Source organism: Coriobacteriaceae bacterium, assembly GCA_025992705.1.
Taxonomy (GTDB): domain Bacteria; phylum Actinomycetota; class Coriobacteriia; order Coriobacteriales; family QAMH01; genus QAMH01.
In genome coordinates, this window is sequence record DAJPGJ010000001.1 from 634,385 (window position 1) to 749,727 (window position 115,343).

95 protein-coding genes (2 of these 95 running past the window's edge) are annotated in these 115,343 nt (G+C 59.1%); 52 read left to right on the top strand and 43 right to left on the bottom strand.

Annotated elements, in window-relative coordinates; translation table 11 throughout:
- The 6 genes from OIM11_02875 to OIM11_02900 form a co-directional block, all read right to left on the bottom strand.
- On the bottom strand, nt 1-1,134 hold the 5' portion of the coding sequence (locus OIM11_02875; GenBank protein HJJ00076.1) for a molybdopterin molybdotransferase MoeA. Its footprint begins 186 nt before the window's first position; 1,134 of the gene's 1,320 nt are visible here — the first part of the coding sequence; its start codon is at nt 1,132-1,134; its stop codon lies beyond the left edge, outside the window.
- Between the two features lie 116 nt (nt 1,135-1,250).
- Nucleotides 1,251-2,366 carry an ABC transporter substrate-binding protein gene (locus tag OIM11_02880; protein HJJ00077.1) on the bottom strand — a complete coding sequence of 372 codons (1,116 nt, stop codon included), beginning with the start codon at nt 2,364-2,366 and terminating at the stop codon, nt 1,251-1,253.
- Nucleotides 2,353-3,165, bottom strand: a complete 813-nt coding sequence (locus OIM11_02885; GenBank protein HJJ00078.1) for an ABC transporter ATP-binding protein — start codon at nt 3,163-3,165, stop codon at nt 2,353-2,355. The genes OIM11_02880 and OIM11_02885 overlap by 14 nt, the downstream gene beginning before the upstream one ends.
- Nucleotides 3,162-3,983, bottom strand: coding sequence for an iron ABC transporter permease (locus tag OIM11_02890; protein HJJ00079.1), 822 nt, complete (start codon nt 3,981-3,983; stop codon nt 3,162-3,164). Before OIM11_02890 ends, OIM11_02885 begins: the two co-directional genes overlap by 4 nt.
- An 18-nt stretch (nt 3,984-4,001) precedes the next feature.
- Nucleotides 4,002-4,220: a hypothetical protein gene (locus OIM11_02895; protein ID HJJ00080.1), complete on the bottom strand. Its 219-nt coding sequence runs from the start codon at nt 4,218-4,220 to the stop codon at nt 4,002-4,004.
- 86 nt (nt 4,221-4,306) lie between these two features.
- Nucleotides 4,307-4,918, bottom strand: a complete 612-nt coding sequence (locus OIM11_02900; GenBank protein ID HJJ00081.1) for a hypothetical protein — start codon at nt 4,916-4,918, stop codon at nt 4,307-4,309.
- 108 nt (nt 4,919-5,026) lie between these two features.
- Here OIM11_02900 and OIM11_02905 point away from each other — a divergent pair, with 108 nt between their 5' ends.
- Together OIM11_02905 and OIM11_02910 are read left to right on the top strand one after the other, a co-directional pair.
- Nucleotides 5,027-5,800, top strand: a complete 774-nt coding sequence (locus OIM11_02905) for a DUF364 domain-containing protein (GenBank protein HJJ00082.1) — start codon at nt 5,027-5,029, stop codon at nt 5,798-5,800.
- Nucleotides 5,801-5,929: 129 nt separating this feature from the next.
- On the top strand, nt 5,930-6,394 hold the full coding sequence (locus OIM11_02910; GenBank protein HJJ00083.1) for a flavodoxin: 465 nt from the start codon (nt 5,930-5,932) through the stop codon (nt 6,392-6,394).
- Between the two features lie 51 nt (nt 6,395-6,445).
- On the opposite strand, the gene OIM11_02915 is transcribed toward OIM11_02910, so the two are convergent.
- The 3 genes from OIM11_02915 to OIM11_02925 are packed head-to-tail and all read right to left on the bottom strand — an operon-like array spanning nt 6,446 to nt 9,824.
- Nucleotides 6,446-7,681: an ABC transporter permease gene (locus OIM11_02915; protein ID HJJ00084.1), complete on the bottom strand. Its 1,236-nt coding sequence runs from the start codon at nt 7,679-7,681 to the stop codon at nt 6,446-6,448.
- Nucleotides 7,668-8,873, bottom strand: coding sequence for an ABC transporter permease (locus tag OIM11_02920; GenBank protein HJJ00085.1), 1,206 nt, complete (start codon nt 8,871-8,873; stop codon nt 7,668-7,670). The genes OIM11_02915 and OIM11_02920 overlap by 14 nt, the downstream gene beginning before the upstream one ends.
- Nucleotides 8,874-8,888: 15 nt before the next feature.
- Nucleotides 8,889-9,824 carry an ABC transporter ATP-binding protein gene (locus OIM11_02925; GenBank protein HJJ00086.1) on the bottom strand — a complete coding sequence of 312 codons (936 nt, stop codon included), beginning with the start codon at nt 9,822-9,824 and terminating at the stop codon, nt 8,889-8,891.
- Between the two features lie 164 nt (nt 9,825-9,988).
- On the opposite strand from OIM11_02925, the gene OIM11_02930 reads away from it, so the two are divergent.
- Nucleotides 9,989-10,708, top strand: coding sequence for a helix-turn-helix transcriptional regulator (locus OIM11_02930; GenBank protein HJJ00087.1), 720 nt, complete (start codon nt 9,989-9,991; stop codon nt 10,706-10,708).
- A gap of 52 nt (nt 10,709-10,760) precedes the next feature.
- On the top strand, nt 10,761-11,084 hold the full coding sequence (locus OIM11_02935; protein HJJ00088.1) for a hypothetical protein: 324 nt from the start codon (nt 10,761-10,763) through the stop codon (nt 11,082-11,084).
- On the opposite strand, the gene OIM11_02940 is transcribed toward OIM11_02935, so the two are convergent.
- Nucleotides 11,081-11,908: an ion transporter gene (locus tag OIM11_02940; GenBank protein ID HJJ00089.1), complete on the bottom strand. Its 828-nt coding sequence runs from the start codon at nt 11,906-11,908 to the stop codon at nt 11,081-11,083. The two genes, OIM11_02935 and OIM11_02940, sit on opposite strands and share 4 nt — an antisense overlap.
- Complete coding sequence (locus OIM11_02945) at nt 11,905-13,134, bottom strand: cation:proton antiporter (GenBank protein ID HJJ00090.1); 1,230 nt, start codon at nt 13,132-13,134, stop codon at nt 11,905-11,907. The genes OIM11_02940 and OIM11_02945 overlap by 4 nt, the downstream gene beginning before the upstream one ends.
- 109 nt (nt 13,135-13,243) lie before the next feature.
- Between OIM11_02945 and OIM11_02950 the strand changes: the two genes are divergently transcribed.
- Both OIM11_02950 and OIM11_02955 read left to right on the top strand, forming a co-directional pair.
- Nucleotides 13,244-13,837, top strand: a complete 594-nt coding sequence (locus OIM11_02950; protein HJJ00091.1) for a hypothetical protein — start codon at nt 13,244-13,246, stop codon at nt 13,835-13,837.
- Nucleotides 13,838-13,934: 97 nt separating this feature from the next.
- Nucleotides 13,935-14,579 (top strand): VWA domain-containing protein, encoded by a 645-nt coding sequence (locus tag OIM11_02955; protein ID HJJ00092.1) that lies wholly within the window; start codon nt 13,935-13,937, stop codon nt 14,577-14,579.
- Nucleotides 14,580-14,808: 229 nt separating this feature from the next.
- Here OIM11_02955 and OIM11_02960 read toward each other — a convergent pair whose 3' ends face one another.
- The 4 genes from OIM11_02960 to OIM11_02975 are packed head-to-tail and all read right to left on the bottom strand — an operon-like array spanning nt 14,809 to nt 19,345.
- A complete protein-coding gene (locus OIM11_02960) occupies nt 14,809-16,158 on the bottom strand; it encodes a DHA2 family efflux MFS transporter permease subunit (protein HJJ00093.1) in 1,350 nt (449 codons plus the stop codon).
- Between the two features lie 4 nt (nt 16,159-16,162).
- Nucleotides 16,163-17,143: an acyl-CoA dehydratase activase gene (locus OIM11_02965; protein ID HJJ00094.1), complete on the bottom strand. Its 981-nt coding sequence runs from the start codon at nt 17,141-17,143 to the stop codon at nt 16,163-16,165.
- The gene (locus tag OIM11_02970) at nt 17,140-18,339 is read right to left on the bottom strand and encodes a hypothetical protein (GenBank protein ID HJJ00095.1); all 1,200 of its coding nucleotides are present in this window, start codon (nt 18,337-18,339) and stop codon (nt 17,140-17,142) included. The genes OIM11_02965 and OIM11_02970 overlap by 4 nt, the downstream gene beginning before the upstream one ends.
- Nucleotides 18,326-19,345: an acyl-CoA dehydratase activase-related protein gene (locus OIM11_02975; protein ID HJJ00096.1), complete on the bottom strand. Its 1,020-nt coding sequence runs from the start codon at nt 19,343-19,345 to the stop codon at nt 18,326-18,328. The genes OIM11_02970 and OIM11_02975 overlap by 14 nt, the downstream gene beginning before the upstream one ends.
- Before the next feature lie 95 nt (nt 19,346-19,440).
- Between OIM11_02975 and OIM11_02980 the strand changes: the two genes are divergently transcribed.
- Both OIM11_02980 and OIM11_02985 read left to right on the top strand, forming a co-directional pair.
- The gene (locus OIM11_02980) at nt 19,441-21,057 is read left to right on the top strand and encodes an alanine:cation symporter family protein (GenBank protein HJJ00097.1); all 1,617 of its coding nucleotides are present in this window, start codon (nt 19,441-19,443) and stop codon (nt 21,055-21,057) included.
- Nucleotides 21,058-21,499: 442 nt separating this feature from the next.
- Complete coding sequence (locus OIM11_02985; GenBank protein HJJ00098.1) at nt 21,500-22,621, top strand: DUF5692 family protein; 1,122 nt, start codon at nt 21,500-21,502, stop codon at nt 22,619-22,621.
- 149 nt (nt 22,622-22,770) lie between these two features.
- Here OIM11_02985 and OIM11_02990 read toward each other — a convergent pair whose 3' ends face one another.
- The 5 genes from OIM11_02990 to OIM11_03010 all read right to left on the bottom strand — a co-directional run bounded on the left by OIM11_02990 (nt 22,771) and on the right by OIM11_03010 (nt 27,813).
- A complete protein-coding gene (locus OIM11_02990; protein ID HJJ00099.1) occupies nt 22,771-24,828 on the bottom strand; it encodes an FtsX-like permease family protein in 2,058 nt (685 codons plus the stop codon).
- Nucleotides 24,818-25,525 carry an ABC transporter ATP-binding protein gene (locus OIM11_02995; GenBank protein HJJ00100.1) on the bottom strand — a complete coding sequence of 236 codons (708 nt, stop codon included), beginning with the start codon at nt 25,523-25,525 and terminating at the stop codon, nt 24,818-24,820. Before OIM11_02995 ends, OIM11_02990 begins: the two co-directional genes overlap by 11 nt.
- A gap of 106 nt (nt 25,526-25,631) precedes the next feature.
- Nucleotides 25,632-25,769, bottom strand: coding sequence for a hypothetical protein (locus OIM11_03000; GenBank protein ID HJJ00101.1), 138 nt, complete (start codon nt 25,767-25,769; stop codon nt 25,632-25,634).
- 305 nt (nt 25,770-26,074) lie between these two features.
- The gene (locus OIM11_03005) at nt 26,075-27,127 is read right to left on the bottom strand and encodes a sensor histidine kinase (GenBank protein ID HJJ00102.1); all 1,053 of its coding nucleotides are present in this window, start codon (nt 27,125-27,127) and stop codon (nt 26,075-26,077) included.
- Nucleotides 27,128-27,135: 8 nt separating this feature from the next.
- Nucleotides 27,136-27,813 (bottom strand): response regulator transcription factor, encoded by a 678-nt coding sequence (locus tag OIM11_03010; GenBank protein HJJ00103.1) that lies wholly within the window; start codon nt 27,811-27,813, stop codon nt 27,136-27,138.
- 181 nt (nt 27,814-27,994) lie between these two features.
- Between OIM11_03010 and OIM11_03015 the strand changes: the two genes are divergently transcribed.
- The 8 genes from OIM11_03015 to OIM11_03050 all read left to right on the top strand — a co-directional run bounded on the left by OIM11_03015 (nt 27,995) and on the right by OIM11_03050 (nt 37,837).
- Nucleotides 27,995-29,293 carry a chloride channel protein gene (locus tag OIM11_03015; protein HJJ00104.1) on the top strand — a complete coding sequence of 433 codons (1,299 nt, stop codon included), beginning with the start codon at nt 27,995-27,997 and terminating at the stop codon, nt 29,291-29,293.
- A gap of 146 nt (nt 29,294-29,439) precedes the next feature.
- Entirely contained in the window at nt 29,440-30,051 is a 612-nt protein-coding gene (locus OIM11_03020) for a TetR/AcrR family transcriptional regulator (protein ID HJJ00105.1), read from the top strand.
- A 10-nt stretch (nt 30,052-30,061) separates the two neighbouring features.
- Entirely contained in the window at nt 30,062-31,585 is a 1,524-nt protein-coding gene (locus OIM11_03025; protein HJJ00106.1) for a radical SAM protein, read from the top strand.
- Between the two features lie 51 nt (nt 31,586-31,636).
- On the top strand, nt 31,637-34,222 hold the full coding sequence (locus tag OIM11_03030) for a molybdopterin-dependent oxidoreductase (GenBank protein HJJ00107.1): 2,586 nt from the start codon (nt 31,637-31,639) through the stop codon (nt 34,220-34,222).
- The gene (locus OIM11_03035) at nt 34,219-34,896 is read left to right on the top strand and encodes a 4Fe-4S dicluster domain-containing protein (GenBank protein HJJ00108.1); all 678 of its coding nucleotides are present in this window, start codon (nt 34,219-34,221) and stop codon (nt 34,894-34,896) included. Before OIM11_03030 ends, OIM11_03035 begins: the two co-directional genes overlap by 4 nt.
- A gap of 2 nt (nt 34,897-34,898) precedes the next feature.
- Nucleotides 34,899-36,227: a polysulfide reductase NrfD gene (nrfD, locus tag OIM11_03040; protein HJJ00109.1), complete on the top strand. Its 1,329-nt coding sequence runs from the start codon at nt 34,899-34,901 to the stop codon at nt 36,225-36,227.
- Nucleotides 36,224-36,859 (top strand): hypothetical protein, encoded by a 636-nt coding sequence (locus OIM11_03045; GenBank protein ID HJJ00110.1) that lies wholly within the window; start codon nt 36,224-36,226, stop codon nt 36,857-36,859. Before nrfD ends, OIM11_03045 begins: the two co-directional genes overlap by 4 nt.
- 27 nt (nt 36,860-36,886) lie before the next feature.
- The gene (locus tag OIM11_03050; GenBank protein ID HJJ00111.1) at nt 36,887-37,837 is read left to right on the top strand and encodes a magnesium transporter CorA family protein; all 951 of its coding nucleotides are present in this window, start codon (nt 36,887-36,889) and stop codon (nt 37,835-37,837) included.
- A 46-nt stretch (nt 37,838-37,883) separates the two neighbouring features.
- Here the strand turns inward: OIM11_03050 and OIM11_03055 are convergent, their stop codons facing one another.
- Genes OIM11_03055 through OIM11_03070 form a run of 4 tightly spaced genes read right to left on the bottom strand, consistent with a single transcriptional unit; the run spans nt 37,884 to nt 41,493 of the window.
- A complete protein-coding gene (locus OIM11_03055) occupies nt 37,884-38,477 on the bottom strand; it encodes a class I SAM-dependent methyltransferase (GenBank protein ID HJJ00112.1) in 594 nt (197 codons plus the stop codon).
- Entirely contained in the window at nt 38,474-39,277 is an 804-nt protein-coding gene (locus OIM11_03060) for an ABC transporter ATP-binding protein (GenBank protein ID HJJ00113.1), read from the bottom strand. The genes OIM11_03055 and OIM11_03060 overlap by 4 nt, the downstream gene beginning before the upstream one ends.
- Nucleotides 39,274-40,368 (bottom strand): iron ABC transporter permease, encoded by a 1,095-nt coding sequence (locus OIM11_03065; protein ID HJJ00114.1) that lies wholly within the window; start codon nt 40,366-40,368, stop codon nt 39,274-39,276. Before OIM11_03065 ends, OIM11_03060 begins: the two co-directional genes overlap by 4 nt.
- 30 nt (nt 40,369-40,398) lie before the next feature.
- Nucleotides 40,399-41,493: an ABC transporter substrate-binding protein gene (locus OIM11_03070; GenBank protein HJJ00115.1), complete on the bottom strand. Its 1,095-nt coding sequence runs from the start codon at nt 41,491-41,493 to the stop codon at nt 40,399-40,401.
- A gap of 270 nt (nt 41,494-41,763) precedes the next feature.
- Between OIM11_03070 and OIM11_03075 the strand changes: the two genes are divergently transcribed.
- A complete protein-coding gene (locus tag OIM11_03075) occupies nt 41,764-43,584 on the top strand; it encodes an NTP transferase domain-containing protein (GenBank protein HJJ00116.1) in 1,821 nt (606 codons plus the stop codon).
- 30 nt (nt 43,585-43,614) lie between these two features.
- The gene (locus OIM11_03080; protein HJJ00117.1) at nt 43,615-44,592 is read left to right on the top strand and encodes a DMT family transporter; all 978 of its coding nucleotides are present in this window, start codon (nt 43,615-43,617) and stop codon (nt 44,590-44,592) included.
- 20 nt (nt 44,593-44,612) lie between these two features.
- Here the strand turns inward: OIM11_03080 and OIM11_03085 are convergent, their stop codons facing one another.
- The 4 genes from OIM11_03085 to OIM11_03100 all read right to left on the bottom strand — a co-directional run bounded on the left by OIM11_03085 (nt 44,613) and on the right by OIM11_03100 (nt 50,156).
- Nucleotides 44,613-45,812, bottom strand: coding sequence for a DUF2974 domain-containing protein (locus OIM11_03085; protein HJJ00118.1), 1,200 nt, complete (start codon nt 45,810-45,812; stop codon nt 44,613-44,615).
- A 12-nt stretch (nt 45,813-45,824) separates the two neighbouring features.
- Nucleotides 45,825-46,721, bottom strand: coding sequence for a cation diffusion facilitator family transporter (locus OIM11_03090; protein HJJ00119.1), 897 nt, complete (start codon nt 46,719-46,721; stop codon nt 45,825-45,827).
- 74 nt (nt 46,722-46,795) lie between these two features.
- Nucleotides 46,796-49,039 (bottom strand): TRAP transporter permease, encoded by a 2,244-nt coding sequence (locus tag OIM11_03095; GenBank protein ID HJJ00120.1) that lies wholly within the window; start codon nt 49,037-49,039, stop codon nt 46,796-46,798.
- A gap of 112 nt (nt 49,040-49,151) precedes the next feature.
- Entirely contained in the window at nt 49,152-50,156 is a 1,005-nt protein-coding gene (locus OIM11_03100) for a TAXI family TRAP transporter solute-binding subunit (GenBank protein ID HJJ00121.1), read from the bottom strand.
- Between the two features lie 243 nt (nt 50,157-50,399).
- Here OIM11_03100 and OIM11_03105 point away from each other — a divergent pair, with 243 nt between their 5' ends.
- Nucleotides 50,400-50,942, top strand: coding sequence for a flavodoxin family protein (locus tag OIM11_03105; protein HJJ00122.1), 543 nt, complete (start codon nt 50,400-50,402; stop codon nt 50,940-50,942).
- A gap of 13 nt (nt 50,943-50,955) precedes the next feature.
- Nucleotides 50,956-51,891 (top strand): YegS/Rv2252/BmrU family lipid kinase, encoded by a 936-nt coding sequence (locus tag OIM11_03110; GenBank protein ID HJJ00123.1) that lies wholly within the window; start codon nt 50,956-50,958, stop codon nt 51,889-51,891.
- 421 nt (nt 51,892-52,312) lie between these two features.
- Here OIM11_03110 and OIM11_03115 read toward each other — a convergent pair whose 3' ends face one another.
- Entirely contained in the window at nt 52,313-53,389 is a 1,077-nt protein-coding gene (locus tag OIM11_03115; protein ID HJJ00124.1) for an endonuclease/exonuclease/phosphatase family protein, read from the bottom strand.
- Between the two features lie 301 nt (nt 53,390-53,690).
- On the opposite strand from OIM11_03115, the gene OIM11_03120 reads away from it, so the two are divergent.
- The 4 genes from OIM11_03120 (at nt 53,691) to OIM11_03135 (ending at nt 56,050) form a co-directional block, all read left to right on the top strand.
- Complete coding sequence (locus OIM11_03120) at nt 53,691-54,188, top strand: 8-oxo-dGTP diphosphatase (GenBank protein HJJ00125.1); 498 nt, start codon at nt 53,691-53,693, stop codon at nt 54,186-54,188.
- On the top strand, nt 54,185-55,075 hold the full coding sequence (hslO, locus tag OIM11_03125) for an Hsp33 family molecular chaperone HslO (protein ID HJJ00126.1): 891 nt from the start codon (nt 54,185-54,187) through the stop codon (nt 55,073-55,075). The genes OIM11_03120 and hslO overlap by 4 nt, the downstream gene beginning before the upstream one ends.
- 164 nt (nt 55,076-55,239) lie before the next feature.
- Nucleotides 55,240-55,575 carry a type II toxin-antitoxin system RelB/DinJ family antitoxin gene (locus tag OIM11_03130; GenBank protein ID HJJ00127.1) on the top strand — a complete coding sequence of 112 codons (336 nt, stop codon included), beginning with the start codon at nt 55,240-55,242 and terminating at the stop codon, nt 55,573-55,575.
- Nucleotides 55,568-56,050: a putative toxin-antitoxin system toxin component, PIN family gene (locus tag OIM11_03135; protein HJJ00128.1), complete on the top strand. Its 483-nt coding sequence runs from the start codon at nt 55,568-55,570 to the stop codon at nt 56,048-56,050. Before OIM11_03130 ends, OIM11_03135 begins: the two co-directional genes overlap by 8 nt.
- A gap of 488 nt (nt 56,051-56,538) precedes the next feature.
- Here the strand turns inward: OIM11_03135 and OIM11_03140 are convergent, their stop codons facing one another.
- From OIM11_03140 to OIM11_03155, 4 genes are read right to left on the bottom strand one after another with little or no spacing between them, the layout of a single operon-like run.
- Nucleotides 56,539-58,758, bottom strand: a complete 2,220-nt coding sequence (locus tag OIM11_03140; protein HJJ00129.1) for an AAA family ATPase — start codon at nt 58,756-58,758, stop codon at nt 56,539-56,541.
- Nucleotides 58,759-58,776: 18 nt separating this feature from the next.
- Complete coding sequence (locus tag OIM11_03145) at nt 58,777-59,604, bottom strand: hypothetical protein (GenBank protein HJJ00130.1); 828 nt, start codon at nt 59,602-59,604, stop codon at nt 58,777-58,779.
- Nucleotides 59,605-59,606: 2 nt separating this feature from the next.
- Complete coding sequence (locus tag OIM11_03150; protein HJJ00131.1) at nt 59,607-60,452, bottom strand: hypothetical protein; 846 nt, start codon at nt 60,450-60,452, stop codon at nt 59,607-59,609.
- Nucleotides 60,425-64,207: a DarT ssDNA thymidine ADP-ribosyltransferase family protein gene (locus OIM11_03155; protein HJJ00132.1), complete on the bottom strand. Its 3,783-nt coding sequence runs from the start codon at nt 64,205-64,207 to the stop codon at nt 60,425-60,427. Before OIM11_03155 ends, OIM11_03150 begins: the two co-directional genes overlap by 28 nt.
- A gap of 217 nt (nt 64,208-64,424) precedes the next feature.
- On the opposite strand from OIM11_03155, the gene OIM11_03160 reads away from it, so the two are divergent.
- On the top strand, nt 64,425-64,715 hold the full coding sequence (locus OIM11_03160) for a hypothetical protein (protein HJJ00133.1): 291 nt from the start codon (nt 64,425-64,427) through the stop codon (nt 64,713-64,715).
- Complete coding sequence (locus OIM11_03165) at nt 64,708-65,166, top strand: PIN domain-containing protein (GenBank protein HJJ00134.1); 459 nt, start codon at nt 64,708-64,710, stop codon at nt 65,164-65,166. Before OIM11_03160 ends, OIM11_03165 begins: the two co-directional genes overlap by 8 nt.
- Nucleotides 65,167-65,178: 12 nt before the next feature.
- On the opposite strand, the gene OIM11_03170 is transcribed toward OIM11_03165, so the two are convergent.
- Nucleotides 65,179-66,120, bottom strand: a complete 942-nt coding sequence (locus tag OIM11_03170) for a cysteine synthase family protein (GenBank protein ID HJJ00135.1) — start codon at nt 66,118-66,120, stop codon at nt 65,179-65,181.
- A gap of 193 nt (nt 66,121-66,313) precedes the next feature.
- Between OIM11_03170 and OIM11_03175 the strand changes: the two genes are divergently transcribed.
- On the top strand, nt 66,314-67,705 hold the full coding sequence (locus OIM11_03175) for a sodium-dependent transporter (GenBank protein HJJ00136.1): 1,392 nt from the start codon (nt 66,314-66,316) through the stop codon (nt 67,703-67,705).
- 87 nt (nt 67,706-67,792) lie between these two features.
- Here OIM11_03175 and OIM11_03180 read toward each other — a convergent pair whose 3' ends face one another.
- Both OIM11_03180 and OIM11_03185 read right to left on the bottom strand, forming a co-directional pair.
- Nucleotides 67,793-69,466 carry an AarF/UbiB family protein gene (locus OIM11_03180; GenBank protein ID HJJ00137.1) on the bottom strand — a complete coding sequence of 558 codons (1,674 nt, stop codon included), beginning with the start codon at nt 69,464-69,466 and terminating at the stop codon, nt 67,793-67,795.
- 6 nt (nt 69,467-69,472) lie between these two features.
- Entirely contained in the window at nt 69,473-70,009 is a 537-nt protein-coding gene (locus OIM11_03185; GenBank protein HJJ00138.1) for a phasin family protein, read from the bottom strand.
- 158 nt (nt 70,010-70,167) lie between these two features.
- Between OIM11_03185 and mfd the strand changes: the two genes are divergently transcribed.
- Nucleotides 70,168-73,578, top strand: coding sequence for a transcription-repair coupling factor (gene mfd, locus OIM11_03190; protein ID HJJ00139.1), 3,411 nt, complete (start codon nt 70,168-70,170; stop codon nt 73,576-73,578).
- Here the strand turns inward: mfd and uvrA are convergent.
- Nucleotides 73,575-76,487, bottom strand: a complete 2,913-nt coding sequence (uvrA, locus tag OIM11_03195) for an excinuclease ABC subunit UvrA (protein HJJ00140.1) — start codon at nt 76,485-76,487, stop codon at nt 73,575-73,577. The two genes, mfd and uvrA, sit on opposite strands and share 4 nt — an antisense overlap.
- 203 nt (nt 76,488-76,690) lie before the next feature.
- Here uvrA and trxA point away from each other — a divergent pair, with 203 nt between their 5' ends.
- The 6 genes from trxA (at nt 76,691) to OIM11_03225 (ending at nt 83,923) form a co-directional block, all read left to right on the top strand.
- Nucleotides 76,691-76,999, top strand: a complete 309-nt coding sequence (gene trxA / locus OIM11_03200; protein ID HJJ00141.1) for a thioredoxin — start codon at nt 76,691-76,693, stop codon at nt 76,997-76,999.
- A 31-nt stretch (nt 77,000-77,030) separates the two neighbouring features.
- Nucleotides 77,031-77,972 carry a thioredoxin-disulfide reductase gene (trxB, locus tag OIM11_03205; GenBank protein ID HJJ00142.1) on the top strand — a complete coding sequence of 314 codons (942 nt, stop codon included), beginning with the start codon at nt 77,031-77,033 and terminating at the stop codon, nt 77,970-77,972.
- Nucleotides 77,973-78,321: 349 nt separating this feature from the next.
- Nucleotides 78,322-80,412, top strand: coding sequence for a glutamine synthetase III (locus OIM11_03210; protein HJJ00143.1), 2,091 nt, complete (start codon nt 78,322-78,324; stop codon nt 80,410-80,412).
- An 80-nt stretch (nt 80,413-80,492) separates the two neighbouring features.
- Nucleotides 80,493-81,815, top strand: coding sequence for a phosphoglucosamine mutase (gene glmM / locus OIM11_03215; GenBank protein ID HJJ00144.1), 1,323 nt, complete (start codon nt 80,493-80,495; stop codon nt 81,813-81,815).
- Nucleotides 81,816-81,880: 65 nt separating this feature from the next.
- Nucleotides 81,881-83,272, top strand: a complete 1,392-nt coding sequence (locus OIM11_03220; protein ID HJJ00145.1) for a sodium-dependent transporter — start codon at nt 81,881-81,883, stop codon at nt 83,270-83,272.
- A gap of 63 nt (nt 83,273-83,335) precedes the next feature.
- Nucleotides 83,336-83,923: a metalloregulator ArsR/SmtB family transcription factor gene (locus OIM11_03225; protein ID HJJ00146.1), complete on the top strand. Its 588-nt coding sequence runs from the start codon at nt 83,336-83,338 to the stop codon at nt 83,921-83,923.
- A 71-nt stretch (nt 83,924-83,994) separates the two neighbouring features.
- On the opposite strand, the gene OIM11_03230 is transcribed toward OIM11_03225, so the two are convergent.
- The gene (locus tag OIM11_03230) at nt 83,995-84,210 is read right to left on the bottom strand and encodes a hypothetical protein (GenBank protein ID HJJ00147.1); all 216 of its coding nucleotides are present in this window, start codon (nt 84,208-84,210) and stop codon (nt 83,995-83,997) included.
- Nucleotides 84,207-85,748 (bottom strand): DNA repair protein, encoded by a 1,542-nt coding sequence (locus tag OIM11_03235; protein ID HJJ00148.1) that lies wholly within the window; start codon nt 85,746-85,748, stop codon nt 84,207-84,209. Before OIM11_03235 ends, OIM11_03230 begins: the two co-directional genes overlap by 4 nt.
- Before the next feature lie 300 nt (nt 85,749-86,048).
- On the opposite strand from OIM11_03235, the gene OIM11_03240 reads away from it, so the two are divergent.
- Together OIM11_03240 and rnhA are read left to right on the top strand one after the other, a co-directional pair.
- On the top strand, nt 86,049-87,551 hold the full coding sequence (locus tag OIM11_03240) for an aminotransferase class I/II-fold pyridoxal phosphate-dependent enzyme (protein HJJ00149.1): 1,503 nt from the start codon (nt 86,049-86,051) through the stop codon (nt 87,549-87,551).
- A 6-nt stretch (nt 87,552-87,557) separates the two neighbouring features.
- Nucleotides 87,558-88,019, top strand: coding sequence for a ribonuclease HI (rnhA, locus tag OIM11_03245; protein ID HJJ00150.1), 462 nt, complete (start codon nt 87,558-87,560; stop codon nt 88,017-88,019).
- Here the strand turns inward: rnhA and OIM11_03250 are convergent.
- On the bottom strand, nt 88,016-88,753 hold the full coding sequence (locus OIM11_03250) for a thioesterase (GenBank protein ID HJJ00151.1): 738 nt from the start codon (nt 88,751-88,753) through the stop codon (nt 88,016-88,018). The genes rnhA and OIM11_03250 overlap by 4 nt on opposite strands.
- A gap of 113 nt (nt 88,754-88,866) precedes the next feature.
- Here OIM11_03250 and OIM11_03255 point away from each other — a divergent pair, with 113 nt between their 5' ends.
- The 3 genes from OIM11_03255 (at nt 88,867) to OIM11_03265 (ending at nt 93,040) form a co-directional block, all read left to right on the top strand.
- Nucleotides 88,867-89,484, top strand: a complete 618-nt coding sequence (locus OIM11_03255; GenBank protein HJJ00152.1) for a molecular chaperone TorD family protein — start codon at nt 88,867-88,869, stop codon at nt 89,482-89,484.
- A 197-nt stretch (nt 89,485-89,681) separates the two neighbouring features.
- Complete coding sequence (locus OIM11_03260) at nt 89,682-89,882, top strand: type II toxin-antitoxin system RelB/DinJ family antitoxin (protein HJJ00153.1); 201 nt, start codon at nt 89,682-89,684, stop codon at nt 89,880-89,882.
- A gap of 434 nt (nt 89,883-90,316) precedes the next feature.
- A complete protein-coding gene (locus OIM11_03265; GenBank protein ID HJJ00154.1) occupies nt 90,317-93,040 on the top strand; it encodes a lectin like domain-containing protein in 2,724 nt (907 codons plus the stop codon).
- Nucleotides 93,041-93,286: 246 nt separating this feature from the next.
- On the opposite strand, the gene OIM11_03270 is transcribed toward OIM11_03265, so the two are convergent.
- Together OIM11_03270 and OIM11_03275 are read right to left on the bottom strand one after the other, a co-directional pair.
- Nucleotides 93,287-94,093: a lysozyme family protein gene (locus tag OIM11_03270; protein ID HJJ00155.1), complete on the bottom strand. Its 807-nt coding sequence runs from the start codon at nt 94,091-94,093 to the stop codon at nt 93,287-93,289.
- Nucleotides 94,094-94,118: 25 nt separating this feature from the next.
- On the bottom strand, nt 94,119-94,748 hold the full coding sequence (locus OIM11_03275) for a hypothetical protein (protein ID HJJ00156.1): 630 nt from the start codon (nt 94,746-94,748) through the stop codon (nt 94,119-94,121).
- A gap of 107 nt (nt 94,749-94,855) precedes the next feature.
- Between OIM11_03275 and OIM11_03280 the strand changes: the two genes are divergently transcribed.
- A complete protein-coding gene (locus OIM11_03280) occupies nt 94,856-98,581 on the top strand; it encodes a phosphoribosylformylglycinamidine synthase (GenBank protein HJJ00157.1) in 3,726 nt (1,241 codons plus the stop codon).
- A gap of 291 nt (nt 98,582-98,872) precedes the next feature.
- Here OIM11_03280 and OIM11_03285 read toward each other — a convergent pair whose 3' ends face one another.
- Nucleotides 98,873-100,297 (bottom strand): aminopeptidase, encoded by a 1,425-nt coding sequence (locus tag OIM11_03285; protein HJJ00158.1) that lies wholly within the window; start codon nt 100,295-100,297, stop codon nt 98,873-98,875.
- Nucleotides 100,298-100,379: 82 nt separating this feature from the next.
- On the opposite strand from OIM11_03285, the gene OIM11_03290 reads away from it, so the two are divergent.
- The 12 genes from OIM11_03290 to infB all read left to right on the top strand — a co-directional run.
- Nucleotides 100,380-100,964, top strand: coding sequence for a hypothetical protein (locus tag OIM11_03290; GenBank protein HJJ00159.1), 585 nt, complete (start codon nt 100,380-100,382; stop codon nt 100,962-100,964).
- Between the two features lie 125 nt (nt 100,965-101,089).
- Nucleotides 101,090-102,292 (top strand): ATP-binding protein, encoded by a 1,203-nt coding sequence (locus tag OIM11_03295; GenBank protein HJJ00160.1) that lies wholly within the window; start codon nt 101,090-101,092, stop codon nt 102,290-102,292.
- A 275-nt stretch (nt 102,293-102,567) separates the two neighbouring features.
- On the top strand, nt 102,568-103,380 hold the full coding sequence (locus OIM11_03300; protein HJJ00161.1) for a hypothetical protein: 813 nt from the start codon (nt 102,568-102,570) through the stop codon (nt 103,378-103,380).
- Nucleotides 103,381-103,389: 9 nt separating this feature from the next.
- Nucleotides 103,390-103,971 carry a manganese efflux pump MntP family protein gene (locus OIM11_03305; protein HJJ00162.1) on the top strand — a complete coding sequence of 194 codons (582 nt, stop codon included), beginning with the start codon at nt 103,390-103,392 and terminating at the stop codon, nt 103,969-103,971.
- Between the two features lie 93 nt (nt 103,972-104,064).
- Complete coding sequence (gene leuS, locus OIM11_03310; GenBank protein HJJ00163.1) at nt 104,065-106,578, top strand: leucine--tRNA ligase; 2,514 nt, start codon at nt 104,065-104,067, stop codon at nt 106,576-106,578.
- Between the two features lie 520 nt (nt 106,579-107,098).
- Nucleotides 107,099-108,043: a LysR family transcriptional regulator gene (locus OIM11_03315; protein HJJ00164.1), complete on the top strand. Its 945-nt coding sequence runs from the start codon at nt 107,099-107,101 to the stop codon at nt 108,041-108,043.
- A gap of 149 nt (nt 108,044-108,192) precedes the next feature.
- Nucleotides 108,193-110,895, top strand: a complete 2,703-nt coding sequence (locus OIM11_03320; protein ID HJJ00165.1) for a molybdopterin-dependent oxidoreductase — start codon at nt 108,193-108,195, stop codon at nt 110,893-110,895.
- 4 nt (nt 110,896-110,899) lie between these two features.
- Entirely contained in the window at nt 110,900-111,703 is an 804-nt protein-coding gene (locus OIM11_03325; GenBank protein ID HJJ00166.1) for a carboxypeptidase regulatory-like domain-containing protein, read from the top strand.
- 341 nt (nt 111,704-112,044) lie between these two features.
- A complete protein-coding gene (locus OIM11_03330) occupies nt 112,045-112,554 on the top strand; it encodes a ribosome maturation factor RimP (GenBank protein HJJ00167.1) in 510 nt (169 codons plus the stop codon).
- Nucleotides 112,555-112,567: 13 nt separating this feature from the next.
- The gene (gene nusA, locus OIM11_03335; protein ID HJJ00168.1) at nt 112,568-113,839 is read left to right on the top strand and encodes a transcription termination factor NusA; all 1,272 of its coding nucleotides are present in this window, start codon (nt 112,568-112,570) and stop codon (nt 113,837-113,839) included.
- Nucleotides 113,839-114,138, top strand: a complete 300-nt coding sequence (locus OIM11_03340; GenBank protein HJJ00169.1) for a YlxR family protein — start codon at nt 113,839-113,841, stop codon at nt 114,136-114,138. The genes nusA and OIM11_03340 overlap by 1 nt, the downstream gene beginning before the upstream one ends.
- Before the next feature lie 8 nt (nt 114,139-114,146).
- A protein-coding gene (gene infB, locus OIM11_03345) for a translation initiation factor IF-2 (GenBank protein ID HJJ00170.1) crosses the window boundary here: on the top strand, nt 114,147-115,343 show its 5' end (the start). 1,356 nt of this gene lie beyond the right edge of the window; 1,197 of the gene's 2,553 nt are visible here — the first part of the coding sequence; it begins with the start codon at nt 114,147-114,149; its stop codon lies off the right edge, out of view.

Genomic DNA, 115,343 nt, shown 5'->3' on the forward strand with positions numbered 1-115,343 from the left:
CTCCTCGCCCGGCTGCGTCGCCTCGGGAGGACGCTCCTCACCTGACAGCGGACGGCCATTCTCTTCCGCCTGCTTGTGCATCTTGCCCTTGGGAAACTCGGCGCTAAGTCGTGCGGGGACGAGCGTGGGATTTGGATCTAATCCCTGGAACTTCCGCATGATCGGTAGCAAGTAGAAATTCAGGGTGAAGGACGCCCCCGCGCTCGGCCCGGAAATACCCACGATGGGCGTATCGTCCACGATGGCATACGAGCTGTGATGTCCTGGTCCGTGGTTGGTCTGATGGCAGATGATGCGCCCCATCTCTTCGAGCACCTCCACGGACCAGTCATCTGAGCCTTTCGATGAGCCGGCGTTGAGCACGACGATGTCGGCAACGGCACACGCCCGCTCGACGGCGGTCTGGATTGCATCCCGGTCATCGGGAACGATATCAAAGGGCACGTAGACGCCGCCCCATTGCTCGACTTTACCCTTTACGACGATGCTGTTCGATTCGTAGACCCGTCCCGCGCCCGCGAATCTGTCCGGCGCGCGCTTCGAGAACGGGACGTTCGGAGAGACGAGCTCGTTGCCCGTCGGGATGAAGGCAACGCGCGGCCTTGCCATCACCTCGACCGAGGAATGTCCGGCGCTGGCGATGCGCGCGGCCACATCTGGGGTAATGATGCAAGGGGCGGCAACGGCGATATCGCTCGCCTTCATCTTCGACCCCGCTGCTCGCGTACCCGCGAACCTTTCGGAGGGCGCCGCGAGTATAGTGACGCGCTCCTCGTCGTCGGATACCTCGACGTGCTCGATCACGATTGCCGTGTCAAATCCCTCTGGCATGGCGACGCCTGTGTTCGCGAACTCCCAGTCGACGCCTCGAACCCACGAGCTGGTATCGGGAACGGCACCCGGCTCGAGGTCGGCAAAGTCGTCCCATTTGACGGCTATCGAGTCGAGCGCGCACGTGAGTGCCGAGGGAACGTCGCTCTTGCAGGTGATGTCTCGTGACAGGACGCGGCCATATGCGTCCTCGAGGGCGACTCGTTCGGGCCGGATTTTGCCAAATGACGCGGAGAGCGCATCGGTCATTTCCGCAACCGCTTCCTGGCGGGATAGTTCGACATGCAGCGAGTGGTCTCTCATCATCTTCTCCAAAATCGACGTCATGTTCGCGGTGCAATCATGTTCCGCGGCTTGGCCCATGCCCCCGGCACCCATTGTATTGCGCCGGGGGCAGCATCGTAAATCGCGGTTGCGCCCTATTTGGGAAGCGCGCCCGTGAGCAACTCGCTCATCTCGGCATCCGAGAGGTCGTAGTTGTACATCGTCTTGTAGTAGTCCCTCGTGACGTCCTCGATGCTGTCATCGAAGGCATTGGGATAGAGCAGCCTGGGAAGCCATTGCATGCCCATGAGCTGATTTACGGTCGGGGGATTGTTCATCCAGCACCAGGGATTGTTCGGCACTTCGTAATAGTTGTCGTTCGCGATGGCGGAGATGCCCTGCCATGCCGGGTCATCACCCACGGTGTTGTAGATGCTTCCCTTCTGGAAGATGATCAGGTCGGGATTCCAGAGGGCAATTTGCTCGAGGCTGATCTCGTTTCCGTTGCCCTTGCCGGACACGTCGTTCACGACCACGACGTTGTTGGCGACCATGTCGATGACCTGCGCTTGGACGGATGTCTTCGCAATGGCGTTCAGTCCGTTTTCGCCAAGCAGGTAGGCCATGTTGACGCGCTGGGATTCGGGAATCGTCTTCATCGTGTCCTCGACCTTGGAGTACACGCGATTGCAATACTCGGAGAGCTGATTGCCACGCTCCTCCATGCCGAGTAACTCGCCGAGGGTCTTGTACGCCGAGCCATAGTCCTCCAGATAGGCTTCGACGAACACGACCGGTATGCCGAGCTGCTCCTGCAGGGCATCGAGGCTCTCCTTCGTGTCCTTCTTCACCTCGCCTGTATCGATGATGACCTGCGGTTTGGCTGCAGCAACTGCCTCGCGGTTGAAGTCGTCCTTGGCTCCCAGAACCGCGCCGAAGACAGGATAGTCCTTGAACTTGTCGCCGAAGATCTTGAGCTGATCATCGTTGAGCGGCTGGGAGAGGCCGACCATCTTGTCCGGTGCCATCGTGAGCAATACCTGCTGGGCCGTATGCCCCGACGGACAGATTCTCTCCAGGTTCTTTGGCAGCTCGACTTGACGGCCAAGCGAGTCGGTGAATGTCCACGTTTCCTCAGACGAACCGCCCGAGCCTCCGCTGCCCGAGCAGCCGACGAGGCCGATGGCCCCCAGGCTCAATGCGACGGTGCATGCGAGGGCGAGTATCACGCCTCCGATTCTTTTCAGCGCCTTTCCCTTACCGTGTCTCATGGTTCATCCTTTCCTGTTGTGTCTCCACTTCGCTTCGAGGCACGCAGACGCGCACCCTATCGCCATAGAGAGAGTTGACCTCGACATCGACGCTGTAGAGGCCGCTAATGAGCTCGGAGGTAATCACGTCGTGGGGAGGGCCGTACGCATCGATGCGGCCGTCCTTCAAGACGAGCGTCCTGTCGGAATATAGAAACGCGTGGTCGGGGTTATGCGTGGACTGTATGATGGAGAGCCCTTCTTGGGCGAGCTGGCGTACGCAGGAGAGCACGCGCACGGTGTTGCCGTAGTCTAGGGCACTCGTGGGTTCGTCCATGACGATCGTACGGGCGTTTTGGGCAAGCGCTCTCGCTATGAGAACGAGTTGTTGCTCTCCGCCCGATATCTGCGTGTACATACGGTGGGCGAAATCGGCGATTCCTATGCGGTCGAGCGCGTCGTAGGCCCGTTTCTGCTGCTCGGGGCCAGGATTGCTGAGCATCTTCAGGTCGCTACCCGTGGCCATGAGCACGGCGTCGACCACCTCATAGTCGTAGACAGGCGCGTGCGTTTGCGGAATGTAGGATATTTCACGCGCTCGCTCCCGTATCGAGAGTGACTTGATGTCCTTGCCGTTGACCATGACGGTGCCGGAATAGTTCTGGTTGAGGCCCAGGATGCATCGAAAGAGCGTGGACTTTCCCACGCCGTTGGGTCCCAGCACGTTTACGAGCATGCCATCGGGAATCTCGAAGGAAAGACCGTGGAGAATCTGGTGGTTGCCGTAGGAGAAATCCAGGTTTTCGACCAAGATGCTCATAGCTTCTTCTTTCTCGTGATGAGATAGAGGAAGAAGGGGGCGCCGACGAAAGCCGTGAGGATTCCTATGGGGATTTCCGCCGTCGTGGCAAGTCGGGCGATGTCGTCTACGACGAGGAGGAATCCGGCACCCATGAGCATCGAGGCGGGGATGAGCTTGCGGTAATCCGCACCTATCAGCATGCGACACAAGTGCGGAATGACAAGACCGATCCAGCCGATCATGCCCGTCACGCACACGCAGGCGGCAGTGACGAACGTCGCCGCGATGATGACGATTATGCGGATGAGCCGGGCGTTGACTCCCATGGTAGACGCCTCGTCGTCACCCATGGTGAGGATGTTTATGCGCCAGCGCAGGGCAAAGAGCACGATACAACCCACGAGGAGTATGGGAAATATCATCGTGACCTGCGTCATCTTCGCACCAGTCAAGCTGCCCATGAGCCAGTACGTGATGTCAGCCAGCTCGTCGGTCGGGTCCGCGATGAGCTTCGCGTATGATACGCCCGCCTGGAACAGGGAACTCACCATCACGCCAGCGAGTACGACCACCATCATGTGGTTTCCCTTTGCCCGCGCGCTTATGAGAAGCACTAGGAGAACCGTGAGCAAGGCGAAGGCGAAGGCTGATACCGAAACCATGCCCGCGGTGAAGCCAGCGAGGATGGCGACGGCTGCGCCGAACGCGGCTCCCTGGCTCGCGCCCAGGATGTCGGGGGAGACGAGCGGGTTCTGGAACGTCCCCTGGTATGCCGCACCTGCCACGGATAGGCAGCATCCCACCATGAGGGCGAGAAGGATGCGGGGAAGGCGCACGTTGAAGAAGAGCGTCGCCTATTGCTCCGTCCATGTTTGGTCAACGGGGAAGACGGAGCTTGCGAGCATACCCACGGCTTCGAGGGGGTCGATGGGGTAACGGCCCAACATGAGGGATATGGCGACTATCACGATGACGGCGATGCCGAGACCGACGATGATGGCATCTGCTCGTCTGTTCGATTGCGACTTGCCCACGGCAAGAACGCGCGTGTTCTCAGATGTGATGTCCCTCATTAACTATACTTAGAAAACAATAATTACGATGAAGGATTATATATCATAAAGAATAAATTAATCGAAGAACTATTCTCTGGATGGTTCTATTCCGCTAGCTGACGTTTGACCAATTCCGCGTCTTGCCGGGTGGGCGCAATGCGTAGGACGCCGCCCCATGTTTCGGCAAAAAGGGATTCAGCGCGTTTGGCAAAGGTCTCTCGAACCACCACGAGCGCGTCTTTCATACCCACGCAAGGTCCATTGCGCAGCAATCTCATTGCCTCGATAAGGCCCGACTCATGGTCGAGCTCGAGGCGTCCCAGCTCGTCGATGACCAGGAGCTTGCGCCTCCTGTCGCCTTCCGCTCGTTTCTTGATCGAGAGAAGGTGCTCGTTCACGCGTGCGATGGCGGCATCGTCTATATGCCAACCCAAGCCGACTCTGCCAGCCTGGCTCAAGTCGGCATACATGCCGTTTGCGCGCGCGATATCCGCACGCTGGGCGAAGGGGACCGTGACGTTGTCGGGCAGGAGAAGGTTGCTTATTCCGAGCTTTTCGTAGCCCTGGTCGTTGGCGGCATTCGTGCTCGATTCGACCCAGATGCCCGGGGCGATTACGCCATAGCACGCGATGCCAAGGCGGGAAAGGTCATCCGCGAGGCGCTCGAGCCATCGGCTCTTCCCGATTTGAACGTTGCCGGTAAGAATGAATAGCACTGATGACCTCTATTGTCGAAATATTATCCTTTATAGGATATTATAGTTTTATTAATATAGTCTAAGCAAGAAAGCCAGAAGACAATCATGTGCATGGAGGTGCCCGTTATGCCTTGGACCCTGTACGACGAATTGATTGCAGGAGTACCTGGAGATGTGCTCGTCACCGATTACTGCTTGGGGGCAAACTGGAGCTACGTGGAGGCGGAGAGCGGTTTGGGCGTCTCCTACACCTGCCGCGGTGGTGCGAGAAGATCGAGGAATTCGCGGAATTTTCGTGGCCTGCCGCTCAGAGAGCTTGCCGGCCTTTCCAAGTCCTGGCGTTTCGAGGAGGCCACGCTTGGAATCGCGGCGCTTAACGCATGGTATGCCCAAAGGACGTGCGTTGACGAACTCGGAGCTATGCACGATGAGCCTGTCGAGCTGCCTGATGGGTCCATACGCAAGAAGGACGCCTTCGAGATGATGCGTCCACGTATCGAAGCCCAGGCAGATGCTCGCGTGGTGGTGATTGGTCATTTTCCGCATGTGGATAGAATTGCGGAATATGCCGAGCTGACAGTTTTGGAACGCAATTGCCGCGATGACATCGATATGCCAGACCCTGCTTGCGAATATGTGCTGCCTCAAGCAGATTTCGCCTTCATCACCGGAGTGACGCTGGAGAACAAGACCGCCCCTCGTCTGCTTGAACTCGCAAAGGAGGCCTTCGTGACGATGGTCGGTCCTTCGGTTGTCATGGGGCAGCCCCTGCTCGATGCAGGCGCCGACATGATGGCTGGCAGCATCGTCATGGATCCCGACCTGGTCAGGCATGCCGTGAAATCGGGCGGCGGAATGCCGTTTGGAAGCGCCTTGCAAATGGTGGCGATTACGAAGTAGGGGCGCATTTCCTCGCCTGCAATGACTGGTGGGACGATTTGACCCTTGACTTGGAGTTGGCTTGAGGTGCTATAAGGTTTCCGCTTGACGGTGGAGTGCATGCTCTTCTCTCGATGAAAGGAAACGACAATGGAGAGCATCCTTGTGGCATATTTCAGCGCGACGGGCACGACCAAGCGGGCTGCCCTGGCGCTGGCTGATTATCTGAGCGCGGACACCTTCGAGATTGTTCCGGAGGTTCCCTACTCCTCGGCGGACTTGAACTGGAATGATCACCAGAGCCGGTCAAGCAGGGAGATGGACGACGAGGGCTCGCGTCCTGGCATCGCCGGGCAAGTCGATGACATGGGCGCATACGAAACCATCTACGTGGGCTTTCCCATCTGGTGGTACGTGGAGCCGCGTATCATCGACACGTTTCTGGAATCCTATGACATGGCGGGCACGACTATCATTCCCTTCGCCACGTCCGGAGGAAGCGGTCTGGGGAAGACCGCTCAGCACATGCAGGGAGTTTGCCCGCAGGCAATTGTCGAGCAAGGCTTCATGCTCAACGATTATTCAGCAGACAAGCTCGCATCACTGTTTAGATAAAGGTGCCGAACGACTGCCGTGCTCAAGGCGAAGACGCGGGCGTTCCTCCGATCACACGAAAGCAGAAGCTTCGGCGGCGCGATTTCCGCCAGCTTCCGATGTCTGCAGGCGTTTGCGTCCGGCGACGAGCGAGACGCATAGCAGCGCCAGGGCGAAGAGCAGCAGCACGCCGACGTGACCGAGGACGAGCCCCAAGGTAGCGGAGTCCATGATGGCGGGGGCATGTGCGGCAGCCGAGCACGCCGACGAGTACCAGTATCCCGGCAACAGGTGTGCCAGCGTCACGATTTCGGGTGTCATGAGGTCAAGGGAGATCCACGCGCCTCCGAAGAACGAGATCACCATGCCGACGATGTTGCCCGTCGCGTTGCAGACGATGCCGTTTGCCCCGACCTGTCCAAGCAGGAAGCCAAGCGCAAGGGGCACCATGCAATAGGCGAGCATGCTCAGGGCACACAACGCGAGGCCGCCGGGTTCAATCTGGGCAGCCGCGTCGGGAAACGCGACGAGGCCCAGGCAGAACGTCCATGCCCATGCAAGTAAGGTGACGGCCATGCAGGCCGCGCCCAATTGCAGGTTGTAGGAGGCGAAGCTCAGCGGTGACGAGAGGTTGCGACGGCGCACGTCGACGCGACCGAGCGTGGTCACGAGAAGTCCCACGCACACGGTGATGCCGGCAAAGAGCGTGTAGGTACTCCACTGCAGGTAGAAGACGAAGCGATCGGATTTCGAAATGGCGGTCGATTGCTCGATTACCGCAACCTGGGCCTGTTCGGACGAGTAGTCCGCAGCACGATCGATGACGTCTGCCATGGGCATTTCGGGGCTGGTCATGGCAAGTGAGCGCACCATGCCCAGAAATCCATTGACGCTTTGGTCAACGAGCTCGCCTTCCATGGAATAGTAGCTGAACACCGTCTCCATGGCGGGGATGTCTTCACCGGCATGCGATGCCTCGGCGAAGTTTGCCTCGTAGCCTTCGGGAATGATGAGCAGGTAGTCGGTGGTGCCCTTGGCTACGGCATCCTGGATGGCTAGTGGCGTGTCTTCAACGACGACCTGCGTTCCGTGTTGTGCGAGCTGGCTTGTGATGGCATCGGACAACTCGCTGCCATCGCGGTCGATGACGGAGAAGTTGCAGCTATATCGTTCTAGGCCGTTCTCGTTCATGTCGAAGTCGAATGACGCTGCCATGAAGATGCCCATGAAGCTGAGTCCGATGATGTAGATGATGGGAAAGACGATGTTGCCGCGTATGATGCGCATGGCGCACTTAAAGACTTGCATAGCGCTGCCTCCTCAGGGATTGCGCCGACAGCGCGAACAGGACGAGTGCCATGACGAGCAGGATGGTCAGGTGGCCTGCCATGGGTGCGAGCGAGTCGTAGTACATGATGCTGTAGAACGCCTGGGATATCTGGACGGCGGGGTTGACGTAGTCGAGTACGGGGAAGTTGGCCGAAATCATGTCGGCGAGCTCCATCGTGGGCTCGCCATAGAGGCCGGCGAAAAGCGACGCGAAGCAGACGATGCCGGTGAGGATGCCGCTCTTGCCGCTTTCGGGAACCTTGGGAATGGCGGAGATAGCGCACCCCAACGCCGTGGCCGTGAGCGCCGCAATCGCCGTCGTGAGCAGGCAGGCGCCATCGCGTCCTCCAAAGTCGACTCCGGCGACGTATCGCATGTAGAGATACGTGACGCACAGGCAGGCAAAGGTGATGGTCCAGCTCGCGCCCACGGTTGCGGCCACGGTGCGCCCGTGACTCGTCGCGCCGAGTGCCCTGCGCGCGCCAAGGGACGAAGTATTGGGCTTGAGGCGCTGAAACGCGATCATCCCAAGGGTGCCGCCGAAGAGCGCGGCCATGCCGAGCAATGCGAAGTAGAAACGCACGGATTCTTTCGGCTGGTTTGCCGTGACCGTCGTCTGGACCGTCGCCTCGATGGGCTCGGTCATGGATGTGAGGGTTTCCGCCATGTCTGGCTGGGCGAGCAGACTGGGATTACCACTCATGAGGTCACGTATCATGGCGGCATTGGCGACGTAGTTATCCATCGCCATGATGAGGACGGAGGTTTTCAGCTGCTCCATGCCGGTCAAGTCGCTGACGCTCGTCACGTGGACATCTGGGGTGCCCTCCGAGAGCTGCACGTAGCCGACGTAAGGGCTTTCTCCCGCCATGTTCTCCTCGACAAGGGCCAGGGCCTCCTCGGCGTTCGGGGCATAGGTGATGGCGAAGAGGGGCTCCCCGTCCTCGTCATCGCTCAGGGCATCGAGAAAGGCCTGGAACGATTGGCCGTCGACGTCATCGGCGGGGTTGACCACGACGAGGGGTATGGGGTCGATTTCGGCTTGGTCGTCGAGAGGTCCGAACATCATCATGAAGACGGTCGACAAGATGAGGGGGAAGGCCAGCGCCCAGACGAGCACGCCGGGCATGCGCACCAGCTCGAGAATCGTGTATTTGAACGTGTTCCACATGGGGCATCACCTGCGCTAGTCGCGAAGCTCGCGGCCGGTGATTTCCAGGAACACGTCGTTGAGCGTCGGCGGCTCGGCCCAGATGCGCCCGGCGCGCACATGGGCCTTCGCGAGCTCGTCGAGCACGTCCGCGACGTTATGTTCGCCGTTCTCGCAGGTGATGGAGAGCTGGCCGGCATCGTATTGAGCACCCAACACATGGGGGAGGGATTGGATGCGCACGAGCGCACCCTCGGGCACCTCGGCCTCGATGACGATCTTCTCGCCCGCGGCGACGATTTGCTTGAGCTCCTCGTTGGTGCCGCACGCGAGCGTACGACCCTTGTCCATGATCATGATGCGCGTGCAGATTTCCTCGACTTCCTCCATGTAGTGACTCGTGTAGACGATGGTCGAGCCATTTGCGTTCATCTGCTTGATGCCATCGAGAATCGACGCACGGCTCTGCGGGTCGACCGCGACCGTGGGCTCGTCGAAGAAGACGAGCTCGGGCTTGTGGGCGATGCCGCAGGCGATGTTCAGGCGCCTGAGCAGACCGCCGGAGAGCTTCTTGGGATGGGATTTCTCGTAGTCCTCGAGACCGACGAATTCGATGGCCTCGCGCACGAGCTTCTTGCGCGTCGCGCTGTCACTCACGTATAGCCCACAGAAGTAGTCGATGTTCTCGCGCACGCTGAGTTCCTCGAATACGGCGACGTTTTGCGGGACGATGCCGATCTTCCGCTTCAGGTCGTAGCTCGACTGCGTCATGGGCTGTCCAAACAGGCAGATTTCCCCGCGGTCATAGGTAAGCAGCTGGAGTATGCAGTTGATGGCGGTGGTCTTGCCGCTGCCGTTTGGTCCGAGCAATCCGAATATCTCACCACGTTCGATTTTCATGGTGAAGTGGTCGAGGGCGATCATGCTGCCATAGCGCTTGACCAGATCGACTACCGAAACGATGTCTTGCATGTCCTTCTCCCGACATGTCCGAGGGGTCCGAATGCCTTCATTTAATCTTCTGAGATGCGCGGAGTAAACATGACATTTGTCATAGGTTTGCAAATGTCCCGCTCAGGGGCATGCGCGGGAGCTGTGTGGGGTGGCATGGCGAGGGGAGCGGTATAATTGCCCTCATGGAAGAATACGTCGACGAAATCATCCTAATGGCCGCCTGCGTGGCCACATCGCTTCTCGTTGCCGATGCGAATCTTGTCATTGTTGGGCTCCTGCTTTCCGTTGCGCTCGTGAGTATATGCAGCATTGCCACGACTCCCTATCGCAATGTGGCTCAGGTCACTTTCCTCGTTTGCGCACTCGTTCTTTCTCCTGCGTTTTTCTTTCTGCCGGTTTGCGCGTACGTCATGCTGCATGAGCGCAGGTGGCTTTTGCGCGTCATTTGGGTCGCGCCGCTCGTGGCCGCGTTCTGTCTTGGATTGGTGTCGTCTGTCGGGTGTGCGGCAAGCCTGCTTGTTTGTGCCGCCGCCGTGTTACTCGGCGTAAAGGATGCGCGCGTGCGTGCGGGATACGCGGGCATGCAGTTCGCCTTCGACGATTTGCGCGAGCGTAACCTCAAGTTGCTTGCCGATCATGATGCACGGCTGACGGGCAAGGAAACCGTCGGTACCGAAGTAGCTGCGCGGGATGCGCGATTGGAGGCAATGGGGCCGTTCGGTAGTCTCACGGAGCGCGAATATGCGGTGGCCAAGCTCGTTGCCGAGGGCATGGACAATCGCGATATCGCGGCGAGTCTCTTCTTGTCCGAGGGCACGGTGCGCAACCACATCAGCTCGATTCTCGGCAAGCTCGAGCTGAGCAACCGCACTCAAATTGCCATCATGTACTACAAGAGCTAGTGGGACAAATGGACAGGTCATTTGTCCCATTTCGATTTCGACAGGAGCGGCAATGAAGTTTCTAGAGGCGATTGAGAAGAAAGTTGACGAAAAACGGGCGAAGTGGGATGCCCAGGGGCCATCGGACTTCGACGCGTGGGATAGCGCCGAGCTTGAGTACATGGAGGATGCGCGTGACGAGCTCATGCGCGGCATCGAGCCAGAGGCCGTGTACGAGAGGCTCAAGGCCGAGCTTCCCGAGCTCGAAGACCGGGTCGCGGGCGAGGAGGCGTGCTACACCTTCGATTGGTACGACGACCACCATTACGAGAAGGTCTTCTCTGGCCGCCTTAAGGCCTGCCGTGTCCTCTTGGAGCTTTACGAGAAGGGGCGCTAGCCCTCATCATCTTGCTCGCCATCGGTCGTGATGGGTGCGCGTCCGTTTCGCTGCGCGCGGAACTCCTCGACGAATCCCGCCGAGAAGATGCCCGCCGGTATGGCGACGATGGCGATCGAGAGAACCATGACGACAAAGCCGATGACCCTCCCCAGGGCGGTAATGGGAACGAGATCTCCGTAGCCGGTGGTCGTGATCGTTGTCATGGCCCAGTATATGCCGGTCAGGATGCTGTCGAAAGCTTCGGGCTGTACGGCGTGCTCCGCTTCGTACATGAGCACGCTTGCGGCGATCGTAAGCAATGCGAGCACCATGAAGGCGGCGATGATCTCCTGGCGACGATTCCTGATGACAGCGCCGATGGTGCGCAAGCCGCGCATGTAACGCGAGATCTTGAAGAGACGGATAAGGCGGATGATGCTGATCGCATCTCGTATCGCGGGTGACATCGGCACGAAGAACATGATCCATGCCGGGACGAAGGACAAGAGGTCGACGATGCCCATGGGAGACACCATGTAACGCAGACGCGCCTTTGGTGGCGAGAGACGGGGGCGCACCTTGTCGGCTATCCAGATGCGTGCCGCGTACTCGCAGGCGAACACGCATGACGAGATGATGCTGAGCACGAGGATGGGGCCGTCGAAGGCGGAAGACAGCCAGTCGTTCGGAATGCACACGAGGATGGCGTTTGCGACGATGCAGACGTAGATGACGCCACAGACCACCTTGCCACCCGTCGATGCTTTGGCTGGATACTCGAGCGCGAGGAAGAGCCACTGCTTGAGGCGGCGTTCCTCTCGCCTGCTAGACGTGTCGCTCATATGTCATCCTTTCGAGGCGTGGCATCCTCTCCCGGCTCATCTGGCGCTGGACCCTTGATGTGCTTGAGCGCAAACGAGGCAAGCAGCGGCATGAGGAAGACGGTGAGGCCTCCGGCAGCGACGAGAAGCGAGGCGATATCCGCGGACATCGCGCCTGCTCCTGTTGCGATATTCGTGATGGCGACGATGAGGGGAAGGGCCGTCGTGCAGTAGAACGCAACCGTCGCACGACTGTGGCCGTCCATGTCGCGCGTTTCGGGCGAAATGCGCAAGGCGACGTATATGGGCAGTGCGCGCACGGCCAGCAGCGCGACGATGAACAAGACAAGCAGCAATGGGTATTCGGCCACGGCCATGGGGTTGATGGCCATGCCGCTCACGACGAAGAACAGGGGAATGAAGAATCCGTAGCCGATGCCGTTGAGCTTGTGCTCGAGTCCTCGGTCGCCACCGGGAAGCAGGAAGCGCAGCACGAAACCCGCGGCGAAGGCACCGAGCACGATGTCGAGATCGAACAAGGCCGACACCATGAGGAGGCCGACGAGCAGCACCATGACGAAACGAACGGTGATCTGGGCGTTCGTATCCCGGTTTCTCTCGAAGAATCCGGGGAGGTGCATGCCGTTTTCCCAGATTCGTTTGGGAATCAACGCGGCGGCGACGGCGACCAACGCAAATGCGGCAAGAATCGCCAAGGTCACCCAGGTCTTGCGCGTTGACAGGATGAGGGCGATGACGATGATCGGGCCAATCTCGCCCCAGGTTCCGTATGCGAAGATGGATTTGCCGATGCGCGTGCCCACGAGGCCACGCTCGTGCAGGATGGGAACGAGCGTGCCAAACGCCGTGGTGGTAAGGGCAATGGCTGCGGCAAGCCATCCGATTTGGTTTGATTGGAAATCGGGAGTGGCGATACAGATCACCATCGCGATAGCCAAAGTGACAAGCCAGGTAAACAATCCATGGCGACCTTGCTTGCCCGTCAGTTCCTGCGGGTTTATCTCATAGCCCGCGAGGAGGAACAGGAAGCCGAGACCGAGGTCGGAGACAAGCGTGATCGCTGCATCAGGCTGTGCAATGGCAAACACGTGAGGGCCGATTAGCATGCCCGCAATGAGAAGAAGGACGGTTTCAGGGACCATCCGATTGGGGACGAGAGCCGAGAGAATCGGGGCGAGAAGCGCGACCACGACTATGCAGAACAGCGATACAAGGTCTGCTTCCAAGGTGAGCGCCCCCTATGGCTCGACGGTACGATCGAGGGTGATTATAGCAGCGCCACATATGGCAAAATGAGACAGTTGCTCAGAGACGTTGTCTCATTTTAGGAGGGCCATGTTCCGACGCAGAAAACGCAAAGCCGAGCTGCTTGGCAAGATAAGGCGCTATATCGCCGATGTGTATGTCGGCGAGCAGCCCCCTGCAGCGCAACTTGCGAGCATGCCACAGGCAACGATGGCCAGCGCCACGGCTGAGATGACTGACGACACCTTCACGGGTTCCCTCGAAATCACTGGTGCATTCGATGCCGTCACACCTGGCGATCTTGGCAATGCAATGCCCCCAGGATTAGCCGAGCGCCTCTCCCGTCTTGACGAGTCGTTTGCCCAAACGGTGCTGCGCCTCATAGACGAACGGGGCCTGCGTGATGCCACGGTATACAAACGTGCGAACATGAGCCGCCAGCTTTTCGCGAAAATCCGCAGAGATGACAATTATCGCCCCACCAAGAAGACGGCTTGCGCGTTGGCTTTCGCGTTGCGACTTCCCTACGAAGACGCTCTTGCCCTGCTCTCCCGCGCCGGCTTCACGCTGTCCCACAGCTCCAAATTCGATGTCATCGTCGAATACTGCCTCTTGAACAACATCTACGACATCAACCAGGTGAACATGGTGCTTTACGAGTTCGACCAGCAACTTCTGGGATAAGCCCATTCGCCCCGCGCGATGTCCCCTCGTGGTTTACCTATGCGCTCGTTCCGCGGCGTAGAGTCTTCTTCGTCAAATGCCAACGAAGGAGGCAGCCATGAAGATGAAGGACTATACCGAGCTCGTGTTCATCCTCGACCGTAGCGGCTCGATGGGCGGACTGGAGAGAGACACCATTGGCGGATTCAATTCCGTGCTACGCAAGAACAAGGAGCAGGAGGGCGATGCCATTGTCTCGACGGTCCTTTTTGACGATCGCATCGAAGTGGTTTGTGACCGGAAGCGTATCGAGGACGTCGCGCCCATCACGGACAAGGAGTACTACGTGCGCGGGTGCACGGCCTTGCTCGACGCGATGGGTGGTGCCATTCAGCACGTGAGCAAGGTGCAGAAAACGCTGCCCAAGCACCATCGAGCAAAGAGCGTCCTCTTCGTCATTACGACCGATGGCTACGAAAACGCAAGCCGCGGGTTCACGTATCCGCAGGTGAAGAAGCTCATCGAGAAGAAGCGCAAGAAGGGCTGGGAATTCGTCTTCATGGGCGCGAACATCGATGCCGCCGCCGAAGCAGCCCGCATCGGAATTTCCGCGGACCGCGCGGCCACGTATCATGCCGACGAAATAGGCACCCAGGCCGTCTATGCATCGATGGCGACTGCCTGCTGTCAGCTCCGCTCGGATGCGGGCATCACGGGTTCGTGGAAGCTCGAAATCGAGGAGGACATGGCCAGCAGGGCATAGGGGCGAACGAGACAGATGCCCTGTCCGATGTGTCTTTTCCGTGTGGCAGGAATCGTCACTTTTGGCGCACGAGATGATGAGTCGGACCTCTTCTGGCACATTATCAGGCAAGTTTGACGACTTGTGGTACATCCGATGTGCCACAAGTCCCAAAACGCGTCACGGCCGACGAACCGAGGCGCATGTCGTGTTCTCCTGAGACAGATGTACCTGTCCAATGTGTCTCATTTTATGACTTGAGGTCGCGTACGAAGAAGACGGAGCAGATGAGCACGCCTACGGCAAAGAGGGCAGACAGCCCGAGCGCCAGGTTGTAGCCGAGGGCGCCACCTACCACCGAGATGAGCAGCATCATGAGCGCCGTGCCAAACGAGGCGCATGCCTGGCGCACGGTCGTGAAGAAGGCCGAACCATCGATCATGTTTTCGACGGGTAGCTTGTGCATGCCCCAGGAGTTGAGGGGCCCGATAATTGAGCTCACGCCAATGCCGCGCACGACCTGTAACGCCGTGATGAGCCAAAACGGCGTATCGGCGGTGATGAAGGCCATGGCGCCGCTGCCGGCAACGAGCAGAAAGGCGGAGACCACGATGACGGGACGCGGACCGATCTTGTCGCTCAGTATGCCGGCGAGCGGGTTGAAGGCCGCTGCGAGTATGGTGGTGGGAAGGAAGACGAGGCCCGCATCGACGGGCGTCATCTGCGCCACGTTCACGATGAAGAGCGGCAGGATGAGCGTGATGCCCATGAACGATGCGTTGAGAAGATTCTGCGCGATGAAACTCACCACATAGGTATGCGATTTGAAGATGGACATGTGAATGAGCGGGTGCTTGATGCGACGCTGGCGCAGGACGAACCACGACACGCAGACGATGCCCACCACGAGACCCGTCCAGATGGCGGGATCCGTTATCGGACGGTACGCGGCGGTGGAAAAGGAAAGGAGCACGCAACCAAAGCCAACGGTCGAGAGAAGCGCGGAGAGGTAATCAAGGTGCGCATCGTGCATCTGGTGCTCGCGTTTGCGCACGAAGGCGAGTGTCACGAGTGCCAACACGACGATGATGCCCGAGAGAATCCAGAAAAAGCTGCGCCATCCCCACGAGTCCACGAGCAGGCCGCCGAAGAGCGGGCCGATATTGGGTGCGAAGCCAAGTGCGATGCCGGCAATGCCCATGGCCGTCGCGTTTTGGCCGGGCGGAAAGCGCGTCATTGCTATGGTCTGCATGACGGGCAGCATGATGCCCGCGCTGATCGCCTGAAGCACGCGTGCGAAGAGCAATATGCCGAAGTTCGGCGAGAAGGCGGCGATGACGGCACCGACAAGCATGAACGCCAGGGCCACGAAGATGAGCGTGCGCACCGAGTGGCGTCGGGCAAGGTGGGTCACGAGCGGTACGGTGACACCGATGACGAGCATGTAGATGGTGGTGAGCCACTGGCTGACGCTCTCCGGCGTGCCGAAGCTCTCCTGCACGCCGGAGAGCATGGAGTTCATCGAAGTCTGCGTGAGCGCGCCAAGCGCCGCCGTCAGAGTGACGATGGCGAACATCGCATATGTGCGACGATTGTCCATGTACCTACTTCGCGATTGCGCCGCGTTCGCAGCGATTGCCCCAAGAGTCTATAAGCTCGTTATCACGATACACGCAAATAATATCACAATGATTGGCACAATGTCCACATTCTACTTCGCGGGTGACGAACTCGAAGTCGAGCGCGGCCTCGAAGTCGAAGGTTCCGCCGGCGAAGGGCCCCTCATCCGTTGCGGTGGCGGGGCCGGCATCGGCGGCGAGCAGGGCGACACCATAGGCTCCCATGAGATGCCCGTCCGGATCGACGATCACGGGCATGTCCAGAAGCTCCTCGAAGGCACGGACGACGCCGACGTTCTTGCTCACGCCGCCCTGAAAGACGGCGGGCCCCTCGATCTTCTTGCCCTTGCCCACGTTGTTGAGATAGTTCGAAGCGACCGCATGGCAGAGACCGGCGATGATGTCCTCGCGTGAGTAGCCCACCTGAATCTTGTGGACGAGGTCGCTTTCGGCAAACACCGTGCAGCGGGCGGCGATGTTGGCGGGCTTCTTGGAGGTGAGCGCAATCTCGCCGAATTCCTCGACCTCCACGCCGAGGCGGTGCGCCTGGCTCGAGAGGAACGAACCCGTACCGGCAGCACACAGCGTGTTCATCGCGTAGTCAACGGCAATGCCATCGGAGACGATGATGATCTTGGAGTCCTGGCCGCCGATTTCGAAGATGGTGCGCACATCCGGATGCAGGTGCGTGGTGCCGACCGCGTGAGCCGTGATCTCGTTCTTGATGACGGAGGCGCCGAGCATCGAGCCTACGAGACGACGTGCGCTACCCGTGGTGCCTGCGCTGACGACGCGTGCATCGTCCTCGTCAATTTGCTTGCGCAGCTCGGCGATGACGCGCTTGGCGGCGCCGGCTGGGTCGCCCTCCGTCCAGAGGTAGGAGCGGGCGATGATTTCGTGATTGTCGTCGATGATGACGCCCTTCGTGGAAATGGAGCCGATATCGATTCCGATGTTGCAGTTCATGAGTGGGACTCCTTCTTCATGGCGAGCATGTCGTAAAACGCCTCGAGGCGCGTGTCCAGGCCCGTGTCGCTTGTCTGGGCATCGTAGGTGAGATAGAGGGTGGGGATGCGGTAATCCGAGCTGATGCGTTGGAGCACGGGTTCGCAGTCGATCTCGGGCGTGCACCCGGCCGACTTCGCGTGGACGATGCCGTCGAAACCGCGCTCGGCATAGCGTCGTGCGGCAACGATGGTCATGGTCGAGGTGGGGCCCATGTCGTAGAGCAGGTACTCGCCCGCGCTCACGCGCAGGTTGGGCTCGTTGTAGTGGATGAAGCGATGGGTGAGATTGAGGTAGCGGTGAATCTCCGTGCGCATGCTCAACAGCTTTTCGTCGAGTCCGAGGTTGGAGCGTTCATCGAACGCGGTGAAAAGCTCGCCGACGATGCCGATGCGAATGGGATTGGCTGGCTTGTCGATGGGAAGCCCGCGCATCGCATCCATGCAGCGCTTGTACGCCTCGTTGATGTCATCATCGCACGCGGCGGCATTAAGGTCATCCATATAGGCATCCCAAACGCGCTTGAACGAGCCGCGCTCGCACTCGAACCCGGCATGGGCGAGGTAGTAATCGCGCGCATCGTCGAGCTTCTTTGCCATGTTCGCCACCGCTGCGAGCTGCACGACGGCATGGGGGATGTTGATGTCCGGGTTGACCTTCTTGAGGCAGTCCTTGGCCCAGCCGAGGGGACCCTGGTCGTTGTGCTCGGAGAAGTTGAGCATGACGAAGTCATAACCGGCGTCGCGCAAGATGGACTCCTGGAGCTCGCCGTAATAGCCCAGACGACAGGGCCCGCCAAACTGGACGAGCACGTTGGCACCCTGGTCAAGGGCCTCGATGAAGTCACCGAGAATGTGCTTGAACGGCGTGCAGACGTAGTCGGTCGAGAGACGTTCGCCGAGCTCGATGGTCTGCCGCGTTGCGGTGGGAAGCGGCAGGAACTCGGCATCGAGAACGCGTTCGGTGAAGAATCTGAACGCAGGCTCGTAATAGCCATACCTGAAAAACGCGACCTTCGTCATCTTGTGGCGCTGCTTTCTGAGCGCCTTGCGCTGACGTTTCTCGCGCGATTTGTCGGTGATGAGCTGAGAGGGGCGCTTGGAATCACCTTCGACGGTGATTTTGGAACGCACGCCTTCGTGTTCAGCGCTCGGCACGAATGTAACCTCCTCTGCGTTGGAACTGCAGGATGTCGATGAAACTCTCGAGGCGCGTCTGGATGCCGGCCGTGCCCGTCTGCGCGTCGATCATGAGGTTGAGGATGGGGACGCCTCGTATGCAGCGCATGATCGCGTCATCGGTCATGGAATCGGGACCGCAGGGAAACGCGCTGATCAAGATGATGCCGTCGATTCGGTCCTTGAGCATGAGGATGGAGCCGATGAGCTCGCGGCTGATAATCCACGGCATGGTTGACGAGAAGTCGAGGCTCGCCTTGTACGATTTGGCGTGATCGGTCTCGCAGGCAAAGAGCGGCATGCATTCGAGCTGCGTGAGCGATCGAATGATGTCGCCGGCCATGTACTGATCGAACGCGATATAGGGATGCGCGACGACGAGGATGGAGAGCGGTGCCTGCTCGGCTCTGGCGGGATCTTTGGCAACAATGCCTCGATACTCGTCCATGAGCTTCAGGACATCCTCCTGGCGCTGCGCTTGCTGCCCGTCGGCTTCTTTCTGTGCGCGCAGGGCCTCCTTGAAGGCGTGCTTGGACTCCTTGCGCGATGCGCCCAGACGCTGCCCCAACTCGACGAAGGCGGCTTGCGTCGCCTTGATGTCGCTGACGTTTTCCACGAGCAGCGATATGACGCGCAGCTCGGTGCGGAAGGTGTTGCGGACGAGGTCCGTCATGGACTGGAACTTGGTGCAGAAGCCGCGGTGCATGTCGCAGCTGGCATAGCAGGGGACGAAGACCGCGTCACATCGCCCGATGAGATTGACCACGTGACCCATGAAGATTTTGGATGCGAGACAGGTCTCATCCACCGAGCGCGCGATGCCGTTATCGACGATGGCCTTGTCGGTCTCGTCGCTGATGACGACTGTCTTGCCGAGCGCTTCGAAGAAGGTCTGCCACAGTACGCCGTAGCGATACTGCAGGAGGGCGCGCGGAATGCCGATGACATGTATGTCGGCCAAGTCGGCATAGGCTGAGGTTCTCATGATGGCTCTTTGTCCCACTTTCGCTTCGTTTTGTCGCTTGCTCTTTTAAGAATATAATAGGGCATTACTGTGAACAGGGGAGACGGAGAGACCACATGGAAGATCTCAACAGCCTACTCGTGGCTTTTACGGGCACGATCGATGACTTCATGTACACCTACATCCTGGTAATTCTTCTTGTTGCGACGGGCATATGGTTTACCATCCGCACGCGCTGCGTGCAGATTCGCTACATCAAGGACATGTTCACGAACCTCGTGGGCAAAAGCGTCACGGCCGATACGCAGTTCTCCGACGACGTCGAGAACAACGTCGATACGGGCAAGCTGCCCAAGGCTCCGGGCGCTGCCAACGAGCACGGCAGCACGGCCTATGCGGACACCACGAAGCCCAAGAAGCAGCGTCGCATCTCGTCGTTCCAGGCGCTCATGGTTTCGACGGCCTCACGCGTTGGCACGGGCAACATCGTCGGCATCGCGACGGCGATTGCGATTGGTGGCCCGGGCGCCGTTTTCTGGATGTGGCTCATGGCCATCATCGGCGCGGCATCGGCATTCGTCGAGTCGACGCTTGCCCAGATCTGGAAGGTGCGCAACCCCGACGGCACCTTCCGCGGCGGTCCCGCATACTACATTCAGCTTGCTCTTGGTAAGCGCTGGCTCGGTATCGTCTTTGCCGTGGCCCTCATCCTCTGCTTTGGCCTCGGCTTCAACGGCCTGCAGACGTACAACATGGCTTCGGCTATCGACTACTACGTCATCGAAGGTCATGAAACCGTCGTCAACGCGATTATCGGCCTCTTCGTCGTCGTGGCCGTTGCCGTTGTCATTTTCGGTGGCGTGCACCGCATCTCGGTCATCACTTCCTGGATCGTCCCCATCATGGCCGGTGCCTACATCCTCATCTCCATCTGGACCTGCGTTTCCAATTTGGGTGATGTTCCCGCGGCACTCGGGCTCGTCTTCGGGCAGGCTTTCGATTTCTCGTCGCTTGCCGGTGGCTTTACGGGCTCGATGATCATGTGGGGTATCAAGCGTGGCCTCTTCTCGAACGAGGCCGGCATGGGGTCGGCACCTAATGCGGCGGCCACCGCCGACGTTTCGCATCCCGTGAAGCAGGGCCTCGTCCAGAGCCTTTCCGTCTATATCGACACGCTTGTGATCTGCACCTGCTCGGCGCTCATGATGCTCATCTTCTGCGTGCAGCAGCCCGATACCGTCGCGGCGCTCGTCGCATCCGACAGCTTCAACGGCATCGATTTCGTGCAAATGGCGATGGCCAATTCGATCGGGCCGCTCGGCATCCACTTCATGACGGCGTGCATCATCCTGTTCGCGTTCTCCTCCCTTGTGGGCAACTACTTCTACGCCGAAGGCAATATCCTGTTCATCAAGGACAGCAAGGCCGTGCTCGTCGTGTTTCGTCTCTTCTGCCTGGCGGCGATCTTCTTTGGTGCCGTGAACAACTTCAGCCTGGCATGGAACCTCGCCGATATCTTCATGGGATTCATGGCCATCATTAACCTTGTGGCGATTCTGCTATTGGGCAAGTGGGCCATCAAGGCGCTCGATGATTACACGGCACAGCGCAAGCAAGGCGTGAACCCCGTGTTTTGCGCGCAGAACATTCCCGGCATGCCCAAGACCATCTGGTGGACGCATGACACGAATTGCGCTTGCCCGACGCATCTGCCAAAGACTCCGAGTGCCTGACCTGGTTCGCGGCTGCTCTGCCAAAGATAGCGGTCACTGACCGCGATTCTTGGCAGGGTCGTGCGGCCCCCGCATTCTCTCGAGCCATCCCAAATCAGCCAGCTTGAAATGTGACAGGGGTCTGACCCCTGTCACATTGAGTTAAGCGTCAAAGTGGGACAAGGGGACAGGTCGTTTGTCCCGCTTCTGGCGGGGTCGGCGATGATTGTCGGCCCCGTTTTGTTTGCTAACGCTATCTTTTCCGTGAATAAAAAGTCGCTAAGGTGGCTTGCAACTCACAACAAGAGAGAGTATCTTGTACGATGTCAAGATAAATCCGTGAACGGTTCTAATTTTTTGGTAAATGGACTTCAAAGCGTATGTGCCAATGAAGGTGGCACACCTGGCCGGGATGATTGCAGAGAAGTCGTAAAAGGGAGACCAAGGTAAAGGAGGGATTGAAATGTTGTTTGACGTTTACGGTCCTAATGCCGCCTTTCAATGGTCAGGACTTTTCATGGTGCTCATTGCACTCATCCTGCTCAACGAGGTGGCTCGCCGCTGGAAGGCCGGAGGAATTTTCTTCTTCTTCGGTGTATGCGGCGCGATGACCATCTATTGCATTGCCGTCGAGGTCGGTGCCGCCATGGGTGCCGAATGGGCGCTCAATAACCCCACGTATACATCCATGGGTGGGTGGTTCCACTATGCCAAGGTGTACGCGGCAACGGCCGGTTGCATCGGCTTCATGATGCTCAAGTACAGCTGGGGAAAGATTGGCCGCTCGCACTGGTTCAAGGCGTTCCCGTTCGTGATCGTGGCCATCAACATCCTGATCGCGGTTGCGAGCGACTTCGAGAGCGCCATCGTCGCCTGGGATTCGAGCTTCGTCACCGACGAGGGCGTCCTGCTCAACGGCGGTATCTTCAACGTGCTCAACGGCTGCGCGGGCCTGCTCAACATCCTGTGCATGACCGGCTGGTTCGGCATCTACATCTCCAAGAAGCGCCAGGACATGCTGTGGCCCGACATGACGTGGGTCTTCATCATTTCCTACGACCTCTGGAACTTCTGCTACACCTACAATTGCCTGCCCACCCACTCCTGGTACTGCGGTATCGCGCTGCTCGTCGCGCCGACCATCGCGGGTCTCATCTGGAACAAGGGTGGATGGATCCAGAACCGCGCGTTCACGCTGGCCATCTGGTGCATGTTCGCGCAGATGGTGCCGATGTTCGCCAACGACTCCATCTTCGCGGTGCAGTCCGTGAACGACCCGGCGGTCAATACCGTGGTCGCCTCTATCGCGCTCATCGCCAATATCGCGGCTCTCAGTTATGTCATCTACCGCTCCAAGAAGCTTGGCGTCAATCCGTACAAGCATGAGATTTGGGTTGGCACCAAGGAGTACAAGGAGGCCATGGCCCGTCGTGCTCCTGTCGCCTACCTGCTCGAGACCGAGCCCAAGAGCGCCACGCCGGCAGAGATCGACGAGATGGTCGAGTACGCGGAGAGGCCCGTGCTTCCCGATCCCACCAAGGTTGACATGGAAATTGAGGTTGTCACGTATGTAAAGCGCGAGTAGGAAGTTAACAGTCCGGGGGTCTCATTCCCCCTCATTCTGGGAAGCCGGCATTAGAACTGATGCCGGCTTCCTTTTCTTCTACCCGTGTCTGTTGACGACGTGACAAAACCGCCCCGGCGACTTTTGTCACCATGCTGTCACATTTTTTGCTACGAGATGGCCTGCTTGACGCTTGTCCTGCTGGTCAGGTAGGTGATGAGCATGTAGCCACCGTATATGGCGACGACGAGGCATGCTGCCATGACGATGGAGGGGAACAAATCGCGCCCGAGAGCCGCGAAAAGCGATTCGGAGAGGACGACGATGGCGCATGCCGAGTGGCAGACAGCCAGGGCCAGCGGTGCGACGAAATAGATCACGACCTGCTCGAACAGCGAACGGGTAAGCATGCGGGTATCACAGCCGAGCTTCGAGAGCAGGCGGTAGCGGCCAAGCGAATCGATGGTAAGCGAGAGCAGCTGGATGGCGAGCACGGCTGCGGTCGTGATGAGCAGCACGAGGCCGATGTAGACCGCGAGGTAGGTGATCATGACGCGCAGGCCACTTGCCTGGCCGACCATCTGCTCGCGCGTGATGGTGATGGATACGCCCGGCGCATCGACGGCCTCGACAGCGCTGATGAACGTGTCTTCCACATTCGAACGAGACGCGTACATGACGTTCACGTACGTCGCGTCGGGAGTTTCGGTTTGGGCCAAGGCGGCGACGACGTCGTCGGGGACCACCATCGTGAGGGCATTGCTGAGCATGTCGAAGTCGCTGAGCTGGGACTTATCGACACGGTTTACTGGCGTAAGATCGCCAGCTGGCGTGGGAAGCGGCATATGCTGCGCCACGACCGCATCGGCGATGTTCTGCGACGCCGACATGCTGTTGGTGACGAGGTATTCGCCAGATGACAGCGTCACGGGCTGCTTGTCGTTCAGGGCGAGCATGTCGTTGAACTGCGTAAGGCCAACAACCTGCACGCCTTGGTTCAACATCGAGGTGCTGCTCATGGCATCCGAAAGGTGCGTGTTGACAGCGTCCATGAGTTCGCCATAGGTCATGTCGGGAAGCCCGTAAAAGTCGAGCTGCGAGCTGGCGGCGACGAGCGTGTCCCAATTGGCGACATGCTGCTGCAAGTATGCGCTCGTCTGGCTGATGTCGGCATCGACGGGCTTCTTCGTACCCTTGCCGTTTTCGTATACGGTTTCCTCGCCGTACGCGATGATGCTCGCATCGTAGGGATTGGCTTCGTCAATGTCACCGGTAAACGCGTCAATGAGGCCCAGGCCGGTGGCAAAGGTGGTGATGGCGAAGAAGAGCAGCACGCACACCACCCAGATGGAGACGAACGACGTGTTGAACTTCGAGGCTACCTGACGCGTGGTGAAGGGGCGCAGACGCTTGAAGTACACGCCGCGCAGGCGCGTGAGCACGGCGATGGCAAAGCCGGAAAGCGAGAAGAAGAACAGCAGCGAACCCACGAGCATGAGCACGGTCGCACGCTGGAACTCGGCATCGAACAGGAGCGTCATGCCGTTGACGTCAAGTTGCCAGTATGCGAGCCCGATGAGGATGAGCGACACGATGAAGAGCACGAGGCACACCCACGGATTGCGGATGATGATCTTCTGTCGCTTGGTCTTGGCGCCGATGAGGTCGATGAGCTTGCAGCGACGCACGGTGATGACGTTGAAGATGGCGACCACGATGTAGATGGCGGCAAAGCACGCAAGCGTCGCGATGCAGGCGATGGGCGAGAAGCTGAACTGGTACTGTGGCATGGCGATGCCGAAGAGCGCCGCCGTGGCAAACGAGAGCAGCTGCGAGATGAGCACGCCGAGGGCAAGGCCGAGGACGAGCGAGCCCAGACCGATGAAGATCGTCTCGTAGAGCAGGATGCGCGATACCTGGCCGGGCTTCATGCCGAGCACGAGGTATATGCCGAATTCGCGCTTGCGCCGGCTGATGAGTAGCTGGTTGGCGTAGATGACGAGAAAGCCCAACACGAAGGCGACGACGACGGAGAAGGTGTTCATCATGTAGCCGGTGAACTCCACGACGTTCGTGTTATCGGACGCCGCGATGTCGTGCATGACCTGCTGGTCACCCACGGAGTTGAACGCGTAGAACACGGTGACGGCGATGAGGAGCGTGACGAAGTAGATCGCGTAGTCACGAAGCGATCGCCGCATGTTGCGTACGGCGAGTTTAAGCAGCATGGTATGCCTCCCCGCCGAGGAAGGTCACGACCTCCATGATGCGGGCGAAGTACTCCTCGCGCGAAAGCGAACCCTGGCGGATCTCGTTGAAGAGCTTGCCATCGGACAGGAAGAGCACGCGGTCGGAGAATGACGCCGCGTACGCGTCGTGCGTGACCATGAGAATGGTCGCGTTGAGGGACTTGTTGAGCATCTCGAGCGTCTCGAGCATGATGGTCGCGTTGCGCGAGTCGAGGGCGCCGGTGGGCTCGTCGGCCAGGATGAGGGAGGGGTCGGCGACGATGGCGCGTGCGGCGGCGACGCGCTGCTTTTGCCCACCGGACATCTGGTTGGGGTACTGCTTGAGCGACTCGGTGACGTTGAGCGTGCGCGCGATGTCCTGGACGCGCGCGGTGATGGTCGCGGGACGCGTGCCCTTGATGGTGAGGGCGAGCGCTATGTTCTCCATGCCGGTCAGCGTGTCGAGCAAGTTGGAATCCTGGAAGATGAAGCCGAGCTCGTCGCGACGGAACGCGGAGAGCTTGCCCTTCGACATCGTGGTGATGTCGCTTCCGTTGATGAGGATGCGCCCGGAGGAGGGGCGATCGATGGTGGAGATGCAGTTGAGCATCGTCGTCTTGCCCGAGCCCGACGGACCCATGATGGCGACGAACTCGCCACGTGCGACGTCGAAGCTCACGCCAGCCAGTGCGTACATGAGGTTTTGCCTGCCGCCGTAGACCTTCTCGACGTTACGCACGCAGAGGATGGGGGAGGAGGCCGACGAGGAACCCGTCACGCTGGCAGACGGAATTGCGGTTACTTCAGACATGGATTCCCCTTCCCGTGCGCGGAACTTTGACCGAGGCGTATGCGAGCATGCCCGCGACAAGCGCTGCTGCCACGAGTGTAACTGCTCCGACGCCCTTCGTTACCGTGGATAAGACTTTCGTAGCCTTCATGGGATGACCTTTCGCATAGCGGTTGCCGAACATCCCCTATGGTGCAACGTGCGGATTACAGCTGCCATCGAAGCGGCTTACGTGCGACTTACAAGTTCGTAAGGGCAGGGGAGCCGGCGGAGCATACGCCAAGCTTGCCAGTCGATTGCACCCGAAGCTCGAAAACGCTCGGCTGCTGCGGAACTCGCGCGCAAGATCAGCGCGCTCAGACAGTCCTCGCAAGCCCGCCTCGCGTTTTTGTCGCTTCTGCAATCGGGACTGCGCTTGGCGTATGCTCCGCCGGCTAAACCATGACGCGTCCGACGTCACAGCGATACGTGCATGCGGCGGCGATCGTGGGGAAAGCTGAGCTGCACGCGCGTGCCCACGCCCTCTTCGCTCGCGAGCATGATGCCGAGCCCCATCTGCGCGCACATGCGAGCGACGAGGTAGAGCCCCATGCCGGTTGCCGAGCCGTGGGCGCGACCGACCTCGCCCGTAAATCCGCGGTCGAAGACGCGGGGAACGTCGGCGGCGGGAATGCCGCAGCCGTCGTCGCGCACCTCGAGTACCGTGCAGGCGTGCGGGCCTTCCTTGTCGTTTTCGTAGGCCTCGAAGATGATGGTGGTGGCGTCGTACTTCGCGGCGTTGATGATGAGCTGGGTGAGGATGAATGCAAGCCAGGCCTTGTCGGCCACGACCGTGCTCTGCGGATCGATGTGGATATCGATGGCAACGCCACATGACGTGAGGTAGCGCATGTTCGCTTTGCATGCCTCGCCCACCGCATCGCCAAGCACGATTTCGCGGATGACGTAGTCGTTTACGAGCGTGTCCGAGCGCGCGGTGAAGAGTGCCTGCTCGACGAGGTGCTCGACGCGTTCGAGTTCGAGCTTGAGCTTGCTTGCGTCCTCGCCGTGCATCTTGTCGAGGAGCAGCCGTGCGGCAGCCAGCGGCGTCTTGACCTCGTGTACCCAGAGCTCGGTGTACTGGGCGCGGTCGTGGCTCTGCATCCTGAGCTCGTTGCCCTCATGCGTTGCCTGTTCTGCAATCGAGCGCGCCATGTCGAGTGCGATTTTCCCTTCCAGGAACGTGGGCTCGCAGACGAGCTCATCGAAGTAGCGCGTCTTGTCGAGCGATTCCAGCGCCTCTTCGATGCTCTTCCAGAACCGTGCGCGCCGTCGGTATTCCAGGGCAAACGCCAGGAACAGAACTGCTACGAGCGTGAGGTCGATGAGGAGAATCGCATCGGTGGTCGTGCCGAGTATGACGAGCAAGGAGGTGACGAAGGCGATGGTGACAAGCGCGAGCGTCAGGGCGAGCGCCTTGTCGCGCACGAAGCTGATTGGCGTGAACCGGGCTGTGTCTTGATACTGCATCGGGGCACTCACGCCGCGATCACATAGCCGAGGGAGCGGCGTGTCTGCAGGAAATCGTCGGCAATGCCGATGCTTCCGAGCGTCTTGCGTAGGCGATTGATGTTGACCGTGAGCGTGTTGTCATCGACGAACGCATCGGATTCCCACAGGTCGCACATGATCTCCTGGCGCGAGATGATGGTGCCGGCATTGCGCATGAGCAGGGCGAGGATGCGCTGCTCGTTTCTCGTGAGCTCGGCCGACTGCCCCTGGTAGCGAACCTCGGATGTGCCCAGGTCAAGCGTGACGCCATTATGCGTGATGGTGCTTGCCTCGGCCGATGCAGACGCATGGCGCTTGACGAGCGAGGCGATGCGGGCAAGCAGCACTGCCGGACGGTATGGCTTGGCGATGAAGTCATGCGCACCCAAGTTGAGCGACATGACCTCGGTGAACTCATCGCTCTTTGCCGTGAGGATGATGATGGGCATGTCGGCCTCCCTGCGGATGTCACGGCAAATCGATTGCCCATCGGCGCCCGGCAAGCCAAGGTCCAAGATGACGCAATCGGGGCCTGCGGCGACGATGTCGGTTGCCGCGCGGGAGAAATCCGAGCACGTGCGCGTCTCGTAGCCGTTGAGCTCGAGCAGGCGCGCGAGCTCGTCACGCAAGGTGGTGTCGTCTTCGACGATGTACACGGTAGGCATGGTCATGCTCCGTTCACTTGGGTCGTGCCACTCATTGTAGCCGCATCTATCCGAACAAAACCTCGCTTCATGCTTTCTTACGCAGATGTAAGAAACGCAACTTTATGAGAAAGCTCGAATAGTCTGTGCAAAAAATAACCCGTACGGGCGTATCATGGAGACAATGCGAGAGGAGGGCGATATGCATCACAAGATCGACAAGGTTGAGCTTCTTAAGCATCTTGCCTTCATCGTCTGCGTCGGCATCATTTCGGCCTGCGTTTCGATTATCTTGTGTCTGTGCGTCAACTTCGCCTATCACATTAACCAGACCTATGCCTGGACGCTCTTCCTCCTGCCGCTACTCGGCGTTCTTTCGCTCGCCCTCTACAAGGTGTTCAAGCTTCCCTACGATTACTCGACCGACACCCTCGTCGATCAGATGCGCGAAAACGACGTGGTCTCGCCTACGCTTGCGCCGGGCATCATCATCGGCACCTGCCTCAGCATCCTGGGTGGCGGCGCCGTCGGCAAGGAGTCGAGCGCCTTTCAGGCGGGTGCTTCGGTGAGCGAGACGCTCGGGCGGGCGTTCAAGCTCAAGAACTGTTTCATCGACAAGCAGGACAGGGAGCTTTATGGCTACGCGGCGCTCATGGGCATGAGTGCGACGTTTTCGGCCCTGTTCTTCGCACCGCTGGGCGCCGTGTTCATGGTGCTCGAGCTCACGCGCTTCAGGAATCTGAGCCTCCCGCGATTCATCGCGATGATCGTCTCTGCCTTCATTGCCGCCTCCATCGCATATCCCTTTGGCATTGGTGACATCATCCCCCACGTTACCGTCTTGGACATGACCCCCGAGCTCGCGCTCTACACCGGCATCGTTGGCATAGTCTGTGGCATTCTTGGCGGTGTCTTTGGTCGTGCGCTGCGCTTTACGCGCAAGCTCCTTAAGGCGCATTTCAACAAACCCTATGTCACGGTTATCGTCTCGAGCCTCGTCATCGTCTGCCTCGTCTATGCCTTTGGCCTCTATGACTTCGAAGGCTCGGGCATGAACTTGCTCAAGCACGCGCTCGCGGGCTCGATCGGCACGTACGATTTCGCCATCAAGGCGGGCCTTGTCTTCATGGCGCTTGCCTTCGGTCTCAAAGGTGGCGAGATTATGCCCACGCTTGCCATTGGCGGTCTGATGGGCTGCTCGGTCGGCCAGCTCATCGGCATCGATGCCGCCTTCGCAGGCGCGCTGGGTGTCATCACCTTTTATGTGGGCATGTCACGCTGTCCCATCGCCGGCTTTTTCCTCGGTTGCGAGGTTTTCGGCTGGGGCATAGCTCCTTTTCTGACCATTGGTGTTATCTGCGCTCTCGTGGGCAATCGAGATTATGGCTATTACGGACACGGGCTTCTCTCCAAGGCGCATAGGCAGCTTGCCGCTCGCCATGCTGCAGCATCCGCTGGCACCCCGAATGATGCGGCTGAGCAGCGTTCACCAGAAAAATAGTTCCGTTCACGCAAAAAAACTTTCAATATTTTAAAAAGTATGCTGTTGACTTCTGGTCTCAGTGGAGTAAATTATACGCGTATAGAATATACGCGTATCGGAATAAAGGGATTTCCCCGCATATCCGCATGTATTGGGGAGGAACCATGGCAGCACCAAGGAAGGACGAGGAGCGTCTGCGCCTTTACGCTGCGGCCTTGAAGCTGTTTGGCGAGAAGGGCTATGCCGCCACGTCCTATCAGGACATAGCCGATGCATGCGATACGAGCAAGTCGGTCGTGCAACATTACTACCCGCACAAGGAGATGTTCCTCGTCCTCTACCTTGACGAGCATTTTGCCTGGGTGCGCGAGACCGCGCAGAAGCTCTGTCCTTCGCATACGAGCGCCATCCAGCTGCTGTGCATGATGGGCTTTGTTCACCTCGACAGGCTCGTCGCGGAAGAGAAGGGCTCTCCGCTCATCCAGGATCTTCTGGGCTTCCGCACGTTCATCGAGGGTGTGGTCATGCGCGAGCGTGACTGGATCGTCGCGCATTGGCCCGATGCCATCGACAAGCAATATCTGGGCGATTGCCTCGTCGTCGCCCTCAACGGTGCCTACGGCCTGCTTTCCATCGCATCGCTCGAAGGCCGCATCGTGACGCCGGAATACGTCATGCGTCTATCCTTCGCTCCCTTCGCCATATCGCAGGGTCTGAGCCCTGAATACGTAGAGAACGTTATCGAGGAATGCAGCGTGCTGCAGGTAATACAGTAGGAGGAGCGTCATGAGACCAATGGAATTCGCAAAGAGGACGGCGGCCAACAAGGCCATCGACTACTTCATGGAAGACCCCGTTCCGCGTATCGAGAGCATGATGACGAAAATCGACAAAATGCTTCCGGACGCGCTGTTTCCCTCACAGCGCAAAGCGTTTGCCAAGGCCATCGAGGAGCGCAACAACTGGTATCAGCTCTTGTGCCGTATCGACGAGCTTGACCCCGAGGTCGCCACGGGCATGCTCAAGTGCTTCCTGACCGAGGCGAATCTCATCGCCTGGGACAAGCAGGAGAAGTCACGTGAGAAGTACCAGTGCAACGTGCCCTGGGCCGTCTTGCTTGACCCAACGAGCGCCTGCAACCTTCACTGCACGGGGTGCTGGGCAGCCGAGTACGGCCACAAGCTCAACCTGAGCTACGAAGACATCGACTCCATCATCAATCAGGCCAACGAGCTTGGTACGCACGTCTTCATCTATACGGGTGGCGAGCCTCTCGTACGCAAGGCAGACCTCATCAGGCTCTGCGACGCTCATCCTGACTCCGCCTTCCTCTGCTTCACCAACGCCACGCTGATTGATCGGGATTTCGTCGAGGAAGTCGCCCGCGTGAAGAACTTCATTCCGATCATCTCAGCCGAGGGCAGCGAAGAGACCACCGACGCGCGTCGTGGCGAGGGCACCTACCAGAAGATCGACAAGGCCATGGACCTACTCAAGGCACGCGGCATTCCCTTTGGCGTCTCCATTTGCTATACGAGCCAGAACGCCGATGCGGTCTGCACCGAGGAGTACTACGATTGGCTTATCGACAAGGGCGTGTTCTTCGCCTGGATTTTCACCTACATGCCCGTGGGCAGGGATTCCCCGGCCGAGCTTATGCCGAGCCCTCAGCAACGCGAGATGCTCTATGACTTCAACCATGCGATGCGGCACGAGAAGCCACTGCTTACCCTCGATTTCCAGAACGATGGCGAGTTTGTGGGCGGCTGCATTGCCGGTGGTCGCCGCTATCTCCATATCAACGCCAACGGCGATGTGGAGCCTTGCGTGTTCATTCACTACTCGAATGTCAACATCCACGACGTGAGCTTGCTTGACGCCCTGCGCTCGCCGTTGTTCATGGGTTATTACCATGGTCAGCCCTTCAACGACAATCATCTGCGCCCCTGCCCGATGCTGGAGAATCCCGAGTGCATCGAGAAGCTCGTGGAGGATTCGGGTGCGCATTCGACTGACCTTGTCCAGGAGGAGACGGTCTACGAGCTCACTGCCAAGACACGTCCCATGGCACAGCGCTGGGCGCCTGTCGCCGAGCGCATCTGGACCGACCCGGGCGATGAGCGCGCTTCCGAGCGTCATCGCGATGATTTGGGCCAGGCAACATCCGATCTCAAGAAGTTCGAGCGCGACGGCCGCGTGGTGCGTAGCGCCTTTGACGAGGAGCGCGACCTACGCAGTGTCGCCGAGCGCGAGCAGGAGATGGATTGCAAACTGCGTGAAATTACCGAAAGCGAGAAGGTGCTCGTCTAGTCTGGCGATGCGCTATCAGATTGACCCATGCGGTCGAGTGAGGAGGGACGCATGAGAGAGAGGAACGTAAGCCGCCGGTCATTTGTGGCTGGCACGGCAGCTGCGACGGCAGCCGCGTGCCTGGGCACGGGAGCACTTCCCGCGGCCAAGGCGCTGGCCGAAAACGTCGATCCAGCTGGCGAATGGGTGAGGACCACCTGCTCGCCCAACTGCACGGGGGCCTGTGGTCTCAAGGGCTTCGTGCACGAGGGACAGATCAAGATGATCTCGCAGGCATCCGATTACCCCTTCGAGGAGTACAACCCGCGCGGTTGCCTCAAGGGACTGTCCATCAATACCATGCTATACGGGCCGCATCGGCTCACCAAGCCGCTCGTCAAGAACGATGAGACAGGTAAGATGGAGGAGACCGACTGGGACACGGCACTCGACGTGGCTGCGACCAAGTTGCGTGACGTCATGGACAAGTACGGGCCGGAGTCCGTGGGCGTGATTTGGCAGGTGCAGGGCACTGGTCATATCCAAAAGGGCTCGATTATTCGTCTTTCCAACATGATGGGGTGGTCGGCTATCGGCTGCTACGAGATGAACGGCGACCTTCCCATGTTCTGGCCCGAGACCTTTGGCGTGCAGAGCGAGGAGCTCGAGTCGTACTGCTGGGAAGACTCCAAGTACACGATGATTTTTGGCTCGAATGTCATGGTCACGCGCCTTCCCGATGCGCACTTTCTCAACATCTCGCGTGAGAACGGCGGCAAGGTGGTCAACTTCGACCCCAACTACTCGGCAACCTCCGAGAAATCGACCGAATGGGTGCGCCTCAAGCCCGATACGGATGCGGCCTTTGCGCTGGCGGTCGCCAAGATCATCATCGACGATGGCCTCTATGACGAGGCCTTCTGCAAGAACTTCACCGATATGCCCCTGCTCGTTGACACCACTACTGGAAAGCGCATCGAGGCTGCCAACGTGGCGGGGCTCTCGGCCCTGCCATCTCCGGCCTATCGCACCACGTACGTGGCCGTCGACGCCAATGGCAGGCCCTTCGCGGTCAACCCCGAGCGCCTCGGTGGCATGGAGGGCTGCACGCTCGAGTACACGGGTGACGTGCGCCTCAAAGACGGCACCACCGCGCATGCCAAGAGCGGTTTCAGGTTGCTGCGCGAGAGCCTCGTGGGCAAGACGGCGCAGTGGGCGAGTGATACCACGAGCATTCCCGCCGAGACCATCGAGCGCATCGCGAAGGAGTGCGCGACCATCAAGCCCATGCACATCATCTTCGGTGGCGCGGGCACGCAGTGGTATCACGGCGATCTCAAGGGTCGTTCGCTCGCGCTCATTGCGGCGCTCACGGGCAACATCGGCCAGCTCGGCGGCGGCATCTCGACCTATGTGGGCCAGTACAAGACGCGCTTCATCCCCGCGTCGTGGTTCAACCCGCCGCGCATGAACAAGCACTCGATGTCATTCCAGTACGCCGTCACCGGCCGCACGGAGACGATGCAGCCAAACGCCTTCCCGCCCAATGGCCTCAAGGCCCTCGTCGTGGGCTGGGGCAACCCGATGGACCAGCATAACGTTGCCAACTGGCTGCGCAGCGCCAAGGAGAGCGGCGAGCTCGAATGCCTCGTGACGCTCGATTTCCAGCGCACTACCACGGTCGACATGAGCGACGTGGCCCTGCCGGCACCCAGCTGGTACGAGAAGCTCGAGCTCACCACGACGCCGCTGCATCCCTGGGTGCAACTCCAGCAGCAGATGGTCGATCCGCCAGGCGAGGCACGGCCCGAGATATGGATTTGCAAGGAGCTCGCCACGCACATCGACCCCTCGTATGCGGACCAGTGGCCCGTCTTCGACGAGTCGCAATCCGAGCAAGTGGCAGACGAGGTGCTACGCACGCTTCTGGCTAACGGCGGCCCGTACGTCAACCAGCTCACGGCCGAGCAACTGCGTGAGGGACCGGGCAAGCTCTGGCACGCCAATCCAGGCGAGAAGCGCATTCCCTTCTGGAGCCAGATTCACGAGGGGACGCCATTCCCGAGCCAGTCGCTTCCAAATGCGATCGACGTGACGGCACCGTTTGTCAGGTCCGGGCGCATCCAGTTCTACCGTGACGAAGATGAGTTCCTTGAGCTCGAGGAGCAGCTGCCCTGCTACAAGCCCGCCTTCGAGGACACGGAATACAAGGATGACCCAGAGGCGCGCACCAAGTATCCGCTCGCCTTCATCACGCGAAACAGCACCTATCGCGTGCACTCCACGTACGTGAACAACCCCTTCATGCTCGAACTGCAAAACAGCATGCCCAAGATCTTCATGAATCCCGATGATGCCAAGGAGCGTGGCCTGGAGGCAGGCGATTTGGTCGAGGCCTACAACAGTCGTGGCAAGTGCCAAGGCGGCCTCGTGCTCGACCCGGGTATGTATCCCGGACAGGCCATTTTCGATCAGGGTTGGTGGAGCGAGTACATGGATGGCGACAGCTACAACTCGCTCATCTATCCGTGGATTAATCCCACCAACGAGGTGTATTACCTTTCGGGCGTGTGGTCGCCCAACATGGCGTGGAACGAATGCGCATGCAATGTCCGTCTGTTGCAAAAGGGCGGTGCGCGTAAGGAGGTCATGCAATGAGATACGCAATGGCCATAGACCTTGACCGCTGCATTGGATGCAGGACTTGCGCGGTCATCTGCAAGGATCACAACGCAGAACCCCGAGGCATCTGGTGGAACCGCGTCTTTGCACCGGGTGCTCCCGAGTACGGTACCTCGGTGATCGTGGATGGCATGCCTCGTATGGAGTTTTTGCCTATCAGCTGCCAGCACTGCGAAAACGCTCCCTGCCAGCAGGTGTGCCCGACGGGCGCCACCTACACCGACGACACGGGTACCGTGCTGGTCGACTACGAGAAGTGCATCGGCTGCCGCTACTGCATCACGGCATGTCCCTACGAGGTGCGCCAGTTCAACTGGAGCAAGCCCGATGGCGTCGAGGGCATTGACGGCGAATATCGCTGGGGGTATCCGGAGGATTATCGCCAGGACGGGCATCTCGTCTACACGCCAGTACGGCCCGAAGGCGTGGTCGAGAAATGCACGTTCTGCGTTCAGTACACCAACCAAGGCGGCACTCCTGCGTGCTGCACGGGCTGCCCGGCAAACGCACGCATCTTCGGTGACATCGAGGATGCGGATTCCGAGATTTCGCAGTACATGTCCGGGCGCGAATGGCTCGTGCTCGGCGAGTCACATGGCACCAAGCCCAAGGTGTATTACCTGCCTTCCAAGCGCGGAGAGGGGGAGTAGCCATGACACAGAACGTTCAACACGCAAAGAAATGGCCCATCATTCTGACCGTCGTCTTCATCGCGGTCGGTTGCGCGGCATGGATTTGCCAGCTCACCATGGGCCTTCTCGTTGGCTCGGGCATGAGCAATACCTTCGCCTGGGGCCTCATGATCGCGGTTTTCGCCTTCCTTGTCGGCTTTGGTGCAGGTAGCCAGTTTGTTGCCTGCTACATCGTCCTCGGCAACCGGCATGATCTCATGCCCTATGTCAAGACCGCGCAGGTCGTGGCCCTTGCCGGCGCCATCGGCGCAGGCGTGGCGATTCTCATCGACCTGGGACATCCGGCGCACATCATGGCGATGCTCATGGGGCCCAATCCTACGTCTCCGCTTACCTGGGACATGATCGCCCTCACGGTGTTCATCGTTATCGCCATCATCAACCTTATTGCCGTCGCACGACAGAGCAAGCTGCTCAAGTTCTGGATGGTCTTGGGTCTCATCAGTGCGTTTGCGCTGCAGCTTGTCGAGGGCCTGCTCTTCGCGCTCATGGAGGCACGCATCTGGTGGCATAGCTTCATCATGCCCATCGATTTCATCGTGGTCGCCGTCGTATGCGGCCTTGCCGTCGCGGTCATCATCTGCGCGCTCAGACATGACGAGTTCAAACCCGAGGCATTGCACGACCTGAGCTTCCTGCTCGCGGTGGCGATCATCATTCACCTGGCGCTTGCCGTTATCGAGCTGCTGATCGTCTGCTTCGGCGGAAGCGCGGCAGATGGTGGGGCGCTCGCGGCGCTGGGCAGCGTTTGGCTGTTCTACGCGCTTGAGCTCGGCTTGCCCCTGGCGGCGGTCTTCGTGCTGCTTCGAGGCAAGAACAATCCCACCAAGAACATGCTCATCGGCGGCGTACTGGTTGTCGTCGGCATGTTCTTCCATCGCCTCATGCTGCTATATCCGGCATTTGCCAGCCCCACGCTCTATGTGCCGCTTTCCAACGAGCCCTCACCGAGCTGGCCGCTACCTGCCTCGACAGGTCTCTACGATCATACGGGTAATGCCTTCGAGATTGCGCAGGGTTATATCCCCAACTTCTTCGAGTGGGCGAGTATGCTGTTGCCTCTCGGCGTTGCGCTGGCCGTTTTTCTCGTGGGGACTTGGTTCGTCGGCAGGATAGACAAGCCCGTCTCGACGACGAGCGCCCAAACGTTCGATGCATCGCATGCTGTCGCATCCGATGAAGCCGTCGTAGTTGACGAGATTGATGACGAGCCGATTGATGGAGGCATCGTCGACAAGGTCGCCGTTAAGGAGGCCGTCGCCACTGACAAGAAGGAGAAGTCCCAATGAAGCCAATGAGGAAAGCGCTCGTTCTCGCGCTCGGCGCGCTGCTCATGGCGAGCGCGGCGCTTTGCATCACCGCATGCGGCCAGGGCGCATCGAGCGGCACGGCATCATCGAGTGCCGCGTCATCGGATGAGGCAAACAAGACGCTCGTCGTCTATTACTCGGCCACGGGCAACACGGCCAAGGTCGCCGAGGTCATCGTGAACGAAAACGACATGGACGTCTTTGCCATCATGCCCGAGCAGCCGTATTCCACCGAGGACCTCGCCTGGACCGACGAGAACAGCCGCGTTTCCAAGGAGCACTCCGACCCTGCCCTCCAAGATGTCGCCCTTCTTCAGGACACGCCCGATAACTGGGATTCCTACGAGACGGTCATTATCGGCTATCCCATCTGGTGGGGTCAGGCGGCCTATCCCGTTGCCAGTTTTGTCAAGGCCAATGACTTCACCGGCAAGACCGTCATTCCGTTTTGTACCTCGGCCTCGTCCGATATCGGCGACAGCGCCCAGAACCTCGCAGACCTTGCCAAGGGCGGGGAGTGGATGGGCGGCATGCGCTTCCCGGCCGACGTGAATAGTGATGAGGTACGTCAGTGGATCGACGACCTTGGTCTTGAGAACCAGAACCTGTAAGACAGGCGTGAGGGAAGGGAGCGTGTCATGATCGAAATACTGAAGACAGATGATGGCACGCTCAGGCGCCTTGATGCGGTCGAGTCCGGCTGTTGGGTCAATGCGTGCGTTCCCAGCAGCCAGGAGGTTAAATGGCTCGCCGATAACCTGGGCATAGATAACGATTTCATCGATGCCATGCTCGACCGCGACGAGATTTCGCGTATCGACAAGAACGAGGATGCCAGCCAGGCGCTTGTCGTCGTCGACTATCCCGCTGCCGAGGATTTGGATGACAAGGCGAATCCGAATCTCGAGCAGTTCGATACCCAGCCCATCTCCATTCTCCTCATCGAGAATCCGAGTGTCGTGGTCACTTTGACCAATGCCCCGTGCTCCATCGTGGAAAAGCTCAAGAATGACAGGAAATTACCCATCGCCACGGGCAAGCGCACGCGTTTTCTGCTCGATGTTCTTCTCGAGGTGTCGCAAAGCTACATCGATGCCCTGCGCGTGCTCGAGAAGCAGACCATGGCCCTCGAACGCAAGATGCGAAAGAAGCAGAACAACGAGGGGCTTATGAGCATGCTGGGTATCGAGAAGTCGCTGCTCTACATGTCGACGTCCCTCAAGAGTTCCGCTCCCACGCTTCAGGCCATCAAGAACGGGCAGTTCGTGAAGCTTTTCGAGGAGGACGAAGAGCTGCTCAATGACGTGATCGTCGAGTATCGGCAGGCATCCGAGATGTGCTCGATTTACACCGATGTCATCACCAGGGCGATGGATGCCTTCTCGGGAGTCGTCAGCAACAACGTCAACGCCTCCATGAGCTTCCTCACCATGGCGACGCTGCTGCTGTCCATCCCCACGGCCGTCTTCAGCTTCTACGGCATGAACACCGACTTGCTGCCCATGAGCGATTCGTGGATATTTCCCGCGCTGCTCTCGATTGCCCTGGCGGCCATAGCCGTCGTCATACTGCTACGTTGGAGAAAGTGACTTCGGGCAAGCGCGAGACGCTCGGATGTCTGCCCTCCCCGCCTCATTACCGCTTCGAGCCGCCGAAGAAGTACGTGAATGGCGTGTCCGCGATCATGTCGATATCGAACGCATCTTGCCAATCGAGGGCGCTCTCTCGCGCGGGGAGCAGGTCGCTCGTGACGTCATGTGGCACGTTCGCATGGTGTGCGTTGAGCGTTTCGCGGCTCATGCCGTGCGCGACGAGGAATCTTCCACCGGGTACGAGCAGGGATGCGGTCGCTTCGACGAGCGCTTCCTTGTCGAGGATGTGCGGATAGGCGTTGTAAATGACCACGACGTCGAATGGCTCGTTGCTCGTGAAGTCGAGGATGTCGTAACACTCGAAGCGTAGGCGTTCGGCCGGCACGTCGGAAAAGCTCGTACGTGCGCAGGCAAGCATCGCCTCCGACAGGTCGAGCCCGACGATGCTTGCGGCTCCGAGCTCAAGGTAGGCACGCTCCATGATGCCCGTGCCGCAGCCGACATCGAGCGCGCGCGAACCTTCGTGGACGCCAGCGAGTTGGGCAATCATGAGGTGCTTGGTTCCGGCTGGCTCGGCCTGTTCGTTCCAGTTCGCGGCGCGCTCGTCGAAGTAGACGCCGATCTTGCCGATGCTCATGACATCATCCCCTTATCCAGTGGCACGACGAGGAAGCCGTCGCCGTGGGCGACTAGCTCGACGGGCACGTCGTAGACGTCCTCGATCGTCTCCTTGGTCATCACCTCGGGACCTCCACTTGCGAGCACCTTGCCATCCTTGAGCAGGCAGAAGCGGTCGCAGTAGCGCAGGGCGAGGTTTATGTCATGCATGACGGCCGCGCATGCGATGTCGTGCTCGTGGGCGGCGTTTCTGACAAGGTGCATGACCTCGACCTGATTTGCCATGTCGAGGTTGTTTGTCGGCTCGTCGAGCAGCAGGACATCGGTTTCCTGCACGAGCGCGCGTCCGATGACGACCTTCTGGTGCTCGCCGCCCGAGAGCTCGTCCAGGTAGCGCAGGGCGAGCGGCCCGAGGCCTAGCTCGTCGATGACGCGGTCGACGATGGTGAAGTCCTCTTCGCTAGGCGCGGCCTTGATGTGGGGCTTCCTGCCGAGCAAAAGCGCATCGTAGACGGTGACGCCATGCGCATGGGAGTGCTGGGCGACGAGTGCGATCTTGCGCGCGCGCTCTTCGCGGGTGTAGCTGGCGATATCCTCGCCAGCCAGCATGACGGTGCCACGTTGTGGGCGAATAATGTCGTCGAGACAGGAGAGCAGCGTTGTCTTGCCGCAGCCGTTGACACCGAGTACGGCGAGAAACGACCCGGGTAGTATCTGTGCGCTCACCTTCTCGAGGGTCTGGCCGGAGCCAGGGTACGCGAAGGCGATTTCGTTGGCTTCGAGGACGGTGCCGCGGGCAATACGCGTATCCATGCTCATCGGTGCGCTCCCCTCATGAGCAGGTACAGGAAGAGGGGCGCGCCCACGAAGGAGGTGATGGCGCTGATGGGCAACACGACGCCGACGAGTGCCATGCGTGCGATGATGTCGGAAAGCAACAGGATGCCTGCGCCGGCAAGCGCCGAGGCGACGAGCAGGTAGCGGTAATCGCTGCCGATGAAGCGTCGCATAATGTGCGGGGCGACGAGGCCGATGAAGTTGATGGTGCCGCAAAACGCGATGACCGATGATGCGGCAAAGGCACCGACGATCATGCCGAGCAAACGTGTGCGCCGTACGTTGAGTCCCAGGCCATGGGCCGTGCCTTCGCCTGACTCCATTGCGTTGAAATTCCAACGGTTGCAATAGAAAAAGACGAAGCTGGCCGCGGCGATGACGGCCATGATGGCGATTTCGCGATACGAGGCGCGTCCGAGGTCACCGAAAGTCCAGAAAACGACGGCAGCGACCTGCGTATCCTCGGCGAAGTACTGGATGAGGGCCGTCGCGCCCGTGAACAGCGCCGAAAGGGCCACGCCGGCAAGCACGATGCTCTCGGGCGTCATGTCGCGAAAGCGCGAGAGCGCGAGAATGGCGATGGTCGAGGCCATGGCGCCGAGGAAGGCGCAAACGACGGTGAGATAGGGGTTGCTGGCCCCCAGGCCCTCATAGGCCACGCTTGACGATCCGACACCCAGGACGATGATGGCGATGGAGGCGCCAAAAGCCGCTCCCTGGGAGATACCAAGCGTGCTCGCGGAAGCGAGGGGGTTGCGCAGCACGCTCTGAAACGCGCAGCCTGCGAGGGCAAGGGCTATGCCACCAACGATGGCGGTGAGTATTCTCGGCATGCGCAGGTTCCACACGACGATGAGGGCGTGTTCGTCGCCCTGTCCGAAGAGTGCGGCCAGCACGTCGAGAGGGGAGAGACTTGCCGTTCCGAGCATGATCGAGACGAAGACGAGCACGAGAAGGATGACGACGAGCGTCACGATGACAAGGCGCTTGTACCTTGTGTATCCGCGATATTGCTCGCGATATGAGGATGGTGCCTGCGCGGCATGTGCCATCTTCAAGTCTTCGGGATTCATCTTCGCCTCGTCTCGGTTACGTGCGGGTAGCTAGAAGCTGATCTTGCCGAATCTGAGACCAGCGGCTGTCAGCTGGTCATAGCAATTCGTGCCGAGCATGGTGTCGAGGATCTCGCGGTACATGTTCTCGAGGTCGACATCCGCGAAGGCATCGGGATAGACGGTAGCCGCATCGAAGTAGGCATCGCAGATGGCAATCTCGATATTGGTGCCGTTCATGTTATAGGAGGGCTGGGTGTAGAGATTGCCTGTCTGGAAGGCCGTGAGATTATCGAAGAATGCCTGGTTGTCAGCATAGTCCTTCTTCATGAGTTCCATGTTGCCGGCGTTGAGGAACATGAAATCCGGGTTCCACTCGCCAAGCTGCTCGAGGCTGACCTCGACGGATCCGGACTCGACCGTGCCGTCAGCGACGTTGTCGATGTGCGCGGCGACGAACGGCGGGTACTGGGCATAGGTGCCGCCGAAGCTCTTGGCGCCCTTGTAGTTCACGGCACCGGCATAGCAGCTCGGCTTGTCCGCGTCGGGGATGTTCGCGGTGCGGCTATCGAGGTCGGCCTGCCAGTCGTTCATCTTGTCGATGACCTGTTGCGCGTGCTCAGTGGTGCCGAGAACATCGCCGACAACCTGGATGGAATCGAAGACGTTCTCCGTGAACATCTGGTCTTGATAGCTAATGCCGATGACGGGGATGTTGAGCTGGCTCTGCAGCTCGTCGCATTCCTGGGCAGAGCGGCTCGAGATGATGACGTCAGGCTTGAGCTCGAGCAACGCCTCGCCATCCACGCTCGTCTCCATGAGGTGATTGCCATTGGAAGTCGTGGGAAGCTCTGCCAAGACTTGTTCCCAGGCCACGGTGTAGGGACGGGCCAGGGCAGCCGGCTTGTCCATCTCGGTCACGGCGATGAGCTTGTCGGTGCCTCCGGCGTAGACGACGAAGCGCGCGGCGCTACCGACGGTGACGCAGGTCTGGACGTCGGCTGGTATGGTCACGTTGCGACCATAGGCATCGGTTACCGTGCGAGTCGAGTCAGAGCCTGAAGACGCTGCAGATGAGCATCCGGCAAGGGCAAGCAACAGCGCGCAGCAGGCGCATAAGGCGATGAGCAGACGTTTGATTTTCACGGAAGGACTCCTCTCTGTCTAAGTTGTGTATGCTAACGATAGAGCAATGCGGGTGTAGCAGTGTTACGAATTCCGTATTCGGCACACTATCACGGATAAATGGTGTTACGAATACACAATGCTTCACATTTTGTGTAATACGATGTACACCAAACCATTCCTCTGCCAGAAGTGTTCAATAAATCAATATATAGTATGAAATTGAACATAACTCTGATACCATTGCCTTATCCGGGCGAAATGCCCATGCGAAATCTGAGAGGACGTATGGTGGCAACAGATGAGAAGAGCGCAGGAGATCTGACGCGTAACCAGTTCTCCGTCTTGCAGAGCCTCACGCGGAAGCCGCTTGGTTCCCAGCGTTCGATTGCCGAGTGCACGGGGCTTTCTGTGGGAACGGTGAATGCCGCGGTACGTCAGCTGATCGAGCGTGGCGATCTCGACAAGACGGCTTCCGAGGGCTTGCAAGTGACGGAGCAAGGCATCGCGGCACTCGAGCCGTATCGTGTCGACAACGCGGTCATTCTGGCTGCGGGGCTCTCGACGCGCTTCGCGCCCATCTCTTACGAGAAGCCCAAGGGGCTGCTCCGCGTGCGCGACGAGGTGCTTATCGAGCGCCAGATTCGCCAGCTCAAGGAAGCGGGCATCGACGACATCACCGTCGTCGTGGGTTACAAGAAGGAGTACTTCTTCTACTTGGAAGAGCTCTTCGATGTGCGCATCGTCGTGAACGAGCACTACGCGAAGCGAAACAACCACTCGTCTCTCATGGCGGTGCTCGACAAGCTCGGACGCACCTATGTCTGCTCGTCGGATAACTACTTCGTCGACAATCCCTTCGAGTCGCACGTCTACGGTGCCTACTACGCGACGCAGTACGCACAGGACGCGACTGATGAATGGTGCGTGCGTCTAGGTGCCAGGAACCGCATCGTGGACGTGACCATTGGCGGTGCGGATTCGCAGATCATGCTCGGGCATGTGTTCTTCGACGAGCCGTTCTCGCAGCGCATGGCCCAGATCATCCGCGATGAATGGGACTTACCCGCCACGACGGATAAGCTGTGGGAGAACCTGTTCATCGACCACATCGACGAGCTGTACATGGTCGCGCGGCCCTATCCCGCCGAGATGATTCACGAATTCGATGCGCTTGACGATTTGCGCGAATTCGATCCGCATTTCATCGAGAACGTCGATTCGCTCGCCTTCGACAACATCGTGTCGGCACTTGGCTGCAAGAAGACGGACATCTGCGACGTGTATCCGCTCAAGCAAGGCCTCACGAACCTCTCGTGCCATGTGCGCGTGGGCGACGCCGAGTACGTGTACCGGCATCCCGGTGTGGGAACCGAGAACCTCATCGACCGGCACGCCGAGCTCGCTGGCCTTCACATTGCCCACGAGCTGGGCCTCGATAACACCTTCATTACCGGTGACCCCCAGACGGGGTGGAAGATATCGCACTTCGTGGCCGACTGCACCCAGCTCGACCCGCATGACGCCGCCCAGACCAAGCGCGCGATGCAGATGGCACGCTCCCTGCACGAGTCGGGCGCGACGCTCGAGCGGCAATTCGACTTCTATGCCGAGTCCAAGCGCTACGAGGAGCTGCTGCGTGCGCGTGAGGGCGTCATCGACGTTCCGGGCTTTGCCGAGATGGCGGAGCGCATGCAGCGCCTGCATGAGTTCGTCGAGGCCGACGAGACGTATAGCTGCCTGTGCCACAACGACTTCTTCTACCTGAACTTCCTGGTTGGCGCCGATGACGAGATGTCGCTCATCGACTGGGAGTATGCGGGCATGTCGGATTACGCGAGTGACTTTGGCACGTACACTGTATGCTGCGAGCTCTCGGTCGAGGAGGCAGAGCAGGCGCTGGCGTATTACTTCGGCCGCGCGCCCAGCTTCGAGGAGTTGCGCCACAACTTCGCGTATGTGGCGTTTGCCGGCTGGTGCTGGTACGTCTGGTCGCTCATGAAGGAGGCCGAAGGCGATGTCGTGGGCGAGTGGCTCTACATCTACTACCGGTACGCGAAAAGGTATCTGAACATGGTTTTGCCCTGGTACGAGAGGGGGGAGCGCGTCTAGCGCTCCGACAGGGCACGAGGAGGAAATGGGATGGGTGCGTTCAACAAGGTGAAGTACGGCCTGACGAGCGGTGTGCTCTGGGGACTCGACACGGTCATCCTCGGCATCGCGCTCACCATGTCACCGTATATCGGCACGCTCGAGGCGTTCGCGTTTGCCGCGATTGCGTCTTCGGCCCTGCACGACATCTTCTGCGCGATATGGCTCGCGCTCTACATGGGCGTGAGAGGCCGTCTCAAGGACACCTGGGCGGCGCTGCGCACCCGCAGCGGCAAGGTGGTCATCCTCGGCGCGCTTCTGGGTGGTCCCATCGGCATGACGGGTTACGTGATCGCCATCAACAACATCGGTGCGGGCTATACGGCCATCATCTCGGCCTTCTATCCGGCGGTGGGCGCGATCCTGGCCTTCATCATCCTGAAGGAGCGCATGAGCGCACGGCAGCTCGTGGCGTTTGCCTGCGCACTCGGTGGCATCGTGGCCATGGGCGTGCTGTCCTTGACCGATGCCGAGACGGCGGGCGATCCCGTGCTCGGTCTCGTGGGTGCTGCTGCCTGCGTGCTCGGATGGGGAAGCGAGGCGGTGCTGTGCGGCTGGGGCATGCGCGATGACGCCGTCGACAACGAGACGGCGCTTCAGATTCGCGAGACCACGAGCGCGCTCGTCTACGCCATTATCGTGCTTCCCGCGTTTGGCGCCTGGGCGTTCACGGCAGGTGCCATCCCGTCGCTGGCTACGGGCGTTGTCGCCCTGGCGGCTCTGGCGGGCACGACCTCGTACCTCTTCTACTACAAGTCCATCAGCTCGCCGCTGGGAGCCGCCAAGTCCATGGCGCTCAACATCAGCTACTCGGCATGGGCGGTGCTGTTCGCGTTCGTCTTGCAGGGTACGGTGCCCACACTCGCGTCGGTCGTGTGCTGCGTCGTCATCCTCGGAGGCACGATTCTTGCCGCGAGTGATTGGAACGAGCTCTTCGGCCGTGGGGCAAGCCAAGTAGACGAGGCGTAAGGGCACGCGCTGCGGGGTCGCTACTTTTCCGGTGCGAGCCTATCGGCGATGTTGCTCATTGCGCTTGCGGCAAAGCCGAGCGTGCCATCCGCGTTTTGCGAGAGCGCCTTGACGAAGGAACGCGCCGCTGTGAGCAGGACCGTGCGGTCGGCGCGGTCGATCTTGCGTGACGCTTCGAGTATGAGCGAGAGCCCCTTCGACCCTCCGTTGAGTATCTCGACGGGGTTTTCAGCGCCCGAGGCCTGGACGGCCTTGAAGAACGCGTCCACGATCTGCTCGCGCTGTTCGTCGTCATAGTCAGATAGCCACGCATGCAACGTCTTGGCCGTGACCTTCGTTGCCTTGGGCAGGGAGGGCAGGTAGACGAAGTCGGTCAGCTCGTCGTTGACCTGCCAGGTAAACGCGCTGTGCTGGTCGAGCCCGCTGGCATTGCTTTTCGCCACGTGGACGGGCGCTTCGGATTCGAGCATGATGCCGACGAGCGATTCCTCGGGGACGACCTTCGTGAGCTTGCCTGCTAGTGGGGCGTAATCCGCTTGCGTGAAGGTGCCCGCCTTGAAGCCGGGGCCATCGAGGTTGTAGACGTGGGCGATGCGCTCCTGCACCTGCGGCGAGCAGCATAGCGCCGCGTATTCGGCAAGGTTACCGCCCTTGGAGTGGCCAACGACGTAGAGAGGCTTGGGCAGGTGCCTCTGCGCGGCGACGGCCTCGAGGTATTGCAGGGCCAGGTCTTGTGCGGGAACGGGCATGGTGAACGCCATGTTGAAGTCCTCGCGCCAACCAACGCATGAGGTGTCCGTTCCGCGAAACGAAACGCAGGTGAACAGGTCCTTGTACGTAAAGGTCATGGCGGCGAACTGGACCTGGCGCGCGGTGTTGAAGACGTCCTGGTAGTCGAGTGCGAGCATGTCGCGATAGCGCGGGCTGGCGGCAACGCCGAAGAGTGCCTCCTTGGCCTTCGTGGGGCTGAGCAGGTTGGCGAACATGGCGGGGAAGTACTCCGCGCGCAGCATGTCGATGAAGTGGATGGGTGGCTTCTCGGCGTGCCTGTCGAAGATCGTGCGCAGGCCAGCATGCGGCTTCTTGCCGGGAAGGGGCGGCATGGTGTCCTTGGCATGTACCATCGCGACCTGCGAAAGTGCCGTGGCGTCGAGGACACTGAAGGGAAGATCCTCGAAGGATGCGAGCTGCTTTTCGAGAAAGTCTGTCATGTAGAGCATGGTTGCCTCGTTCTAGGCGGGATTGACATGAATCATGACGTGCTTTACTTCCGGGAATGCCTGCTCGATGTCATCGTGCACGCGCTCGGCGATGTCGTGAGCATCCGTGAGTTGCATCGAGCCGTCTATCGCGATCTCCATATCGACGTAGACCTTGTCGCCGAACATGCGCGTGCGCAACATGTCAATGCGTTCCACCTGGCTCTCGTTGTCAACGAGTGCGCGCACCTGCTCCTCGAATTGCGGACCGCATGAGGTGTCGAGCATTTTCTTCAAGGCGTCGATGATGATCGAGATGCCTTGCTTGAGGATGAACAGGCAGATGACGACGCTGGCGATGGGATCGAGTACGGGATAGCCGAGCATTGACCCGCCGACGCCGATGAGCGCACCGACTGAGCTCATCGCGTCAGAGCGATGATGCCAGGCGTCTGCCTCGAAGGCCGACGAGCGAATGGCGCGTGCCCAATGACGCGTGTACCAGAACATACCCTCCTTGACGGCGATGGAGACGATGGCGGCGATGAGGGCAATCATGCCGGGGATGGGCAGGCTTTCGTAGTTGCCCGCGATGATCTTCTCGAGGCCGACCCAGCCGATGCCAATACCCGTCACCAGCAGAATGAGGCCGAGCGCAATGGCGGCAAGGCTCTCGATGCGCTCGTGCCCGTAGGGGTGCGATGCGTCTGCGGCGCGTCGGCCGAAGCGCACGCCGATAAGGGCGATGATGGTCGCGAAGACGTCCGATAGCGAGTGGACGGCATCGGAAACCATGGCGCTCGAATTGCCAATGATGCCCGCGAAGAACTTGAACGCCGATAGAAAGACGTTGCCGACGATACCCACGAGCGAGAGCTTGCGGATGACCTTGTCCTCATCGAGTTTCGGGTTGTTTGCGTCTGCTGTCATGTATCCCCGTCGTCTTTGTGCGCGTTTACAACAAGCCCCCGGTTTATTTTTCCGGGGGCCTAATGATACCGTTCCTATGCGTCAGTTTCCCTGGGCTTGTCAACCCGATTTTTCCGGGCCATTCCGTATTGGATGACGAAGACGGCGACGATGATCGCGATGCCGATGATGTCCGTAATCGACTCGGGAATCATGAGCGCGAGGCCGCCGGCGATAAGGATGATGCGCAGGAGCATGGGTATTCGCTCGAAAAGGTTGCCGTTGAGGCCGGCGGCAATGCCGAAGAGGCCCACAAGCGATGTGATGATGGGAATGATGATCTCCCACCAATTGCTCATCCCATCAAGCAACATGATGGGATTGAACGCGAAGATGTAGGGAACGATGAAGGCTGCGATGGCGATCTTGCTTGCCGTGAAGGCCGTTTTCATCGGGTTTGACTTGGCAATGGCGCTGCCCGCATATGCCGCCAGCGCGACAGGCGGCGTGATGTCGGCCACGATGCCGAAGTAGAAGACGAAGAAGTGCGCAGCCACGGCCGGGATTCCGAGTTGGATGAGAATCGGGGCGCAGGTGGAGGCCATGATGCAGTAGTTTGCCGTGGTGGGGACGCCCATGCCGAGGATGATGCAGCACAGCATGGTGAGCACGAGGCCAACCATGGTCGCGTCACCGGCAAAATTGACGATGGCGTTGATGAGCGTGCCCGCGAGGCCCGTAACGGTGATGCAGCCGGCGATGAGACCGGCCATTGCGCAGGCGACAGCCACGGAGACGCAGCTGCGTGCGCCGGCGATGAGCGCGTCGTAGCCTGTGGCCAGCGCCACCTTGAGCGAGTCGACGAAGACGCTGCCGACGGTCTGGTCCTCGGAGCGCTCCTTGACGCCGGTCACGAAGAAGTTGATGAAGCCGATGATGAAGGCACCGACAATCGAGATGGCGGCCGAGACGGCCATGGTGCGTGCGCCCGAGGCGACGAGCCAGACGAGCAGCACAAGCGGGATGACGAGGTAGCAGTTCTTGGCGAGGTAGCTCCACTTGGGAAGCTCCTTGCGCGGAATACCCTTGAGCTGGAGCTTCTTTGCTTCGAGATGCACGGCAAGGAAGATGCCCGTGAAGTAGAGCAGGGCGGGGATGATGGCCTTGGCGGCAACCTCGATGTAGGGGATGCCCATGTACTCGGCCATGAGGAATGCGGCGGCGCCCATGATGGGGGGCATGATCTGGCCGCCTGTCGATGATGCCGCCTCGACGGCACCGGCAAACTCGGGCCGATAGCCGGTCTTCTTCATCATGGGGATGGTGACGGAACCCGTCGTGACGGTGTTGCCGACGGACGAGCCGCTCACCATGCCGCACAGGGCACTCGAGATGACGGCGACCTTGGCGGCGCCGCCGCTCGACCAGCCAGCGAGACGATTGGCAAACGAGATGAAGAAGCCCGCGATGCCCGTGCGCTCGAGAAAGGCGCCGAAGATGATGAAGAGCACGATGTAGGTGTAGCAAACGTTGATGGGCGTGCCGATGATGCCGTTTGTCGTGTAGAACATGCGATAGACGACGGTGCGCAAGGCGAGCATGAGGTCCATGCCGCGATCAACGACGAAGAAGTAGAACGCGTAGATGAGCAACGCGCCTACCACGAAGATGATGGGAAGGCCGACACTGCGGCGGCAAAGCTCGGCGACGATGAGAACGCCCACGATGCCGATGATGACCATGACTTCGTCGATGCGCGTGCCGAGTTTGATGATGGGCAACGCGTTGAACGCGAAGTAGAAGAAGCAGGCCGCTCCGATGATCATGAGCAAGATGTCATACCAGGGGATGTAGTTGGTGCGAACCTTCTTCTTGTTGGCGGGGTATACGAGAAAGCCGATGACGACGATGCAGCCGAGGAAGAGCGTGAGCCTAACCTCGGGAAGCGCCGTGCTGAACAAGGTCATGCCGATGCAGTAGACCGAGAAGATGGCCATTATGGCCCTGACAATGATCTTGGGGACACCTTCCCAGATGCGCGTGTTTGACTCGCGGTCGAACTTGCGCAGAATCTGCTCGGCCTCGTCGCTCTCGACGGGGGCCGTGTCCTTGTCCATGATGATGTCCGCGCCCTCTTCGGTCGCGATGCCGGTCTCGATTTCCTCGCCGATGAGGTCGGAGTCCTCAATGGCCTTGAAACTGCCGGTTTTGGTCTGGTCTGGGGCGTCGGGATGGGGTTCGAGATCTACGACGGTCTCGCGAACATCGACGTCTTGCTGCGCAGTGGGCGGCACGCCGGTTTTCTTCCTCTGTATCCTTCTCTTGACCCTATCGACCATAGTTTCCCCTCAAAACGCGCCGAAGCCATGATGGAAGGCAGGTACACCCCTCGCGTCATGGCTTCGACCTAACTCAAAACGCTTGATGATCTAGAAGATCATCACCTCAAAACTACTTCGTGGGAACAGTGATGTTCTTCTCTGCAAAGTACTTCGCGGCACCGGGATGATACGGAACGCTGGCAACGGACGCGCCCTTCTCGAGGCTAATCTCGGCATACTTGGCGTGATTCTCGATGAGGTCGGGAGCGTTGTCGAAGATGTCGGCCGTGAGGGCGTAGACATCCTCCTCGGAGACGGCGTTGTCGACGATGATGACGGCGTCGACACCGACGGTGACGACATCATTGGTCTGACCAGCGTAGGTGCCAGCAGGAATGACGGCCTCGGAGTAGAAGTTGTTCTCGGCGATCAGCTGCTGAATGTGTGCCTGGTCAAGGGAGATCAGGTACGCGGTCTTGGTGGTGGACAGGTCGGTGATGGCGGTGGTGGGAGCGCCGGCGACGATGAAGGCAGCATCAATCTTGCCGTCCTTGAGGGCGTCAGCAGAATCGCCGAAGCTCTGATAGGTCGGGTTGATGTCACTCTCGCTGAGGCCGTAGGCGCCCAGGATGTCGATGGCATTGAAGTACACACCCGAGCCTGCAGCACCGATGGAGACGTTCTTGCCTGCGAGGTCTGCAACAGAGGTGATGCTGGGATCGCAAGTCACGATCTGGACCTGCTCCTGATACAGGGCGCCGAGCGTGGAGAAGGTGGTGACGGGCTTGCCCTCGAACAGGTTGGTGCCGTCATAAGCGTATGCCATGACGTCGGACTGGGCGAAGCCGAGCTCGGCAGTGCCGTCCTCGAGCTCCTGGATGTTAGCCTGCGAGCCACCGCTCGAGGCAGCCGTGACGCTAACATCGGTGTTGTTGGTCGCATGCTGGGCGATGACGGAGCCGAAGGCGTAGTAGGTGCCCGACTCGCCGCCGGTCACGAAACGCAGGCTGCCGCCGTTGTCTGTGCTGGAGCTAGCGCTCGAGTTGCCGGAACCGCCGCATCCAACCAGGGCAAACGAAAGTGCCATGGCCAAGGCGAGAACGCCTACGATGGAGACAAGCCCCTTCTTCTTCATTTTCACGTTAAACTCTCCTCTTCCCTCCGGGGACAAATCATGCATGATTCGGGCATACATGAGAAACTCTATGCATTATATCTGCAATCTTGTGGATGAAATGTTTCATTAAAGAAACAGATTACGGTTTGGTGGCGGGAAAAGAGCGATTAGCCTCCGCGCTTCCTGTCTCGCTTTATCGCTTTAGACGTATAATTATGCCAGCGTATGTTGTCGAGGCGATGATAAGGACGGGGAGCCATCATGTCGAAGAATATCCTGCTTGTTCATGCGAGCCCGCGCGAAGGCGGGAACTCGAGCATACTTGCCGATTGGTTCGAACGCGGTGCGCTCGAGGCGGGCAATGAGGTCACGCGCATTAGCGTTGGGCATGCGAAGATCTCGGGTTGCATGGCCTGCGAGTACTGTTTTTCGCACGACGGGGAGTGCGTGCAGAAGGACGACATGCAGAAGTTCTATCCGCTCCTGCACGAGGCGGATGTAATCGTGTACGCGACACCCATGTACTTCTACAACTTCCCTGCGCAGCTGCGCGCCTTCCAGGACCGCATGTTCTGCGGAATTGGCAAGCCCTTTGGCATCACGCAGACCGCGTTGCTGCTGTGCTTCGAGGACAAGGACGAGACTACCTGCGAACCTGCGGTCAACAGCTATCGTGTGGCGGCTAACTACTGCAAGCAGGAAAACCTTGGCGAAGTCATCATCAATAACGTGTACGAAAAGGGTGCCATCGAGGGAAACCCCGGCCTGCAGAAGGCCTATGAGCTCGGCTTGAGCATCAAGTAGACGAGGAGCGACGATGAGCGAGAGGTCTGCGTCCATATTGGTTGTCGCAAACCCGGCTGCCGGCAATGGCACGGGAACGCAGGCTGCACGTCGTGCCATGGGCGAGATGGAAGCGGCCATTGCCCGCGGGAAGACAAGCGCGACCTTTGCGGATGCCGAGGTCGATGCGGCCTTTCTCAGCTCGCCCGAGCAAACGCGCGACGTTGTCGAGAAATCGGGCGGCATCCGTGCGGTCATCGCGATTGGCGGTGATGGCCTTGCGCACCTCGTCGTGAACGCGCTCATGAGCATCCCTGCCGAGGAACGCCCCGCATTTGGCATCATCGCCGCCGGCACAGGCAACGATTATGCACGCGCGCTCGGGCTGCCCCTCGACGTGCGGAAGTGCACGCAGGCGGTGTTGCATGCCAGCCCACGGCTCGTGGATGTGGGACTCTGCAACGATATCTATTTCGCCGAGACGCTTTCCTTTGGGTTGGATGCAGCCATTGCGCTCGATACGGTGGAGCGGCGCGCCGAGACCGGCAGGTCGGATGCGGGCGTGTATGTTTCGAGCGGTATCGACCAGCTGCGCCACAATCTTGTCGATCGCCACTATCGTGCCGACTTCGATGGCAAGCAGGTCGAGGGGCAAAGCATCACCTTTGCCGTGCAGATCGGCCCATATTACGGCGGTGGCTTCAAGATTTGCCCCGAGGCGACGCTCGACGACGGCACGCTCGACATCTGCATATCGCATCCGCCTGCAGGCGTCGCTCGTGCGATATACATTTTCATGCGAGCCAAAAACGGCAAGCACGTGGGTATGAAGCCCATGGAGTTTTTGCGCGCTCATCATGCGATCATCGACTTTGACGAGGAGCCGCCTTGCCAGATTGACGGCGAGCCCTTGCACGCGACACATTTCGACATCAGCTGCGAGCACCAGGCCCTTCGCGTGCTGGCGTAAAGGGCAGGTCGCGCGCGGAAAGGCCGGGTCGTGCGCGAGAAGGCCAGGTACAAGGCCCCGTGCCTGAGAGGCCCTGGCAGCGTTTTGCGTTTGGGGCACATTCTGCAGGCGTGAGTGGCGATGTTTTTCGTTTGGGGCACCTCGCACCGGCCACAAACGTATGTTTTCGACAATATCGGGCTGATTTTGTTCGACTTGGGGCGTTCCGCGCTCCCCAAACGCGTTTCTTCGCCAGCCGTCACCTCGAAACGTGCCCCAAACGTATGTTTTCGGCGCAGCGAGTCCTTATTGTCGATTGCGGATATGCTGATGTGCCAGGCGGGGACAAATGAACAGGTCATTCGTCCCGCTTTTTGCGAGTGAAGGCGCCCCTGTCATTTCGACCGGAGGCGCGTAGCGCCGTAGTGGAGAAATCTCGCCCTTACAGCAGCGTCGCATTCAACAGCACGGGATTGTGGTCGGTGAATTCGAAGCCGGCGTCAATGGTCTTGAGCGCATCGATGCGCACGTTGTCCGAGACGATGAATCCGTCAATCATGTAGAACTGGAAATTGGCTGATCCGTCGTAGGGACGATCGAGCGAACGGCAGGTGGGCGTTGAATTGTCCATCATCGCGGTGAAGCCGTCGCCCAGCGAGCTCACGTTGATGTAACCGCATTGCCACAGGTCATCGCCTTGCAGCGGATACATACTCGTGTCCACGGACGAGAAACTCTGGTTGAAGTCGCCGCCGGCGATGACGTAGTTGCCCTTCGCGCGCTCCTCCTGCAACAGCTGGGCGAGCTGCGCCGTCTGCGCCGCCTTGCCCTCGCCATCGTCGTAGGCCTCGAGATGCAGGTTTACGAGTACGAGCTCGGCGTCACTGTCTGTGATGGGGATGCGCTCGACGAGCAGGCAGCGCTTGAGGTTGCCGAGGCGCACGGGCCAGGAGAACGGACAGGGGAGCTGCACGCGCTCGGCGCTGGTCGGCTGCATGCGCGAGAGCGTCATGATGCCGCTTTCGACGGCGCCGATGGGCGGCAGGGGATAGGGAACGTAGGCCACGTCGAAGTTGAGGGCATAGGCTGACGCGTATTCGGGGGCAAACGCCGCGGCAAGCCGAGCACGCTCGTTGATGCCGTAGGTGCGCTCGGAATCCTGGTCGACTTCCTGGAGAAAGATAACGTCGGGGTCGAGGGTGGCGAGCTCGTCTTCGATGCCGGTGAGGTTCGCCAGGGCGCCATCATGCGAGACGGTGCGCACGCCATCGCCGCCGTCCATGAAGAAGTCGGCTTGCTCGGAGAGGCCACCGTAGCCAGCGTTCCAGGTGACGACGCTGACGCCTTGTCCGGGCTCGAGCGTTTCTCGGGCCGTGCCGTGAATCTCGACTTCCTGCGTGGCGGGCGGATTGTATTCCGTGACGGTGAGGAAAGCGACCAATGCGAGGATGAAGACGACGAGTATCGCGACGATGATGCCGATGACCTTCCCCGTCTTGCGGGCGGTGGATGCTGCCATGATGGTCCGCCTTTCGTGTGTCGTGTGCATCTGCTCATTCTATACTGTGCGAGATGGGGTTGCATTATCCTGTCATTTCGACCGGAGGCGCTTTGCGTCGCCCCCTGTCATTTCGACCGGAGGCACGTAGCGCCGGAGTGGAGAAATCTATGCCGAGATTTCTCGACTTCGCTCACTTTGTTCGCTTCGCTCGAAATGACAGGAGGAGTGCCAGACCTGCCAGGAAAATGAGACAAACGGGACAGGTACATCTGTCGGTACATCTGTCTCATTCCCAGGGCCAGGGTAGGAGAGAGTAATTATGAGCGTTCAGACCACGCTGTGTTACATAGACGACGGAAACGCCTACCTCATGCTGCATCGCGTGAAGAAGGAGCATGACGTAAACAAGGGCAAGTGGATTGGCATCGGTGGCAAGTTCGAGGCCGACGAAAGCCCCGAGGAATGCATGATGCGCGAGGTGCGCGAGGAGACGGGTCTGGCGCCGCGCACGTGGCGCTACCGCGGCATCGTCACCTTCGTGTCCGGTCGCTGGGTGACGGAATACATGCATCTTTTCACAATCACGGGCTGGACGGGCACGGTACGGAGCTGTAACGAGGGCATATTAGAATGGGTGCCCAAAGACGAGCTCCTGGACCTACCGCATTGGAAGGGCGACGAGGTCTTCCTCAAGCTCATCGCCGACCCCGAGCAGCCCTTCTTCTCGCTCAAGCTCGTTTACGACGCAAATGACGAACTCGTCGAAGCGCGCCTAGACGGCGAGCCTCTCGACCTCATAGATTGGAATTGGGCATGAACGTCATCAACATGAAGCGCGACCACGTGGTGCGTGCCACCGCAGCTAACGGAACCATCCGCGCCTTTGCCGTGTACTCGCGCGGGCTCGTGGAGGACGCGCGACGCATGCACGAGCTGTCGCGCACGGCCACGGCCGCCCTGGGCCGCACGCTCACGGCCGCTGCCATGATGGGAACGATGATGAAGGGCGACAAGGATGCGCTCTCCATCGTCTTCAACGGAGACGGGTCGCTGGGCAATATCACCGTGACGGCCAAATCGGACGGAAGCGTCAAGGGCTATGTGGGCAATCCACAGGCCTCGCTTCCCTCCAAAGTGGGCGAGAAGCTCCGCGTGGGCGAGGTCGTGGGCAAGGGCACGCTGCGCATCATCTACGATCTGGCGATGCGCGAGCCCTATAGCGGCGTCGTCGAGATTCAGTCTGGCGAAATTGCCGATGACATCGCGTACTACCTCACCTCGAGCGATCAGATTCCCTCGGCGGTCTCGCTGGGTGTGCTGCTCAACGAGGACAGCTCCGTGCGCGAGGCGGGCGGCTTCATCGTCCAGCTCATGGATGGGGCGACTGACGAGACTGCCGCTCAGCTCGAGGAGCGCATCGCGTCGCTGCCGAGCGCCACGACCATGCTTTCCGAGGGCGAGACACCCGAGAGCATCCTGGAGCGAATCCTCGGTGACATGGACTTGCAGATTCTCGAGGATGGCCCCGTGGAGTTTCGTTGCGATTGCACGCGCGAGCGCACGCTCAAGCTTCTTTCGCTCGTGAGTGCCGACGAGCTGCGGGACATGGTCGACGAAGGCGAGGACGTGGAGATGGTCTGCGCGTTTTGCAACAGCAAGTACCAGTACTCGCCCGACGAGATCGCCGCGCTGATCGAGGAGTGAGAGGCGCTTCCCTGTCATTTCGAGCGGAACTGTGCAGCGTTCCCTCTGTCATTTCGAGCGAAGCGAACGTAGTGAGCGGAGTCGAGAAATCTCACCGTCGCATCGCTTCCTGCATTTTCCACGATGCTATACTTTTCAAGAGAAATGTATAGCAAGGAGCCGCCATGGAACAAGTGCAGATGAACACGCGCATCGGGGTCGAGATCAAGCGCACGGGCGACGAGGTGCTCAGGCGCTATGGCTACACGCCGTCCGCGGCGGTGCAGGCGCTCTGGACCTATCTTGCCGAGCATAACGCGCTGCCTCCGTTCATGCCGTCAAAAGCCAAGGCGAGTGACCTTGAGGCGAGGAAGCAGGAAGTTGCGGACAACGCCGGGTTCGCGGTGAAGGAGCTCAGCAGGGTTACTGGAATCCCCGTTGAACGCCTTCATGTCGATTCCTTGACGGATGACGAGCTGCGCGAGCTTGCTTGGAGAGAACGAGGCGTTCTCCATGATTGATGGACGTTACAGTCTCCTCATCGACACGAATGTTTGGCTTGATTACCTTCTGGGTCGCGAAGGCGTGCAGGAAGCTGCGGCAGCGATCCAATGCGCGCTCGATCATGAGGATGAGCTCGTCACCACTCCGGGCATACTCAAAGACGTGTTTTTCCTAATCGGCGTTTCTCTCAAGGGGTGGACGCGGGAGGCGGGGGAGAAGGTCACCGAAGAGTTCGCCCTTGCCGTGAACGAGATATCGTGGGCATGTCTCTCGCAGATACAGAGAATGACCATCGTGCTGAACCTTGGCTTTGCCGAGCATCTGGAAGCCAGCGCTCTGCGTTCGAAGAATCCGGATTACGAAGACAACCTGCTAGTGGCCACGGCTCAAAACGCCAAGGTGGACTACATCATCACGAAGGATAAGGGCTTGCTCGCAAACGACGTAGTGTCGGCCATCACTCCGGCGGAATATGTGGCGATGCAGCAGTAAACCTGCCGACTAAAAGAGCCCATCATGTTGCTGAGGAGCCCCTCTCTCACGCGCCAGTTACTTGCCTGGCTCCGCAAGATGCTCTCGCGCTGCTAAAGAACACCCTCTCAGCCGGATAGTTGGCAGATGCGCTTGCCTATGCTCATGCCTTCGAAACCCCAAAAGGGTCGTGCACTTTACAGCAGCACATACCAGCGCAGCTCCGAGGAGGTCGCTGGGTTGGTGGAGGAGCGAGGGGAACTAGAACGGGATGTCGCTGTCGTCGTAATCGAAGGGCGCACTTTTGTAATTTGGATTTGTCTCGCCACAGCGAGGACAGTATTCCCAAGCGTTAATGAGCGTGTTTCCGCATTTTGCACATGCGCCCGAGACGGATTGCTCAGCGCAAGTTGGGCAGTAAATCCAGCTTTCCTCTAATGATGTTCCGCACTTAACACAATACATCGCATGCGCTCCTTTCATCTGCGGTGAAATCTTATGTGGTGATTCTAAATATCATGTTTAAAGGCATATAAGGCGCTTTTAATTATGGCCTCCTTCAGGTCGGTCTTTGAGATACGCTTGAGTGTTCCATCGTCATTTTCGAAAACAGTGATTTTGGGTAAGTCTGCTTGGTGTTGTCGAAGAAACTCGACGAGGCTCGAGCAGCTGCCTATTCCCTTTGCTTTATGCGGCGTTGGTCCTATAAAAATGTCAGTATAGGCGAGTGTTCCAATTAGCTCTTGAACGTCGAATCCACTCTGGGTAACCTCATCATAGCCGACGTGTTCATATGCGTCTTTTTGTAACCCAAGGTCTTTAAATATGCCAGGAAGCAGTTTGGATTTTATGCCCAACGAGCCAACGATAAGTATTTTTGCGTTGTCAAAGAATGCGGGAGCTATATCAGCAACCTCCCCAGATTCATGCTTTGCAATGTCATCTTTTTTCTCACGGGCCCTGAATACGCGAAGCTCATCTTCCTGCCTCTGAAGCTTTTCTTTGCTCCTTTTAAGTTTCTTTTGGGCTTCCTCAAGTTTTTGGTTGAGCCCTTCAATTATTTCTTCTTGACTCTGAAGAGGCACATTTTTATTTGAAGTGTATTCAAGAAGATTCTGCTGGGCTTGCTCAACGGCTTCTTCTTGCTTTACTTGGCGATGGGCAATTTCTTCAAATTTTTGACGGGAGTGTCGTTGCCTCTCATCCCTGGCGGCAATCAGGCTGTCATATGCGAAGGGGTTTTCGTCAGCGATTATCTCTATAAAGCCAGAATCTATTTCTGAAAGCATCCAAGCGGGACGATTTGTTGCTGAAATCAGCGTCAGCGTTCTCTTTGCGCGCGTCATTCCGACATAGAGAAGGTGCCTATTAGTATCCTCTTGCGTGTATTCGTTGCTGAAGTCCAGCTCATCACTATCCAGATTTCCAAGAACAACATGGTCAGCTTCGAGCCCTTTTAATGAGTGAAGTGTGCTAACGACGATGCTTGAATCGGAGGCGAATCGATGGCAAAGCTCCCAATAGCAGTCATCACGCCTTGGGAAACCTATAGCAATAGAACTAGTTTTATTGTTTGCCCGAATCTGCTCGACGAGTTCTTCAATTCTCTGGGTTTGCGCGGCCTTGGTCTTGCAGAATAGTAATTGCGGTTTAGCACCCTCGGCTCTTGTTGTCTTATCTTCATTAAGGAGTTCTTCAGAGTCTGTATCAAAATCCATGATTGACTGCGAGGCAAGGTAAATTTGTTGCGTACTTCTAAAATCCTCCTTGAGGTGGATGGGCCTAATACTTTGACCAATAAGCTCATTCCACGTGAATCCACGGCCGTAAATAGACTGCTGTGCATCTCCTACAAAGACAGCTTTTCCGAGCGCCGTCTTATAGAGAGCTTTGGTCCACGATGTGGGGAGATCTTGGACCTCATCAACAACCAAATGCCTTGCTAAGGGTCTAAAAGACTTTTTGCTTGAGTAATGGAGGACATAATTGCCAACATCATCGTAATCGATAATTGTTTTCTCGCGTGTCCCGCTACCCTGAAGGTAACTTATATAGTCGCGAAGAATCGTAATTACAGTCTCACGCTGCTTGGTTGAAAGTCTTGTGCGTCGCCCCGTACGTGATTCATTGAGGTAGACTTCTCGCCCTCTTATGCCACGTCCAAGCATCCATCCGATTTCCTCGTCCAAGAATCGAGGGTCACCGAGACTGCCGGTAAGCCTAAGTCTTACCTTGTTCTTCTCAACATAATCTTGCAGAAAGACGTCGCGTTTCTTGATATCCTTTTTTCTGCCTCCGTTGTATACAATCTCGACGTTATTATCTTTGAGGTAATCCTTTAGATACTTGTGAACTGTTTGAACGACAATGCCACTTTGTCGAGCAGCTTCCGCTCCGCCCAATTGTTCTTCGACATATTCTTTTAGCTGGTTGGTGTATGTAACAAGATATGTGAGGCTATCATGAGCGCCCTTCCCATCTTGCTGAAGTGCTGAAGTGGTCCGCGACGAGCCGACATCATCAAAGAGGAGCTCAGTTTGCGCAGAGAGCTGACGAGCGATTTCAATAGCGACCAGTGTTTTACCACTCCCCGCTGGACCAGAGATTGCGATTGGCTTAGATCTTTTTTTCGCGTCAACGGCAGCGTTAACTGCACTTTGTTGTTGATCAGTAAGTTTAATCGCATTCATTACAGGGTCTTCTCCCATTTTGCCTCTGGCATAGTTCATACATACTTCTAAGTGGCGCTAAAGCTGCAGGGTCTCTTGTATTTCGTTATGTCCCTGGTTTTCCTCAGACTCATACTCGACCATTGCGAGAAACGTATCAAAGGGTGGCATTTTCTTTTCATCGAGCAGCCCTCTTTTGGATAGGGAAACATAAATTGCGCAGCTCCTCGCCTGAGTGTTGAAGCGACGCTTTTTCCCTGAGCTAGGATTGAACATGATGTCCGTAAAAACTCTGTAGGAAAGCAGACTCCGTGCAAGGTCGGCGTTGCGCGGTTGGGTAAGGGCGCTTACATACAGGTAGTCATAGAAAGCGCTTTTTGGAGTAAGAGGATACTCTTGCCTATTGAACATAAAGCAGCTCATGGATGCCCCTCGTATTTCGTTTTGGATTCTGATGAAGTTCTGATCATCTTTTAGCTGCTCAGAAGTCTTTTTGTCGGGGTGAGGGTTTATGTATCGCTTCGCAAGTCTTATATTCAACAACTCTGGATAAGGACCGTACTCCTTACCATCTTTGGAGAATACTTTTGACGATTGAAACCAGTTTTCAACAGGATAGGCGTCCAAAGTATCAGGATTCTCAAGGATAAGATTCATCGCGGAAAGCGCTCGTCCGACCTCGTAATCATGAGATGCTGTCGAGACCTCAAGTATTTCTTCGCTCTTTAATCCTTTTTCAGAATATTTGGCCAATATCATCTCACGCAGACTATCGCTCGACCTTTGGCGAACCTGCCAGCTCATACCGCTGTGCCAATCGAATTCAATCTCATCTTCAAAATAGGCTTGGCCCGGCTCTTTTGAAGCAGCAAAAAAAGGCCGTATCGCTTTGTTTATCCTTGCCAAGGCTACCCCTTTTCTTTGCCAAATCCTTTTTGGGTGTTTCGATCTATCCTCGAGATAACAATTTCGAGGTTTTCGATGCGTTCGAGTAATTTTGCATCCCTGTTGCGGTTTGTCTCCACCATTCGCTCGAGGGCCTTCGTGATGTACGAGTCACGATCTTTTTGTCGCTTTGCGTGCTCGGCGAGTGCTCCACTCAGCAAGTCTGGAAGTTCGGAAGCATGCGTATCGATCTGCGCGCATACGCCAGTGATCTTCTCTCGAAGTGATTCGATGCTTTTGGTTTCTGCTTGAAGGCGCTCGTCGAGAGATACCAAAAAAGCATTGCGGGACTCATCCTGTTTTTTGCTCTGCTCGGCGAGTGCTCCACTCAGCAAGTCTGGAAGTTCGGAAGCATGCGTATCGATCTGCGCGCATACGCCAGTGATCTTCTCTCGAAGTGATTCGATGCTTTTGGTTTCTGCTTGAAGGCGCTCGTCGAGAGATACCAAAAAAGCATTGCGGGACTCATCCTGTTTTTTGCTCTGTTCGGCTATGGCGCCCTTAAGCGATTCAGGTAATGACTTTGTTTGCGCTTCTAGAGAGCTGCAGTTTTCTGATAATGAGGTAATGTCGGCAAAGAGCTCCTCATGGAAAGCGCGGTAATCACTGGCCCCAATTTGCCGGGCTGTTTCAGCAAGCTCATTTGTGGCGCTCGTTATTGAGTTGACTAAGTTATCGAGGGAGTTTAGTTTTCTGTTGGCTTCGGTCTTCGCCTGCTTATACTCCGCTATTTCCTCTTTGAGAGCATTGAGCGTGCTTACTATATTAAGCGCTCTGCTCTCTATTTCCTTGTATTCGCTATTGTCCATGTCATCCTTTCGGCAATAGACCCCATCATGGCATCAATTTGGATAAGACTCCGAATTTGTATTGCATTCTCGCAGGCAAGCTCACTAAGCAGATCAGCATATGGTTTATCCAGGGCCATCGACATGGTTAACAAGATGCTGTCGAAAACCTCAATATGAACATCTGTGCCAGAGCTTCCATCTAGAAACAAAAGAAAGTCGGCAACGCAGTTTTCTGGCGCAAGGCCGTAGCTCTCTACGCCAAAACGAATCATGGCATTTATGGAGCGAACAGCCTCTTCGCGTTCGGACTGAAGTGCCTGAAGAGCCGCAAGAATGAAATAGAGCCCGTAGTGCTGGGGATAATCCTCGAGCAGCCTGAGTGCTTGTCTTGATACGGGAAGCTCTTCTTTGGCGCACTTTGCGTTTTCTATGACCGCGAGTAGTTTGGAGACATCCGTTGCATCATAGAGTATGGCACCAATGCCATCGTCCTCGTTATCGTCGTTCGTTGTTAAATATGCAGCTATTTGATTTCTGAAATAGTCCTCTGCGTCTTTGGTGTAAGGAATTCTAGACGCGGACCTAGCTGTGGCCAATATTGTCATCAGGGCCCTTCTACGACCCTCTTCTATGATTTTGTACGTGAAGTTGACCAGCATGTGCTCCAGCACGCCTAATATGAACTCGCGATCATCGCCGACATCGGAAACCGCCTTTTCCAGGTTGTTCTTCGCGGCTTCCAAAAAAGCTGAATCAGATTGGTACGAGCGAATGTAAGACAAATAGTTATCTGTAACTGCCTTTCTGAGGACTTCTCCTCCTGCCGGGGTAGGTTCAATGATGAACTTTCCGCCTTCATATCCCCTATACTCAATTGCATATCCTTTGAAGGCTCCTAATAGGGTCAAGCGATAGACTGCACGCTCAAGAGTGTTTTTGTTGGAAGAAGAGAAATCGACATGCCATCGCTTGTCATAGAAGTTTTCGCTTGTGCATTCATTAAAGACAGCACGAACGGTGCGCATCTCTTCTTCGATGCCAGAGAACGTTTCTTGATGAAAATAAAGACTACGGCTTATATCATCGCCATCCCACTTGCCCTTGGTTTCCTCAATCTCATCGATTTGGGCTAGGCTTGTCTCAACTGGGTCGAGTATCGTATCGTTAATCGACGGGAAATCGTCCGACAAGATAAGGTATGCGTAGGAGTCTTTTCCGTCCCTTGCGGCTCTGCCAACCTCTTGGTAATAGGACTCTAAGCTGCTCGGCATGCCGTAGTGGACAATCCACCGAACATTTGGCTTATCGATTCCCATGCCGAATGCTTTTGTCGCGACCATAATGCTTGCTTCATTGTTCTTGAATCGAAGAGCGTGTTCTGCTTTCGTTTTTGTCCAGTCTGAACCAGCAAAACGTTTTGGTTTTCCTCCGCAGTAATATGTGCACTCGCCCGGATATTTCATATCAAGATAATCCCAGACGCCGTAATGCCCGTATTCAATTGCCCTCGCAGTGTTCATAATTCCATACGGGCCGTTTACGTTTTGACAGAAGACTATCCCGCTGTTGGTGTTCGCATCTCCAGAATGCACGCATAATTCCTCGGCAGATAGGCCGAGGTCTTTTGGTAGACGCACTTGTAAAATCTCATCTAGAGCATCTAATTTATCGCTGCTTTTTTTCTTGATAATACGATAATGCAATTCTGGTCTGTCAAACGTCTTTGGCTTGATGCAGGCGTCCGGCGCGTCGATACCAAGGTCGCGTTTTATGTCAATAAGTACGCTCGTGGATGCAGTTCCTGTTAATGCTAGCAGTGGCGGGACATGCTCTTTGGTGCGGCATATGGCGCGGCAGTTCTGGGCAAGGCTCAGATAGGACGTTCTGAAGTCATGACCCCATTCACTTACGCAGTGCGCCTCATCTATGGCTATGACGGAAACGAGATTTTCTCTCGCGTAGTTTTGTACGCTATCTATGAAGCTTTGTATCTGAAATCGCTCGGGAGATGAGTAGCACATGATGTACTGGCCGGTGGCGAGTCTATGCTCAATGCCCCGCTTGTCTTCTGATTCTCCCGTCAAGCCCACGATGCGGTCGATGCCCCGCAGCCTGAGGTTTTGCACTTGATCCTCGATTAGAGACACGATGGGCGAAATGATAAACGCGGTTCCCGGCGTGATGAGGGCGAGAAGCTGAAAGACGACAGACTTGCCGCTTCCAGTTGGCAAAAGAACAATTGTGTCCTCTCGATTCAATGCTCGGATAAGAGCGCGGTATTGGCCCTCGCGAAAATCATCGAACCTAAAGATATAGTGCAACAGCTCACGGAGCGTCTTGGGTGTTGGGTAGACCCTGACGGGAGTTTGAACTTGAACAGGGTCATAGGAGCATACAATCTCGGATTCGGATACAGGCGAGATGATGGCCTCATTGGGTGCGGGCTCGCTATTCTTTTGCCCGTAGTAGATAGAATAATTCGCCAAAGTTTTGTTGTCGGCGTATGTGAGTTCATCGAAGATGCCGTTACTTTTGTAGAGGTCGCAAACACAGCTAGAGAGGGAAATAAGGTCATCGAGCGCCAGTTTGAAAATAGCATCAAGCCTAAAGTCTTTCGGCTCATCCGTCGCAAACGCCAAGCTTGATTCCTTGCCTATGCTTTGGTGCTTAACGAGCTCTATGAGCGTGCACTGAACCTGATGAGCAAATCTGATGTAGTGATGGAAAGCCTCTTCAAAACTCTCGCTGTTGGGCCATGCAGATTTTTGGTCACATACGAGTTTGTATATTTGGGCCTCAAGGGTCTCTGACAGGACGCCTATTCTGCTCCTATTTATAATTTTTTCTACGACAGCGAGGCTTACCAATTGCTCCTTTCCTCGTTGAAATTTCATTTTTGGCTTATGAAATTCTAAGGTCCAGATGACGTGATTGTCGCCCGTACCGCGGTTTCTTAAGGCAGCCGTGAGGGATTCTGTAGGTACGGCAATTGACCCGAAGAAAGACTTGCTCGGTAAATTCTCAATTTCGGATGTCAGGAGGTTGTAGGCGGACTCGTTTGCTTGCCAGGACAGATAATAGTACTCGAGCTTTTCACCTGAAGAGGCACTGGCTATTTTCTTTCGCAGGTCGTCGAAGATTGCATCATTGCGCACGAGCTTACAAGGTAAATTCTCTTTCTTTATTACGCGTTCAATTGATTTGATCGCTCGGACCCTGCCCTCGTCTTCTTCGCAGTCCAAGGGAAACATGATTGCGTTGATATACCTAGGCTCTATCTTTCCCGGAATAAGCACCTCGGCTTGTGGATCAGTTGTCCAACTATCTTTATATCCTTCAGGTCTCTGGCCTGCGAAAAGCTGCTGAATATTGCATGACGAGGCATAGTTGGACGCGGCGTTCGTGTTCGAGAACTGATACTTTTTCTGCCCTTCTTCGCCAGCGTGGTCATACAACACCTCAAGATCTATAGATAAGACTACGTAATACCTGTCGGAGAACCGCTGCCTCATCTTGAAAAAGAGGGGGATGTTCGGATGAGATATAGAAAGATTGATATGCCCTTTTCCATCGAGCCGGATATCATCGTTTGCCTCATATTTTGCTCCTAGAGCATCAAGGTTCTCCCTTGGGATTAGGCCATTCTTTAATATGCTTGGCACATTTTCGAGAGAGGTGAAATGCACCAGCCGCTCTACCCCGCGTCCCCTTAGAAATGAGATTGCGGACTCGGCATCTTGGCGCGCTCGGCTGTTCACTTTCGATGAACTCACTTTTCTTTTGCCCTTCGTTTGTTGGGTTGGCTAAGTGAGGTGTCAGAAGGTGGTTATGTCACTCGCTAGACGTGCTGCTGATAAGTAGTGTGATTATCGGGGGGGGGGCAATTTCGTCAAGCGCTGCGAAAAGGCTGATGATAAGCGGTAGTTTTTTGAGGCGATTTCTACATCATTTTTGCTCTATAATGTAAACACGTTTACGAATGGAAGTGCCATGACGACAAAAGTCTTTTCAAGCCGTGCGGACGAGGGCCTTCTTGCCTATGCCGATGCGCTCGCCCACAGGGAATACGGGCTGTCTTACGGGCAGTACTGTGGCACCGTGTTGCTTGAGGCCATCAAGCGCGATGGGCGCATGCCCCAGCTTGCTTCCAGCGAGGAGCCGGACGCAAAAGCGCAAGCAGCATCGTTTCTCAAGGGTTTTGCCAAGCGCAAGCATGATGCCTCCATCGGTAAGATGTCCGACAAGGAGATCCGCGATCTTATTGCGAGCCGCTATGAGTAGGAAGCTGCTCCTCGACACAAACGTCCTGCTCGACGTGGCCATGGGTGAGCGTGCGGGGTGGGCTGCGGCCACGCTGCTCGTCGACGAGTTCGCTTATGGTCAGTCCATCGGTTATGTCTCGGCGCTCAGTCTCAAGGACGTGTACTACATTCTCTGCAAATATGCCGATGAGCCATCTGCTCGTGCGTATGTTCTCGCGGTTATGGACCTGTTCGAGGTTATTCCCGTGGACATGGGGCTTTGCCGTATCGCGGCACAATCCGACGAGCCGGATTTCGAAGATGGGTTGATCCGCGCATGCGCGGAGCATGGAGGCGTCGATTACATCATTTCACGCGACGAGGCGGCATTTGCGAAGTCCCCCATCAAGCGCCTCTCTCCGCGGCAGTATCTCGACAAGTTTTGCGAAGTCGAGGATGTGGAGTTGACTGAAAACGATGGGCGCGAGTAATCAAATCGCCCTCTACTCCCCAAACAGCGGGGTCGAGAAGTAGCGCTCGCCGGTGTCGGTGAGGATGGTCAGGACGGTGGCATCCGGGCCGAGCTCGTAGCCGAGCAGCAGCGCGGCAACGACGTTCGTTCCGCTCGAGATGCCGCAGAGCAGCCCCTCTTCGCGCGCGAGGCGCTGGGCCATCGTGATTGCCTCGTCGTCGCTCACCACGCAGGTCGCGTCAATGACGCTGCGGTCGAGGATGGCGGGGATGACGCCGTCGCCGATACCCATCTGCAGATGCGTGCCGATATTGCCGCCGGCCAGCATAGCGGCGTTTTCGGGCTCGGCTGCCCAGACGATGGTGTCAGGATTCGCCTGCTTGAGCGCGCTGCCAACACCCGAGATGGAGCCGCCGGTGCCAAAGCCGCAGGCAAAGCCGTCGATGACGATGCCGGACTCGCTGGCATCCTCGAGAATCTCCACGGCTGTCTGCGTGCGCTGGATGGCGACGTTGTCGACATTCGAGAACTGGTCGGGCATGAAGGCGTTGGGATCTGCCGCCGCCTGCTCGTGGGCGAGCTCTGCGCAGGTTTCGATGGCCTTGCCGATGTCGCCGTCATCGTGAACGAGCTCGATCTGCGCGCCGTAGGCCTCGCAGATCTTGCGACGCTCGACCGAGACCGAATCGGGCATGATGATGCGCACGTCGTAGCCGCGCACCGCGCCCACGAGAGCCAAGCCGATGCCCTGGTTGCCGCTCGTCGGCTCGATGATGGTGGTCTTGCCGGGCGCGATTTCGCCGCGTCGCTCGGCCTGGAGAATCATGTTGTACGCCGTACGCGTCTTGATCGAACCGCCGACGTTGAGTGCTTCGAACTTCACGAGAATCTGCGCGCAGTTCTCGTCGGGAATATGTCGCAGACGGATGAGAGGCGTGCGACCCATCGCCTCGAGCACGTTGTCGTAAACCATGAGCTCCTCTTACATCATGATGCCGCGCAGACGGCTTGCCGTGCGAATATCTCCGGAGATTATACGCGAAGGTGGTATGCCTGCCTCCAATGATGCCACCGAAGCGTTACGGTGAGGGTTGTGGAGGGCCTGCCGTGATACCATATCAAGTTATCGCGCCAGGGGAGGGTGCGCCGAACAAGTGAGGGATGAGATGGCTCAACGCGATAGGTTTTCGAGCAACATTGGCTTTCTGCTGGTAAGTGCAGGCTGCGCAATCGGCTTGGGAAACGTCTGGCGCTTTCCCTACATCACGGGCGAGTACGGTGGCGCCGCCTTCATCATCCTCTACATTCTTTTCCTCATGCTCTTCGGCCTGCCCATGCTCTGTTTCGAGTATACGGTGGGTCGCGCAAGCCAGAAGTCCATCTCGCGCGCTTTTGACGTGCTTGAGCCTGCGGGCACCAAGTGGCATTTCATGCGCTGGGTGGGTTTCATCGGCAACTTCATGCTCATGATGTTCTATACCTGCGTGGCGGGCTGGATGCTCGACTACTTCATCAAGATGGCGTCCGGCGAGTTCAATGGCTTGGACACGGCCCAGGTGGGCGGCGTTTTCGAGACGATGCTCGCAAATCCCGGTGAGGTCGTGGTTTGGACAATCATCGTGTGCGTGATAGGCATGCTCATCTGCGGATTTGGCGTGAACAAGGGCGTCGAGCGCGTTACCAAATTCATGATGTGCGCGCTGTTCGTGATCCTTCTCGTTCTCGTTGTCCGCGCGGTTACGCTGCCAGGTGCCGAGGGCGGCTTGGCCTTCTACCTCATGCCGGATTTCTCCAAGATGTTCGCCAATGGCCCCGCGGGTTTCGCGGAGGTCGTCTACGCCGCGATGGGACAGAGCTTCTTCACGCTCTCCATCGGCATTGGCTCCATGGAGATCTTCGGTAGCTATCTGGGCAAGGAACGTCGCATCTTCGGGCAGGCGCTCTCCGTCGGCGTGCTCGATACCGTCATTGCGCTCATGGCCGGCCTCATCATCTTTCCTGCTTGTTTTGCCTTTGGCGTCGATCCGGGAAGCGGCCCGGGCCTCGTGTTCGTGACCTTGCCCAACGTGTTTGCGCAGATGTGGCTTGGGCAGCTCTGGGGCGCGCTCTTCTTCCTGTTCATGTCGTTTGCGGCACTTTCCACGGTTGTCGCCGTGTTCGAGAACATCATCGCGATGTTCATGGATTACAAGGGTTGGGATCGTCTCAAGACCGTTCGCATCGCGCTCGTGCTCATCACCATACTGTCGCTGCCGTGCGCTCTGGGTTTCAACGTGCTCTCTGGCGTGCAGGTTCCGGGCATCGGCGATATCCAGGGTATCGAGGACTTCATCGTCTCGAACAACCTGCTACCCCTTGGCTCGCTCGTGTTCCTGCTCTTCTGCACGCGCAAGTTTGGCTGGGGCTGGAAGAACTTCATCAAGGAAGTCGATACCGGCGAGGGCATGAAGTTTCCGCAATGGATGCATGGCTGGGTCAGCTATTGCATTCCGGTGCTCCTCGTCATTATCTTTATCATGGGTTGGATGCCGATTATCGGAGGCTGGCTGGGCATCTAGCATGTGCGGCGTCTTCCGGAGCAGGTACGTGTCTGTCTCGACGAAGATGTTGCCAAGGATTCCCGGCGCTATGCGAGGTGTCCCCGTCTAGGCGTTATTGCCGCCGTGGCGAATGATGTCGATGATGATCCAAAGCGTGAGGCCAATGCCGACGCAGTAGCCCGTAAACGAGAGCACGGGCAGTCCTGCGACGGTCGGCTCCGAGATCGTGCTCACGAGCGCGGCGCTCACGAGCGTACCGGCCGTGATCATGCCGAGCGTGAGACGGTTGATGATGCGCGAGAGCTTGCCGAGAGGCTCCTGGCTGCTCAGCATCTCCATGTTGACCTTGAGCTGGCCGCGGCTCAGCATGTGGGTGACGTCGCCGATGTATTCGGTGGCGCGCGCGAGACCGCGGGCGGAGCGGTCGAGGCTGATGATGAGGTCGCGTGTCATCTGCTTGAACTCGTCCATCGGGGTTTTCTCGCGGCTGAGGTGTCCGTTGATGACATCGACCATGTTGAAGCTGCCTACGAAGTTAATGAGCGTGCCTTCGAGCGTGACCAAACCGCGGGCAACGGCGGTGAGGCAGCTCGGCAGCTCGAGCTTGCATTCGCGCATGGCGTTGGTGATGTCGGTGAGGAATGCGCCGATGTCTATCTCGTCCATTTCCGCCGATGCGTATCGGTCGATGATGCGGTCGAGTATGCTGAGCAGGCGTGGATGGTCGATGGCGTTGATGTCTCCGCCGACCGAGAAGCCGATGAGCGCGTCCTCGAGCATGGTCGAGCTCTCATGGCCGACGGCAACGATGATGCGCGTGAAACTTGCACGCTCGTCGGGCGTGAGGCGCCCCATGTTGCCAAGATCGAGATAGACGATGCAGCCATCTTTGATCTCGATGTTGCCGGGATGCGGATCGGCGTGGAAGAAGCCATCGTCGAGAATCTGCGTGGCGTAGTTGTCGAGTAGTTTCTCGCCGATTTCGGCGAGGTCATATCCGTGCTTGACGAGTTTCTGCGTGTCGCGAATCGAGATGCCGTCGACGTACTCCATGACCAGCACCTCTTCGGTGCAATATTGCGGATACGGTTTGAGACAGTGGAGGAAGGCGACGTCCTTGTTGAGCTCGGCGAATTCGGCGAGATTCTGGGCTTCCTTATCGAAGTCCGTCTCCTCGAGGAAGGTCTGCCAGAGCTCCTCGACCACGTCGCGCAAGTCGACGATCTGGTTGCCCTTCATGAAGCGCTGCGCGTATTTGGCGAGCGAGCGCATCATGTCGATGTCTTGCGCCATGGTAATGCGCACGCCGGGGCGTTGCACCTTGATGGCGACGAGCTCGCCGCTTTCGCGCAAGACCGCCCGATGCACTTGCGCAAGCGAAGCGCTGCCGAGGGGCGTGGGGTCGATTTCCGAGAAGATCTGCTCGCGGCGCTCCTTGCCATAGATGGTATCGAGCGCAGAGAGGACTTCGTCGAAGGGAAGCGGGTCACAATCCATCTGGAGCTTCGAGAGTTCCTCGCAGTATGCGGGCGGCAGTATTTCGGAGCGTGTCGAGAGTGTCTGCCCGATCTTGATGAAGCTCGGGCCGAGCTCCTCGAGCATGGAGCGCATTTCGATGGGGGTGATGCCCTGGAAGGCATGGTAGCGGCGCACGATGCTCAGCAGCTCGCGTAGGCGCGCGAAGCGAGAGCGGCGTGTCAGCCCGAACTGCTTTTGCGGGCTGACACCCGATGGCGTGCCGAAGACGCGCCTGAATAGGTTGTTGCCGCTCGTTGGCATGACCCGTTATTCGCCCTTGAGGTGCTCGACGGGATCGACGTCGTTGCCTCCGTAGGTGCCGTCGGGATTGATGACGACATCGCCGGGGTCGGCCGTGCCGGCTGAGGGCTCTGCATGCGCTTCGACATCGAGGTGCTCGACGGGGTCGACGTCGTTGCCTCCGTAGGTGCCGTCGGGATTGATGACGACATCGTCATCGTCTGCGACCTCTTCTGCCTCGACGACGACGTCGTCTTTGCCGTCATCTTCCATCTCGCGGGCGATTTGGGCCATCTGCTCGGCGAAGGCAACTCGCTCCTCCGGTGTAAGCGAGCGCACGTAGGCGCGGATGGACTCCTCGCGCACCTTGCTGACGCTCTCTTCGGCCTTGTGCTTGAGTTCCTCGTTCAGCTTGCGGCCCTGGTCGACAGTGACCTGTCCTCGCTCCACGAGATCGTCGATGACGGCCTTGGCCTTCTCGCCGCCGATAGACAAAGCCCCGACGCCAGCGAGGAAGATGTTTTGGAAGGTCTCGGTGAGATTGTTCGCAACGTTGTTCGTCATGATGCTCTCCTTTACAAAGGTGAATATCGAACATATTCATTTTAACGCAGGATGATGTTGGGTATCGCATGACCTTTCCACTTGTTTGGGCTATTCTAGCGAGCATGCTGATAGATCAACTACAACGCCAATTCTTCTCTGCGGAGAAGCTGAAGCCCGTGCTCGCCAAACTCGAGGCAGGCGATGACACCTCGCTGGGCATTGTCGCGTCCGTGCGCCCCTTCGTCGTGGCATCCCTGTTCGCGCGCGAGCCACGCACGATCTTCGTTGTCGTGAGCGGAAACGACGCAGCCGAGCGCTTCGCCAACGACGTCGCGGCCTATATCGGGCGCGCGCACACCTGCGTGTATCCCGAGCGTACGGACATGCCCTGGCAGGATGTGCGCCCCGACCACAAGGTCATCGGCGCACGTGCCCGGGCGCTTGGGCTCCTCACGCTCGGGCGTCCCGTGGTGGTCGTCGCCTCCGCGCGTGCGCTGCTGCGCAAGGTCGCGCCCGCCTCGGGTAACGTCTTCTCGCCACTCATCGTCTCATGCGCCGATGGCGTCGTGGACGCGGCAACGGGCGAGCTCGTCGCCTACGAGGATTTCGCCGACATGCTCGTGAGCCGCGGATACGAGCGACTCGGCGAGCTCGATGGCCCCGGCACCTTCACGCAGCAAGGCGATACGATCGACGTGTTTGGCTCGGGCATGACCGCGCCGGTGCGCATCGAGTTCTTCGGCGATGACGTGGACGGGTTACGTCGCGTGGTGGCCAGCACGGGCCAGACGATTGGCGAAATCGAGCAAGCCGAGATCTGGCCAGCGCGCGAGTTCGCCGTGAGTGCCGGCGGCCTCAAGCGCCTCAAGGAAGCCCTGCGTGCCGAGCTTGCCAGCAATCGCGAGACGATCGACAAGGTTGCGATGCTCGAGGAGGGCGTCGTCTTTGGCGACATGGATCGCTTCGCGCCGTATCTCTACAAGGAGCTGGGACAACCCATTTCCCATGCGGCGAAGGGCTCGCTCATCGTCATCGCAGAGCCACGATCGCTCTTCGACGATGCGGCGCATCGTTTCGACGAGATACAGGTCATGGCACATGAGGCCGGCGTTTCCGATGACGAGCTCGAGGGGCTGTTCGCGCCGCCCGCGAAGATGGACTTCGGGACGCGTCAACGCCTGACCTTGCAATCCATCATGCGCATTGGCGGTGATGTCGATGCCGACGTGGCGGTGCAACGGCCAAATGTCGCCGGGCGCGAGGAGAAGCTGTACACCACCATCAGGGCGCAGATCAAAGCCGGCATGACGACGATGTTCGCGGTTCCCGATCGCAGGGCACGCGAGGATTTCGAGCTTGTGTTCGGCGACTGCTCCATACCCTTCGTCGAGGTGCCCGATGAGGGCGAGAAATCGTTCGACCGGCGCTATCTCAACATCATCGACATCGACGTGCCCAATGGCTTCATCATTCCCGATGCGCGCCTCGCGATGATTTCCATCGCGGATCTGTCGCGACGCGGGGGCAGTGCCCGCCAGGCCAAGAACATCGATATCACCGACATCACCTTCCCGTACAAGCCGGGCGATTACGTGGTGCACGCATCGCATGGCATCGCGCTCTTCTCGGGCATGGTGCGCCAAGAGGCGGCTGGCCAGGAGCGTGACTACCTGCTGCTTTCCTACGCTGAAGGCGACAAGCTCTACGTGCCCGTCGAGCAGATTGACCGCGTGACGCGCTACGTGGGACCCGATGGCTCGGCTCCGCGTTTGACGCGCCTGCATACGGCCGACTGGAGCCGTACCATGGGTCGCGCTCGCAAATCGGCCAAGAAGCTCGCGTTCGACCTGGTCGATCTATATGCGCGGCGCTCTTCTGTCAAGGGCTTTTCATATTCGTCGGACACCGTCTGGCAGGAGGAGATGGAACAGGTCTTTCCCTATGAGGAGACGCCCGACCAACTCAAGGCCATCGCCGACGTGAAGGCTGACATGGAATCCGAGAAGCCCATGGATCGTCTCATTTGCGGTGACGTGGGCTTTGGCAAGACCGAAGTTGCGCTGCGTGCGGCATTCAAGGCCGTGAGCGACAAGAAGCAGGTCATGATCCTGTGCCCGACGACGATTCTCGCGCAGCAGCACTATACGACCTTTCACGACCGCTTCGAGCCCTTCGGCATCCGCGTCGAAGTCATGAGTCGTTTCCGGTCGAGCGCCCAGCAGAAGGCCGCACTCGAGGGCTTTGCCGATGGCAGCGTCGATGTGCTCGTGGGCACGCATCGTCTGCTGAGTCGCGATGTGAACCCGAAGAATCTCGGGCTTGTCATCATTGACGAGGAACAGCGCTTTGGCGTGGGCCATAAGGAGCAGCTCAAGAACCTGCGCGAATCCGTCGACGTACTGACGCTTTCGGCCACGCCCATCCCGCGCACTCTGCAGATGTCGCTGTCGGGCGTGCGCGACATGTCGCTCATCCATACGCCGCCGCCCAACAGGCGCCCCGTTGCCGTGCATGTGGGCGAGTGGGATGAGGACATCGTGAGTGGCGCCATCAGGCGCGAGATGGAACGCGGCGGGCAGGTGTACTACGTGAGCAATCGCGTGCGCACCATCGAGGACGCGCTCGAGCGTGTCGAGTCGGCGGCACCGGAGGCGCGCATCGGCATCGCGCACGGCAAGATGAGCGCCAAGCAGATCGAGACTGTGATGGAGCAGTTCGCGGCGGGCGAGATTGACGTACTCGTCGCAACCACCATCATCGAAAACGGCATCGACAACCCGCACACCAACACACTCATCATCGAGGATTCGCAGCGCTTGGGTCTGGCGCAGCTCTACCAGCTCAAGGGCCGTGTCGGTCGCTCGAACCAGCAGGCCTACGCATACTTCCTCTTCCCGCCCGAGAAGCCCCTGACCGAAGAGGCGACCGAACGCTTGCAGGCGATTGGCGAGTTCACGGACCTGGGCAGCGGCATGAAGATCGCGATGAAGGACCTCGAGATCCGCGGTGCGGGAAGCATTCTGGGTGCCGAGCAGAGCGGCAACATGAGCGCCGTCGGCTTCGATTTGTTTGCGTCCATGCTGGCGCAAGCGGTGGCCGATGCCCGTGGCGAGCAGGGGATCGCGCACGAGGACGTGCAGATCGACCTGGCTGCGGACTTCTTCATTCCCGAGGAATACATGCCCGAAACCGACGAGCGCGTGCTGTTCTATCGCAAGATCGCCGCCGCCCAAAGCGTCGATGATGTCGAGAGGATCGCGGATCAGATGCGTTCTGGGTTTGGGACGCCGCCACAGCCTGCGCAGAACATGCTCGACCGCGCGAAGATCAAGGCGCTCGCATCCGAATGCGGCGTCACCTCCATTTCGCAGACGGGCGGCAAGGTCGTGATCGCACCGGTGTCCGCCGCCCTGAAGGGCGCCATCGACAAAGATGACGAGGTGCGCGAAATCCTCGGCAACATGCGTGCGCTCTACTTCTCGAAGTCGTTGAAGTACTCGATTCCCTGCGGCAAGGAGGAGCCCGCCGTCACGGTGGCGCTCGTCGCGATGACGGCGCTCGGCAAAGTCGCCGAGGACAACCGTTAGATCGTCGATATGAGGTCGAGCTTCTCGGACAGCAGCTCGCGGAGGAAACGGGCGGTGTGGCTGTCCTCGCATTGGGCGACTTTCTCGGGCGTGCCGTAAGCCACGACCGTACCTCCGCCATCGCCGCCTTCGGGACCGAGGTCGATGATGCGGTCCGCGGCCTTGATGATGTCGAGGTTATGCTCGATGACGAGTACGGTGTTGCCTGCGTCGACGAGGCGCTCGAGCACCTCGAGCAGCTGACGCACGTCCTCGAAGTGCAAGCCGGTCGTCGGCTCGTCGAGGATGTAGAAGGTCTTGCCCGTCTGCACCTTTTGCAGCTCGCTCGAGAGCTTGACGCGCTGTGCCTCGCCACCGGAGAGCGTCGTTGCCGGCTGGCCAAGCGTGATGTAGCCCAGACCGACATCGTTGAGGGTCTGGAGCTTGCGCTTGATGTTGGGAATGTTCTCGAAGAACTGGCAGGCCTCCGCTACCGTCATGTCGAGCAAGTCGCCGATGGATTTGCCACGATACGTGACCTGCAGCGTCTCGCGATTGTAGCGGGCACCGCCGCAGACTTCGCAGGGGACGTAGATGTCTGGGAGGAAGTGCATCTCGATCTTGAGCTGACCGTCGCCTTTGCAGGCCTCGCAACGGCCACCGGCGACGTTAAACGAGAAGCGACCGGCGGAGTATCCGCGGGCGCGGCTCTCGGGCAGGCTCGCGTAGAGCTTGCGGATATCGTCCCAGACGCCGATATAGGTTGCGGGATTACTGCGCGGCGTGCGTCCGATGGGGGACTGGTCGATATCGACGACCTTGTCGATAAGATCGACGCCTTCGAGCGAACGGTGCTTGCCCACGCGTTTGCGCGTGCGCATGACCTGATTGGATAACGCAGGTGCGAGCGTGTCGGTGACAAGCGAGCTCTTGCCTGATCCGCTCACGCCGGTGACGACGGTGAGCGTGCCGATCTCGACTTGCACGTTGACGTTCTTGAGGTTGTTGGCCTTTGCCCCCTTGAGCTTGATGGCGCCTCGCTTGGGATTGCGACGTTTGGCCGGCACGGGGATGGAGCGCGTCCCGGAGAGGTACTGGCCCGTGATGGACTCCGGGCAAGCGGCGATGTCTGCCGGGGAACCCTGCGCGACGACATGGCCGCCGGCAACGCCCGCTCCTGGTCCGATATCGACCACGTAATCAGCACTGCGGATGGTGTCCTCGTCGTGCTCGACCACGATGACGGTGTTGCCGAGATCACGTAGATGCTTGAGCGTCTCGATGAGACGCTCGTTATCGCGTTGATGCAAGCCGATGGAGGGCTCGTCAAGGATGTAGAGCACGCCCATGAGGCCCGCGCCGATTTGCGTTGCCAAGCGGATGCGCTGTGCCTCGCCGCCTGAGAGCGTGGCCGTGGGCCGGTCGAGCGTGAGGTAGTCGAGGCCGACGTCGACGAGGAACTTCAAGCGCGTGCAGATCTCCTTGACGATGGGCTTTCCGATGAGGGCTTGTATCTCCGTCATCTCGATGTTTTCGAAGAATTCGAGCGCACGGACGGCGGAAAGCTGCGTGGCCTCGAAGATGTTCTTGTCGGATATGGTCACGGCCAGCACCTCGGGTTTGAGGCGACTGCCATTGCAGGTGTGGCAGGGATTGATCGCCATGAACTCCTCGAGGCGCGCCCGCGTGCGGTCGCTGTCGCTTTCGTCGTGCTTGCGCATGATGGCGGCGAGCACGCCCTCCCAGCGCGTGAACCAGTAGGTGTCGCGTCCGTCGCGCGTGACGTAGTCGATGCGGATCTTCTCGTCGCCCAGGCCGTAGAGCAGGGCGTCGCGGGTCTTCTTGGGGAGGTCCTTCCAGGGCGTCGACATGTCGCCGCCCACGTGCTCGCAGACGGCAGCGTACATCTGCGGGTAGTAGTTGCTCGAGGGGCTGAACAGCGCGATGGCACCCTCTTCGAGCGTGAGGTTCTCGTCCGGAACGACGAGATCCGGGTCAACCTCCTGGCGTGCGCCGAGGCCCAGGCAGTCTGGGCAGGCGCCGTACGGTGCGTTGAACGAGAAGTCGCGCGGGTTAAGCTCGTCCATCGAGTAGTCGTGTTCGGGGCAGGCAAGCGCCATGCTGAAGAGGTACTCGCCCTCGACGCCGGCAGCTGCAAGTGCGCCCGAGGAGTGCTCTACGCCTGCGTCGGCCTCCTCGTCGTCCTTGGGGAGCACCTTGATGAGGACGTTGCCCTTGGTGAGGGTCGTGGCTGTTTCGATGGCCTCGACGAGGCGCGGCAGGGCGCTCTCCTTCAGCACGATGCGGTCGATGACGACCTCGATGTCGTGCTTGTACTTCTTGTCGAGCTTGAGGCCCTCGTCGAGGCGGTGCATCTCGCCGTCGATGCGCACGCGCGAGAAGCCCTCCTTGACCAGGTCCTCGAAGAACTTGACGAACTCGCCTTTGCGGCCGCGCACGACGGGAGCCATGACGATGATGCGATCGCCGGGCGTGCTGTGCCCCATGATGCGATCCGCAATCTGGTCGGCCGTCTGCTTCTCGATGACGCGCCCGCAGACGGGGCAGTGGGGCGTGCCGATGCGTGCATAGAGCAAGCGCAGGTAATCATAGATTTCCGTCGTGGTGCCGACGGTCGAGCGCGGATTCTTGGAGGTGGTCTTCTGGTCGATCGAGACGGCGGGGGAGAGGCCATCGATCGAATCGATGTCGGGTTTCTCCATCTGTCCGAGGAACTGACGCGCGTACGAGGAGAGGGACTCGACGTAGCGACGCTGGCCCTCGGCGTAGATGGTGTCGAAGGCGAGCGAGCTTTTGCCCGAGCCGGAGAGGCCCGTGAAGACGATGAGCTCGTCACGCGGAATCGTGAGGTCGATATCCTTGAGGTTGTGTTGACGTGCACCTTTGATGACGATGTTTTCGGAAGCCATGAACCTGCCCTCGGGTACTCATATGCAAACATGTGTTCGCATAGTGTATGACAGCGTGAATGTTTTGGGAAGAGCTTGCAGGCAACGGTTGCCAAGTTGAAGCGTGAAGGTTTCGTAACGATTTATTCTACCACGAATATACTGTTTGCTAGTAAGCATATAATGCGAAGCGTACGAATTACTGGATGAACGGAGGACCCAAAATGGTTCAGCATGCAACTTCAGCAGACTTCGACGAGGTCGTCCTCGGTGCGCAGGAGCCCGTGCTCGTAGACTTCTTTGCAACGTGGTGTGGCCCGTGCAATATGCTCGCACCTGTCATCGAGGAGGTTGCCGACGAGATGCAGGGCAAGGCGCATGTCTTCAAGGTCGACATCGACGAGAGCCGCGATATCGCCGAGCGCTATCACATCAGCTCCGTACCGACCCTGATGCTCTTCAAGAACGGTGAGCCCGTCAAGAAGAACGTGGGCGCAATGCCCAAGTACGGCGTCCTCGCCATGTTCGACTAGGCCACGCGCCAGGCAAACGAGAGGTCACGATATGGCAGCCGATACGTCGACAACGTATGATGCCCTGATCATCGGGGCGGGTCCGGCGGGTTTGACCGCCGCAATGTACTGTGCACGTGCGGGTCTTACGTGTGCGGTTATCGAACGACTCGCCCCCGGTGGCCAGATGGCGCTTACCGAGCATCTGGAGAACTATCCCGGCTTCAACCAGTCGACGAGTGGCTATGAGCTCTCGGAGATCATGACCAAGCAGGCGACGAGCTTCGGCGCGCAGATTATCTACGATGCCGTGCTCTCCGTTGACTTCGATGCCTGCCCCAAGAAGCTTCATATGGCATCTGGCGATGACTTGACGGCGAAGACGGTCATCATCGCCACCGGCGTCAGGCCTGCCCTGCTCAGCATTCCGGGCGAGGAAGAGTTCAAGGGCTCGGGTGTCTCGTATTGCGCTACCTGCGATGGCAACTTTTTCAAGGGCAAGGACGTCTGCGTCGTCGGCGGCGGCAATACGGCCGTCGCGGATGCGATCTACCTCTCGCGCATCTGCAATAAGGTGACGGTCATCGTACGCCGTGACGTGTTGCGCGCCACGGCCATCTACAACGTCAAGCTCAAGGAGCTCGACAATGTCGAGATCATCTGGAACACGACCGTGGAGGAAATCGTCGGCGAGGATTTCGCGGTCACGGGACTCAAGCTCAAGAACGTGAACACGGGCGAGGAGTCGAACATCGCGTGTTCGGCGCTCTTCGTCGCTATCGGCACCGTGCCCAACGTCGAGTTCTTGAACAATGCCGTCAAGCTTGATCGCACCGGCCACGTCGTCACCAATTCGGTGGGGGAGACGAGCGTGCCGGGCGTCTACGCAGCGGGCGACATACGCTCCAAGGAGCTTTACCAGATCACGACGGCAGTCGCCGATGGCGCCAATGCCGCCGAAGACGTCGCCCAGTACCTCATCCAGCACGAATAAGGGATCGATGCGTTCGCAAACCAGACAATTCTGCCCCGGCAACTTTTGTCTGGTCATCTCGACCGAAGCGGCCGTTGTCACGCGCCTCTCTGTCATCTCGACCGAAGCGGCCGCTAGGCCGCGAAGTGGAGAGATCTCGTGGTGAGATTTCTCGACTTCGCTGCGCTACGCTCGAAATGACAGAGGTGGTCCGCTGCGCTCCGCTCGAAATGACAAAATGAGACAGTTGCTCTGAGCAACTGTCTCATCAAAATCGTTAAAACAATCGAAACAAAACGCCCTTATCGTGAATTTCGTTCACGTACGATACACTACTGCCCACTACCGAAGACGCCCAAGGGAGAAGCTCATGGCGGAAGATATCAGCAAGATCTACGGAAGCATGGTGTTCAACGACAAGGTCATGCATGACCGCTTGCCCAAGCCGGTGTACAAGAGCCTGCACGAGACCATTCAGAACGGAACGGCGCTCGATGAGGACTCCGCCAATGCCGTGGCGCACGCCATGAAGGAATGGGCCATCGAAAACGGCTGCACGCACTACACGCACTGGTTCCAGCCGCTCTCCGGCATCACCTCGGAGAAGCATGACGCTTTCATCGACCCGCTTGGTGACGGTGCGGCCATCACGTCGTTCTCCGGCAAGGAGCTCATCCAGGGCGAGCCAGACGCGTCATCGTTCCCGAGTGGCGGCCTGCGTGGCACCGCCGAGGCACGTGGCTATACTGCCTGGGATCCGACGAGCTTCGCGTTCATCAAGGACGAGGTGCTATGTATCCCTACGGCGTTCATCTCCTATACGGGCGAGTCCCTCGACAAGAAGACCCCGCTTCTTCGCAGCATGAGGGCGATTTCCGACCAGGCCAAGCGCGTGCTTGCCTGCTTCGGCATCGACGATGTCCCGCAGGTCATCACCACCGTCGGCGCCGAGCAGGAGTACTTCCTCATCAAGGAGGACGATTACCGTCGTCGCCCCGACCTCATCATGTGCGGCAGGACGCTCTTTGGTGCCCACCCCATGAAGGGGCAGGAGCTCGAGGAGCACTACTTTGGCGCTATCCGTGAGGTCGTGAGCGACTTCATGAAAGAGGTCGATGACACGCTGTGGCGCATGGGCGTGGATGCGAAGACCAAGCACAACGAGGTCGCGCCATGCCAGCACGAAATCGCGCCCATCTTCTCGCGCGCGAACGTCGCCATCGACAACAACCTTCTGACGATGGAGGTGCTGCGCGAGGCAGCGCCGCATCATGGGCTTGCCTGCCTGCTCAACGAGAAGCCCTTCAAGGGCATCAACGGCTCGGGCAAGCACGATAACTGGTCCATAGCCACGCCTGGCCTCAACATGCTCAACCCCGGCGATGACCCGGCGCACAACTACATCTTCCTGCTCTCGCTCGCTGCCGTCATCCAGGGTGTCGACGATTATCAGGAACTGCTGCGCGCCACGGTTGCATCTGCCGGCAACGATCATCGTCTCGGTGCGAACGAGGCGCCGCCCGCCATCGTGTCGATCTTCCTGGGCGACGAGCTCACGAGTATCGTCGACGCGATTGCCGCGGGCGAGGATGCCATCTCGCACAAGATGGGACGCATGGACCTCGGCAGCGAGGTGCTTCCCTCGCTCGAGCAGGACAACACCGACCGCAACCGCACGTCTCCGTTTGCGTTCACCGGCAACCGTTTCGAGTTCCGCATGCCGGGTAGCGAGCTCAACCTCTCGTCTCCCAACACGGTGCTCAACGCTGCCGTTGCCAAGAGCTTCAAGGAATACGCCGATCGTCTCGAAGGCGCCGAGGATGTCGAGGCCGAGGCAATCGCCATCTGCCGCGATGTCTTCAACGCGCACAAGCGCATCATCTTCAACGGCAACGGCTATTCCGAGGAATGGCCCATCGAGGCCGAGCGCCGTGGCCTTGCCAACAACCGTACGACGCCCGAAGCCCTGCAGGCCTACATCAAGCCCGAGAGCATCGAGCTCATGGACAGCTTCGGCATCCTCGACGAGGCCGAGATGCGCGCTCGTTATGGCGTCGACATGGAGCATTACGCCAAGGTGAAGAACATCGAGGCGATGTGCATGCTCGACATCGCGAATCGCATCATCACGCCGGCCGTCATCAAGTACAGCAAGGTCGTCGCCGACGAGATCATCGCCAAGAAGGCCGTCAATCCCGACCTGTCGGCCGAGACCGAGGAGAAGCTGCTCGAACGCCTGTCTGATTGCCTGCACGAGATGGGCCTCAAGACGCACGCGCTGCACATGTTGCACGAGGAGGCCTACGACAAGGAGACCTGGCCCGAGCGTGCCGCTGCTTACGTCGAGCTCGTCGTGCCCGCCATGGACAATCTGCGCAGCGTCGCCGACCGCCTCGAGGAGCTCACCGATCGCGCCTATTGGCCGATGCCCACGTACAACGACATGCTCTTCTACGTCTAAGGACGCCCTGCCCGCCCGTTTGCGATACAATTTCCAGAAACCCTTTTTCAGGAACTTGTATCGCGAGAGCGGGAGGCAGCATGGCTCGATTGTTTGGTACGGATGGCGTACGCGGCGTCGCAGGTGAGGAACTCGACCGCGACCTGGCGGTCGCCCTGGGGCGTGCGGCGGTCCGCAAGATCGGCAAGCGCATCTTCATCGGGCGCGATAGCCGCGAGTCAGGTCCCATGCTCGAGCAAGCGCTCGTTGACGGCATCTGCGCGGAAGGCGGACAACCCGCCGTCGTCGGCATCGTGCCGACGCCCGCCGTCGCGCTCATCACGCGTGAGATGGGTGCCGATTGCGGTATCGTCATCTCGGCAAGCCACAATCCGCCCGAATACAACGGCATCAAGTTCTTCGACGGCGAGGGCTACAAGCTGCCCGACGCGCTCGAGGACGAAATGCAGGAGCTCGTCGAGGAGCTGCGCGGCGAGCAGGTCGAGACCGGACAATCGCGTCCTGTGCCCAATGCCGCTCTCTATTACGCCAACCATGCGGCTGCGGTGCTGCAGGAGCGCGGCGTCGACCTTTCCGGCATGAAGATTGCCGTTGATTGCGCTCACGGCGCATCGTGTGAGACGACGCCGGCCACCCTGCGCGCGCTCGGTGCCGAGGTCTTCGTCATCAACGCCGATCCCGATGGCAGCGAGATCAACGTGGGCTGTGGCTCGACGCACCTCGAGCCGGTGAAGTTCCTGATGGAAAGCCGCGGTGCCGATATCGCGATTGCCCATGACGGCGATGCCGACCGCATGCTCGCACTCGCATCCGACGGTACGGTCATCGACGGCGATTTTCTGCTCGCCATCTGCGCGAAGGACCTCAAGGAGCGCGGTTTGCTCGACAACAATCTCGTTGTGTCGACGGTCATGGCCAATCTCGGCTTCCAGCTTGCCATGAAACGGGAGGGCATCGACGTCATCACCACCAAGGTGGGCGACCGCTACGTGCTCGAGGCCATGCGCGAGCACGGCGCCGTGCTTGGCGGCGAGCAATCCGGCCACATCATCTTCGGCAAACGCAACACGACGGGTGACGGTCTCGTGTCCGCGCTCGAGCTGCTCGGTGTCATTGCCGCAAGTGGCAAAACGGCCAAGGAACTCATGGAGGTAATGGAGAAGTTCCCGCAGGCGCTCGTCAACGTGCGCGTTACCGACCGTGCCCTCTACGAGGGAAACGAGGCTATCGCCGCCGCCGAGGCAGCTGCCGAGGAGGAGCTCGGCGAGGAGGGTCGTCTGCTCGTGAGGGCGTCGGGCACCGAACCGCTCATTCGCGTCATGGTCGAAGCACACACGCAGGAACAGGCCGATGCGATTGCCAATCGCGTGGCCGATGTCGTGATCGAACAGATTGGCGCTTAGCTTCCAAGGAGCTTTGCGTATAATCGCATATGCTTGTTTTACACGAATATTTGGGGAATTGAACAATGGCACAAGAAGTTAAGGAAGTTCAAGAAGCATCGACCCGTGCAACGTGGTCGGGTAAGTGGGCGTTCATTTTGGCTGCGGCGGCATCGGCCGTCGGCCTCGGAAATCTCTGGCGTTTTCCGTATCTCGCCGCGAAGTACGGTGGCGGCATGTTCCTGCTCACCTACCTGGTGCTCGTTTTGACCTTCGGCGTCTCCCTGTTGCTGCTCGAGACCGCGCTCGGTCGCAAGACGCGCCAATCCGTCATCGGCGCCTTCAGGCATTTTGGCGCCAAGTTCACCTTCATTGGCGTGCTCGCGGCGGCCGTGCCGTTCATCATCACGCCGTATTACTGCATCATCGGCGGTTGGGTCACCAAGTACATGGTGAGCTACGTCACGGCGGGTCCGGCGGCACTGGCCGATGGTGGCGACTTCTTTGGCGGCTTCATCAGCAGCAACACTGAGAGTTTCCTGTTCATGCTCGTCTTCATGGCAATCGTCTTCATTATCGTCGCGCTTGGCGTGCAAAAGGGCATCGAGAAGGCCAATCTCATCATGATGCCTGCGCTCATCGTCATGGCAATCGCGATTGCTGTTTTCGTGCTCACGATGCCTGGCGCACTCGAGGGCGCCGCGTACTACCTCGTGCCCGACTTCAGCAAGTTCTCGCCCGAGCTCGTCATCAACGCGTTGGGGCAGATGTTCTACTCGCTTTCGCTGGCCATGGGCATCATGGTTACGTATGGCAGCTACATGCGCAAGCAGGACAGCCTGACGTCATCGGTCACGCGCATCGCGGGCTTTGACTTCGGCGTCTCGTTCTTCGCCGGTCTCATGATCGTGCCGGCTGCCTTCGTTGCGATGGGCTCTGCCGAGGCCGTTGCCGCAAAGTCCGGTCCGTCACTCATGTTCATCACCCTGCCCGAGGTGTTCAACACGATGGACCTCACCTGGGCGACCGTCATCGGTTTCGTGTTCTTCTTGCTCGTGTTCTTCGCGGCGTTGACGAGTGCCATCAGCCTGACCGAGGCGCTCGTGTCGATCGTGTCCGACGGCACGCATCTGTCGCGCACCAAGTCCCTCATCATCGTGATGATCTTCATCGTGGCGGTTGGCTTCGTCGTCAATGCGGGCTATAACTCGCTGTCGTTTATCCAGCCCATCGGCGAGGGATCGACGCTGCTCGACTTCTTCGACTTCATCTCGAACTCGGTGCTCATGCCCATCGTCGCGATTCTGACCTGCGTCTTCGTTGGTTGGATTATCAAGCCCAAGGCGCTTATCGAGGAGATCGAGATTTTAAGCGAGTTCAAGGCCGAGAAGGCCTGGGTCGTTATGATCAAGTACATCGCCCCGATTCTCGTCGCGGTGATTCTCATCACGAATATTCTTCCCTTCATAACGGGGTAACGGCAATCGATGCGGTCGATGGTCGGGCATATTCCCGGCCATCGCAGTAGAAGGAGGCGCGTCATGGCAAAGGGCAAGAAGAAGGACAAGGACAAGAAGAAGAGCAAGGCGAAAGACAAGGCCGCGAAGCTCGAGCTCAAGGCCGATGTCAAGCCATCGAAGTCCAAGCCCGAGAAGAAGCACGACAAGAAGCATGACGCAACGCCGCAGGTGCAGCCTGCGAGCAAGACCGTGTCCACGGCCAAGCCGGCGGCAACACAGCCCAAGATGTCCTCGGCCTATGTGCCCAAGCACTCGATGGGGTCACATAGCAAGACCACGTCCAAGCCGCAGACCATTTACGACATGCAGCCGATGAACTTCAAGATGCCGAGCGAGGAGTCACTCTTCAGCCTCGCCAACCTCTTCAAGATCTTCGCTGACCCAACGCGTCTCAAGATTCTGTACTCCCTCGTGGAGGGTCCCAAGTGCGTCGCTGACATCGCGCATGCAGCGGGGGTCACGCAGGGTGCCACCTCGCACCAGCTGCGCAGCATGAAGCAGGAGCGTCTCGTGGACTTCGTACGCGATGGCAAGCAGGTCATTTACTCGCTGGCCGATGACCGCGTGCAGACGTTGCTCTCGCAGGGGTATTCGTACATCAATGGCTAGTGACGTGTCTGACGTTTTGGGACGGTCCTGACGTTTCGGTTAAATCGAGACGTCAGGACCGTCCCTTTGTCTCAGCAGTAATCGAATTCCGATTGGTCTATCGGCGCATCAGGCCCATGTTCTTGGGCGTGATGCGCCGCCTGCTTGATGGCCTCGGTATGTCCGGCAAGTGCCGCAAAGGGCGAAAACTGGGCAGCCCGTTGCTCCATTGACATGTGGGGATATTTGCTCGATACGTGATGCGGCAAGTCGATGATGTCGGCGTATATGTGCTCTGCATCGCTCATGCCTGATGGCCTCCGATCTGCTTGTTGCGTTGCGTTTGCGTGGCGCCCTCCTGCAAGTTCGTGCCCTTGAGCACGGCATTCTTGCCGAAGCGCCTTCTAGCCGCCAGTATTGCCTCCTGGCGGCGATGCTCCTGGGATAGCTCTTGCTCTTTGACGGCGTTGGCACGCTCGTCCTTGTCGTAATCGGCAAAGAGCTCGAGTTGTTCTTCTTGTGGGGTATCCTGCGTGCTCTCTTGCTCGCGCTTGACGTCACATGCCGTGATGTTAAGGCGACGGGCGAGCAAGTGTGGGTTGACGGTCGAGTCGAAAAGCTCGAGGGCGGCATCGACGATGAGACGTGACGACGAGGTATGACGTGGCAGGTTAATGGAGCCGTGGGCATGTTTGGGTACCGTGCGACCGTAGAAATCGGTGGTGGTATCGCCATCGTATTGCGATGCGATGACCGGGTCTTCCAGGTTCTTTCTGTCGTAGCCGACGGTGATGACGATTTGAGTGGTGACGAGACCCTTCTCGACAAGGTCGAGGCTGAGCTGCTCGGCCATCTCGCGCATGACGAGGCGCGTCTTGTTGAAGGGATAAGGGTGCTGTAGCACCTGCCCTGAGCCGAGGCTGTTGGACTCGGGACGATACGCCCGGACGTCTGCGAGCGTGCAGGGCTCCCAGCCCCAGGCGTGGTCGATGAGCAGCTCGGCGTTTACGCCGAAAAGGTCGTAGAGCGTGTCCTCGTTCCTGCTTGCCTGCGGACCGGCAACCGATGCCCGGGCGATATCCCCCATCGTGCCGAGCCCCACCTGGTCGAGCTTGCGAGCTGTCGCGAGACCCACACGCCAGAAGTCCGTGAGAGGGCGATGGTTCCAGAGCAGGCGGCGGTAGCTCATCTCGTCGAGCTCGGCGATGCGTGCCCCATCCGGGCCGGCGGGTATATGCTTGGCAACGATATCCATCGCGACCTTGGCAAGGTAGAGGTTGGTGCCGAGACCGACCGTGGCCGTAATACCCGTCTCGGCCAGAACGTCCGAGATGAGCATGGCGGCGAACTCGTGTGCCGTCATGCCGGCTGTGCGCAGGTAGCCCGTCACGTCGATGAAGACCTCGTCGATGGAGTAGACGTGGATGTCCTCGGGGGCGACATGACGCAGGTATATCTCGTAAATCTCTGTACTGCGTTGCAGGTAGAGGGCCATGCGTGGCGGGGCGATGACATAGTCGAGGGCGAGCTCGGGATGTTGGGATAGCTCGACGGCATTGCTCGAGGAGCCTACGAGTTTGCGGCCCGGCGCCTGCGCTCTGCGCTGGGCGTTGATTTTCTTGACGGCCTGGATGACCTCGAAGAGGCGTGCCCTGCCCGAGATGCCGTGTGCCTTGAGAGAAGGCGAGACGGCAAGGCATATGGTCTTCTCGGTGCGACGCTTGTCTGCCACGACGAGGTTGGTCGTAAGCGCATCAAGACCACGCTCGGCACACTCGACCGATGCGTAGAAGGACTTGAGGTCGATTGCGACGTACGACCGTTGCTTTTTGCCGTTCTCTTCCATGGCACGAAAGTATAGGGGATGACTGAGACACGAACAAGCGTTCGCTTTTCTGAATATAGGAATCCGTGTGGGCGGGCTGTGAAGCGGAGGTCCAAGGGAGCGCGCCGTAAAGACCGCGAAGCGGGCTGTCGGGAAGCGACCGTCGGAGCGGAGCAGCCCGCCCACACGGATGGGGGAAATGTGGGACAAATGTCCTGTCCATTTGTCCCATTTTCGAAATTGAACCTCTTGGCTTGCTCGTTATGCTATTCTGCTAAAAATGAACTTCGTGACCAGTAAATTGAACTTATGGAGCAGAAAATGAACTCATCTGTTTTTGCCGAACGACTCAGAGAAGCGATGAAGGCGAGCGGCCTCAAGCAGGTCGACTTGCTGCGACAGGCCGAAATCCAGGGCGTCAAGCTGGGTAAGAGCCAACTGAGCCAATATGTGAGCGGCAAGACCATGCCGCGCAAATCAACGTTGAACTTCCTTGCCCAGGCACTCGATGTCGCAGCGGACTGGCTCAATCCGGGTCAGCAGGCAAGCGAGGAGCCGCAGCATCCGCATGCGGATGGACGGACAATCGAGGAAGAACCGGCACCCTTGCGTCAGTTCAAGAAGTCCACGAAGCTCGATAACGTTCTCTACGACGTACGCGGTCCCGTGCTCGACGAGGCAAATCGCATGGAGCAGGCGGGCATGCACGTGCTCAAGCTCAACATCGGCAATCCGGCGCCCTTCGGCTTTCGTGCGGTCGATGAGGTCGTGCACGACATGTCGCTGCAGCTTGCGGACTGCGAGGGATATTCGGATTCGAAGGGTCTATGGTCTGCCCGTAAGGCCATCATGCAGTACTACCAGCTCAAAGGGCTGCCCAACGTGCAGATGGAGGACATCTATACGGGCAATGGCGTCTCCGAGCTCATCAACATCTGCATGTCGGCCCTGCTCGACGATGGCGACGAGATCCTTCTGCCCATGCCCGATTACCCGCTGTGGACGGCCTGCGCCACGCTCGCGGGCGGTCATCCCGTGCACTACGTCTGTGATGAGGAGGCGGAGTGGTATCCCGACCTTGATGACATTCGCTCCAAGATTACGCCGCGTACCAAGGCCATCGTCATCATCAATCCCAACAATCCCACAGGTGCGCTGTACCCGCGCGGGGTGCTGCAGGAAATTGTCGACATCGCCCGCGAGCATCAGCTCATGATTTTCTCGGACGAGATTTACGACCGTCTCGTCATGGAAGGCGAGGGGGAGCATGTCTCCATCGCGTCGCTTGCCCCGGATCTGTTCTGCGTCACCTTCTCGGGCCTCTCGAAGTCGCACATGATCGCGGGCTATCGCATCGGATGGATGGCACTTTCCGGCAACAAGCGCATTGCCCGGGATTACATCGAGGGCCTCAACATGCTCACGAACATGCGCCTGTGCTCCAACGTGCCGGCGCAGTCCATCGTGCAGACGGCGCTGTGGGGACATCAGAGCGTGCGCAACTACGTGGTCCCCGGCGGTCGCATATACGAGCAGCGCAACTTCGTCTACGAGCGCCTGTGCGAGATGCCCGGCGTGAGCGTCGTGAAGCCCAAGGCCGCGTTCTACATCTTCCCCAAGCTCGACAAGAAACGCTTCAACATCACCGATGACGAGCGATTCGCGCTCGACTTGCTCAAGGACAAGAAGGTGCTCATCGTTCAGGGAAGCGGCTTCAACTGCACTGACACCGATCACTTCCGCATCGTCTACCTACCACGCCGTCGCACGCTCGGCGAGGCGATGGACGCAATCGAAGACTTCCTGACCTACTACCGTCAGTAGGCGGCCATGACAAGACTGGAAATCTACTGCGATGGCGGTTGCCGTGGCAATCAGAGCGACAGCAATGTGGGCGGCTGGGGCGTCTACCTCGTCTGGGGAGAGCACGAGAAGGAGCTCTACGGAGGCGAGCGCGACACCACCAACAACAAGATGGAGCTGACGGCCGCCATCGAGGGCCTGCGCGCCATCAAGAACAAGGCGGTTCCGACTGACGTGTACCTCGACAGCGCCTATGTGCTCGGTGGCATCACCTCGTGGATCGAGGGGTGGAAACGCAAGGGATGGGTCAACTCAAAAAAGCAACCCGTTGCGAACAAGGAGCTGTGGATTGCGCTTGACGAGGAGCGCGATCGCTTTGCCGATATACGCTTTCACAAGGTCAAGGGTCATGCGGATAACGCGGGCAACATCAGGGCCGACGAGCTGGCCAACCGTGCGATGGACGAGCTGACGCAGGACGAGGCCTAGAATTCCGTCCGTGCGGCAAAGACGATCTCGCCCTTCGCATCGACGCCCTTGGTGAAGATCATGCCATCATCGCGCTTGGTGTAGATAGCGAGCGGGTCGCCCGTGCGCGCTTCGTGCCTGAAGTCGATCTGGAAGCTCTTGACGCTGTGTTCCGAACTCGGGTTGATGGCGTCAAAGGGATAGTCGGCGTAGACGCTGTTGTTGACATGGCCATTAATGTCGGCTGCCGTGTAGGGCGGAATGACCACATACGGCACGGCATCGCGCGTGTCGAAGTCACGAATCTTGCGCTGCTTCTTCTCGAAGTTGCGCTCTTCGATCAGGTTCTCGGGTGGATCGTACACCCCGGCGAGGCTCACGAACTGGCGCGTTTCCGGACTCATGAGCACCCACTCGGAAGTGCCGCGTACGAGTACCTCGTCATCAAGCGAGCTCATGATGTAATCGCGCTGGAACGAGAATCGCGAGGGCGAGTGGGGCCAGGTGCGAATTTGCACGCTCGTGTAGAGTTCCGGCTGACGAATGACTTCGTAATAGGTGCGAATGACCGCCCAGAATACGCCGCGACGCTCCATGGCGTCATGGCCGATATCCATGACGTTTGCCTGCACGGTCGCCGCTTCCTGGAAGAGCGCCAGGACGGCCGAGGGCTTGAGACGCCCGTAGCGATCAAAGTCGGTGACACGCAAGGGAACGGTCACTTTGAGGTCCACTATCAGTTCGGTGTCAATCATTCGCTGTCCCGTCATTCGGTAGTGCCAGCCATTATACTCGCGGAAGACACTTTGACCTGCGAAACCAGACAAAACTGCCCCGGCGATTATTGTCTGGTTTGAAAGGAGATGGCATGCACGATCACGATCATGACCACGACGGGCAGGGCAGCATGCCCGTGTACCAGTTTCTCGGTAACATTCTCGGGTATCCGCTCGACGAGACCCTGCTCTACAACGTGAGTGATCCGGCGTTTTGGGCTGGCCTGCGGGAGAGTCTCGAAAACGAGCGCACCCACGACGCTCTCGATCATGTCGAGGCGGCGGTTGCCAAGCTGGCTGACATTCCCGAGGATCACCGCAAGATGGCGATGGATGCCGAGTATGCCCAGGCCTTCCTGTTGCCAGACGCACCCATGCCTCCGCTCGAGAGCGCTTATGGGCTCGATGGGAGCGCCGTTTATGACGTGGCCCATGAGCTGGGCGTCGAGACGAGCATCCAGCGCTTCTTGCCGGATGATCACATCGCCAACGAGCTCTTCATGCTCGTGCCGCTCGACTACCTTCAGCAGCCAAGTGACGAACAACTCAAGACATTGGCGGCCTTCTTCGAAGAGCATCCTCTTGCCCTTTTGCAGCGTATGCTCGACAACGAGCAAGTCGAGCAGGACGGATCAGGCTTCTATCGCGCCATCGTGGAGCTTGCGCATGCGTGGCTCCAATGGGATCTGGATGCGTTCGAAGGTAATTAGGCAAAAAGCCTAAAAAGATATACATCAGACATACCGCAGAAGGCTCGGCCGACCCCGTTGAGGGGTCGGTCGTTCTTTTTTCTGGATTTTCTGCCTAAAAAATTATGTCAAATAGAAATATATGAGATATACTATGCACGCCTAATGCACTACTAATAGATATACATATTACATAAACGTAGCCAAAGGCAAGAACAATGATGAAGTCGACGACCATACGCATGGACGACGATCTGAAGAAGGAAGCCAGCGCAAAGCTCGACGCGCTTGGACTGAACTTCAACACCTACGTCGTCATGGCAACGAAGCAACTTGTTGCCCAAAACCGTATTCCGTTTGACCTCGTCGTTCCCGACACGCAGTCGGAGGACGAGGACAAGCGGGAAGAGGCGTGCTAGGGAATCGGTTTCATCGGGAAATACAAGGCGGGAACGGATAGCAGTACAAGGGTGGTTTAAATGTGGATTTCCAGGCTGTTCAATCGTGAAGAAAACGCAATCTATATCCGTCGGCACTGGATCTTTAACAGGAGAAGCTCCGGCGTCGTAGCCTACGGCCGTCGTTACAGCTAGACCAAGACGCTGCAACGTTTGGTTCGGATGTCTCTGGGGCATCTGCTATAGGAAGCTCATCTGTCGTCTGCGTGCGGACGATAGGTGAGCTTTCCGCCTTTTAGGGGACGGTCTCCCGTGGAGCCTTACCGCCCCTCTCATCATCTTGATACCGGGTTGTTGCCGGGGGAGCGGTGGACCCCTTGGTATCATGGCGTCATGACTATATGGAGGAAGTTCCTCCACGTGATGGTGTCTTTCTATGGAAAGGAAGTGTTGCCGTGGGAATTACGAGAAGCATGAAGAAGCGCGGTGCCTGGCTCGGACGGGTCACCCTATCGGCTGCTCTAGCTGCCAGCCTGGTCGGGGTTCCGGCGGCCGCGTTTGCCGCCCCGGGTGCGAACTCCACGGGCACCATCGCGCAATCCGTTGCCGATTCCAACGCATCGGATCCCTTCGCCTGGACGACCTTGGCCTCTGCCGATAGCCTGCGGGCGACGGCGGACCTGCCGGCGAAGTTTGACTTGCGCGATGAGGGAGCGGTTTCTCCCGTCAAGCTCCAGAATCCCTGGAGCGCGTGCTGGGCGTTTGCCGTAGCCGCGGCATCCGAGACGAGCATCCTCTCCGAGGCCAAGGACGAGGGCATCGACATCATCACGCCGGACCTCTCTGAGCGTCATCTTACCTGGTTCACCTATCAGCCACTGCCCGAGGACGATGACTCGAACCAGGGCGGCGAGGGCATGATAAGCACCAGGGAGGGCGTGAACGCTCCCTTCGCATCGGGCGGCATGATGATCTATGGCACCTCCCTGTTCTCCTCCGGCATTGGTCCCGTCCCCGAAGAGGATGTGCCCTACCGGGGCAAGGAGGGCAAGGTAGATCCCGATGACCTTTACTACAGCGCCGATGACGACTGGTCGGTGGACGAGAGTCAGCGTTTCTACCAGGGCGTCGAGCTGCAGGAGTCCATCCAGCTCCCCTCCCCGGGCGATTGCTACGAGTCGGATGGTGCCTTTGTCGAGGGTGGTCAAGAGGTCCTGGCCGCGGCAAACACCGCGATCAAGGAGCAGTTGCAAGCCGGCCGTGGCGTTGCCATCGCCTTCATGGCCGATCAGTCCCGCCCTGACCAGATCACCAGCACGGGGTACATGAACCCGCAGACCTGGGCGCACTACACCTACGACAAGGTTCCCATCACCCATGCTGTGACCATCGTGGGCTGGGACGATAGCTACTCGAAGGAGAACTTCGGCAACCCCGACCCCGCGACGGGCGAGGTCGATCCCAGCCACCAGCCTCCAGGGGACGGTGCCTGGATCGTCAAGAACAGCTGGGGCTCCAAGGACGGCGGGTTCCCCAATGAGATCCCCGGTGGCTGGGGAATAGACGGAAGCGGCTACTTCTATCTCTCGTATTACGACAAGACCATCTCCAAGCCCGAGGCGTTCGACTTCGACGTCAAGTCCATAGTCGACGAGCGCGAGTTCTATTCGATCTACCAGTACGACTACATGCCGTCACAAAGCGTGGTGTCGCAGTCCGATACGCGTCAGATACAAGAGGCCAATGTCTTTACCTCTGCTGGTGGCCAGACGGTGCGCAAGCTGACCTGCGAGACGACGCGTCCGAACACCGAGGCAACCTTCGAGGTCTACCATCTCGACAAGGGCGCGACGACCCCGGTTCAGGGCGAGAAGCTCGCGACCGTCAAGGCAACGTACGATTTTGGCGGGTTCCACACCATCGACTTGGGCGATCAGGCGTTTTCCTTACCCGAAGGTGAGCTCTTCTCCGTGGTGCTGACCCAGAAATGCCTGGATAATGGTCACTACTACGTGAGCTTCGACGCTGGTTATGATAAGAAGACGTGGGAGAAGCTCTACGACCAGAACTACGAGAGACACCACGACGCCATCTTTGCCAACGTGGTCGAAACCCTGAGCAACGCGCTCTGGGAACGCAAGTATGAGGATGCGTTGAAGGATGGCAAGACCGAGGATGAGGCAAAGGCCGCGGCTACCGCCTATGTCGAGGATCCCACCAAAGTGGAGGAGATAAAGCAGCTCGCAGAAGAGCAAACCGTGGAGCAGGTCAAGAGCATGTCGCCCGCCTTCTACTCGAAGAGTGTGGTAAACGAGGGCGAGAGCTTCATCTTTGCCGCTCCTGACGAAGACCCCGGCGCCGACCTTGCATGGAGGGACTTCTCGAAAGACGCACGGGACATCGATGCGCTTGCCGGCACCCAGATAGACAACTTCCCCATCAAGGCCTATGCCTACGAGGATCCCGCGGCTGACGAGGATCTCAAGAAGCTCGAGAGCAACGCAAAGTGGGCCAAGGACCTGATGGACAGCGCCATCGCCAGCAAGGACGGCTCTGACGTGCATCCGTCCAAGTACTGGGTGCCGACCGACGTTTTCACCGAGCTGGAGACGAGAGTGAAGCAGGCCGAGGATCTGATTGCCTCCGACAAGCCCACGCAGCTCAACATCGACAAGGCGCTCTTCAACCTCGAGAAGGCGATGACGGACTTCAGGAACGCCCGCAAGGCTGGTACCGAGGGCACCTACGATCCCGAGCAGACGGCCATGTACCGCCTGTACAATCCGAATTCCGGCGAGCATTTCTACACGGCGAGCACGACCGAGCGTGATGCGACCGTCGCGGCCGGTTGGAATGACGAGGGCGTTGGCTGGATCGCGCCAGACGAGTCGACGACGCCCGTGTATCGTCTGTATTCGGGCACCGACCACCACTACACGACCTCGACCGTCGAGCGCGACTACCTGGTTTCGGTGGGTTGGGATGACGAGGGCGTCGGCTGGTATTCCGACGATGCCCAAGGAGTGCCCCTGCACCGCGAGTTCAATCCCAACGTCGATCCGAGCGCACCCTTCAACAATTCCGGATCGCACAACTACACCACGAGCGAAGCTGAACGCGACTATCTCGTGAGCATAGGCTGGAGATACGAGGGCGTTGGCTGGTACGGCATGAAATAGCAAAGACGCTTCGTCCGGAATCGACGGCGCAGACCCAGAATTGGGCCTGCGCCGTTTTTGTCATCTCGAGCGGAATGGAGAGATTCCTCCACTTCGCGGCCTTGCGGCCGCTCCGGTCGAAATGACAAGAGGGGCGGCACCCGCCGGCCGCTCCGGTCGAAATGACAAGAGGGGCGGCACCCGCCGGCCGCTCCGGTCGAAATGACAAAAAGGGGCGGCACCCGATGGCTGCTTCAGTTGGGACGCTTAGTGGCCGGCGTGGATGGCATCGTAGGCTGTGAGCCACTTCTGGGCATGCGTGGGAGTGCCCTTTGCGTCTGCGGGCATCTTCGTTTCGGAGTACTCGCGGGCGAGCTCCACGGTATACGCTCTGACGCCACGCTCCTTGCACCACTTGAACCAGCCATCGGCACCGAAGTTATATCCCTGGATGACGAGCTGAATCTCGGTTGCGTCATTGGGCGTGATGGTACCGAGATAGCCCTCCCAGAGTTGGAGGTTCTGTTTGAACTCCATAACGCCGGCGTAGATGGACGCTTCGGTTGACTCGGCGGAGATGCCGCGCTCGGGCCATCCGTTCATGACGATCCAGCCATACGCGCCCTCTGCGGCCTGCATGATATCGCCACCAACGTTGAGCACGCTTTTGACGTTCTTGTCGCCACCCGACTCGACGACCATGGCCGCAAGCAGGCAATCGACCCATTCCGTGTCAAGGTTGCAATCTTTGCATGCCTGCTGAACGACGGGACGATATTGCTCGCAGGCGGCGTATTTTGCCGTGTCGGTCTGGGAGAAGAGCGCGGCGGCGCCAGCGATGGCGATGACGATGCAGAGCACGATGACAAGCACCATGCGCGATGCCTTGCGGGGCGTCTTCACGCGCTTGAGGTTGCGGCTGTTGACAGCGCCCCTGAGGTTGACCTGGCGTTGGGCAGCAGCTTTGACTGAGCTGCGCTTACCCGTGATGGGAGGACGGGTTGAGCACGAGCGGCTCGAGGAGCGTGAGCGTCCCGAAGCGCTTCGACGTGTTCGATTGGAAGTTTGACTCATGTGTTAGCTTCGTTTGGGGTCACTTCTACTCTTGCGGCTGGGTCTGGTCCTGGCCTTGGGTGGTGTCCTGGGATCCTGCCTGGGCGGCGCTTGTTGCCATGACGACCTCGGTGAGTGCGTCGACGACCTCGGCGGAGCTGCATCTGCTCATCACGGCGGCACCGTATTGGTCGCCCATGCTGAACGAATACGTGCCATCGCCGTTATCGATGACGGCAAAGGAGATGGAGCTGCCCGTCGTCTCGTCCTGGACCGTGAGCTTGTTGTCATCACCGACCGTAGCCGGGCCGATGAAGACGGCCGATGCGCTGGACTCGGGGACGACCAAGACGAGAATGGCGTTCTCGCCATCGGCACCACCAGCGTAGTAGAGCTGCTCGCCCACGGGCGTCGTGCCCTTGTAGTACTCGCTCATGCCGGTGACAGCCTGCTCGAAGACGCTGCGAACCTCGTCGGAAGACATGCTCGAAGCCGTCGCATCCTCGGGATTGCCCTCATCGGAGCCCTCCGTGCCGCTTGCATCCGAAGACGCCGCAGAGCTCGAAGCCGAGCTTTGCGAGGAGTCCGATGAGCCGCCACCGCAGGCGGTCAGGGCGAGCAGGGCGAGTGCGAGTGCGCAAACGCAAGAGATAACGAGTATGAACGAGCGCTTCATGATGGCTCCTTTGGCATTGTCGAGACGTTGTGCAAACGATACCACATGCTCCATTCATGTAAGATATCTCGTGGCAAATAAGCCACGAGATAATTGGAGGCCTGGGAATGGTTTCTCGCGTCTATGTCGAAAAGAAACCCGAGTTCGATGTCGAGTCAAAGCAGCTGGAGGCGGAACTTCGCACGCTGCTTGGAATCGAGGGGCTCGAGAGTTTGCGCACAATCCGCCGCTACGATGTCGAGGGTATTGATGACGAGCTCTTCGAGCAATGCGTTCCCACTGTTTTTAGCGAGCCCCAGGTCGATATGGCGCATCGCCGCCTACCCACCCTTACCGACGATTCCGTGCTCTTTGCCGTCGAGTATCTGCCCGGTCAGTTTGACCAACGAGCAGATTCGGCGAGCGAGTGCATTCAGTTCGTCTCGTGTGGCGAGCGCCCCGAAGTGCGTAGCGCGACGCTGTACCTGCTCGAGGGCGATTTGAACGATGATGACATCGCTGCCATTAAGCACTACGTCATCAATCCCGTCGAGGCGCGCGAGGCCTCGCTCGATGAGGTCGAGACGCTCAAGACGGAGTATCCCGAACCAGCCGACGTCGAGGTCATCGAGCACTTTATCGATTACGACGACGAGGTCCTGGAAATCTTCATTCGCGAGCGCGGTTTGGCAATGGACCTGGCAGACATAAAAGTCTTCCAGGATTACTTTGCCAACGTCGAGCATCGTGACCCGACCATCACGGAAGTGAAGATGGTCGATACCTACTGGTCCGACCACTGCCGTCACACCACCTTCGGCACCGAGCTTACCGACATCGAGATCGATGACGAGATCGTCCAGGCTGCCTTCGACGCGTACCTGGACATGCGCCACGAGCTTGGGCGTGACGAGAAACCCATTTGCCTCATGGACATGGGCACCATCGGCGCGAAGTACCTCAAGAACAAGGGCATCCTCACGGGCCTCGATGAGAGCGAGGAGATCAACGCCTGCACCGTCAAGGTCAAGGTTGACGTCAACGGCGCGGATGAGGACTGGCTGTTCCTCTTCAAGAACGAGACGCACAACCATCCCACCGAGGTTGAGCCCTTCGGTGGCGCGGCAACGTGCATTGGCGGTTGCATCCGCGATCCGCTGTCCGGTCGCTCCTACGTGTACCAGGCCATGCGTGTGACGGGTGCCGCAGACCCGCATACGCCCATCGCCGAGACACTTGCTGGCAAGCTGCCGCAGCGCAAGATCGTGACGACGGCGGCGCATGGCTATTCGAGCTATGGTAACCAGATCGGCCTTGCCACGGGTCAGGTCAACGAGCTGTACCATCCGGGTTACGCGGCCAAGCGCATGGAGATTGGCGCCGTGGTGGGCGCCACCCCCGCCGACCACGTGCGACGTGAGACGCCAGTCGCCGGTGACAAGATCATCCTGCTCGGCGGTCGCACGGGCCGTGACGGCATCGGCGGCGCGACCGGATCCTCCAAGGCCCACAACGTTTCGAGCATCGAGACCTGCGGCGCCGAGGTGCAGAAAGGCAACGCGCCGGTCGAGCGCAAGTTGCAGCGCCTCTTCCGTCGCAAGGACGCCTGTCGGCTCATCAAGCGTTGCAACGACTTTGGCGCAGGTGGCGTGAGCGTCGCCACGGGAGAGATCGCCGATGGCCTGCTCATCGACCTCGATTGCGTTCCCAAGAAGTACGACGGCCTGGACGGCACCGAGCTCGCCATTTCGGAGAGCCAGGAGCGCATGGCCTGCGCCGTAGCGGCGGAAGATGTCGAGGAGTTCCTCTCGTATGCGAACGAGGAGAACGTCGAGGCCGTCGTCATCGCGACCGTCACCGAGGAGCCGCGCGTGCGCATGACATGGCGCGGGGACACGATCGTCGACGTAAGCCGTGAGTTCCTCAATTCAAACGGCGCTTCCAAGCAGATGAACGTGCATATCGCCGCTGGCGAGGACTATGCTCCCAACTGGGAAGGCGAGAGCTTCGCCGAGCGCATGAAGAGCGTCGTCACCGACCTCAACGTCGCCTCGAACAAGGGCCTCGTCGAGATGTTCGATTCCACCATCGGCGCCAACACGGTGCTCATGCCCTTTGGCGGCGCACGGCAGCTCACCACCCCCATGGCGATGATCGCCAAGCTCCCCGTCGAGGGCGAAACCACCACGACGAGTGGTATGGCCTGGGGCTTCAATCCGTATCTGTCATCGGCCAACCAGTTCAAGGGCGCGTATCTCGCCGTTGTCGAGAGCGTGGCCAAGCTCGTGGCCGCGGGCTTTGCGCGCGAGGATACCTATCTGACTTTCCAGGAGTACTTTGGCTCTTTGCGCGATGTTCCCGAGCGATGGGGCAAGCCCGCCGCGTCGCTGCTCGGTGCCCTCATGGCGCAGATCGACCTTGGCGTGGGTTCCATCGGTGGCAAGGACTCCATGTCGGGTAGCTTCGAGGACCTGGACGTTCCACCGACGCTCGTGAGCTTCGCGACGGCGTGCGGGCATGTCGATAACGCTATGAGCCCCGAGTTCAAGGGTGTGGGCCATGAGGTGCTCTGCATCCATCCCTTCTACGAAGCCGACGGGCTCATGCCCGAGAAGGCCGGCCTGCTCGAGTGCCTCGACACGGTCGAGCGTCTCATCAAGGATGGTCAGGTGCTCGCTGTGGGCACGCCGGGCTTTGGGTGCGATGCGGAGCTGATCTTCAAGATGTGCCTCGGCAATGGCATCGGTCTGCGCATCAATGACGACGTCGATCTCGACACGCTCTTTGTCAACGCGTACGGCTCCTTCCTTGTCGAGCTGGCACCCGGTGCCGCACCGGTCGAGTCGACCGAGAACATGCACGTGGTTGACCTGGGTGAGACCATCGAGGAATACGCGATCATCGCCGGTGGGCAGACCGTGCGTCTTGCCGTGCTGCAGGAGGCGTGGGAAAGCGAGCTCGAGGACGTATTCCCGTACCGTGAGGATGGCGGCGGGGTCGACATGATTAGCGATGCGAGCCATGTGCCGCTCACGTATTGCGGCAATCTCGCCAAGCCGCGTGTCATCATTCCGGTCTTTCCGGGCAACAACTGCGAGTACGACACGGCGCTCGCCTTCGAGCGCGCCGGCGCCGTGCCCGAGACCTTCATCATCAACAACCTGACGCCGGACGCGGTCGCAGAGAGCACGCGTGCCTTTGTCGAGAAAATCGACAACAGCCAGATCATCATGATCCCCGGCGGTTTTTCCGGTGGCGACGAGCCCGATGGCAGTGCCAAGTTCATCACGGCGTTCTTCCGCAACCCCAACGTGACGGAGGCGGTGCGCCGTCTGCTCAACGATCGCGATGGTCTTATGCTGGGTATCTGTAACGGCTTCCAAGCACTCGTCAAGCTCGGCCTGGTGCCCTATGGCGATATCGTCACGACTGATGCAGGCTGCCCGACGCTCACCTTCAACACGATCGGCAGGCATCAGAGCCGCATCGTGCGCACGCGCGTGGCGTCCAACCTGTCACCGTGGCTCTCGCGCTGCGAGGTGGGCAACATCCATACCGTCGCCATCAGCCATGGCGAGGGACGTTTTGTCGCCAACGATGACACGCTCGAGCAGCTTATCGAGAGCGGTCAGATCGCGACGCAGTACGTGGGCCTCGACGGCATGCCGAGCATGGACCTCGACGTGAACCCCAATGGCTCGGTGCTCGCCATCGAGGGCATCACGAGCCCGGACGGGCGCGTGCTCGGCAAGATGGGGCATACCGAGCGTTGGAGCGCGGGCGTGTACCAGAACATCCCGGACCTGAGCTACCAGCCGCTCATCGAAGGCGGCGTGGGGTACTTCACGGAGTAAGGCGCGCATTTGTTTGCTGGTAATTGGCGTTTTCCCAGGCTTGCTGGAAGAGGCTTGCGGGAAAATTACGTTTTCCTAGGATTGCGGGGCGAGATATGCAAAGTATTTGCGTTTTCCTAGCCTAAATGGGTGCTGAACCCTGGGAAAACGCCTGTTTCTTGCAGTTCGCTACTGCGAGTCCTAGGAAAACGTTAAAAATGCGCATAAACACAGGGGCGATCATAAGAAAACGAAAAAAACGTGCAGCTCGGTGGAGCTGCACGCTCAAATGAGGCTCTTTCGTATGTTTCCCTATGCGTTCTTCAGGAACGCCTCGTAGCCCTTGCGGGCCTCGTAGATGTCGGCCTTGCTCGTGATCTCCCAGGGAGCGTGCATCGAGAGCACGGCCACGCCACTGTCGATGACGTCCATGTCGTACTTGGCCGGGATGTAGGCGATCGTGCCGCCGCCGCCGATGTCGACACGGCCGAGCTCGGCGGTCTGGAACGCGACGCCGGCATCGTCCATGACCTTGCGCACCTCAGCGACGAACTCGGCCGACGTGTCGTTGCTGCCGCTCTTGCCGCGCGCTCCCGTGTACTTGTTGAAGACGAGGCCACGGCCCATGTATGCGGCGTTCTTGGGCTCGAAGACGCTCGCATAGCAAGGGTCGAGCGCGGCGGAGACGTCGGAGGACAGCATTTTGCATGCGCCGAGCGCGCGACGCAGCTTGAGCTGTCCGCCCTCGCCGGCGAGCTCCATGATCTCGGCGATGGTGTTCTCGAAGAACAGCGACTCCATGCCCGTGGCACCCACGGAGCCGATCTCCTCCTTGTCGACCAGCACGGTGACGGCGGTGCGCTTGGGATTCTCGATGGCGAGCTGGGCGACGAGCGACGTGTAGGCACAGACGCGGTCGTCCTGGCCGTAGCCGATCACCATGGAGCGGTCGAAGCCCATCTCGCGCGCGCGACCAGCCGGCACTATCTCGAGCTCGGCGGAGAGGAAGTCCTCTTCCTCGATGCCGTAGTACTCGGCGAGGTACTTGAGCACGGAAGCCTTGATCGGCTCCTTCTCGGCGACCTTCTCCCATGCGGGCGAATCGTCGTTGAGCTTGTCCTTCTCGAACAGGAGCGGCCTGCTGCCTACGATCACGTCGAGGTCCTCGGCATCGATGACCTCCTTGGCGTTCTTCTCCATCTGCTTTTGGCCCAGGTGGGGAAGCAGGTCTGAGATGCAGAACACGGGGTCGGACGGGTCCTCGCCCACGCGGACCTCGATGGACTCGCCTGCCTTGAGGGCGATGACGCCGTGGATGGCGAGCGGGAGCGTGACCCACTGGTACTTCTTGATGCCGCCGTAATAATGCGTGTCGAGTAGCGCAATGTCGGTGTTCTCGTAGAGCGGGTTTTGCTTGGCGTCGAGGCGCGGCGAGTCGATGTGGGCGCCCAGGATGTTGAAGCCGTCCTCGAGCGGGTCGGTGCCGAGCACCGCCAGGATGAGGGCCTTGCCATGGGTCTGGGCGTAGACCTTGTCACCGGCCTTGAGCTTGCGCTGCTTCTTGATGGCCTTGGCAAGCGACTTGTACCCAGCCTTTTCCGCCATGGCGATCGAGGCGTTCACGCACTCGCGCTCGGTCTTATTCTCCGAGATGAACTCGATGTAGTCGGTGCTGAGTTTTTCGAGTTTGTCGAGGTCCTTGTCGCTATAGCTCTTCCATGCGTTCTCGCGTTCCATGAACACCCTCCTATATGGTGGTCGATGCAGTATGCTTAGTGCGTCAATATACTACGAGTGCGAGGCGAAAGGCGGGTTTGTCATGAGCCTGATAGAAATCGGCAGGCAGTTCGACGATGTGGCGCTGGCGCTTTTGCGCTCGTGCATCGGCCGTGAGCTCGTCGCCTACGAGGGTTACTGCCTCGATGGCGAAAGCGACCACATATACAAGACCGCACGGCTCGTCTTCGACGGCTTCGCGGTCGACCTCGTGAACGAGCACGAGACGCTGGCACTGGGGCCGGATTTCGTCGAGGAGGAAGTCGCGATTTTGCGCGTCGAGCTCGCGAAGGGGGAGCTGTGGACGCCGCCGGGCAAGCACGTGACGCGTGTGGAATGCGGTTTCCAGGTGGCCGATATGCTCGTGGTGGTGGACACGGCGCTGCTTTCCAAGGGGTCGCGTCGCCTCATCGACTTCAAGTGGGCGCAGGCCGTGATCGTCGAGAGCGAGGACGGCGGATTGCTCGCCTTCGACCGTGACATATGGAGTGACGAGTACCTGACGGTGAACCGCGGGGAAAGCGTCTCAACCACGACGCGCGATTTTAGGGCCGATTGGGTGGCTGAGCCGCCCTACGGCTACGAGTTTGGCCGCAACATCCTGCGGCTTACGAACCCGGCAGTGTAGGGGAGAGTCACGTTACTTTTCAATCAAATGAGAACTTTTCGAAAAATCGCAAAACTTCGCAAATGATTGAGAACTTTTTGAACATTTGCTAAACTTCTCAATCAAATGAGAAGTTTAGGAGAATCATGATTCCACGGCCTGACTACATCGAACAGCTCGATAGATGGCGCGACCGCGACCTTATCAAGGTCGTCACGGGTGTGAGACGCTGCGGCAAATCAACGCTGCTCCAGCTCTATGCGGAGCACCTTCAGGCCGAGGGAGTGGATTCGGATCAAATCATCGTCATCAATCTCGAGCAGTTGGAATACGAGCATCTTCTCGACTATCACAAGCTACACGATGAGGTGCTTGCTCGTGCAAAACCGGGGAAAATGAACTATGTGTTCATAGACGAGGTGCAAAACGTCCCCGAGTTCCAGCGCGCGGTCGACAGCCTTTATACGCGCGACAATCTTGACCTGTATATCACGGGCTCGAACGCTCTCATGCTTCGGGGTACGCTGGCCACCCTGCTTTCTGGGCGCTATGTGGAAGTGTCGATGCTCCCTCTTTCGTTCAAGGAGTTCTGTGGTGCATCGGATGCAAGCACGTCTCGGCAAAGGCTCTACGATCGATACATCTCCACGGGAGGGATGCCAGGTGCGTTCACGCAGACAGATGGTTCTTTGAGCCTGTACGATTACCTTGAGGGTATCTTGAGCACCGTGCTTTTCAAGGACGTGGCGCAGCGCCTGAACATCGCCAATACGCAAGGCCTCGATGCTCTTGCCACCTATTTGTTCGACAACGTGGGAAACCTTACTTCTGCCAAGGCCATAAGCGATTTCATCACTTCGCAGGGAATCAGAATCTCGCCGAACACTGTGTCTGAATACATTTCGGGACTTGTCGACAGCTATATCTTTTATCCGGCAAAGCGCTTTGACCTCCGAGGAAAGCGCCTCCTGAAATTGCAGGAGAAATATTACGGCGTCGATATGGGCATGCGACGTATGGTGCTTTCCGGCCGCATACGAGATACGGGCAGAATCCTTGAGAATGTGGTCTTTCTCGAGCTCAAGCGCCGCTACAAAAACGTGTATATCGGCAAGGTCGGCAATGCGGAAGTCGATTTCGTAGTCGAGAGCGCCGAGGGATATGCCTACTACCAAGTGGCGGAGACGGTATCCTCATCTGCAACGTTGAAGCGCGAGCTGCAGGCGCTTCGCTCAGTCCAAGACGATTATCCGAAATACCTTATAACTATGGACGATACCGACGAGGTGTCGCACCAGGGCATCAGCCAAGTCTACGCTCTTGATTGGCTGCTGGGTTGCGTAGCGTAGGACGTCTTTTTGATTGCATTGCTTTGCCGAAAGTCTTTTTACCGGCAGGTTCAAAGAAATCAAGGAGGTTCAAGCAAATTAAGGAAGTTAAAGGAAATCAACGTTGCCTCATGGATTCCAGTGAGACAGCGTCTCTGAGTAACTGTCTCATTTTCCTGTCTCGCTTAGAATCTCCTTAAATTTCGGCGACGAGCATCGCGGGAACGAGGCGAATTGCTATCATTGTCTCCCCTTTGGAGATGGGGCCTGTAGGGCGCCTCGAGTTAGGACTGACGATGAAGAGCAAATCGCCACTTCACAAGATTCGCGCCCTCAAGGGCATGCGCTCCCGCGATGACGGGAGCTCTTCCTCCACGCCGGCGGACGTCATGCACCTCGATACCATCGTCACGCGCTGTGACCCGAAGGCCATCGACGGCACGTATCGTCATGCCCCCGCAGCGTTGCACGTCCCCCGGCAGATCGATGCCTGTCCGGGCATCTCGTTCTTCGGGCGCCGCGTCAAGTCCCTCGTCTTCTCGACGGACCTGGCCATCATCTGCAACTGCGATGCAGACGCCGTGTTCGCCGTGTATCCCTTTACCTGCCAGCCCATCATCACGCAGGGGCTCGTGACGGCTTCGGGCCGTCCGGTCTTCACGGGCGTCGCCGGCACGACCACGGCGGGTGCGCGTTCGAAAGCGATGGCCGTCCAGTCCGAGATGCAGGGTGCTTACGGCGTCGTCGTCAATTCGCCCACGAGCATCGAGGACGTGCATCAGATTTCCTCGAGCATCGACATCCCCGTCGTCCTCACGGTCGTGACCTTTGACGAGCTCATCGCCACCAAGATCATGGCCGGTGCCAAGGTGGTCAACGTCGCCGCCGGCAAGGACACGCCGATGGTCGTCGAGAAGGTGCGCGAGCGCTTCCCGGAGATTCCCATCATCGCGAGTGGCGGCAAGGACGCCACCTCCATCAGGAGCACGATTGACGCCGGCGCGGACGCCATCACCTGGGTACCGCCCACGATGCAGCAGCTCCAGCGTGAGCTCATGGACGTGAACCGGGCCGAAGGTCAACCGACCGAACCGGATGCCGTGGCCTAGGGCTTTCTCGTGGGATTCGTTGAGATATTCCTCATTGGCATCGGCCTGTCGATGGACGCGTTTGCGGTGTCCGTCTGCAAGGGCCTGGGCATGCATCGCGTCAACTACACCCATGCGCTCGTCATCGCGCTGTTCTTCGGCGTCTTCCAGGGTCTCATGCCGGTCATCGGTTGGCTGGTGGGAAGCGCGTTTGCCATCTACGTTACGACGGTTGACCATTGGATTGCCTTCGCCCTGCTCGCTTTCGTCGGTGGAAAGATGCTCTGGGATGCCTTCCATGACGAGGGCGAGGAAGAGGAGGACGAAACCTCCACGCAGAAGCTCGACCTGCGTGAGCTCTTCATGCTCGCCATCGCCACGAGCATCGACGCGCTGGCCGTCGGCATCAGCTTCTCGTTTCTGCAGATCGACATCGTGGCGGCCGCGCTCATCATCGGCTGCACGACCTTCGTCCTCTCGCTCGTCGGCGTCGTCGTGGGCAACCGCTTCGGTGCGCGCTTCGAGAAGCCGTCGCAGATCGCGGGCGGTATCGTGCTCATCGCCATCGGCCTCAAGATACTCCTCGAACATCTGGGTCTCGTCGCGTTTTAGCCGCGTTTGAGCGCGTCATCGGCCTGACGCTGCGGTATGATGTGTCACTGTTTTGTCTGACGCACGCATATGACGGCACATCGGAGGTTGGCCATGCACGAGGCATATGATCCGCATTCCATCGAACCCAAATGGCAGAAGTACTGGGCGGAGCATGACCTTTTCAAGCTCGACGAGGCGTCCGAGCGCCCCGCGAAGTACGTGCTCGAGATGTTCCCGTATCCGAGTGGCGACATCCACATGGGCCACGTGCGCAACTACACGATTGGCGACGTCTACGCGCGCTACCTGCACATGAACGGCTACGACGTGCTGCATCCCATCGGATGGGACGCCTTTGGCCTGCCGGCCGAGAACGCCGCCATCAAGCATCATAGCCATCCGGCCACCTGGACTTTCGAGAACATCGACACCCAGATGGCGAGCTTCAAGCGCATGGGCCTTTCCTACGATTGGGACCGCACGGTCATCACGTGCAAGGAGGACTACTACCGTTGGGGCCAGTGGTTCTTCCTCAAGATGTACGAGAAGGGCCTGGCCTATCGCAAGTCCAACCCCGTCAACTGGTGTCCCGACTGCAAGACCGTGCTCGCCAACGAGCAGGTCGAGCAGGGCACGTGCTGGCGCTGCCATTCCATGGTCGAGCGCCGCGAGCTCGACCAGTGGTACCTCAAGATCACCGATTACGCCCAGGAGCTGCTTGACGACCTCGACAAGCTGCCCGGCTGGCCCGAGCGCGTCAAGCAGATGCAGGCCAACTGGATCGGTCGCAGCGAGGGCGCCGAGGTGAAGTTCACCCTCTGCGACGAGGCGGGCGAGCCCACCGACGAGACCATCACCGTGTTCACGACGCGCCCCGATACGCTCTTTGGCTGCACCTTCTTCATGCTTGCCCCCGAGCACAAGCTCGTCGAGCGCCTGGTCGCGGGCACCGAGTACGAGGCCGAGGTGCGCGAGGTGCAAAAGGTTGCCGCCGCCGCCACGGCCGTCGAGCGCACGATGGGCGACCGCGAGAAGCATGGCGCGTTCACGGGCCGCTACGTCATCAACCCCGTCAACGGTGCCAAGGTGCCGGTATGGGTTTCCGACTACGTGCTGACCGACTACGGCACTGGTGCTGTCATGGCCGTGCCCTGTGGTGACCAGCGCGACTTCGAGTTCGCTCGCAAGTACGGGCTGCCCATTCCGCCGGTCGTCGTGCCCACGGACAGCCCGCTTGCCACCGAACTCGCCGACGTGCGTGATATCGAGGTGACCGACGTGGACTGGGACGAGGCCTTCAACGGCGATGGCATCATGGTGCAGTCCGGGCAGTTCACCGGCATGCCCGGTGGTCATGACTCGCAAGGCATGCAGGCGGTCATCGACTGGCTCGCCGAGCGTGGCCTGGGCCAGGGGGTCGTGAACTTCCGCCTGCGTGACTGGCTCATCAGCCGCCAGCGCTACTGGGGCAATCCCATCCCGATGATCTATTGCGACGAGTGCGGCCTGGTACCCGTTCCCGAACAGGACCTGCCGGTCATCCTTCCCATGGACATCGACATCGCCGCGGGCGAAACGCTCAAGGATTCCAAGGAGTTCTACGAGTGCGCCTGCCCGGTGTGCGGCAAGCCCGCGCATCGCGAGACCGACACCATGGATACCTTCACGTGCAGCTCCTGGTATTACCTGCGCTACACCGACCCGCATAACACCGAGCTTCCCTTCGCCGAGGACAAGGCGGATCGCTTCATGCCCGTCGACCAGTACATTGGCGGCATCGAGCATGCCATCTTGCACCTGCTGTACTCGCGCTTCTGGACTAAGGTCGCGCGTGATGCCGGCATGCTCGACTTCGACGAGCCATTCACCAACCTGCTGTGCCAGGGCATGGTCAAGGACTCCAAGGGCGAGACGATGTCCAAGTCCAAGGGCAACGTCGTGTCGCCCGAGTCGCTCATCGACGAGTACGGCGTCGACGCCGCCCGCGCCTGCATCCTGTTCATGGCTCCGCCCGACAAGGACCTGCAGTGGGACGACAAAAGCTGTGCGGCCATGGCGCGCTTCCTCAAGCGCGCGTGGGGGCAGGTGTGGTCGCTGGTCGACGCCACCGGTTCGGCCGATGACGGCCAGCTTGCCAAGGAGCTCAACCGCCAGATGCATGCGACCATCAAGAAGGTGGGCACCGACATCGAGCGCTTCAACTTCAACACGGCGCTCGCGTCGATCATGGAGCTCTCCAACACGACGGCCGATTACCTCAACGCCACGGTGGAGGACGCACGCGACAAGGAGCTGTGCCGTGCAGTCGCCACTGCGCTCGTGCTGCTGCTCGCTCCCTATGCGCCGCACTGGGCCGACGAGCTGTGGACCGAGGCACTGGGCAACGAGGGCAGCGCCTACGACGTCGCCTGGCCGAGCTTCGACGAGGAGGCCACGAAGGCCGACGAGGTGGAGCGCGCCGTCATGATCGGCGGCAAGGTGCGCGGCCACATCACGACGGCTGCCGATGCGAGCGAGGACGAGATCGTCGCCGCGGCTCTCGAGGCCGTTGCCGACCGCATCGAGGGGCTTACCGTGCGCAAGACCATCGTCGCCCCGACCGTCGTCAACGTCGTGGCGAATTAGGGAGATTGCTTGCTGGCTGAAATGCGGGACATGGGTACGCCAGAGCTCCGAGACCCAGTCGCTCTGGTCGCACCCCATGTCCCGCTATGCAATCGGGATGCGTGACGCGTCTGGCGACTCCTTGACGTGGCAATCGCCCCGCAGTTGCCGCAGTCGGAGCTTTTGGGGAAAGGGAAGGGGTCGGATTCCTCGACGTGCTGCATGACGTCATGCCTCGCGACCACAATGCAGCATTTCGTGGCACCTGCTCGCGGTTCTGCCATGAAATGTGCATCTGTGGTCGCGCCTCTGGCCACCACACCGCAATTCGTGGCGCTTCTGCCAAGCAATGCGCTCCTGTGGTCGCTACCTCAGTCACAAGACCACAAGACTTGGCGCGGACCCGATACCGCGCCAAGTAACGTGCTCCTGTGACTCCGCCTTGCTCGCTTTCCTGTCATCTCGAGCGCTGTGAAGCTGAGAATCTCGGTCAACAACACGTAGTAGAATGATGTCGTAGATCTGTCGAGGGGCGCGCAAAATGGAAATTCACCAGCTAGAGCAATTCAAGGCGATTGCCGAGAGCCGCACCATGCGGGAAGCGGCCGACAAGCTGTTCATTTCGCAGCCGGCATTGAGCCAAAACCTCAAGAAGCTAGAGGCAGAACTCGGGTGCACGCTGTTTGATCGGGCCCATAACCAACTCTCCATCACCCCGTACGGCGAGATACTGCTCGCCCATGCCCATCGCATCCTCTTTGACTTGAAGGAGGTGTCCGCCGAGATCGACGCGCTGAAGCAGCAAGATGCGCAGACGATACACATCGACAGCTTCTACCTCCCCCTCAGTCTGTTCGTGTTGCCCCAGGTCGCCAACACGTTTCCGGACCTCAGGTTCGATGCATCGATCGTCACCTCGACGGTTCTCGCCAAAAGGCTTATCGACGGAACCACCGATATCGCCTTTCTCCCGAGGCAATTCTGTCCGGCGCATCTGGCGTTTCACACCATTCAGGAGGAAAGGTTGTTGCTCTCGCTTTCGCCTGCATCTCCCTTGGTCGGCAGAGAAAGCATAGCGGACGAGGAGCTTGGGCAAACGTCGCTCCTGCTTCCGGAGGGCCTCGCCGGGCTCTCGCCTTGGTACGAGGAAGTCGTGTCCCATGCCGGTGTATCCGAAGCGCTTGTCGAGCGCATGCCCACGAAGGCGTACCTGGAGCTTATGGACAGGACGGAACGGGCCCATTTCACCACCTCCATGATGGTTCTGTTCTCCGGTAGCGGCACCAACCGTCCGGCATTGCCCGTGGAAGGGGAGATGTCCAAACGTGAGCTTTGCGTGGCGTATCGCGGGGACAACGAAAAGGCACTCCCCGTCGTGGAGCACATCGTCTCGCGCGGCTCCGAACTCGTGAGCAACCATGCCTTCCTGCCCTATCTGCTTGCCCAAGACGGTGCGTCCAATCTGTCACTGAAGCTGGACATCTAGTCGATAACGCCCGGTCATAGAGCTTCATAGGTAGCGCTTATCAGGGTATAAGCACTGCGTCATGGGCAATGGCCCCCATCCTCCGTAGAGTTGAATCATCGAAAGCGGCGAGCTGCGAAATCCGCCGTTGGCTCTACGAGAGGAGTGAGATGGGAAGGACAGCTGACAAGACCGTGTACAAGACCACCGGATGGTGTGGATTCGGCTCGGGGTCGAACACGGCTGCCGTCGACATGAAGGACGGACGCATCGCGCGCATCCGCCCGCTTCATCTCGATGACAAGTACACCGAAGACGAAATCAATCCCTGGAAGATCGAGGTGCGCGGTCACACGCTGACAAGTGGCCTCGTCACGACGTTGCCGCCGATGGCCATTGGCTACAAGAAGCGCATCTACTCACACAACCGCGTGCCGTACCCGCTGAAGCGCGTCGACTGGGATCCGAACGGGGAGCGCAATCCGCAGAACCGTGGCATTTCCGGTTACGAGCGCATCAGCTGGGACGAAGCTGCCCAGATTTGCGCGGACGAGATTCGCCGCGTCATCGACACCTATGGCAACGCGTCGGTGTTCTGCCAGGGCGACGGTCATGGGGAGACGAAGGTCATGCACGCGAGCCATGGCTGCAACACGCACCTTATGAACCTTCTCGGAGGCTTTACGCTGCAGGCTCGCCAGCCCGATAGCTGGGAAGGCTGGTATTGGGGCGCAAAGCACATGTGGGGCATGGACCCGGTTGGCCAGCAGGCATACCAGTCGAACCTGCTCTGGGATATCTGCGAGAACTCCGATGCCGTCATCTGCGTGGGCTGCGACCCGGAGACGACCCCGTGGGGTTGGGGCGGCCAGATGGCGTCGAAGATCAGCTACTTCTGGACCGAGATCGGCATCAAGCAGATCTACATCTGCCCCGACCTCAACTACGGTGCCGCCATTCACGCTGACAAGTGGATTCCGGTTCTTCCCAACACCGACGCTGCGCTTTGGCTTGCCATCGCGTGGACCTGGCTCAGGGAGGGCACCTACGACAAGGATTACATCGCCACCCATACGGACGGCTTCGACTGGTTCAAGGATTACGTGCTTGGCGGTGCCGATGGGCAGCCCAAGACGCCCGAGTGGGCCGAGGAGAAATGCGGCGTTCCCGCGGCGGACATCAAGGCGCTTGCCCGCTACTGGGCCACGCATAAGGTGTCTACCGTCCATTGCAACGGTGGCGGTTACATTCGCTCGGTGTTCGCCCATGAACCCGCCCGTCTCGAGGTCGCCTTGCTTGCCATGCAGGGCGTGGGCAAGCCCGGCCAGAACATGTTCAAGATGATGGAATGGGGCCTCTACGGCATGCAGAGCCTCAATCCCATCCCGCACGGCGAGTGGGGGACCTTCATGTGGGCGGGATATACCGGTCATGTCGCGGGCACCGACCTCATCAGCTTCATTCCGCAGACGCTCGTGCCCGATGCCATCACGATGCCGGAAGGCGAGAAACTCACCTGGTACGGTCGCGTCGTGGCGGGCCTTTCGCGCGAGGATCAGTTCACGCCCTACGAGTATCCGCTTCCGGGCAACGAGCGCATCCACATGATCTGGACGGACACTCCCTGCTGGTCGACTTGCTGGAACGGCGGTAACCGCATGCAAGAGGCATTGCGCCATCCTTCCATCGAGTTCTATCTGGTGCAGCATCCCTGGATGGAGAACGACACCTTGTTCGGCGACATCATCCTGCCGATCTCGACCAAGTTCGAGCAGCATGACATCGCCACGTCCACGCAATGCGGCGAAAACGACATGGTCGTGCTCGAGGAGCAGGCGTGTGACGTCGTCGGCGAGGCGAAGTCCGATTCGGAGGCGGTACTCGCCATCGCGGAGAAGCTGGGCGTCGCCGACGAGCTGTGGGAGCACTGGGTCTATCCGCCCATGACCGCCGCGCAGAACACGGAGTCGGCCGGTACCGATGACGAGGACTTCGTCGCCATGCAGGAGGCATCCACCGAGCACGTATTCGGCGAGCCCGGTTACGAATCGCTTCAGCTGCGCAGCTATACGCTGGGCGGTTGCCAGGAGCACATGCCCTACGGCGAATTCCTCGAGAAAGGCTACCTACCCATCCGCTTCATGGACGAGGAGCAATGGAAGGCCGAGCCCATCGGCATGCGTAACTTCTACGAGGATCCCGAGAGCTTCCCGCTGGCAACGCCCACGGGCAAGATCGAGTTCTACGCGACGGGCATCGCGGATTGCTGGGGTGACGACGGCGAGCGTCCACCCGTGCCCCAGTGGATCGAGGAGAGCCCGGAGCATCATGAGCGTCTGACGAACGACCGAGGCAAGGACTATCCGTTCCTGGTCGTGTCGAACCATCCGCGTTGGCGTGTCCATGCCGAGCACGATGACATCACCTGGCTTCGTGAGATAGAGACCTGCAAGGTCGAGGGGCCCGACGGCTACAAGTACGAACCCGTCTGGATCAACCCTATTGACGCCCGCAGACTCGGCATCGAAAACGGCGACATCGTGCGCATCTTCAACGAACGTGGCAGCGTCCTTGGCGGTGCGTACGTGACCGAGCGCATCCGCCCGAGCGTCATCAGCCAGGATCATGGCGCGCGTGTCGACAGCATCGTCACGGGTACGGGCGGCCTCGACCGCGGCGGCGCGAACAACCTCATCTGTCCCGGCGCGACCACTTCCAAGAACGCGCCCGGCGAGGTGACGAACGGCTTCCTCGCGAACATCGAGAAGGTGGACGTGTTGGAGCTCGCGAAGAAGTACCCCGAGGAATTCGACCGCGACTACGACCCTGCCGAGGGCATGTTGGCAACCGATCGCATCGTGAAGGAGGCATAAGGCCATGGCGAAGAAAGCATTTCTGATAGACGTCGACCGTTGCAACGGTTGCCATAACTGCCAGATTGCCTGCAAGGACGAGCATTGCGGACAATTCTGGCTACCCTACGCGGCCGAGCAGCCCGACACGGGCCAGTTCTGGTGCAAGGTCGAGCAGACCGTACACGGAACGGTTCCCAAGGTGAACATGACGTATCTTCCCCTGATTGGGGCCCAAGACGACGCACTCGCGGACTTTGCGCCGGATGTCGTGACGGTGCGCGAGGATGGCGTGATGTACATCGACCCGGAGAAGGCAAAGGGTCGCAAGGATATCGCCGACAGGTTCGATGGCGTGTTCTGGAACGAGGAGCTGCAGATTCCGCAGGGATGCACCGGATGCGCACATCTGCTCGATGACGGCTGGACGGTTCCCCGCTGCGTCGACGCATGCGCCATGGGGGCACTCCGTTTCGTTGACGTTGACGAGACGACCGAAGAGCTTGCCGAAGCCGAAAGGCTCACGCCGGGAAGCCACGTCTACTATCTAAACCTCCCCAAGCGCTGGATCGCCGGCCAGGTGATTGACCCCATGCGTGGCGAGGTGGTCATTGGCGCCAAGGTGACGCTTGCGGATGCGGCCGGTAACAAGCGCGAGGCGCTGACCGATGACTTCGGCGACTTCTGGTTCAAGAAGGTCGAACCGGGCAAGTACAGCTTGACGGTCGAAGACGACCGCTTCGTGACGAGGCAGTTCGACGCGGATTGCACCGACGAGGATGTCAATCTGGGCGTGATGAAGCTCTACGAGCTTGGCGAGCTCAAGTAAGAACGCACTGATTCGCGTACCTTTTCCTCATGAGGCGGGTGGAGTTTGGGGCTCCGCCCGCCTTTCTGTCCGAGGGTTCCTTTCGCGATGGGACGCATCGCAAGCGTGCCAAGGGGTCTGACCCCTGTGACACAATGAGACAAAAGCGCCCCGGCGGTTTTTGTCTCATTGACTTGCGCATGAATCCGAGTACAATAGGATAGCTTGTCGAAGCGTCCATTCGGTGTGCTTCGAGGCTGCTTGCAGCCACGGTATGGCTTTCTACGCCGCCGTTAGAGCCAGAAGAGTGAAGGAGAAAGTGGGATTTGCCCCGCTTTCTTTGTTTGTAAGGAGACATGCAGGTGAATAGGGAAGACAAGCTCATCGAGGTGCTTGAGCCGCTTGCAAGCAAGCACGGTCTCGACCTCGTGACGGTCGAGGTTGCCGGTACGCGCAAGCGTCCCGTTCTGCGCGTGTTTCTCGACACTCCGGCCGGCGGCATCACGCTCGACGAGCTCGTCGATGCCCAAGAGTGGGTGGATGCGGCCATCGAGGAGGCCGATCCCTTCATCGAGTCGTACGACCTCGAGGTCTCGTCACCGGGCATTGACCGTCCCTTGCGCAAGCGCGATGACTTTGACCGCTTTGCGGGAGAGACCACGGTGGTCTATCTCAAGCCAGGGGCCGCACGCAGCAAGTTCACGGGAATCTCGCACGGGCTCGAAGGTGATGAGCTCGTGCTTGAAATGGAAGATGGCACGATGGAGCGCCTTGCCTTTGATCGCATCAAGAAGGCGCACATCATTGGCCAAATCGATTTTGGCGGTCGCAACTTCGATGACGAAGACGCGTCGCTTGATCAGGACAACTAAATAGGGAGGAATCATGTCATCAGAACTCATCAGCGCACTTTCCGATCTCGCCGCCGAGCGTGGTATCGATCAGCTCGCCGTGCTCGAGCGTCTCGAGCAGGATCTCGCGCGCAGCTATAAGGGCATTCTCGACCTTGATTGGGATGCGCAGGTTACCATCGATCGTGAGAGCGGTCGCATCTTCGTCTACGAGATGGTTGGCATCGGCGAGGAGGATCCCGAGACGGGCGAGTACGAGGATTACGAGCCGCGTGACGTGACGCCCGAAAACGTATCGCGCATCGCCGCGCAAAACGCCAAGCGCGTCATCAACGAGATCGTCCGCGATGCCGCCCGCGCGAGCATCTACAAGGAGTTCGCCGACCGCAAGGGCGAGCTCATCACCGGTACCGTGCTACAGACCACGCCGGACTTCACCATCATCAAGATTCGCGATGGCGTCGAGGCCGAGCTGCCGCACTTCGACAGGCGCCGCAACGAGAACGAGCGCAACGAGCGCCCGTCCAACGAGTATTACCAGCACAATCAGCGTATCAAGGCGCTCATCATCGACGTACGCGACCCAAGCCAGCAGGCGCAGGGTGCCACGCGCACGCGCGATGGTGGCAACCGTCCGAGCATCATCGTGAGCCGCACGCATCCCGATCTCATCCGTCGCTTGCTCGAGCTTGAGGTGCCCGAGATCTACGATGGCGTCGTCGAGGTCAAGTCCGTTGCCCGCGAGGCCGGCGCCCGCTCGAAGATCGCCGTGCATTCCCGCGAGTCCAACCTCGATCCGGTCGGCGCCTGCGTCGGCCCCAAGGGTTCGCGCATCCGCATGGTCGTCGGCGAGCTGCGCGGCGAGCGCATCGACGTCATCCAGTGGAGCGAGGATCCGGTGACCTTCGTGGCCAACGCGCTCTCGCCGGCCAAGGTCTCCAACGTGCTCATCAACGAGGACACCCATTACGCGACGGTTGTCGTCCCCGATGATCAGCTTTCGCTCGCCATTGGCAAGGAAGGCCAGAACGCCCGCCTCGCCGCCCGCCTCACCGGCTGGCACATCGACATCAAGTCGGCGAGCCTCGTTGCGGCTGACGGTGGGTCGCTCGCGTCCATGACCTCCCTCATCGACGAGGAAGACGACGTGGTCGAGGAGCCGGTGGACCTGCGCTGCGAGTACGTGAGCCCCGAGGGCGTCCGTTGCCGCAACCATGCCCGCCCCGGATCGCACTTCTGCGGTATTCACGCAGACGGTCAGGCTCCCGAGGCCGGGGCAGACGAGGAAGAGGAGTCCCTCATCTAATGACGAAGAAGGCTCCCATACGCACCTGCATCGCATGCCGCGCGAGCTCGGACAAACGCACGCTCGTGCGTTTCGTGCGCAGCGCAGACGGGGCGGTTGCCCTCGATGCGAGCGGCAAGATGGCGGGACGTGGGGCCTATGTCTGCGCGGACGAGGCGTGCTTTGCCAAGGCATGCGAGAAGCGCCTTTTTGGCGGTCGTCTGCGCACCAAGGTGGGAAACGACGATTACGAACGGCTGAGGGCCGATTTTGACGCATACATGCGCACCTCGAGTGCGGCATCAGCAGGGGATAGGTGATAGGGAATATGGCAGGAATGCGTGTACATGAGCTCGCCAAAGAGTTCGGGATGACCTCCAAGGAGCTCGTCGAGAGACTCAAGGAGATGAAGATCCCCGTCAAGAATCATGCGTCCACGCTTGTCGATGCCTATGTCGATAAGATTCGCAAGGAACTTGGGCCAGAGTTGCAGAAGCGCACCGAGGAGGCCCAGGAGGACAAAGGGAAGGACGCCGCTGCCGAGGAGCAGGTAAGTGCCGAGGAAGAGGAGCGCAAGCGCCTCGAGGAGGAGCACAAGCAAGCTGCCCAGGCCGAGATCAAGCGTCGTCAGAAGGAGCAGAAGAGGCGCGAGGCTGCCGAGGCGGAGGCCAAGGCCGCCAGCCAGCAGGAAGTCGAGGAGGTCGTCGAGGAACCCAAGCCTTCCAAGCCCTCGGTCTTCGATGGGCTTCTCTCGCAGATCGCTGCCGAGAGCAACCGTCTGACGCAGGAGAAGAAAGAGGCGGACGAGGCTCGCGCCGCTGCTGCCGCGCAGGCGAGCGCCGAGCCCGCGCAGGCCGATTCGCCCTATCGCGAGAAGGGCGCCAAGAAGAAAAAGAAGGCTCGCCAGCAGGTGGAGGTCGACTCGGAGTCCGAGGACGACCGTTACCGCCAGATGGCGCAGGCCGTCGAGCAGCTGCAGCGCGACAAAGTTCTCGAGGAGGCGCGTGCCGCCGTTGCCGAGGCCGAGAAGCAATCGACTGGCCGTCGCAAGAAGCGCAAGGAGCGTCGTGCCGCCGAAGCTGCCAAGAAGGCCGAGGAAGAGGCGCAGCGCAAGGCAGAGATCACGGGTGTGCCCGTGGGCGTCGTCCAGGTCACGAGCGGCATCACGGTGGGCGAGCTCGCCGATGCGCTCGAGGTGCCCGGCAACGAGGTCGTCAAGAGGCTCTTCCTGCTCGGCACGCCGCTGACCCTCACCCAGTCGATGAGCGACGACTTGGTTGAGCTCATCGCCGGCGACATTGGCCGCGAGGTCAAGATCATCTCGCCGGAGGAGGAGATGTCGTTCACCTTCTACGATGACGAGAAGGACCTCAAGCCGCGTCCGCCCGTCGTTACCGTCATGGGTCACGTCGACCACGGCAAGACCTCGCTGCTCGATGCCATTCGTCATTCGGGCGTGCAGCAGGCCGAGGCCGGTGGCATCACGCAGGCCATCGGCGCATCCGTGGTCTGGATCAACGGCAAT

Coding starts and splice junctions, on each gene's coding strand:
- OIM11_02880 (HJJ00077.1), bottom strand. CDS start 2,366: ATGAGACACGGTAAGGGAAAGGCGCTGAAAAGAATCGGAGGCGTGATA.
- OIM11_02885 (HJJ00078.1), bottom strand. CDS start 3,165: ATGAGCATCTTGGTCGAAAACCTGGATTTCTCCTACGGCAACCACCAG.
- OIM11_02895 (HJJ00080.1), bottom strand. CDS start 4,220: ATGAGGGACATCACATCTGAGAACACGCGCGTTCTTGCCGTGGGCAAG.
- OIM11_02905 (HJJ00082.1), top strand. CDS start 5,027: ATGCCTTGGACCCTGTACGACGAATTGATTGCAGGAGTACCTGGAGAT.
- OIM11_02910 (HJJ00083.1), top strand. CDS start 5,930: ATGGAGAGCATCCTTGTGGCATATTTCAGCGCGACGGGCACGACCAAG.
- OIM11_02915 (HJJ00084.1), bottom strand. CDS start 7,681: ATGCAAGTCTTTAAGTGCGCCATGCGCATCATACGCGGCAACATCGTC.
- OIM11_02920 (HJJ00085.1), bottom strand. CDS start 8,873: ATGTGGAACACGTTCAAATACACGATTCTCGAGCTGGTGCGCATGCCC.
- OIM11_02925 (HJJ00086.1), bottom strand. CDS start 9,824: ATGCAAGACATCGTTTCGGTAGTCGATCTGGTCAAGCGCTATGGCAGC.
- OIM11_02930 (HJJ00087.1), top strand. CDS start 9,989: ATGGAAGAATACGTCGACGAAATCATCCTAATGGCCGCCTGCGTGGCC.
- OIM11_02935 (HJJ00088.1), top strand. CDS start 10,761: ATGAAGTTTCTAGAGGCGATTGAGAAGAAAGTTGACGAAAAACGGGCG.
- OIM11_02940 (HJJ00089.1), bottom strand. CDS start 11,908: ATGAGCGACACGTCTAGCAGGCGAGAGGAACGCCGCCTCAAGCAGTGG.
- OIM11_02950 (HJJ00091.1), top strand. CDS start 13,244: ATGTTCCGACGCAGAAAACGCAAAGCCGAGCTGCTTGGCAAGATAAGG.
- OIM11_02955 (HJJ00092.1), top strand. CDS start 13,935: ATGAAGATGAAGGACTATACCGAGCTCGTGTTCATCCTCGACCGTAGC.
- OIM11_02960 (HJJ00093.1), bottom strand. CDS start 16,158: ATGGACAATCGTCGCACATATGCGATGTTCGCCATCGTCACTCTGACG.
- OIM11_02965 (HJJ00094.1), bottom strand. CDS start 17,143: ATGAACTGCAACATCGGAATCGATATCGGCTCCATTTCCACGAAGGGC.
- OIM11_02975 (HJJ00096.1), bottom strand. CDS start 19,345: ATGAGAACCTCAGCCTATGCCGACTTGGCCGACATACATGTCATCGGC.
- OIM11_02980 (HJJ00097.1), top strand. CDS start 19,441: ATGGAAGATCTCAACAGCCTACTCGTGGCTTTTACGGGCACGATCGAT.
- OIM11_02985 (HJJ00098.1), top strand. CDS start 21,500: ATGTTGTTTGACGTTTACGGTCCTAATGCCGCCTTTCAATGGTCAGGA.
- OIM11_02990 (HJJ00099.1), bottom strand. CDS start 24,828: ATGCTGCTTAAACTCGCCGTACGCAACATGCGGCGATCGCTTCGTGAC.
- OIM11_02995 (HJJ00100.1), bottom strand. CDS start 25,525: ATGTACGCACTGGCTGGCGTGAGCTTCGACGTCGCACGTGGCGAGTTC.
- OIM11_03000 (HJJ00101.1), bottom strand. CDS start 25,769: ATGAAGGCTACGAAAGTCTTATCCACGGTAACGAAGGGCGTCGGAGCA.
- OIM11_03005 (HJJ00102.1), bottom strand. CDS start 27,127: ATGCAGTATCAAGACACAGCCCGGTTCACGCCAATCAGCTTCGTGCGC.
- OIM11_03010 (HJJ00103.1), bottom strand. CDS start 27,813: ATGCCTACCGTGTACATCGTCGAAGACGACACCACCTTGCGTGACGAG.
- OIM11_03015 (HJJ00104.1), top strand. CDS start 27,995: ATGCATCACAAGATCGACAAGGTTGAGCTTCTTAAGCATCTTGCCTTC.
- OIM11_03020 (HJJ00105.1), top strand. CDS start 29,440: ATGGCAGCACCAAGGAAGGACGAGGAGCGTCTGCGCCTTTACGCTGCG.
- OIM11_03025 (HJJ00106.1), top strand. CDS start 30,062: ATGAGACCAATGGAATTCGCAAAGAGGACGGCGGCCAACAAGGCCATC.
- OIM11_03030 (HJJ00107.1), top strand. CDS start 31,637: ATGAGAGAGAGGAACGTAAGCCGCCGGTCATTTGTGGCTGGCACGGCA.
- OIM11_03035 (HJJ00108.1), top strand. CDS start 34,219: ATGAGATACGCAATGGCCATAGACCTTGACCGCTGCATTGGATGCAGG.
- nrfD (HJJ00109.1), top strand. CDS start 34,899: ATGACACAGAACGTTCAACACGCAAAGAAATGGCCCATCATTCTGACC.
- OIM11_03045 (HJJ00110.1), top strand. CDS start 36,224: ATGAAGCCAATGAGGAAAGCGCTCGTTCTCGCGCTCGGCGCGCTGCTC.
- OIM11_03050 (HJJ00111.1), top strand. CDS start 36,887: ATGATCGAAATACTGAAGACAGATGATGGCACGCTCAGGCGCCTTGAT.
- OIM11_03055 (HJJ00112.1), bottom strand. CDS start 38,477: ATGAGCATCGGCAAGATCGGCGTCTACTTCGACGAGCGCGCCGCGAAC.
- OIM11_03060 (HJJ00113.1), bottom strand. CDS start 39,277: ATGAGCATGGATACGCGTATTGCCCGCGGCACCGTCCTCGAAGCCAAC.
- OIM11_03065 (HJJ00114.1), bottom strand. CDS start 40,368: ATGAATCCCGAAGACTTGAAGATGGCACATGCCGCGCAGGCACCATCC.
- OIM11_03080 (HJJ00117.1), top strand. CDS start 43,615: ATGGGTGCGTTCAACAAGGTGAAGTACGGCCTGACGAGCGGTGTGCTC.
- OIM11_03085 (HJJ00118.1), bottom strand. CDS start 45,812: ATGCTCTACATGACAGACTTTCTCGAAAAGCAGCTCGCATCCTTCGAG.
- OIM11_03090 (HJJ00119.1), bottom strand. CDS start 46,721: ATGACAGCAGACGCAAACAACCCGAAACTCGATGAGGACAAGGTCATC.
- OIM11_03095 (HJJ00120.1), bottom strand. CDS start 49,039: ATGGTCGATAGGGTCAAGAGAAGGATACAGAGGAAGAAAACCGGCGTG.
- OIM11_03100 (HJJ00121.1), bottom strand. CDS start 50,156: ATGAAGAAGAAGGGGCTTGTCTCCATCGTAGGCGTTCTCGCCTTGGCC.
- OIM11_03105 (HJJ00122.1), top strand. CDS start 50,400: ATGTCGAAGAATATCCTGCTTGTTCATGCGAGCCCGCGCGAAGGCGGG.
- OIM11_03110 (HJJ00123.1), top strand. CDS start 50,956: ATGAGCGAGAGGTCTGCGTCCATATTGGTTGTCGCAAACCCGGCTGCC.
- OIM11_03115 (HJJ00124.1), bottom strand. CDS start 53,389: ATGGCAGCATCCACCGCCCGCAAGACGGGGAAGGTCATCGGCATCATC.
- OIM11_03120 (HJJ00125.1), top strand. CDS start 53,691: ATGAGCGTTCAGACCACGCTGTGTTACATAGACGACGGAAACGCCTAC.
- hslO (HJJ00126.1), top strand. CDS start 54,185: ATGAACGTCATCAACATGAAGCGCGACCACGTGGTGCGTGCCACCGCA.
- OIM11_03130 (HJJ00127.1), top strand. CDS start 55,240: ATGGAACAAGTGCAGATGAACACGCGCATCGGGGTCGAGATCAAGCGC.
- OIM11_03135 (HJJ00128.1), top strand. CDS start 55,568: ATGATTGATGGACGTTACAGTCTCCTCATCGACACGAATGTTTGGCTT.
- OIM11_03140 (HJJ00129.1), bottom strand. CDS start 58,758: ATGAACTATGCCAGAGGCAAAATGGGAGAAGACCCTGTAATGAATGCG.
- OIM11_03150 (HJJ00131.1), bottom strand. CDS start 60,452: ATGGACAATAGCGAATACAAGGAAATAGAGAGCAGAGCGCTTAATATA.
- OIM11_03160 (HJJ00133.1), top strand. CDS start 64,425: ATGACGACAAAAGTCTTTTCAAGCCGTGCGGACGAGGGCCTTCTTGCC.
- OIM11_03165 (HJJ00134.1), top strand. CDS start 64,708: ATGAGTAGGAAGCTGCTCCTCGACACAAACGTCCTGCTCGACGTGGCC.
- OIM11_03170 (HJJ00135.1), bottom strand. CDS start 66,120: ATGGTTTACGACAACGTGCTCGAGGCGATGGGTCGCACGCCTCTCATC.
- OIM11_03175 (HJJ00136.1), top strand. CDS start 66,314: ATGGCTCAACGCGATAGGTTTTCGAGCAACATTGGCTTTCTGCTGGTA.
- OIM11_03180 (HJJ00137.1), bottom strand. CDS start 69,466: ATGCCAACGAGCGGCAACAACCTATTCAGGCGCGTCTTCGGCACGCCA.
- OIM11_03185 (HJJ00138.1), bottom strand. CDS start 70,009: ATGACGAACAACGTTGCGAACAATCTCACCGAGACCTTCCAAAACATC.
- uvrA (HJJ00140.1), bottom strand. CDS start 76,487: ATGGCTTCCGAAAACATCGTCATCAAAGGTGCACGTCAACACAACCTC.
- trxA (HJJ00141.1), top strand. CDS start 76,691: ATGGTTCAGCATGCAACTTCAGCAGACTTCGACGAGGTCGTCCTCGGT.
- trxB (HJJ00142.1), top strand. CDS start 77,031: ATGGCAGCCGATACGTCGACAACGTATGATGCCCTGATCATCGGGGCG.
- OIM11_03210 (HJJ00143.1), top strand. CDS start 78,322: ATGGCGGAAGATATCAGCAAGATCTACGGAAGCATGGTGTTCAACGAC.
- glmM (HJJ00144.1), top strand. CDS start 80,493: ATGGCTCGATTGTTTGGTACGGATGGCGTACGCGGCGTCGCAGGTGAG.
- OIM11_03220 (HJJ00145.1), top strand. CDS start 81,881: ATGGCACAAGAAGTTAAGGAAGTTCAAGAAGCATCGACCCGTGCAACG.
- OIM11_03225 (HJJ00146.1), top strand. CDS start 83,336: ATGGCAAAGGGCAAGAAGAAGGACAAGGACAAGAAGAAGAGCAAGGCG.
- OIM11_03230 (HJJ00147.1), bottom strand. CDS start 84,210: ATGAGCGATGCAGAGCACATATACGCCGACATCATCGACTTGCCGCAT.
- OIM11_03235 (HJJ00148.1), bottom strand. CDS start 85,748: ATGGAAGAGAACGGCAAAAAGCAACGGTCGTACGTCGCAATCGACCTC.
- OIM11_03240 (HJJ00149.1), top strand. CDS start 86,049: ATGAACTCATCTGTTTTTGCCGAACGACTCAGAGAAGCGATGAAGGCG.
- rnhA (HJJ00150.1), top strand. CDS start 87,558: ATGACAAGACTGGAAATCTACTGCGATGGCGGTTGCCGTGGCAATCAG.
- OIM11_03250 (HJJ00151.1), bottom strand. CDS start 88,753: ATGATTGACACCGAACTGATAGTGGACCTCAAAGTGACCGTTCCCTTG.
- OIM11_03255 (HJJ00152.1), top strand. CDS start 88,867: ATGCACGATCACGATCATGACCACGACGGGCAGGGCAGCATGCCCGTG.
- OIM11_03260 (HJJ00153.1), top strand. CDS start 89,682: ATGATGAAGTCGACGACCATACGCATGGACGACGATCTGAAGAAGGAA.
- OIM11_03270 (HJJ00155.1), bottom strand. CDS start 94,093: ATGAGTCAAACTTCCAATCGAACACGTCGAAGCGCTTCGGGACGCTCA.
- OIM11_03275 (HJJ00156.1), bottom strand. CDS start 94,748: ATGAAGCGCTCGTTCATACTCGTTATCTCTTGCGTTTGCGCACTCGCA.
- OIM11_03280 (HJJ00157.1), top strand. CDS start 94,856: ATGGTTTCTCGCGTCTATGTCGAAAAGAAACCCGAGTTCGATGTCGAG.
- OIM11_03285 (HJJ00158.1), bottom strand. CDS start 100,297: ATGGAACGCGAGAACGCATGGAAGAGCTATAGCGACAAGGACCTCGAC.
- OIM11_03290 (HJJ00159.1), top strand. CDS start 100,380: ATGAGCCTGATAGAAATCGGCAGGCAGTTCGACGATGTGGCGCTGGCG.
- OIM11_03295 (HJJ00160.1), top strand. CDS start 101,090: ATGATTCCACGGCCTGACTACATCGAACAGCTCGATAGATGGCGCGAC.
- OIM11_03300 (HJJ00161.1), top strand. CDS start 102,568: ATGAAGAGCAAATCGCCACTTCACAAGATTCGCGCCCTCAAGGGCATG.
- leuS (HJJ00163.1), top strand. CDS start 104,065: ATGCACGAGGCATATGATCCGCATTCCATCGAACCCAAATGGCAGAAG.
- OIM11_03315 (HJJ00164.1), top strand. CDS start 107,099: ATGGAAATTCACCAGCTAGAGCAATTCAAGGCGATTGCCGAGAGCCGC.
- OIM11_03320 (HJJ00165.1), top strand. CDS start 108,193: ATGGGAAGGACAGCTGACAAGACCGTGTACAAGACCACCGGATGGTGT.
- OIM11_03325 (HJJ00166.1), top strand. CDS start 110,900: ATGGCGAAGAAAGCATTTCTGATAGACGTCGACCGTTGCAACGGTTGC.
- nusA (HJJ00168.1), top strand. CDS start 112,568: ATGTCATCAGAACTCATCAGCGCACTTTCCGATCTCGCCGCCGAGCGT.
- OIM11_03340 (HJJ00169.1), top strand. CDS start 113,839: ATGACGAAGAAGGCTCCCATACGCACCTGCATCGCATGCCGCGCGAGC.